The sequence below is a fragment of the Flavobacterium sp. genome (assembly GCF_044369455.1).
Lineage (GTDB): Bacteria > Bacteroidota > Bacteroidia > Flavobacteriales > Flavobacteriaceae > Flavobacterium.
In genome coordinates this window covers 1-84,680 of sequence record NZ_JBIPLW010000012.1, presented here as the reverse complement: position 1 = coordinate 84,680, position 84,680 = coordinate 1, and the positions used below count along the sequence as shown (strand labels likewise).

Genomic DNA, 84,680 nt, shown 5'->3' with positions numbered 1-84,680 from the left:
TTCTAAATGTAAACAAAGAGAAAATACTTGCAACAAAAAATCTCATTATTGACATAAGAAATAACGGTGGAGGAAGTGATGCTTCATATAGTTCAATCACTCCATACTTATACACTAATCCGATAAGATCAGTCAGTGTTGAATTTCTATCTACAAAACTCAACAATCAAAGAATGTTGGATTTTATCAATAACCCTGAATATGGTTTTGATGATGACGGCAAAAAATGGGCAAAAGAAGCGTATGATAAATTAGAAAGTAAAATAGGACAGTTTGTGAATCTTAATGACCACATAGTTTCGGAAGACAAAAAAGACACGATTTACCCTTTTCCTCAAAATGTAGGCGTTATTATTAATGAAGCCAACGGCAGCACAGCCGAGCAATTTCTATTAGAAGCTAAACAAAGTAAAAAAGTTAAACTATTTGGTGTAACTACATTTGGAGTATTGGACATTTCTAATATGTATTTTGTAGAATCTCCTTGTAAGGAATTTCAATTAGGTTATTCGCTTTCAAGAAGTATGCGAATACCAGACTTTACGATTGATGAAAAAGGCATACAGCCAGACTACTATTTAGACAAAAGCATACCACAATACGAATGGACAGACTATGTAAGCAAAATTTTAAATGGACAATAAAACGCCAGCAGGTAACACGGGTTTGGCAAAAGTGGCGGTTCAGTGCTCCGCAGACACATTTGTGGTTAATCAAAGTTTGGTTCTCCGCATCAACATTTGTGGTGAAAATCGCCACCTTCGCCAAGCCCGAAAACGTTATGAGCAAGCTTAAAAAACCTCTCGTCCTAAAATAGGTTGAATAATCTACTCAACTTTTCGTTCTACACCGTCTTTTTTTATTTTACTATTTTTTAGTTGCTGTTGTTTTTTTTTGACTTGTAACCAAAATATTTTGTTTTTATGGGACGGCACATCATCGGATAATAAGCCTTTTATCAATTTTGAATTATTCTATCTACTTAAAATAATTTAGAAAAATGCAACTACTATTTAATAATTAAAATCTTTTACTTTTTAGATTTTCGCAATTTTTTTTCTGCTTTTTCAACATCTTCTTTCAAATCTTCAATTCTCTTTTCTTGTTTGGCTTTTTCTTTTTCAAATTTTTTGATATCTCTTTCAGATAATTTACCTTTAGCTAATTTTTTATTATGCTTTTCAATGTCTTTCATCAACTCTTTTTGAGCATCCGCTACTTTATCATTTACTCTAGCTAAATCCTTTTCTGATGACTTAATTTTTTTCTGAATATTATTTTGTTCTTTTTGCTCTTTTTTTAATTTATCATTTTGTTTTTCTACTTTTCTATTTTTAGCAGTTTCTTTTTGTCTAGATTTTGCCTCTTTTTTTTCTTTTGCTTTTTCTCTAAGTACTTTATCAGCTTCTTTTTTTGCTTTTTCTTCGGCACTTTTTTGTGCTGCCAAAACAGCAGTGCCAGCAACTGCTGTAGTTGCCACAACTGGAACTACATTATTTGATTCACTTTTTTTGTTCAATAATGGGTCTGCACTTTTTGTTGTTTCATTTTGGGTATTTTCAATCAATTTTTGTTTCTCCAAATCAATTGACTGAATTGAATCAGAAACAATTTTTGTGTTCTCTTCTGTCGTTACGGTTTTGTCTTCTTGAGAATAAATGACTTGAAAAGCCGTAAGTATAACGAATGTTAACAATACTCTAGATTTCATACTTTAAAATTTATTAATTATTAAAAAAATTATGATCCAATTACAATGCTGTACATTAGGTCTGAATGGTTATTAGTTACAAAATATATTTCTACAGAACATTTAAATATCCTTTTCACTGCTGTTAGACCTTTCTATTACTTGATACCAAACAGCGTTAAATTGGCTCTGCCTCGAAGAATGCCTTTGGTATCATACCAAAACTCAACAGATTTTATTTTACGTTTACCTCCTTTAAGGTCAATAATTCTACTTTCTCCACCTTGTGGAATAGCACTACGTAATTCGATATTTTCAGGCAATCCTCCATCATCAAACCTAACAATCATTCGGTTGATGTTCAAGGGTGCGTCAGTAACTTTAAACTTTAATTGCCGAAAGAAATCGTATGGTCCTTGCACAAAAATGGCATCATGATCATTTTTATGATTCGCCTGAGTGGTTCCTAGTAGTTTCCAAGTTCCTTTAGTTCCTGGTCCTGGACGTCTAACTTGCTGTGCTTGAACCATCATTCCGAAAAATAATAGTACTATTAAAGACACTGTTCTTACTTTATTTATATTATTCATATATGTTCTTTATCTTGATAAACAAAAATCAAATCGTATACTTCTTTTCCTTTACCGTTGAAGGCTGATAAAAAGTTCCGACATAATAGTAATTATTTTATTCTTTTTCGACTAAGACTATTTCATATTTATTTTTACCATCAACTTCAATTGGTTGGTAATAGGTTTCTCCAAATTTCACATAGGTAATATCGCCAATTTTAACCTCTTCACCTCCATCTGGTAATTTATCTATAATTGTTCCAGCAGTGGGTGCCACTACAGTATAACCACCATCCGATTTTTCATAATAGGTGTTTCCATAGTAATAATTATTGACCGTTCCGGTATTGACCGTTTGTGCCCCTTCAGGAATATTCACTACGGTGCCTCCAACAGGAGCTGCTACAACAGTATAACCACCGCTGCCTGACTGATACCAAACGCCATTGTCATAATGATAGGGTGTTGGCTGATTGGCTACACTTACTACAACAGCAGTAACGGCCAAAGTGGCTACAAAAAATCCCCACGGATGCCAAGTTGGTCCGTAATAAAAAGGTTGATAAGGATGGTAACGATAGGGGTTGTAGCAATTATAGCCATAACCTCCATAATAATATGGTGGTCTATTGTAATTGACATAACTATTTCGCCTAACAGAAGTGTTTCTGGTGTTATTGACTCTAATGTCTTTGCTATTATCGACATTAATATTTATATTGTTGTTACTCCCAACATTATTACGTCTGTTGTTGGAATTATTGTTGTTATTCCCAACATTAGGTCTGTTATTGGAATTGTTATTATTGTTACCAATATTAGATCTGTTGTTTGAATTGCCAGCACCTGAGCGATTTTGCTGAACTCTATCAGATGATTTTAAACTTCCCCCATTGATGCTGTTGTTTCTTGTTTGTGCGCTTGCGCCTGATGGCCTTGACGCCGCTTGTCTGGATGCAGATGGTCTTGAAGCCGCAGACGCCCCTCCGCCAACGTGTTTTCCTCGTTGTGCTGTTGCTTGTTCCGTTGTTAACAATAGTGATACAACAAAAATCATTAAAGTTAGGACACGATATATTTTAGTTTTCATAATTTTCCTATTTTAGTTTTGAGATTTTGAAATTATTCTGATTTGTTTTGCGCCTGGAGGTGGAAGAAAATCAAACATTGCATTTGGTACAACAGGATTAATTTTCCATTCACTAAAAGTACCTTCATACTGAGGAGTACCTTTTTTGTTTTTGTAAACATATACAAATTTCATTGGTAAATTATAGGCATCATTACTGATCCACAACTGAAAGTCAAAATCAGCGCCAATGGCCAACAATTGAAAACATTCTTTACCATTAATAATGGACTTCCCAATATATTTAATTTCGGTACTGCTAGCAATTAAATCATCCGTAAATGCTGGATAAAAGAAATCGGCAGCAGGAAATTCTACATCATAATCTGCGTTTACTTTATCAATGGTTTCGATTATGGTTTCTGGCGTATCAATAATTCCGTAGTTATTTTCATTGTGAGAATAGTAAGCCAATTGCGTCCCATTATAAAAATAGGTTTGATGCTTTTTACTTCCATTTTTATTGACCAACATTTTGTTAGGACCAACCATGTGGACTTCATCTACACTAAACCTTTTTATCATATTGCCGCCTTCATCATTAATGTCCTCGCCTACATTTAATTTGTAACTGCACGATTGTAGTTCACCAATAAAATCACTCATGCGATCCATAAGCAATATCGCTACCGAATCGGATTTGGCGGATTGTGCATAACCGCAAAAGGAAAGCAGTGCTACGCCAAAAAATAAAATTTGTTTTTTCATAGTATTTTAGTTTAGATTAGATTAGTAAAGTGTTTATTTTTTCAACCGCAACTGTAACCATAGTATCGGTTTTAATTTTTGAAGGTTGTACCTTCCTTTTTAAAGAAAACAAAAGCAATGTGCTGCATAGTATAAAAGCTATTTTCATTTTAAATGGAATAAATTAGTTCTTTTCAAAACGCATCATCGCAATATCGCCCATCATTAAATTCAGGGTTTTGCCGCCTTCAGAAATCGAATAGAAATTAATTTTTTCTAATGTATTATTGTAAACTTTTTCCCCTTCACCTAGACAAGCCATCATCGTCATTCCCATTTTAGCTCGTTCGAAGCTAATGGCATTGCCGTCAACTTTTAAAGTGCCAAAATATTGATTGCAACTGTTATTTCCTGAAAATTTGTTCTCTATTAAATCGAAAGAAAGTATTGGTTTTTTATTGGGATACAATCCGTCAAAAGCAATTCGTGGTCCCGTGATATAGTTTAACTCCCAAGTTCCTTGAAGTGAACTGGTTTTTTTTACTGAAGATTGTGTTGGTTTACAAGCCATAAAAAGGAAAAATAAAAGACTTATTGCAAAAATCAATTTTTTCATAATGTTGACTGTTTTAGCCTATTGCAATTTTAAGAAAAAAAATCGATTGAAAAAATATACTTTGTTACAATAATACAATGATTAACATAATTTTTTTCGGTATGCCCAACTTTTGAATCAAACGTATACATTTAGTCTAGTATTTTAGCGCTTGCTTTTCGTTTCAGTAGGTTTGAATTTATTTAATATTTTATAAATCTGTAATTCTTATTTTAGTAAAAGTAAAACTAAAAAAAAACGCAGTAAAATAAATTACTGCGCTTTCGTACCTTGTTAAAATCTACTTTTGAATTTTCAAGGCTTCAATTTCACCAATTAAAGGAATTGAATCTTGAATTTCAGTTTGTACAGCAGTTTGCATATAATTTTCAAACTGAATTATTTTTGCAGCAGTAACAGCACCGACCGCTTTTTTATATTTACCATAATATTCTGTAAATAATTTTTGATAATCCATATTATTTTTTAGACTGGCTTTTGCAATTCTATCAGCGCTTTCCTCAGATAGATTTGCATAATTTGCGGCAAAATCTTCAATAACAGCTAATTTTGCTTTCCCAAGTGCTTTGCGATCTACTTCAAAAGCATCATATACTGCCCAAAAAGCTGGACCTTGAGCTTCCGGAAGCGCCATATAAGTAACTGCTAATTCTTTTTTTGATTTTCCGTAAATCGCTTGGATTACTTCAAGATCTTCTTTGTTGGTAGATTGTGAGAACATACTCGTTGTAAATACTAGTAATACTGTTAAAAATAGCTTTTTCATAATTGTTTATTGTTGATTATTGATTTGTTAAGATTCTTCAAAAATAAATATTTATTTGATATCAGAACAATTGTTTAGCTACTTTTTCGATACAATTTCAATTTGCAGCTAATTATAAATAATTGATTACAAATGTTTAAAAAAAAATTTGTGAATCTTATTCAGATTTGCATAAAAAGTTAAGATTGAATTTTTAGGATGGAAAAAGACTTCGTGGCGCTGGTATTCAAATTACTAAAGAAACGGCTACTAATGATTATGTACAATTGAAGACAAACGCTCTGCAGTACTCATTTACAGATTGATTAACGGTGATTTTAAACCTCACAATAAAACGGTCGTCAATTTCGATTTTTTTGAGGAGATGCCCGTTTCTTTATTTCTAATTATAAACTTTTGCAGCTTCTCTTAGTGTATCAATTACTTCAGAAAAACTCTAAAAAAAATGAAGAGGACGACAACTACTGAAAGTACTACAGCTATTTTTTTATGCTTGAAATACTCTTTAAAAAAACATCTAAATTAGTCAAAGGCATCAAACTATTTGTAGAAAACCATAATAAAAGACATAAAAATTCGCTGTTTTTTATTAATTTTCGATTAATCCGTATCTGGTGCATCAGGCAATGGCTGGTGTACTTTATGAGGAATATTCCATCGTACATCCAATCTGAAAATGTTTGTTGTCCAATCGGGATTCATGTCTTTATTTGCTCTATCTAATTGTATATGATACACAAAGTTCAATGTCCATTGTTTGTCTATTACATACCCTACACCAAATCGTTGTCTAAAACGCTCCATATATCCTTTTTCAAAAGTGTAAAAACACTCAAAATCGGTAATCCCATACCAAGAATTGGCTTGCCACGGATTTTTCCCAACAGGAAATTCGATACCAAACCTACTTCGGATTCTGTTATTGGTTTTGTTTAAATCATTATTTTCATAATTAAAACTGCGCAATTCATATCGCGTCCAGTTATAAATACGGAGGTCATTCGTGTTTGGGAGATTGATCTTTTCGCCCAATACGTATCGCATTTCTTTACTGTCCTTATTGATTTCGGATTTGTCATTATTTAGTATCAGAAAACAACCTGCTTGAAGTTGGAAATTTTTTTTTGGTTTATAAACAAGCAGACCTGGGAGTCCAATATAGGTTGAGATAATTTTACTATCCGGATTGTTAACATATCCTAAATAAGTAGTAAGGTAAAACTTTTCACTTATGGGATAGGTAGGAACTACGATAAGGCGGTATTCGTTATCTATTGCCTCTTGAGCATATATGGATTTAGAATTCAAAAGAGAAATTACAATCAGCATAACAGCTATCGCATGACGCAAACTGATTTTATTTTGTATTGAAACTCGTTTTTTATACATGCTTAAATTATTTTTTGTATTTATTCTAATTTATGGTCCGAGAATAGTAACCCAATTATTTTGGAAAAACAAAATTTAAAACCGCTCTAATTCCAAAATCAGGGCGATTGTTTTCGGGCATTGCTATCGGAATTCTTGGACCTATGGCCATTTGTACCATTTGAGTGCCCAATTTTGTTATGCCACTTATGGTTGGATTAAAGAAAACCGCTGTAGTTTTACCTTCCCAGTTTTGGGTGATTTCAAAATTCCCTCCTACTCCTGCACCACTTTTCCAGTTGTAAACAAAGAAGGGTTGTATAAACATTTGATTCACATCGGCTCGGTCTTCATTGCCCGCAATCGACCATATTTGATTAACCAATGCTCCATACGTCCAACCATTTTTTTGTTTCAAAACAATGGCTGTTGGTCCGACACCTAGTTTTTCAGTTCCCAAAAATTTATCGGTAGCGGTGGGTACCAAAATGGCTGGCCCAACGCCCCAAGTCAATCCGTTTTTGGCTTCGGCTGGAGAGAAAAAAGCGCTCACTAAAGCATCACTCAAGCCGCTCTGTTGAACACCTGGCGCAGTGATATCATGTTGTGTGACAATAGGTAGTACCACACGACTAATCAAATTCCATTTTTCAGAAATGGAAATTGGGATTACTGGTTGAAAATTTAACGTGTTTCTAGAACCATTAAATGCTCCAATGCCCACATCGGTGTTGTTTTGAAACGGTACACTGATCAGTGACGCAATCGGATTTGCTAATTTTTTGGCCAATTCTTCGGCAGATTGCGCTGGCTTATCTTGTGCTTTTACAGTTACTATGGTAAGTGATACTGCAAAAAAGGTGACCATTATTCTTTTTGTATTATTCATTTTTGATATTTGGTTTTAAATATTTTGAAAACGGTCACCTAAATGATGACCGTTTGTGTTAATTAATTGGTGCTAAAAATTACTTAATTTCTATTGTAACTTGTTCTATAGCTCCATTGAATTTACTTGAGTGACCGGCTTTGTAATTATTACTTACGTTGGTGGCTTCGTCCATTCCAACATCAGCTCCTTCATCCAAACTAAACATGTTGGCATTGGTGTTATCAATCCTTCCTTTTCCGGCTTCAATACCATCAATAATGAACGTTCCATTTCCGCCTTTACCTAAACCACCACCATCATAATCAAATTTAAATACGATAGCATGTTTTCCTGGTGTTAATGCTTTTGTTCCTTTAACATCATACTGTGATTTACCAACCCAATTGTAGGTAAACATAGGAACTCCTTTTAACATATATAAACTGTAACCACCAAATAAACCTCCCATGGCAAGAATAACACCATTACCATTTGCTGGTACTGTTACATCGGCTGTAAAAACCGAGCTTTTATTTTTAATATTTATGAAAGCGTTTTCTTGTAAACCGCCCATGCCAGGGTATAATGTCATTTTAGTTCTACCCGCCATAGCATCAGGTCTTCCTGCTATTTCCGGATTTAATCTTTCGACACTTCTATCGTCTAAAGGAAAAACTTGATATTTCACTGCTTCTTTCGCAAACAAATCTTTCATTTCTTTTACTTTTTCAGGATTTTCGGCAGCCACATTGGTGCTCATACTAAAATCTTTCCTTACGTTAAAAAGTTCCCAAGTATCCTCTGATAATGGACGACGGGGTGTTGTTTCCCATGCAGCTCTATGAACCACTCTTGCCATCCAACCATCGTTATAAATTCCTCTATTGCCAGCAATCTCAAAATATTGAACTTTGTGTGTTTCAGGTGCTTTTGCATTAGTAAAAGTTGAGACCATACTCACGCCCTGTATAGGCTCTTGCTTTACGCCATTGACACTTGTTGGTTGAGGCACATTACATAATTCTAAAATTGTTGGCGCAATATCTATTACATGGTGAAACTGATCTCTGATTTGTCCTTTATCTTTAATCATTTTGGGATATTCGATAATTAAGCCATTTCTGGTACCACCAAAATCTCCTGCAATTTGCTTCGACCATCCAAATGGAGTGTTACCCGCAATTGCCCATGCTGCTGCAAAATGACCATATGATTCACGCCCACCAAATTTTGGTATTTGTTTCTCTAAATCATTCATTTCTTCCTGGATAGCATTGAAATAGGTATTCTCGTTAAATAAGCCATTAGCCGATCCTTCTGCACTGGCTCCATTATCTCCCAAAAGGTAAATAAAAACTGTATTCTCTATTTCTCCAATAGATGCTATATAATCATGTAATCTACTAATTTGATCATCGGTGTGCTCTGCAAAACCAGCATACACTTCCATTTGGCGGGCATATACTTTTTTCTGAACAGGCGTTAAAGAATTCCATGGTTTAATAAAAGCATCCGTTGGTGCTAATTTAGTACCCTTAGGAACAATTCCCATCTCTATTTGGCGAGCCAATGTTTTTTCACGAAGTTCGTCCCAACCACCGTCAAATTTTCCTTTGTATTTGTCAATATAACTTGCAGGTGGTTGATGTGGTGCATGACAAGCTCCCGGAGCAAAATACATGTAAAAAGGCTTATCTGGTGTCATTGATTGCTGTGCTTTCATCCATTCAATCGCATTGTTTGTCATATCGGTAGTGAAATGATAATTTGGATCCTCAGTATCTACTTCAGCACGGGTTGTTCCATTCCAAACGCCAGGGAAAAACTGATTAGTTTCACCACCCATAAATCCATAAAACTTTTCAAAGCCCTGACCGGTTGGCCAATTTTCAAAAGATCCTGAACTATGAATTTGCCAAGCTGGTGTTTCGTGATTTTTACCAAACTGAGCTGTATTAAAACCGTTCAGTTTTAATACCATTGCAGTTTGTGCAATAGATAGTGGCCTCACTCCTGTATTGCCAGGAAATGCAGTTGCAACTTCGGTAATACCAGCCATGTTATTACTATGGTGATTGCGACCAGTGAGTAGTGCAGTTCTTGATGGAGAACACAAGGCGGTGGTATGAAAACGGTTGTAACGTAATCCGTTTGCTGCTAATTTATCAGCAAAAGGCATGTTAATTGGCCCGCCAAATGTATTACTCATACCAAAACCAAAATCATCTACCAATACTAAAATGACATTGGGCGCGCCTTTTGGTGCTTTTACTTCCCATTGTGGAGGAGCGGTTGCTTTTCGTGCATCCTCTTCGGTATATGGCTTGCCTACTGGCGGTGTCATAGGAAGTACCCTACGAGTTTCTGTTGTTTGGGCATAAGTATTAATTGATAGCAATGCTGAAACAGCATAAAAAACTACATTAAAATTTTTTTTCATCTTTTTAAATATTCAGTTTTTGATACATTAATTTTGCGAATTTAATAACAATTATTTAAAAATAAATGAATAAAATCAATTATTTTATGTTAATTTAACATGAAAGAAAGAAACGTGTTAGTTTTTAAATTTATTCAAAACACTCACTTTCATAAAACAAACGGTCATCACAATGATGACCGTTTGTTTATTTTTAACTAAATAATAAAGTTTATTCCTTACTTAAAGCTTTTGCATCTTTTCGTTTTAAATCTGATAACGAACATGATTAAGGATAAAAGTAAATAGTTGTTTTTAAAATTCTCAAAGAATTGAACTTTTACTTTATTGACCTAATGCAAAAACAAGTCCACCACCTAAAGAAAATTGATAAATAGAAGAATAACTGCTTACGCCTGCACCTACGCCTCCGGTACCTATAGCGATACCTCCTCCAACAGATTGCGTTACGGATAAAAGTTGCGCCTGTAACTTAACACCAATTGCTTTAGTTGCCCAAATAATGGCGCCACCTTTTGCACCCCAAGCAAATTTTGTTACAGAATCTGAATAATTACTATTTGGGTTTTTAATATCTATAATGGCCATACCTGCCATCAGTCCGCCAAAACCTTCAATTTGGGAATTAGGTCGTCTAAAACTATGATTACCTCCTAACATAATATAATTCATAGTTACATCAAAATCAGCATATTTATCAAATAGTCCACCATTATAATACTGTGTTGGTGCATTGGTATCCTGTCTTAAATAGGATAATTCAAGAAATGTGTTAGGATGTATCTCAAATTCTACTCCAGCACCATATTGCATCCCATCTTGTAATTGGCCTTGATAATAATTTCCTGCATCATAATAGGAATCAAAACTATCTTCAAAAGTATACGAGCCATAAAGATTTACTCGAATTGCTTTCTTATTATTAGACGAAGTAGTATTGTTTATTTGCTGGCTATACAGTATAGAACTAGAAAATAAAAGTAAGGCGGAAATAAATTGCATTGATTTTTTCATAATTTTTGTTTTAGTTTTTACTTGTTTCTGAAATCAAAATTAAAATAAATATTTGACACTATTTTAATTTTTTGAAAAATTAAATGAATTTTTTAACTGATTGAGCTATTATCTGGTTTGTCCGCCATCCAAGCGTCGAATGATTTATACCCAATTGAAAAAATTATTGGACCAACAAACATTCCAATAAACCCTGACATGATGAAACCGCCAATTACGCCCAGAAAAATAATTAGCTTTGGAACAACAGCACCGCTATTTAGCGAATGTTTTCGAGTTTTATTAAATGTTATTTTATTTTTTTCCATTTATTTTCCATTATGATAAAATTCTTGCAAAAGAAAAACGTGAATTTTGCACATTTTCGCCATTTCTTGAACGGCTGTTACCACTTCGGTTTTCCTACTGACTTGAGCACGCAAAGTAACCAGTTCCACTTTCCTTTTTCTACTTTCAGTTTCCCTTTCCATTTTTCTGTAACTTTTGTAACAATTTTTTTGTAACATTTTAAATTGTTACAGTTTTTTTGTTACAACTTTTCCACAGAAACTTTTTCCGCAAAATTTTGCCATAATATTTTTCGTAAACTTCGAGTTTCGCTTTCCATTTTCTGGCAAAATTGAGTAGAAGTGAATTTAAATTTCCAGCGACTTTTCTGCTGATTGTTTTCTGAGTATAATTTGAGGAAACTGAGTGGTAACGTTCCGCCTTCATGAAGTGGCGATTTCGTAACGGCATATTTTCTGTTAAAGATAAAAATTCTTGCGAAACGTAAACGTGAACTTACCACAATATTCGCAATTGCGAGAAACCGCTGTTAGTGGCTGGGCTTCTTCATATCAGCAAGTTTTTTGTTTCAATTATAAATAACTCAACCACCATTTTTCTTTATGGCTTTGCTTGTAGTTATCATACCATTTACACAAAGGAAACAAAATAAGAATTACCACAATCCAAATCAAATAAACTTCTGGCAATCCATATCCTTCGCCTGGTATGTTGAAATACCAAACATAGTTTTGAATATTATCTATACTCTCTTTTACGGAATGTCCGTTAAAATAAAAATTTAGTGTTGCTAACAAGTGTATTAAATAAAGATGCAAAATATAATAGAAGAAAGCTGTTCTTCCAAAAATTGATATCGTTCGGGTGAAGCTGTTTTCTAACCTTTCGAGAAGAACTAAAGAAAGTAGCGCAATACCTATTGTGACGCACATATACATCAACGATGGTGGATATTTATGTATGTTTATAAAAGATAAAAAGGTATAAAAATTAGTTTTTTGAATACTCCAAACTATTGGATTTCCGTAAACATTTATAAATCGCAAAGCGACAAAAAGCAATAATAAACCACCTCCTATTCTGGTAATTATTTTAGCTCTTTGCTCTTTTGAATATTTTGAAGTAAAAAAGATACCGGAACAATAGCCCAGCATCATCAATCCAGACCAGGGAATAATTGGATAAAACAGTATAGCCGAATGCGATCCCCATAAATTGTGAACTGCAAAGTTCCCGTGATGCAATAAATCCCACAGGAATGTTGGTTTGTAATCCTTTGCCGCTTCAACAAAGTCCAAAAGATTGTGTCCCAATACAAACAGCAATCCTAAGGCTAAAATAAATTTATAAGAAGTGTGTATCAATACTCCAAGTAAGACCATACTCACTCCGATTACCCATATCACTTGTAGAAAAAAGAAATTGTAGTTGGGATTATAGGACCACGCAAAAGAAATAATGACAACTTCTACAAACATCAACCACAAACCACGTTTTATCAAAAAGACGCTCAACTCGCTTTTGGTTTTTCGCAGACTTTGTAAGTAAATGGAAACTCCAGACAGGAATACAAATGTTGGCGCACAAAAATGCGTAATATATCTTGTGAAAAATAAAGCAGGTGTTGTAGTTTCTAAATTTAATGGATCATCTGTCCAAGAAGTGATGTGAAAATAATCTCTCACGTGATCAAGAGCCATTATCACCATTACAATTCCACGAAGGATGTCTATTGACAGGATTCTTTGCTTTACAGTTGTCGTCATAAAAAACTTTATTAGTTTAGTAATTTATATTCTTGATTCTGCGGTAGCCTTGCCAGTAACTAGTATACATGCCTATAAAATTGCTATATTTTATCTTAGTTTGTCATCTTATGCGCATGTTTTTTCCATTTTTTAAGCGTATAATTTTTTTATAATAATCAACACAAAATTAATTAATAATTCTCTGGCAAATCCTCCAACCACGAAGAGAATAATTTATACCCAATAGAAAACACAATTGGACCTATAAACATTCCGATAAACCCAGACATGATGAAACCGCCAATTACTCCAAGGAAAATCACGAGCATCGGCACAACAGCGCCTTTGCCTAACAAAATGGGTTTTAACACATTATCCGAAAGGCCACTTAAGAGGAAATATACGGTCCAAAAAATTGCAGCAGTATTACTGTCGCCAGTCGAAAATAAATAGATGATTACCCCAATATTGACTAGTATAGGACCAATTTGAATAATAGATAACATAAAACACAGTAATGTTAAAATCCCAGCAAACGGAACACCACAAAGGAAAAGTCCCACTGCTTGTATGATAGTTTGAATGATTGCTACACCAATAATTCCTTTAACTACTTGTTGCACTGTAGATGTTGAAATATTAAGTATTTCTTCACCTCTGCTCCCTGCAATTCTCATGATAAAATTAGTAGCTAATTTTTGAGCACTACTCGAAACCAAAAAAACTCCTGCTATGATTATGGATAAAATTATTTGCAAAAAACCAACTGCTGAACTAACAACGCTTCCGGCTACTTTTTTAGAAATTTCTACTATTGGCTCTCTATAATCAATCATAGCTTGTTTCAAGTTTGTGGATGTTGCATATAAAAAGTCATAGAGTTTGTTTCCTATTATTGGCCAATCTTTAATTTTTTGAGTTGGAGCATGAATTTTAAGTGTGTTGGTCTCAATTTGTGATTTTAAGTCCAATACATTTGAAGTTACAGCACTGAAAAAATAGAAAGCAGGTATAAACAAGAGTAATAATATCAAACTAATTATTAGAAAGGAAGCCATGCTTTTGCGTCCTTTTAATTTCTTTTGCAGAAAATTATAGATGGGATGCAATATTATCGCAAATATAATTGCCCAAAGTACGGGCATTACAAATGGCGATAATAGTTTTGCACAAAAGGCCAAAACCAGAAATACGAGTCCTAATTGAAGAATGATTTCAAAAATATTTTTGCTGTTAATTTCACTAGGGTTTTTCATTTTTATTTGTTAGAGGTTGGTGTTATTATTTAGTTTTTAGGTTTACTGGTGTTGTCTGAAACTAGTTTTCCGATAAGTATAACAGGATACAAAACCCCAATCATTGCTTCGACCTGCACTAATGATCTCGCTAAAGGATGAAGAGGTACAATATCACCAAAACCAGTTGTTGTTAATGTTATATAGCTAAAATATAAAAAATTGGCCTGTAAACTATTTGTCTCAAATGGTGGCAATGTGATTTGAAAAGACCCTTCAATGTTATTGAAGATATAAATGTAAACTATTGACCATAAATTTGCAATAAGCATATAAACAACTACAGAACCAATTATTCTAAAAATTGTCACTGGTCCGGGTTCGAATACTTTTATCAATACTATGGTGATTAATAAAACAAAAGTTAAAACAGACAGAATTAGTTCGGTAGTTTGTATAAATGTAGTCTTATTAAATGTGCTAATCCAACTTATTACTATGAACAAAAATGGCACAATAGAAATAATAATTGCTTGTCTCTTATTCTTTGCAAGTGAAAAAATTCCTGTAGTCAGTAAAAGCATCCAAAATATATCGAGCATTATCGAAAAGAGTGCATGACTACCAAATATTGGAATTAGAATAAAGTGCATTACTAAAAGTAATACTAACATTCCACTGAGCCCACTTTCATTTGCCCATATATTTTTTAATATTCGTCGTTTCATTTTATTAGTCATAATTTGTAATTCTAAACAGAAATAAAAATACTAAATTATAATGGAATTGGTTCGGTTTCTACTTTTCCAATAGGTCTTCTTCCAAGTTTGAATAGTAATAATACAATAATTGGGAAGAAGCAAATTGCGGCCATAACAAGATAAATGTCTTTATAAGCTAATAAAATAGATGCTTGTGTTGTTTGGCTAGAAAGTTGTCTTTCTGCCATTTTTTGTGCTTCAGTTTGAGAAGCACCCATTTGCAAAAATAGCATTTTATATTTCTTTAATTGACTAACAGCCAGAGTATTTCCTTGAGTTAATTGCTGACTTAAACCGGTTTTATGTTGTGTTTTGGTATTCGAAATTGTAGTGCCTAAAATAGCACCACACAGTAATGTTGCTATTATCACTCTAGCTATAATTCCACTCATCATTCGGGAATCGCCTAAATCTTTTGGAACACCTTCCGAAATGTATAAAGAGGCAATCGTATACAAAAAACCAATCCCTAATCCTTTGAAGATTAAAGGAAGCAAGAAATCCATAGGTGCTATGCCTGGATACAATCTGAAGTAAATCGCAATATGATACAATCCAAAACAAGCAAAACCTACAATCCAAATCGTGGCCAAATGAATTCGTTTATACAAAAGATAGGTTGATAGTGGAACGGCAATGATTAGTCCAATGAGAATGGCTAAGTGCGTTTTTGCTTGATAGATGCTGTCGAAACCCAGTATATTTGACATAAAACCGGTTACTACTGATCCGGTTCCATTTATTAAACCCGTTAAAAAGAAAAGGAAAGTACCAATGACTACATTTTTATATTTAAAAACATCGGTATTGATTAACGGCTCTTTGGTATACCTAACGTGAACTAAATAAACACCAACTATAACTATTAACAAAGCAACTGCTAGTGAAATTTTAGAATCAGAAAACCAATTTCTAGTTTGTCCTTCTGCACAAAGAAATAGAATGATAGTGAAAAATAAAACTAAAATAAGCCAACCTCTCCAATCAAATTGAAATTTTACTTTCATTGGTGCCACATCTTTTCTGTAAAAAAGCCATGCTAACATGATACAAACAAAGAAGTTGATGTTTAGAAAATATACGCTAAAAGTCCAGTCATAAATACTGGTAAACTGTGCGCCAAGATATTTATAGATGTGCTGACTTCCTTGTATTATAAATTGAATAATACCATACATTATGGGCATATTGAATTTTGGATTGTACTTTATTAAAATAGGTAATAAAGAAGCAAATATTCCCAATATCGAAATAATGGCTAAAAGGGAACGCCAAAAAGTAAACCATATAATATTTGTGGTATATAACGATGCCGTATTGCATGTTATTGCTAAAAAACTGGCAGATAAAATCAGGGTTCGAACTGGAATTTGTTTGGCAACTTTTAGCGCAAGCGGAATAAAAGCTATCATGACAAATACAGGAATGTAGGTTGCGTAGGCAAAAACCGTTGTAGATTCGCCAAAGTGACCTAAAATTTGCGAAGTATCGTAACTCGTTACATTTAGCGCATTAAAAAAAGGAATGGTAAGTATGTATAAGCCAACGAGAATGAGAATACTTCCTTTTTTTAGTCCAAACATGTTTTATTTTTTTACTTCAACCGTTACATTCATTCCAGGTTTTACATCAATTAAATCTTCAGGGCTAGCTTCAAATTCTATTTTTACAGGAATTCGTTGCGTCACTTTTACAAAATTTCCTGTTGAATTATCAGGTTCGACCATCGAGAATTTTGCTCCAGTGGCTGGGGAAGAATTCGCTACAACTCCTTTGAATTTTTTATCATTGAGCGCATCAACTATAATGGTAACTTTTTGACCTTTTTTAATTCTTTCAATTTGTGTTTCTTTAAAATTGGCTATAACCCAAATTTTTTGATTCATAACTATTGAAGCTACCACTTGATTTGTATTGACCAAATCACCAACAGAAAGAGTGCGTTCTCCAACAAAGCCATCAATAGGTGAAGTTATAACGGTATAAGATAATTGAAGTTTGACAGCTTCTAAATCGGCTTTTTTTCTTGCTACAGTAGCAATTGCAGCTTCAAGATTGGTTTGGCTTTGTTTTGCTATCGAACCACTTGCTTGTAATTCACTCTGACCCGCTTGAAGGTAGGCACGCGTTGATTTTAACTTAGCGACTACTTGATCGTATTGATTTTTTGTTACTGCTGAATCGGCATACATATTTCTAAATCGTTCGTAATCCTTTTCGGCTTTTTCAAGACTAGCCATATCACCGGCTAGTTTCGCTTTTGTGGCTGCTTGATTTGATTGGGAAGTAACAGTAGCTTGTTGTAAAGAATGTAGATTTCCTTCTGCTGATGCCAAATCAGCTTCGGCTTGTTTCACTTTTATACGATATTCTTCATCGTCTAAAAGTATCAAAGTATCGCCTTTTTTTATGGCTTGATTGGCTTCAAATTTTATATCAATAATATGTCCTGTAGCTCTAGCAGCTATATTGTTGATGTACGATTCTACTTGTGCATTATTTGTTGACTCGTAACTTTTGAAATCAAAAAACAAACTCAATATCCAAATTCCTCCAGCAATTAAAAAGACAAACGATAGAATTTTTAATAGTGTATTTCTCTTTTTATCCTCTTTTTGAACAGTCTCGTTCGGTATATTTTCTTCGTTCATAGTGATATTGGTTTAAAGTTTACCCATGGCATATTTCAGAGAATAGAATTGAATAATCAAATCTAGATTGGCATTGATAAGTGATATTTTTGCAGAATTCAATTGCACTTCGGCATCTACCATATCACTGATAAGTGCAAAATCATTATCATATCGACTTTTTATTATCTTATAATGATTTTGAGCTAGTTCAACATTCTTTAAAAAAGTAGGGATGTTTTTTTTAGTTTCTGCATATCGTACAGTAGCTTTTTTCACTTCTTTATCAATTTCATCTTTAACAATTTGTAGTTGTGTATTGCTTTTATCAATTTGTAATTTGTCACTTCCTACTCGATGTTTTAGGTTGTAAAAACTAGAAATATCCCAGCTTAAAGAAAGTCCTGCAGCCCAAAAATTAAGGGTATTGTTTGTAAAATTTGGCCACTGGGCTGGATACTGCGAATTAAAAATAAAGTTGGCGCTAAGATTTGGTTTGAAACCACTTTTAGTTGAGTTCAAAAACGATTCGTATAATTTAACATTAATCTCTGATTGTTTTATTTCATACCTGTTTTGATATGCTTCGGCAAGTATTTCTTCAATAGTTAATTCTTTTGATGGCAATATGTTTTCCACTAAAACAGGTTTCAGCACAGTATCTGTAGGAAGACCTATTAAAATGTCTAAATAATTACTAACCAATTTAATGTTGTTGACATCTTGAAATACGGAAACCTGAAAATTTGATTGTTGCAACTCTGTTCTTAGCAAATCACTCTTAAGATTTTGTCCGTTTTCAACACGAGATTTTAACTGTTTGATTCGCAGTTCGGTGTTACTAATATTTTGTTTTGTCACTTCAATTTGTTGGTATAATTTTTCTAAGGTAAAAAACTGTTGTGTTATGGCTAACTTCACTTCCGCTTCGGTCATTTTAACAACCGTTTCCTGAATTTGTGTTACCAATTTTTGACTTTCAATTTTATTTTTTATTAATCCACCATAATATAAAGGCATTGAGGCAACAAGTGTTCCAACAGTTTGATAATCAAAATAATCTACCGTGACACTCTTGTCATAAAATCCTTCAAATATTTTTGGATTACCGATATAGTTGTAGTCTATATTTAGACCAAACCGTGGTGCTTTAGAAATCTTAGCTTGACTTAAATCTTCGTTTGCAATAGCGACATTAGTATTGGCAACTTTAAGTTGTCGGTTATTTTGAATTCCTAATTGAATAGCTTCTTCTAGTTGAATTGGTCTTGTGTTGTTTAAATCATTCTGTTGACTATAAATCACGCTTTTCCCAGAACAAAATAGCGTCACTAGAAGGAAATAAATTTTGATTTTTTTTTTGATAAAATTAGTCATCATTAGGTGTTGGCTATTATTTTTTTTTAAGCTTAAAAATAATAATACTTTTTAATTTACTTTATTACTTCCTTTAAAAAAAAGGTCAATTACTTTTTTATGACCCACCGCATTGGAGAGTTCTTTCATTGCAAAATACGGTATAAATGAACTAAAAATAATTAACAAACGAGCAGGATATTCATAGGTAAAAAGTTCATGAGTTATATTACTGACTGCTCCGTCAAAAGTGGAAGTGTTATAAAAACCAACAATAAATTTCTCCAATACGTTAAAAACTATAATGCAAAGAGTGAATGCAAAAGTTTTATAAGTAGTTAATAAAGCTAAATGACCCTCGCTAGTTTTTCTGCCTATCTTAGTTAACCCAATAATAGATACTACTTTGCCTAAAATTAAAGCACTTATTAGAGCAGCACCATACTCTTTATAATCTATTTCATAATGTGCCAATACCAATCTTTTATAGGTGAAAAACACCCCAAAGTAAAACGACAAATACAGGACATTTATCCAGTATTCAATGAATTCTTCTTTAAACTTTTCTTTAAAACTTTTCTTTTTGGTTTCGTCAATAGTTGCACTCATCTTTCTATGTATTGATTTTTAATGATTAAAAGAAAGCAATAATAAGAAAATTAACAAATTCTCGCAAATTTTATATGTTATTAAATTTAAAATTCCAAAAAGGTTTACATCAATATTTTAACACTTCTTGTCGATTTTTATTGATAAAGTGACCCCAAGTATAGTGAGCAACGAATTGTTTTCAAAAATGTTCTATTTGTATATAAATTTGTTTTAATCTAAATAGTAAGTAGAAATTGCAAATCAATACGTTAGATTTTTAAAAAATTAATCACAATTTGCGTGCTAGACTTTACTATACTATTTTTTCGTCTCACAACTTTTTTTGTTCTTATTACAACTATTTTATTATTTTTGCTTGTCTAATTATATTTAGCGCTAAGTATTCAAAAAAATTGTAATTAATTACCACAAATAGAATCTTATTAAAACCAATGTTTACAAAAAAAAGGTGCTTTTATAAACATATACTCTTTATTAAAAATGAAAAAACTAATATTACTTTTAGTACTCTTATTAAGCATTCAGACCATCTATAGCCAAAACGAAGAACCAAAATATTTTATAGGTCTTTCTTACGGAAAAAGTTTTCCATTAGGCGATTTTAAAGACAATGATGTAGATTTAAACTCTTTTGGTAAAAATTCTGGTTTTGCAAATACAGGAACCAAATTTGATTTTAATGCAGGTTATCATATTAAGAAAAACTATGGTGCAGCAGCTGTAATTCGATATCAATCTTTCTCGACTGATGCCAATAGTTTTGCTGTTGAATTAAATAATATTAGTCCATCCGTAGATTATAAAGTTGATAGTAAAAATTGGCAGTTTACTTCTGCTTATGTGGGAATGTTTTATGTGTTCCCGATAACAAAACGAATTAGCATATTGCCCAAAGGATTGATTGGTTTTATGTATGGTACTTCGCCAGAAATTAATGTGGATGCAACAAATCAAGGCAACACAAGGGTGATTAGCATAGAATCCGGCAATTCATTTGGTTTTGCCTATGAAATAGGTATTGGGTTAAAATCAAAACTAGGCAAACACTTTGCATTAATGCCATCGTTTAATTTATCGAATGGATTTTTGTCATTTAAAAATAATAAAACTGTTTATACTCCAGAAGGAGGAACATCAACAACTTACACAAGAACCTATAACCCTTCCTTACTTACTTTCAACATTGGATTAGCGTTTGCTTATTTATTTTAAAATTTGACTTCTTATTAATTTAGTAGAAGAAAGTTTATTTTTTGTAAGTACCGAAGACTTCAAAATAAAACGACAGATAGACTACATTAATATAATCTTCTATAAATGCTTCTTTAAACTTTTCTTTAAAATTTTACTTTAAAAGTTTTCTTTTTTCCCTCAGTAGGTGTTGCACCCATAATTTTAGTTTTAAAAAGATTTTATTTTGAAATAGATTGATTGTATTTATAACCTAATCAAGGATAAAATGTCACATCGTAAAGGAAAAAATAAACAGTCAATAAAAACAAATAAATAAATTGAAAAAAAGGGATTTATTTGGAATATTGTGTGCAAAAAGGATTTTATTTAATTGCGAATTTTGTTGTAAGTTCATGTTTACGTTTCGCAAGAATTTTTATCTTTAACAGAAAATGAAAAGTTCCAAAACTCTCAACTGCGCCAAGCTGCAGAACATACCAGTAATTTAAAAAAACATAAAATGACATATACTCTTTATCAAATTGACGCATTCACAGACCACACATTTGGTGGAAACCCAGCTTGTGTTGTACCTCTTGAAGCATGGTTACCTGAAGATATAATGTTAAAAATAGCGAAAGAAAATGCGGTTGCTGAAACTGCTTTTTTTGTATCCAAAGGAGATAAAATTCATTTACGGTGGTTCACTCCTGAAATTGAAATGGATTTGTGTGGACACGCAACTCTGGCAACTGCTCATTGCTTAAAGACACTACTTAATTACAAAAGCGATAAAATTATTTTTGAAACTTTAAGTGGAGATTTAAACGTTTTGGTTCAAAAAGACACGTACAAAATGGATTTCCCTTCAAGAATGCCTACTGCTGATAATTTGCCAGAGTCGATTTTAAAATCTTTAAACATAAAACCAAAAGAAGTTTTAAAAGCAAGAGACTATGTGTTAGTTTACGAAAACGAAACAGAAATTAGGAACATTAAAATTGACCGACAATTGTTTGATGAAATTAATCTTGATCCTGGTGGAGTAATTGTAACAGCAATTGGTGATGCGTGTGATTTTGTTTCAAGATTTTTTACTCCTCAAGCATCAATTTTGGAGGATCCTGTAACTGGTTCAGCACATTGTTCCCTAATTCCTTTTTGGGCAGAAAGACTCAATAAAAAAGACCTTTATGCACTTCAAGTGTCAGAGCGAATGGGAAAACTATATTGTGAAGACAAAGGAAATCGTGTTGTAATTAGTGGGAAAGCAAAAACATACTCAATTGGACACTTTTGGATAGAATAAAATTACTGCCAATAGCACTTTCGCGTAATGGCAGATTGTATTATTCTTAGCCGGAAAATATTCAGACAAAAGTTCACATATCTTTACAACAAAGCGGTAAAACTTCGACACAGAATGAATCAGGCGAAAGTTAGCGGAAATGCCAAAAAAATTCGACAAATTTTATAAAAGCAAAGCCTGTTGAAAACACAACAGTTCAAAAAATCATAAAACAAAAAAAATAGTAAAGAGAATAGTAATTACAATTTCTAATTTATTTAAGCGAAGCCATATCTATAACAAATCGATAACGAACATCACTTTTTAGCATTCTTTCATAGGCCTCATTAATTTCTTGCATTTTTATGATTTCAATTTCAGAAACGATGTTGTGTTTACCGCAAAAGTCAAGCATCTCCTGAGTTTCAGCTATGCCTCCAATCAAAGAAGCGGCAACCGATTTTCTACCCATAATCATTGGAACTGTATTTAAAAAAGGCTCTAATCCTCCCAAATAACCCACTATAACATGAGTTCCGCTAATGGCCAATGTTGAAATATACGGATTGATATCATGAACATAAGGTACCGTGTCAATAATGACATCAAATTTACCTACCACTGACGCCATTTGATCTGCATTTGTAGAAATGATTACAGCATCAGCTCCTAAATGCATCGCATCTTTTTCTTTATCTGAACTTCTTGAAAAAAGTGTTACTTCGGCTCCTAATCCTTTGGCGAGTTTTATAGCCATATGTCCTAATCCTCCTAGCCCGACTACGCCTACTTTACTTCCTTTACCAACTTTCCAGTGACGCAATGGCGACCATGTTGTGATTCCGGCACAAAGCAAAGGTGCAACAGCTGCTAAGTTTAAATTAGACGGTACTTTCAAAACAAAATCTTCATCGACTACAATCTTTTCAGAATAACCACCATGTGTAAATCCACCCAGATATTTGTCTTGACCACCATAAGTACCAACCCATCCGTTTAAACAATATTGCTCTAAGTCTTGTTCACAACTGCTGCACATACGGCACGAATCGACCAAGCAACCAACCGCAGCAAAATCACCCACTTTTAATTTGCTAACTTCATTTCCAACTTTGGTTACTTTGCCCACAATTTCGTGACCAGGAACTACCGGATAGGTGGTAAATCCCCAATCATTTCGTGCCGTGTGTAAATCGGAATGGCAAACGCCACAATACAAGATTTCAATTTCGATATCTTTGGGTAATGCTACTCTTCGGGCAATACTCATTTCTTTTAGCGGTGCAGTAGTACTTTCGGTACCGAATGCTTTTACATTAGTTGTTTCCATTTTTTTATTGTTGATGTTTATATTTTAAAAGTAAGTAAAATTAAATGAAACCGATACATTTTTCAAAACGTCCATGATGGCTTTTGGAAAGTGGTTTTAATATCATATTTTCCGTATCGTAATAATTTGGAATGCCATTTATTTTACTAATGGCCACTTTCGAATTTAAGTATTTTAAATTCTTGAAATCATCCATTTGAACTACAGCAATTGTTTCTATATACTCAGAAGTAATGTAGGTTTTCGTGAAATAAATAGCGTCATAACAAACTACTTTTCCGAAAAGTACTCCATCTTTTTGTTCTAAATCAAAACACTCCAACTGAATAGGAATATACCCTCTTATTTGTGTTTGACGGTTATAAATTTTATAGGCCGCTTCCTTTCTGCTCCACAAACTCCAAACGGTACTTTCAGGATTTTGAGCATTTGCTATTAATGCTTGCTCTTGTGTTGTAAAGATTTTATTTAAAAACCCATAGCGTTTCCAATTGCTTTCTTTTCGTGCCAGCGCCAAATCGATAACGTCATTTCCTATCATTTTTCGGCTAGTTTTGTTTCAATAATAGTTAGTGCCGCTTTGATTGTCAACATTTGCTCCATTGATTGGTTATCAATTTCAATGCTAAATGCTTCTTCAACATCCAAAACTATATCAACTAAATTTGCCGAATTAATATTCAAATCAGCAATAAAATCGGTATTCTCATTGATACTATTAAACGCTTCTTCATTTTTGACAAACGGTTTTACAATAGTCTTTAGCTTTTCAATTATAGCTGCTTTATCCATAGTTTACTTATATTTTTTTAAAATCACACATCCGTTCACATCACCAAAACCGAAACTGGCTTTGGCTAAGATAGTGATATCTTTTTCAATTCGTTGTTGCGGAATTCTAGAAGCATCAATACAATTGGTTATTTCGGGGTGTACATCATTGCAGTTTGTGTTTGGAAAAATAAATCCTTGATACAACTGCAATACCGAAGCCACACTTTCAACACTTCCTGAAGCCGATAAACAATGTCCTACCATCGATTTCAAAGAATTGATGTATGGAAAATCAATTCCGTTTCGGTTCAATGCTTCGCTCCAATTTTGAATTTCTAAAGCATCTTTACTTGTCGCCGTCAAATGTCCGTTAATGGCATCAATTGCATCCGAAGTTATTTGGGCATCAGTCATGGCATCTCGAATACATTTTTGCACCGCTACAGCATTTGGTGCTGTCATTGTTCCCATGCCACGTTGCCCACCCGAGTTTACATTACCTCCTAAAACTTCGGCATAAATTCGGGCACCACGAGCCATAGCCGATTCTAAATCTTCCAAAACCAAAGCTCCAGCACCACTTCCGGGAACAAATCCTGAAGCACTTGCCGACATTGGTCTCGAACCTTGTTCTGGAGTTTCATTATGTTTAAAAGTGCACACTTTCATCGCATCAAAACCACCCCAAATATAAGGTCCACTGTCGCTGGTACTTCCAGCAAGCATCCGTTTGGCTTTTCCTTCCTTAATTCGTTCGTATGCCATTAGAATACTTTCGGTTCCTGTCGTACAAGCTGAGGAATTCGTTGAAACCTGATTGCCTAAGCCAAGCTTTCCGCTAATATAGGCGCTCACACCACTATTCATTGTTTGTGCTACAGCAGTGCTTCCCAATTTTCGGGTTTGAAAATCGTCTATTTTATAAATGCTTTCCCTGAATTTTTCTATACCCGAAGTTCCGGTTCCGAAGATGGTTCCCGAATCCCAATCAGGATTTTCGTTTTGTTCGATTTGCAAACCCGCATCTTTCCATGCCTCTATTCCGGCAATGACTCCGTATAAAATTCCAGTTGAATTAAAATTTCGTAATTCTAGTTCGGTAAAATAGTCTCTTTTTAATGCTTCCGAGATCTCAGGTGTTCCCGAAATTTGACAAGCGAATTGTAACCGTTCTAATTCAGGATTGTGCTTTATGCCTGAAATACCGTTTTTTATGGCGTAGGTAAACGCATCGAGCCCAACTCCGTTTGGAGCTACGATTCCAAGACCTGTTATCACCACTCTTCTTTTCATTTATAATATCATTCCGGCTAGTGTACCCTGGCAAACTTCTTCACCATTGGCATTGAGCATTTTTACTTTGCATTTTAGTTTGCTATATCTGAAATACACTTTTTCTGAAATTACAGTAACTTTTTCGTTTGGATAAACGGGTTTAAGATATTCTATTTCAGACGATGTAAGTGCGACTTTAGATTCCGAATTGAAGTCATTTCCTAATAAATAGATTCCAAGACAAACAACTCCAATTTGTGCCATAACTTCGGTTAAAATAACGCCAGGCGTAATTGGATTATTTTTAAAGTGTCCTTTATAAAAGTCTAAATCAGCATTGAATGTAAACGTACCTTCTACTCCATTTTCGTTTATATGATGAAGCTCATCCACGAAGAGAAAAGGTTTTGAATACGGCAGCTTATCGATTATATTCCTATACATTATTCAAAACGCTATTAGCATTCGTTGTGCTGAAAATCCCGGTCCAAAACTTAAGAGCAATCCCTTTTCGCCTTTTTTAGGATTAGTGTCCATTATACGTTCTAAAACATATAAAACGGTAGCGCTTGACATATTGCCATACAATCGTAAGACTTCTTTAGTATCATCAATATTTTTACCTAAATCAGAAAACAAATCTTCAACCGTTTGTACAATTTTTTTTCCGCCAGGATGAAATATTAAATGGTCGATATCTTCAATTTTTAGTTGATTTTTTTCTAAAAATGGATGAATTATATCGGGGAAATGAGAAGCAATAGTTTCTGGAACTTCAACATCCAACATCATTTGCAAACCACTATTTACCAACTTAAAACCCATCATGTGAATCGCATCGTAAAAGTGATACATATCGTCGGCGAGTATTTCTGGACCTTTATCTTCATCATGTGAAGAAAGTAAAACACAAGCAGCACCGTCACCAAAGATAGCTGCAGAAACAATATTGGCCATCGAAAAATCATCGAGTTGAAATGTTGCCGTTGGACTTTCGACCGCTATCACTGCTGCACGTTTCCCTGGATTAGCTTGAAGGAAATTCTTGGCGTAAATCATACCCGATATACCCGCAGCACAACCCATTTCGGTAACTGGTAACCTGACAATATCCTGACGAAGTTTTAGTGAATTGATTAAATAGGCATCAACCGATGGTATCATGATTCCGGTGCAACTGACGGTAATAATATAATCTAAAGTCTCCGGTTTCCAATTGGCTTTCTTCAGTGCTTTATCTAACACTTTTTCTCCAAGAGTTATTACTTCGCGAACATAAATGGCATTACGTTTTTCAAAAGAGGTGTGGGTAAAAACTTCCAGAGGTTCCATGATGGAATACCGTTGATCAACCATAGCACCTTCGAATATTTTTTTTACTTTACGGATAAAACGATCCTCCTGTCCGACAAGCCAACCTTCCAAAAGGGGTATGATTTCTTCGGTTGTTCTTGAATATTTTGGTAATTCTTTCGCTACGGCTTTTATCCTAACACTCATTTGGCTGTTCTTTATAATTATATTTTAATTTCTTGCTTTGTGTTGATTATCCATTGATATCGAAAGGCCCACTTCCATTCTATAGAATAATTTTTGAACTCTAATTCTTTAGAGAATTGTTCCAGCTCTGGTTTTTTAAATCCCCTTAAAATGGATACTAAACCGTCTTTTCTTGCCATAGTATTCAATCTAAAGATAAAGCACAACCCCTGAAACAATCGATAGGAAATGGTACTTCTTTGCAAATCATTGATTACCATTCCTAGTTTTGCATTGGTTCTGAATAGGTTGAGTACTTTTATAATTTCATCATTTTTAAAATGATGAAGTGTTAAGGTACACAAAACAATATCGTAATGTACTTTTTCAAATGATTTATTAAAAATATCTTCGCAACGATAACTAATGTTTGGATAACAGACTGATAATTTTTTGGCATAATCAACTGTAAACTGATTGGCATCAATGCCAACCAATACGACATCCAATTCATTGTTTTCTGCATAATCAGCAATGGTTCTTAGCATATCACCATTACCGCAACCAACGTCAACAATAGTTATTTTCTGTTTCGATTGATTATTTTTGAGGATACTTTTTAGACCTTCCAGCGTGAGTTTGTTTCCCCCTAAAAATTGATTGATTTTGGCGATTTTATCTAAAGCGTCTTTCAACATAGCGCCTTTCATTTGAAAATCATCCATGATTTCAGGTTGATCTGTTCGATGTGAAGTATTGATAAACATGTTAGGAATTTATAATTATTGGTTTGCCATGCGTTTTGCTAATTATTAGAGGTAAAAGAAATGGAAAAACGATTACCATGCGATAGATTACTGCGGAAAGCTTAGGGTTTTGTAGTAATGATGCCAATAGACTTCCGATATGCAATCGTTGTTTGAAATTATGGTTCCATTGTTGTGTATAGTGTTCCTCTAGGGCTGGTCGCGTTGGTATTTCATTACTCAAGTATTTAGCTACCAATTCAGATGCAATTTTTGCACTATGAATCGCCATTGCCATTCCGTTACCGCATAAAGGATGTATCAAACCAGCAGTATCGCCTATCATTAAAATATGATTTTCAACAGCATTTTTTGAAGAAAAAGATATTTGGCTAATGGTTAAAGGCTTTTCATAAACTAGGGTTATTGAGTTGAAGATCGATTTTAAATTGGGATTTTTTTCTACAACAGCCACTTGATATTCTTCTATATTTCTATAGTTTTTGAACGAATCATAATCGGCTAGATAACAAATATTGATTACGTTGTTTTCAACTTTAGAAACGCCACAATAACCGCCTTTAAAATTGTGCAGCCCAACGACATCATCTGGAAAAATGCCTTTATAATGTCCTTTTACAGCTAGCCAAGGAGATTTTTTTTTGATGAAATCCCGCTGCATCTTTTGGTCGATTGAAGAGCGTTTACCAAAAGCTCCGAGAACAATTCTTGATTTGAATTTTAGTGCATTAGACGTTGTGATTGTGAAAAAATCATCCGAAAATTCAATATTTTCAACTGTCTCCTGAATAATTTGACAACCATTGTCAACCGCTTTTTGGAAGAGATAATTGTCTAATGAATATCGGCTAATACCAAATCCGCCTAAAGGCAAAGTAGCTGTAATGTTTTTTCCGTTAGTAGTAGAAAAGTGCAGTTTGTTGATTTTAGTGGGAAATAAATCATCTAAATTAAGTTTGAGCCATTTTAAATAGGGCACTACTTCGTTTGAAATATATTCGCCACAAACTTTATGCTTTGGATACCCATTCTTTTCAAAAACAACAACTTGATGTCCAAGGGAAGACAAATGAATAGCAGCGGTCAAACCTGCCAAACCTCCACCAATTATTATTACTTCGCTACTTTCCATTGTGGGTAAATTTAAACAATTGAAAACGAAACAATTTATATAGTTCTGTTAAAAAATTATATAAATCATAGTTTTATGAATGGAGCATGTAATTAATTAAAAATACACACTAGCAATTCTTTTAACAAATCACCTTGTGTTACAGCATTAGCGCCAACACCTTTGCTTTTTACATCAACATCACGGAGTTTTCCAACAATAGTGCTTACTTTTTTCATTGGAAAATTGTGTGCAGCGGCGATGTAATCATTAACAAAATAAGGACTTACTCTCAGAATCTTAGCAACATTGGATGGAGATTTATCTTTCAAGCCATGATATTGTAATAGTGCCGAAAAGAAACTAAATACCAATCCGTTGGTCATAACAATTGGATTGTCTTTTTGATTCTGTGCAAAATAGTTGGCAATCTGATATGCTTTTAATTGATTCTTCTCACCAATCGCTTTTCTAAATTCGAATACATTGAAGTCTTTGCTAAATCCTATATTTTCTTCAATATGGTTGGGAGTTATGGTACTTCCTTTGGGTAGAATTATTTCGAGTTTGGTCAATTCGTTGGCTATTCGGCTCAAATCATTTCCGAGAAATTCGACAAGCATCGCCATGGCTTTGGGTTCAATAGTGTAACCTCTTCCCTGTAATACACGCTTAATCCATTGACCTACTTGATTTTCGTACATCTTTTTACTTTCGTAAACCAATCCATGTTTCTCTAATGTCTTGGTCACTTTTTTACGTTTGTCGAGCGATTTGTATTTATAAGCAAATATCAAAACGGTTGAAGGTTGCGGATTTTCAGCATATTTCTCTAATTGTTCAATTGTTCGGGATAATTCTTGAGCTTCTTTCACAATAACTACTTGACGTTCTGACATCATTGGGTAACGTTTGGCATTTGCCACAATATCATCAATTGTAGTATCACGACCATAAAGTACCATTTGGTTAAACCCTTTTTCGTCTTCTGTCAAAAGATTCTCCTCTAAATATTCGGTGATTCTATCAATATAATAAGGCTCTTCACCCATCAAGAAATAGATGGGCTTAATATTACCTGCTTTGATATCGTTGATTATTTTTAGTACTTCGTCCATTATTTAGTGTTCAGTGTTCAGTCGCAGTTGGCAGTTTGTCTATTTTCTATGTTCTATATTCTTTTCTCTAAAAAAATATATCTTTGCTTAATGCAGCAACTCAACTTTCCTTCCTATAACTTTCGCTTCAAAAATAGTGAAAATAAAGTGTCTATTTTTGATGACATCAGGAAAAAGTTTATCATCCTTACACCCGAAGAATGGGTTCGTCAACACACCGTTCAATTTTTATTACAAGAGAAAAAATATCCAAAATCGTATATTAATGTTGAGAAATTAATTAAGATAAATGATATTAACAAACGTTATGACGCTGTCGTTTTTCATCCCAATGGCGAATTGTTTTTATTGATTGAATGCAAAGCTCCAGATATTAAAATTACACAAAATACTTTTGATCAAATAGCGCGTTATAACCTTAAACTTAAGGCGCAATACCTAATGGTTACTAATGGACTAAATCATTACTTTTGTCAAATGGATTTTGAGAAAGAGCAATACGTTTTTTTAAATGAATTACCAGCTTTTTCAAATAGTCAAATAACCAAATAACCACCCGAGGCCAAAGGCCGAACGGTATGAAATAAAATCCACTTTTGAAAAAAATAGCCGTCGTAATATTAAACTGGAATGGAGCTAAATTGTTAGAGCAATTTTTGCCTTCTGTTTTGGAGTATTCTGATGAAGCTAAAATTTATGTTGTTGATAATGCTTCTACTGACACCTCAATTGAAGTGATTACAGCACAATTTCCATCTGTTACTATTATTCAGAATGATGGAAATTATGGCTTTGCATCAGGTTATAATGTGGCTTTGGAGCAGGTGGAAGAAGAGTATTATGCTCTTGTAAATTCAGATGTTGAAGTTACCAAAAATTGGCTTACTCCTATCCTATCTATTTTTGATTCTGAACCGAAAATTGGTATCATACAACCCAAGATTTTAGATTATAAACGAAAAGATTACTTTGAATACGCTGGTGCAGCAGGAGGTTATATTGACCAATTTGGTTATCCTTTTTGCCGAGGTCGAATTTTTGACACGCTTGAAAAAGACAACGGACAATATGATGACGAAACCGAAATTTTTTGGGCTAGTGGTGCCTGTTTTTTTATTCGGAAAGAAATTTATCGAAAACTAAATGGTTTTGACTGTGAGTTCTTTGCGCATCAGGAAGAGATTGACTTGTGTTGGCGTGCTTTTAACTTGGGTTACAAAGCGAAATATACTTCAAAATCGGTAGTATATCATGTTGGTGGTGCAACACTACATGAGAGCAATCCTAAAAAAACTTTCTTAAACTTTAGAAACTCGTTGTTGATGCTTACTAAAAATTTACCGAAAAATAAATTGGTTTCAATTATTTTTGTGCGTCTTTTGCTCGATGGTTTGGCTGGGATACAATTTCTTTTTAAAGGAAAATTTAATCATTTTTGGGTAATTATTAAAGCTCATTTTCACTATTATCATTTAATAAACAAAACATTGAAGAAAAGGAAGGCACCCCAATCTGAAAATTATTATTACATCAAAAGTATTGTTTACAAGTACTTCGTGAAGAACGGCACTATTTTTGGAAAGCTATTTTAACAAGAGTTTATCATTTATATATTCTCTTATAATCTAATATAATTCGTAAATTTGTTAAAATTTTAATCATTCTACCTTATGAAAAAAGTAATTGTTGCCCTTTCGTTAGTTCTTTTAACATTGACTTCGTGTGTTTCGAAGAAGCAGTTTGCCGCATTAGAAGCAAAAAACAAAGAATGTCAAGATTTATTGAATTCAACAACAGTAAAACTGAATGTATGCCTTTCTGAAAAAGATGCCCTTGCTAAGCAAGCTGAATATTTGAAGCAAAACAATTCAGATTTAATAAACAGCTCAAAAGAGATGACTGTTTTGTCTACAAAAGGTGCTCAAAATATTGAAAAAGCATTGGAAACCATCAAAGAAAAAGATTTGAAAATTTCCAGAATGCAAGATGCTTTGACTAAAAAAGACAGTGTAACATTAGCATTAGTAACAAGTTTGAAAAGCTCTGTTGGAATTTCTGATCCAGATATTGAAGTTAACGTAGAAAAAGGAGTAGTTTTTATTTCTATAGCTGATAAATTATTATTCAAAAGCGGTAGTTATACTGTGAGTGATAGAGCTAAAGAAATTTTAGGTAAAGTGGCCAAAGTTGTTAATGACAAACCCACATTTGAATGTATGGTGGAAGGTCACACCGACAATGTTCCTTACACTGGAACAGGCGTACTGCTTGACAACTGGGATTTGAGTGTAAAACGTTCCACTGCTATCATTAGAGTATTGACAAAAGAATTAGGTGTTAATCCGGCGCAATTGATTGCTGCAGGACGAGGTGAATTCATTCCATTGGTTGAAAATAATTCAGTCGATAACAGAGCTATCAATAGAAGAACAAGAATTGTTGTACTTCCTAAAATTGATGAATTCTATGAAATGATTGAAAAAGAAATGAAGAATCAAAAGAAATAGTTTTTTAAAAAGAAAATAGAATATAGAACATAGAGAATAGACAAAAACGTTTCGAGAAATCGGGACGTTTTTTATTAAATAATAACTTCTATACTCTTTTCTCTATTTTCTTTTTAATAAATATCCGGGTCGCCTTTTCCCTCTCTAACAACTATTGGTTCATAACCCGATAAGTCTATGATGGTCGAACCCACATTATCGCCATAGCCACCATCAATAACTAAGTCAACATGGTTTTGCCATTTCTCAAAGATTAATTCTGGATCGGTAGAATATTCTAAAACGGCATCTTCATCGTGAATGGAAGTAGAAACGATAGGATTTCCTAACATTCTAACTATTTCTAAAGCTATATTATTGTCGGGTATACGTATACCGACGGTTTTTTTCTTTCTAAACTCTTTGGGCAAATCGTTATTGCCTGGCAAAATAAAAGTATACGGTCCAGGCAAAGCTCGTTTTAATATCTTGAAAGTAGCGGTATCAATTTGTTTTACATAATCGGATAAATTGCTTAAATCATGACAAACAAAAGAAAAATTGGCTTTTTCTAACTTAATGCCTTTTAGTTTGGCAATGCGTTCCAGCGCTCTGGTATTGGTAATATCACAACCTAATCCATAAACAGTATCTGTTGGATAAATCACCAAACCGCCATTACGCAACACATCGACTACTTTTTTGATGGAAGTTTCGCTGGGTTTGTCTTCGTATATTTTGATGAATTCGGCCATTTATTAGTTTAAAAGTTTAAAATTGTTTAATAGTGTAAAGTTGTTTTGTTAAACGGTTTTAAACCATTTTAAACAACTTTAAACTATTTTATTATCCTATCACATCCAACTTGGCAAATCGAAGTAACAACTTCTTAATTCCGCCTACTTCAAATTTGATTTCGGCTTTCTTATCAGCGCCAACTCCTTCAAGGTTAACAATTTCACCTTTGCCAAAGCGCTCGTGCATTACGACATTTCCAATGGTTAGTTTGCTATCAAACAAATTAGTATTGCTCGGTGCATTGCCAACAGGTTTCAATTTACGAATATTTGCTGAAGGAATGGGTTCATTATCATTTCTTTTGGGTGGTGTTCCGCCAACTGGTTTCGCTAATCTTAGCTTGGATTTATCTACGTCGCCAAAAATATCCAAATCCATGCTTGGTTTATATCGATATCCAGTATCCATTGGATTGATATATTCTAAATACTCATCCTTGATTTCTTCAATAAACCGCGAAGGTTCGGCATCGGTGAGTTTTCCCCAACGGTAACGGGATTGTGCATAGGTTAAATACGCTTGATGTTCGGCACGCGTCAATGCCACATAAAACAAGCGGCGCTCTTCTTCGAGTTCACTTCGGGTATTCAAACTCATCGCACTCGGAAATAAATCTTCTTCCATTCCCACCACGAACACATAAGGAAACTCTAATCCTTTTGCTAAATGAATTGTCATTAACGCTACTCTATCATCGTCGCCAGTGTCTTTGTCTAAATCGGTTGCCAAAGCTACATCTTCTAAAAACTCGGATAAAGCACCACGAGCACCGTCAATTTCTCGTTGTCCTTCGATGAAATCTTTAATACCGCCCATCAAGGTTTCTATATTCTCAATACGAGCAATACCTTCGGGCGTTGCGTCTTTTTTGAGTTCTTGAACTAATCCTGTTTTTTTGGCCACATGTTCGGTTAACACAAAAGCATCTTGCTGTTCGTTGATAACCTGAAAACTCTTAATCATAGTGACAAAATCTTCAATTTTTTGTTTGGTTCCCGAATTGAGTTTTAAGTCAATCTTATCAATATTTTCCATGACCTCAAATAGGGAACGTTTGTAATGATTGGCTGCAACGGTTAGTTTTTCGACTGTCGTATCGCCTATTCCACGTGCCGGATAATTGATAACCCGAACCAAAGCTTCTTCGTCTTTTGGATTAATGACCAAGCGCAAATAGCACAACACATCTTTAATTTCCTTTCGTTGATAGAATGATAATCCACCATAAATTCGATACGGAATATCGCGTTTTCGCAAGGCATCTTCCATAGCACGCGATTGCGCATTGGTGCGGTATAGAATAGCAAATTGTCCGTTACGCATTTGGTTGCGCATCTTTTGTTCAAAGATTTCACTGGCTACAAATCGGCCTTCTTCTCCATCGGTTATGCTGCGTTGGACTTTTATTTTGGGTCCGAAATCGTTAGCGGTCCAAACCACTTTTTCGAGTTTGGTTTTGTTTTTATCGATAATCGAGTTGGCAGCTTCTACTATGTTTTTGGTAGAACGATAATTCTGTTCCAAACGATAGGTTTTCACATTGTCATAATCCTTTTGAAAATTGAGAATGTTATTGATATTCGCACCACGAAAGGCATAGATACTTTGAGCATCATCGCCAACAACACAAATATTCTGAAATCTATCGGATAAGGCACGTACAATCAAATACTGCGAATGGTTGGTATCTTGGTACTCATCTACCAAAATATATCGAAAACGGTCTTGGTACTTGGCCAACACATCGGGAAAACGGTTGAGTAATTCATTGGTTTTTAGCAATAAATCATCAAAATCCATCGCACCACTTTTGAAACATCGCTCTACATAATTTTGATAGATTTCACCCAAGCGTGGCTTCTTGCTCATGGCATCCGCTTCTTGCAATTCGGGATTATTGAAGTATGCTTTTACGGTAATTAAAGAGTTTTTATACGATGATATTCTGCCCAATACTTGTTTGGGTTTATAAACATCTTTATCCAATTGCATTTCTTTGATGATGGCCGAAATCAATCGAACACTGTCTTGGGTATCATAAATCGTAAAGTTGGAAGGAAAGCCCAACTTATCGGCTTCGCTTCTCAGAATTCGAGCAAAAACGGAGTGAAACGTTCCCATCCAAAGATTTTTGGCTTCGGCTGCACCCACAATATCGCCGATACGCTTTTTCATTTCGCGTGCTGCTTTGTTGGTAAAGGTGAGTGCCAAAATAGAAAACGCATCCACACCCAAACTCATCAAATAGGCAATGCGCACCGTCAACACGCGCGTTTTTCCAGAACCTGCACCTGCAATGATGATCATCGGTCCGTCTTTATGCAAAACCGGTTCTTGTTGCGCTTCGTTGAGTTGGGAAATGTATTGTTGCATTATTTGAAAAGTGGCTAAGTTATTGAGAATTTTTATTATAAAACTAAAGGTATTACTACTGAAACTTATGCTTGGTATTAAAACCAAACATTTATAAAAGTAAAATAGCAAACTAAAACCATTAAGAAATTAAGCTAATTAAGGCTTAATGTAACTTAATTTCTTAATGGTTTTCTATCTATCCTTTTTTTAAATATAAAAACCCACTCAAATAGTGGTAGAACCGAATTTTAAAATTATAAAAGACAAATTTAACGCTACTAAACCTAAATTCCAATATATAATTCAGTGTATTTCTATTATATTTGTCAACAATTTAAGTCAATATTACTTATGAATTCTGATAAAATTCTTGAACTTGCTTTTTACACATTACCTGCATTGATAACGGGTGGTGTTGCCTATTATTTATTTCAATCTTACTTTTCTGACCAACAAAATACTAGACGCTGGTTAATACAAAAAGAAAACCAAAAACAATCGTTGCCGTTGCGTTTGCAAGCATATGAACGTTTGGCGTTGTTTTTGGAACGCATTAGTCCAGCAAAGTTACTCATTAGAGTAGCGCCATTAAACGATGACAAATTAGATTATCAAAACCTTTTGATACATCATATCGAGCAAGAGTATGAGCATAATTTGACCCAGCAGATTTATATTACCGATCAATGCTGGACTATGGTTTTGACTGCCAAAAACACCATCATTCAAAACATTAGAAAAACTACTTTAGATGCAACTGTTACCAATGCAGACCAATTAAGGGAAAAAATACTAAGCAGTATGCTCGACGGACAATCGGCGAGTACTTTAGCTTTGAGCTATTTAAAAAGTGAAGTTACTGACGTTTTAGGATAAAAAAGACCTTTAATATAGGTTTTTATTTATTTAAATTTTGAAATTCCGTCTTTTAGCCAAGCCAAATATTCCTTTATATCTGGGGTGTAGCTAATGGGTTCGTTTAATTTTTGCTCCTTCAAATCGGTTAAAACATAATACGGTTGTGTGTTGGTTTTGTATCTAGTGATAACGAAATCAGTCCATTTATCGCCAATGGTTACTATTTCTGAACCCGTAGATTTAGAGATAAACTGTTCGTTCTTTGGTAATTCTCTTTTATCATCTACATATAATGAAATTAAAACCACATCATTTTTAAGATGGTTCAACACTTTTTCATCAGACCAAACATTGATTTCCATCTTTCTACAATTGACACAAGCAAAACCAGTAAAGTCTAACATAACTGGCTTATTTACTTTTTTAGCATAAGCCAATCCTTTTTCATAGTCTGTGAATGTGATAATTCCATGTTCGCCAATTTTTGCACCATCGGGTAAATCTTGCTTACTTTCGGCTGGACTTCCAAGAAAACCCATTGGACTTTCGCTATACGATTGTGGCGGTGGAAACGCGCTAATTAATTTTAATGGCGCACCAAATAAACCCGGTATCATATAAACGGTAAAAGCTAAAACCAACAATCCCAATGACAATCTTCCCACAGAAATATGGGTTAGTGAGATATCATGTGGTGTTGTTATTTTGCCCAATAAATACAATGCCCAAGTTCCAAAAATGGCTATCCAAATAGCTAGAAAGACTTCTCTTTCTAATAAGTGCAATTGCAAAACCAAGTCGGCATTGGATAGAAATTTAAAGGCAAGTGCCAATTCCAAAAATCCAAGAGAAACTTTAACCGTGTTTAACCATCCACCCGATTTTGGTAGGGAATTCATCCAACTTGGAAACATGGCAAACAGCATAAATGGCAACGCTAATGCGGAAGAAAAACCAAGCATTCCTACAATTGGCGCAATGCCACCTTTTGAAGCTGATTCGACTAAAAGTGTTCCCACAATGGGTCCAGTACATGAAAAGGAAACAATCGCTAAGGCCAATGCCATGAAAAGTATGCCAATAATTCCGCCTCTATCCGCTTGTTTGTCTACTTTATTCGCCCAAGAATTGGGTAACATAATTTCAAATGCACCCAAGAAAGAAACGGCAAAAATTACTAATAACAAAAAGAAAAATACATTAAACCAAGCATTGGTTGATAATGCATTCAAAGCATCGGCACCAAAAATCCCTGTGATTGCTAATCCTAAAACCACATAAATGGCAATGATAGAAATTCCGTAAAGAATCGCATTGCGCTTTCCTTGAGCTGGATTTTTACTTTGTTTGGTAAAAAAGCTTACCGTCATAGGTATCATTGGGAAAACACAGGGTGTTAACAAAGCGGCAAAACCTCCTAGAAATGCCAAAAAGAAAATAGTCCACAATCCTTTATCCTCTGCTTTTTTTGGTGCGACAATTTCGGTAACTGTTGCTGGTTTTACTGATACAGGAACTATTTGTGTAGTATCAACTACAGCTGTAACAGAACTTGAAACAGGTTGATCAAGAGTTGATGCCTCTATTTTTGGCAATTGAAAAGTAAAGGTATTATCGCCATTAATACAAACATCTTTGCAGACTTGAAAATCAATTTTGGCCTTGATAGAAGTAAGTTTTGGATTCGATATTTTAATTTTCTGAATAAAAGTAACCTTCTTTTCAAAATAATATTCGTCCACTTCAAAGACATCGTTGTATTGTTTTTTATAGTCACTTTCTTTTGTCTTTCCTACCAATTCGTAGTTTCCTTTGGCATTTTCAAAAGTAAACTCGGCTGGCAACGGACCATTTTCAGGGGTAAATTGAGAGTACAAATGCCAACCTTCATCTATTTTTCCTTCCATTACCAAATTGAACTCAGAATCGGATAGTTGCTCTACTTTAGAAGTCCATTTTACCGGTTTTACGATTTGAGCATTGGCATTGGCGAAAGCCAAAAAAATCAAAAGAAAAAAAAGTACTTTCTTCATTATATTGTATAATTTATTTTTAAAATTCTAGTTGTGGTTTCGGTAACTTTAAACCGTTCGTCCTGCCTATTTCCAACAACCCAAACAATTTGATTATCCGAACACAAAAGCCACGTATTTGATTTGTCTAGTAAAGAAAATTTCTCGTCTTTGAAATATTTACTCAATTTCTTTTTGCCAGTCATGCCAAAAGGGAAAAACAAATCGCCTTCGTGCCATTTTCTGATTAATAAAGGAAATTGTAATGTTTCTTCGTCAACAAATATAGTATTAGTTGGCTCATGAGAAATGTCATCTACATTGCAAAAGGAAAGTTTTAAGGGAAATTTAACTTCTTTTTGTCCTTTTTGTATCCAATAAACCACATCATTTGTAATCTCTTGCTTTGGAAACAATAGCAAAGTTTCTCTATTTTTTAGCAGCGTATGCGATTCAGAATGTACTTGTTTTCCTGATTGTGCGTGGATTAAATCATAAACAGCTGTCCAATCGGAAAAACCAAAGGGTTGCAACCAATCAAACAAATAGGACTTGTAATTTTCATATTTCAATAGTTTTAGCAAGTCGATTGAAATTTGGTTTTCGTTTTTGGTCACTACTTTTGAATACAAACTTTTTGAAGCATCTGCTGCCAATGATTGTGTTTGTTTTAAATAGCTTATGGTATTTTCAAACGAAACCAAAAAATTTGGATTAATTTCCTTTACTATTGGGATAACATCGTGACGGAATTTATTTCGCAAGTATTTATCCGAAGCATTACTGCTGTCTTCACGCCAAGCAATCTTGTTTTCCTGTGCATACGCTTCAATTTCATTTCTGGAAAAAGGCAATAAAGGTCGGATGATTTTATCATTTTGTTCCGGAATTCCAGTCAATCCTTCTAAACCAGAACCACGAGTAAAATTGATTAAAAAAGTTTCTAAACTATCATCTAGATGATGAGCCGTTAATATGTAATCGAAACCTTTTTCTTTTAGTTGTTCATAAAACCAATCATAGCGAAGTTCTCTTGCAGCAACCTGAATGGAAACTTTCATTTCTTTGGCATAACCCTTTGTATCAAGATGTCCAACCGACCATGGAATTAGATATTTATCGCCATATTTCATAACAAATTTCATATCGTCATCGCTTTCTTTTCCTCGCAATTGAAAATTACAATGCAACATAGCAAAAGGATAACCCACCTGTTGGAATAAATGTACCAAAACCATACTATCGATTCCACCACTTACGGCAATAAAAAACCTGCTTTTTAGCAAAAAAGGGAAGTTGGTAATGATGTGATTTTGGAATTTTGTAAGCATAGTCAAAAGTAGTAATTATTTCTATTGAAGTACCTCAAACATCGCTTTGGCTTTCAACAAACATTCGTCATATTCCAGTTCGGCAATGGATTGTGCCGTAATGGCGCTTCCCACAGAAAAGGAAACATATTTTTCTGTGGCATTGTATAAAATACTTCGGATGACCACATTGAAATCAAAATCATGGGTTGGAGTAAAATAACCCACTGCGCCGCTGTATAAACCGCGCTTGGTTTCCTCTAATTCTTCTATAATTTTCATGGCGGAGATTTTGGGCGCTCCCGTCATGCTTCCCATAGGAAAAGTAGTTTGAAGGATTTCTACTGGTGATGTTGTGCTTTCTAGATTGGAAATCACAGTAGAAATCATTTGGTGCACTTGTTTAAACGTATAAACGCCACACAACTCTTCCACTTCTACAGAACCTTTGGTGGCGGTATGCGATAAATCATTACGAACCAAATCCACAATCATAATGTTTTCGGAACGTTCTTTTGGGTTTTCTGATAATTCCTTTTTGGAGTTTTCATCTAAAACAGAATCCGAATAACGCTTGGCCGTGCCTTTGATGGGTTGAGAAATCACTTTGTTTTCCTCTTTTCTCAAATAGCGTTCAGGAGAAGCACAAAGCAAATAATATTGGTTATTTTTGAAGAATGTTGCAAAGGGTGGTTTAGAAATACTATTGAGTTTCTGATAAATATCTGAAGGGTCAATCGTTGCATTTTCGGCATAAAATTCCATACAAAAATTAGCTTCATAGATATCACCACGATGAATGTGTTCGAGCATTGAACGTACTTTTGAAAGATAGCTCTCTTTGGAAATGCGTTGTTTTATTGTGGCAGGTTGAGGGTTGCGGGTTGCGGGTTGCGAGTTTTGAATTTCTTCAAAATCGCTTTCAATCTCATCATCGCATAAATACAAGTAATGCATTTTGAGTTCGTTTCCTTTTAAAAAAAACAACTTCTTGGGTTGGAAGAAAAACAAATCGGGGAAATGCAAACCATCAAAATTGTTGGAATGCAATTTCTCAGTATCGTTTTTTAAATCATACGATAAATAGCCGAAAAGCCAATCTTTGGTTTGTTGCTGGTATTGTTTTAAGTCGTCAAAAGCATTGAGGTAATCGGTTTTAATAGCTGTAAAAGCATCCACGGCAAGCGCACAGTCAAAACTGGAATATTTTTGAGGATAATCATTGGAATCTAAAAAAATAATTTCCCTAAATTGTTGTGACCAAAGCAACAATTGGCATTTGAATACTTCTGGATTTTCAATTTTTTTGGAAATAACGGTTCTCAAAGCCCTGTGTTTTTTTTATCGCACTCAAAATTACGATAAAAATAATTCTAACTGTTAAAGTAAAAAACCAAAATTTTTGGCACGCTTTTTAGTAGGAGTTAAGAAAGTAAGTAACCCAAAATTCATTTATCCATTATTGATAGAAAATTACACTGATCTTATTGAAAAATAAATACCAGAGTGGTAATCTATTAATAACTATTTAAATTGAATGTAAAATGAAACAAGTATCAAAATTGGGTTTGGCAGTACTCCTACTTGGATTTGCCTTTGCGTGTAAACAAGCTACTACTTCAGATGAAGCCAGTGCTGAAACGGCTGCTGACAGTGTCAGTGTTGAAACTACTTCCTCCAATGCGGCTGTAGTAAAAAAAGAAAGTAATCGAAAATTTGTTCGAACGGCCGATTTAAAATTCAAAGTGAAAAATGTAGCCAAATCGACTTATGCCATTGAAAACATCGTGGCGAAAAATGGTGGCTTTGTAACGTTTACGGATTTAAAAAGTACCATCAACGAAAAATCGGAAACCAAAATCAGTCAGGACAGCACTTTAGAAACGACACGATTTACGGTTGATAATACCATAACATTAAGAGTTCCAAATACCCAATTAGACACCGTTCTAAAATCGATGGTAAAAGAAGTGGCATTTCTTGACAGCCGATTGATTAAAGCCGATGATGTGGCTTTGCAACTCTTATCGAATAAAATGGCACAAAAAAGATTAACCTCGCATCAAAAACGATTGGAAAAAGGAATTGATACCAAAGGCAAAAAATTAAATGACATTACCAATGCCGAAGATAAAGTTTTAGACCTAGAAACTGAAAGTGATGAAACCGTTCTAAAAAACCTCAGCTTAGAAGATCAAGTAAATTTTAGCACGGTGACTTTATATTTATATCAAAGAGAAAGCGTGGTGCAAGAAATGGTAGCCAATGAAAAAAGTATCAATGCCTATCGACCTCATATTGGCCTGCAAGTCTGGGATAGTTTAAAAACCGGTTGGTTTATGTTTGAAGCGATTATTGCATTTATAGCGCAACTTTGGGCTCTAATTTTAATCGTTATTCTTGGCCTATTTGGTTATAGAAAGTTTGTTAAAAAATAGCAAAACCATTTATAAGAAATTGAACTAAGTCACTTTTGTACAAAATAACAAATGCAATTAAACAAAAAAATCCCCGTCTTAGCGGGGATTTTTAATACAATAGCCGAATTAAACCAAATCAAATCGGTCTAAGTTCATCACTTTATTCCATGCTTTAATAAAATCGTGAACAAATTTTTCTTTAGCATCACTTTCAGCATACACTTCAGCCAAAGCTCTTAGTTCAGAGTGAGAACCAAAAATTAAATCCGCTCTGGTTGCTGTCCATTTTAAAGCACCTGATTTTCTGTCTTTTCCTTCAAATGATTCGCCTTTATCGTCAGTTGCGTTCCATTTAGTTCCTAAGTCTAATACGTTTACAAAGAAATCATTCGATAGAACTCCCGGTTTAAAAGTGAAAACTCCATTTTTGGAACCGTTGTAATTTGCATTTAATACTCTCATTCCACCTACTAAAACAGTCATTTCTGGAGCAGTAAGTGTAAGTAATTGTGCTTTATCAACCAATAATGCTTCTGTAGTTGAAATACATTTAGCTGATTTATAATTTCTAAAACCATCCGCTTTTGGTTCTAATACCTTAAATGAATCAACATCGGTTTGTTCTGGTGTAGCATCGGTGCGTCCAGGTGTGAAAGGAACAGTAACTGAAAATCCTCCATCTTTAGCTGATTTTTCTATTGCTGCACAACCTCCAAGAACTATAATGTCTGCTAAAGAAACTTTTTTAGTATCACTTTGTTTTGCATTAAAGTTGTGCTGCACAGTTTCTACTATTGCCAGTACTTTATTCAATTGAATTGGATTGTTAACTTCCCAATTTTTCATTGGTTCTAGTCGGATTCGTGCGCCATTTGCACCACCACGCATATCTGAACCTCTAAAAGATGCCGCAGACGCCCATGCTGTAGACACTAATTCTGAAACTGATAATCCTGATGCCAATAAATCGGATTTTAGTTGCGCAATATCTTGTTCGTTAACCAACTCATGATTTACAGCGGGAACTGGATCTTGCCAAATTAATTCTTCTTGAGGTACTTCGCTTCCAACGTATCTTGCTTTTGGTCCCATATCTCTGTGGGTCAGTTTGAACCAAGCTCTTGCAAAAGCATCTTCAAATTCGGAGAAATTTTCAAAGAATCTTCTAGAAATTGGTTCGTAAATTGGATCCATTTTTAAAGCCAAATCAGCAGTAGTCATTATTGGTGCATGACGTTTATTCGAATCATGTGCATCTTCTACTAAAGTTGCAGCACTTTCATCTGTTGGAATCCATTGAAAAGCACCCGCTGGACTTTTTGTCAATTTCCAATCATATTTAAATAAAGTTTCGAAATACCCGTTATCCCATGTCGTTGGATTGGGTTTCCATGCTCCTTCTAGTCCGCTAGTAATGGTATCGCCACCTTTACCCGTTCCAAATGCATTCTTCCATCCCATTCCCATTTCTTCGATACTAGCTGCTTCTGGTTCTCTGCCAACCAATTCTGCATCACCAGCACCATGAGCTTTTCCAAAAGTATGACCACCAGCTACTAAAGCTACCGTTTCTTCATCATTCATTGCCATTCGAGCAAAAGTTTCTCTGATATCTTTTCCAGAAGCAATCGGATCAGGAACACCATTTGGTCCTTGTGGATTTACATAAATTAATCCCATTTGTACGGCTGCCAAAGGATCTTCCAATTCTCTATCGCCTGAATATCTTTTATCACCTAACCATTCAGTTTCAGTTCCCCAATAAATATCTTGTTCTGGTTCCCAAATATCTTCACGGCCACCTGCGAAACCAAATGTTTTGAATCCCATAGACTCCAACGCACAGTTTCCAGCTAAAATCATTAAATCAGCCCAAGACAGACTTTTACCATATTTTTGTTTGATAGGCCAAAGTAACATTCTGGCTTTATCTAAATTTCCGTTATCTGGCCAACTATTAATAGGTGCAAAACGTTGATTTCCTGTTCCAGCTCCACCACGACCATCTGAAATTCTGTAGGTTCCTGCGCTATGCCAAGCCATACGAATGAATAAAGGACCATAATGACCATAATCTGCTGGCCACCAATCTTGAGAATCGGTCATTAGATCAAAAATATCTTTTTTAACTGCTGCCAAGTCTAAACTTTTAAACGCTTCAGCATAATTAAAATTTTCATCTAATGGGTTAGACAAATTGGACTGCTGTCTTAAAATATTTAAATTTAAACGATTAGGCCACCAATCATTATTAGAAGTTCCTCCGCTTGCCGTTTGCATTGAAGTTCCGTGATTAAAAGGACATTTACCTTGTGATGAGTCATTTCCCATAGTTATTATGATTTATGTTGTTATTTTGTAAAGTTACATTTTTGATAGCCCAAAACTAATGATAACTGTCATGCACTTCGATAATTTTTTATTATATATTACTATAAACTAATTGTCAAAACTTATATAAAAAAGTATTGCTATAAACACTAATCTTGTTTAGGAGAGAAATTTTAATGTCCCAAAGACATTCGCATTTACTATCAAATCTTTTATATATTTGTTTTCAACTAAACCAAAAACAAGTCCATGCTATTATCTAAATTATTCCGAAAAAAATCAACTTCTATTATTTTACAACAAGGTGGAGATGGAGAAGAACATAGTGGTTTAAATAAGGTTTTAAATGTTAGGGATTTAACTTTTTTTGGGATCGCAGCCATTATTGGTGGCGGCACTTTTAGCGCTATTGGAAATGCTTGTTTTTCAGGTGGACCAGGTGTTATTTTTCTATATATAATTTGTGCTATTGCTTGTGGATTTACAGCCATGTGTTATGCAGAATTTGCCTCACGAGTACCTGTTTCTGGTAGCGCTTATACCTATGCCTATGTTTCCTTTGGAGAGTTATTTGCTTGGATAATTGGGTGGGCACTGATAATGGAATATTCCATCGGAAATATATATATTGCCTTTTCCTGGAGTGGCTATTTCACCAATCTACTAGATAGTTTTCACCTGCATTTACCCGAATGGTTGACTATAAATTATAAATCGGCACAAGATGCTTTTGTTGCCAATAAGGGCACTGAAGGTTTATTGGCATGGAAAAATGCACCTGTAATTGGTGGACTTAAAATTATTTTCGATTTACCAGCGGTGATTATTAATTTATTAATTACGTATCTAGTTTATAGAGGCACCAAAGAATCTAGAAACTTTAGTAACGTAATGGTATATATAAAGTTGGCAATTATTTTTTTAATTATAATTGTTGGAGCATTTTATATCGATATTGACAATTGGACTCCATTTATGCCAAACGGATTTAGTGGTGTTATGGGCGGTGTTTCAGCCGTTTTCTTTGCCTACATAGGATTTGATGCTGTTTCTACATTGGCAGAAGAAACTAAAAATCCACAACGTGATTTGCCTAAAGGTATGATTTACTCCTTGGCTATTTGTACTGTAATTTTTATTGTATTGGCATTGGTTATTACCGGTATGGTTTCCTATCAATTACTGGGTGTTAGCGATCCTTTGGCTGAGATTTTTGCTTTAAAAGGAGTAAAATGGATGTTATTTATTGTATCGATAGCAGCAGTTGTAGCGATGACTAGTGTGTTATTGGTATTTCAAATGGGACAACCTCGTATCTGGATGACTATGAGTCGTGATGGTTTAATGCCAAAGAAGTTTTCTGAAATACATCCGAAATATAAAACACCCGGATTTGCTACTATTGTTACTGGTTTAGTAGTAGGTATTCCAATCTTCTTTACCGATGAGAACTTTGTACTAGACTTTACCAGTATCGGAACTTTGTTTGCCTTTGTTTTGGTATGCGGTGGTGTCTTATTACTTTCTCCACAGAGCGAATCAGAACTTGCCGAAAGAGCTACTAAAGGCAAATTCAGAATACCCTATATCAATGCAAAATACATTTTTCCATTGATGTGTTTAGCAGCATTTGGAATGGTTCAATATTACTTACCTACTTTTTTTCCAGATACATTTAGATATTCAGATACATTCTTTACGACTAATATCCCAATGCTTGTTTTTATCACCTTATGCATTGTAATGGCAATACTGTCTTTTATTAAAAATTTATCGTTGATACCTTTACTTGGACTTATATCATGTTGCTATCTTCTTACCGGAATGGCAGTATCTAACTGGCAGTGGTTTGGAATATGGCTATTAATCGGCTTAGTGATTTACTTCTTATTTGGCTATAAAAACAGTAATTTAAATAAAAAATAAGCCTGTTAAAAATTCTCTCATTTTAAGAACGACAGGATTTTATTTATTGATTATTGTTTAATAATCCGTTTCGTTTCAGTGCCTGATTCTGTTTCAACTGTTATCAAATATGCTCCATTGGCTAATGAACTTATATCAAGCATTCTAGTATTTTCATAAGTCATTATGGATTGTCCTAATAGATTAGTTATAGTAGCTTTATTGATAACTTGATTATTGGATACTTCAACATTTATAGTATCTGAGGTCGGGTTGGGATAAATTTTGAATAAACTTATTTCGTTACCAGCAGTACCTAAATTACAAGTTGTAGTGCTAACCGTTATTGCAGAACCAGTAAAATAATCTTCAAAAAACTGTAGCTCTGTTTGTGAAACACCTCCAAGTTCGTCTACGCAAATGGCATTTAAATTAGTATTATTTAGAATATAAGCACCAGTGTCAAAATCGTTATCAACAAACTGCTCTAATCGTTCATTTTTAAAACTTATAAGCTCCAAATTTGGATTATTATTAATGTAATAATACTTAACAAATGCCATCGGACAAATTATTTGTCTTAATGAAGTATTATTTATTTCTATGCTATCATAGGGCTCGCCCATCAATAAAGGGCTATTTCTTAATTGACCCATATCTAAAGTAACTAATGGGTTATTAGATACATCAATACCTCCATCAATAAGAAAAGTATAATTAGGGTGATTGAAAAGAACAGAAGTTAAACTGTTATTATTTAAATATAAGGATACTATTTGAGATAAATGACTCAAATCAATAGTTGTTAATTGATTAAAACCTATATTAGCAGATATTCCATATGTGAAATCTGGCAAGGATATTTGATTAATTGAATTGTGACTACAATCTAAATTTTGAAGTGCTAAATTGTTTGTTAAATCAAGTGAAGTTAATTGGTTATTAGAACAATAAAGTAAGAATAAATCAGGAAAAATCGAAGGGTCAAATTGATTCATTTGATTGTAACTAAAATCCAATTTGTTTAAGTTAACAAAGGACTCGATACCAGCTAAAGAGGTAATATTAGCATTTATAATATATAACGTTTCTATTAGCGCGGCTTCGCTTAGTTCTATTTCACCATTACCATTGGTGTCAATAGCAGTTCTATTTCCAGCAAAATCAAAAGCAATATAACTACTTGCACTTGCTTGCAATAACTTTGCTTTAAAATTTGGATCAGGGATATTAATAATCTGTGCTGTAACACTCAAACTCAAAAACAAAAGCACAAACGAAATATAGTGGTTTTTCATAATCAACTTATTAACAGGATTTAAAAGTAATAAATAATCCTGAATTGTAAACTATCAATTACAAAATATAACACAAAAAAATCCGTTAAAGAGAACTTTATAACGGATTTTCTACACAATCTGATTCGTTAACTTATTACCCTCTTTTGCTTTAAACAGTCAGTAACTGTCCTTCTTATTTTAATTTGTTGATTTTTACCAACTGCAAAAGGATAAACTTCTTTTTTACGGCAACATAAGTTACTCTGAGATTTGCATGTAATTAAGGATTGCTTTTACTGTTAAAGTTTCCCCTCGATGAACATTTTCCCAAATCATTTATTAAAAACGATTTTTTTTAATATTCAATGTTAAAGTTACTAAATTAAATATTAGTATTTTTTTGATTTTCAATTTTTTAACATAAAAAAGAGCTAGACATTTAGTTCTTGTATTCTATTACTTATTAATAAAAAATAAATCCAAATTTTCTCTTATAAGTTTTATTTTTTCAGATCTAAAAAAGAATGAGAAGTTCTATTGACTACTCTTTTTTTCTGCATTTTTACTAAAATAAAGCTCAATCAATTTATTCAAATCATTCCCTTTCACGGAATGGCTTTTGAATACAATAACAGCAAAAGCAACGCCGAATGCCAATGCAAAAACAATAAATATCGCTGAAATTCCAGTGTTTAAAATTTTTATCACTTCATCTACATTTTGAACTTTCCCGTTGGGTTGCATAATCCAATTAATGATTCCCATCATGAACTGATAACTTAACAGACCCGGAATCATATTGATTACCGCTGGGATAGTAAAAACTACCGGTGGCGTGTGCGTTCGATGTGCAAAATACATTCCGGAGACACCCACAAAACAAGAAGCGCAAAAAACAGCAAATAGTTGGCTAAAATTCATTTCAACATTCAACACATACTTTATCAAAAATCCGATTCCGCCCAACAAAAAAACAACCCATAACGCGCGTTTTGGTGTATTGAACAAAACTGCAAATCCCAATGATGTTAATCCGCCAAAAAGGAATTTGGTTGCAAACAAAAGTGCATGGGAACTTTCCTCATGAAAAACTAAACTTTGTTGTGTCTCCGAAAAATCATACAAAACATGATTAAAAATACCTAGATTGTAAATAAAATTTGAAAAAAAGAAACCACTGGCAATGGCAAAAATTATGAATAATCCATAGATAAACTTAGAGCTTCCTGCTTCGATGTACCCTTCTAAATAATCAATAAACGAATTGATTAAAATTACGCCAGGCACTAAGTAAAGTACGGATACAGCAAGTGCTTGAATATGATTTAAATTAAAGATGGCTCCTAATAAATGGATAGAAGAAACAGAAAGTACCGTCACTAAAAAATAAGAGAAAAATGAATTATAGCTTTTGGCTCTTAAGAATTTTAAAAAACTAATTCCCAATAAAGTAGAAATGAAAGCGATTATACATTGCAACCAATCGCCTTCAAACAAACGACAAAGAGATACACTTGCTAAAGGCAATAAAAGGTATAATTCCCATTTTTGATAAACTACTTTTCGTTTAATTCTATTCAGAATTTTACCTATTCGTCTGGTAGAAATTTTATTTTCTAAAACATCCCAAGACAAAATACTTATGCCAGAAACAGTCTCAAAATTAATTCCTTTGATTTTAATGCTTCTGGCTAAAGTATAACTGCCTTCATTTTTATCTTTATAAATAGTTAGTACAATTCCATTAAAGGTCAACACTAATTCAACTTCAAAACCCAAACCTTTAGCCATTCGTTCGACATTACGAACGATACGAGCATAATGTGCACCGCTTGAATGTAATGCCACGACAACATCTGCTAAAACATGTAAGGTTTCATTGATTTCCTTATCGTCAACTTTTTCTAAAATTTCCATTTATTCTTTAATTGATTATAAATATAATCAACGCTTTAAGAAACCAACACTACTTCATCAAAGTAATTTATATACTTGGACCCGCTACCACCAATCGTTTGCCTTCTTCAGTATTGGTATACTGTTGGAAGTTTTTGATGTAACGAGACGCCAAATCTTTTGCTTTACGTTCCCATTCTGCTTTGTCTTTGTAGGTATCTCTTGGGTCCAACAAACCCTCACCAACACCGGTTAAAGCTGTTGGAATGGTTAAATTAAGGTAAGGAATATCTATTGTACTAGCTTTATCAATCTCACTGTTGATAATTGCATCAATGATGGCTCTTGTGTATTTTAAGGAAATTCGTTTTCCTGTACCGTTCCAACCTGTGTTTACAAGATAGGCTTTAGCATTGTGTTCTTTCATTTTACCTATCAATGTTTTAGAATACATGGTTGGGTGTAATGTCAAGAACGCTTCGCCAAATGCTGGAGAGAATGATGGTTCTGGTTCTGTAATTCCTCTTTCGGTTCCGGCTAATTTTGAAGTATAACCACATAAGAAATGGTATTGCGCTTGATCCTCATCTAAGATAGAAACGGGTGGTAAAACTCCAAAAGCATCGGCAGACAGGTAAATGATTTTACTCGCATGTCCTGCTTTTGATGGTAAAACAATTTTATTTATGTGGTAAATTGGATACGAAACTCTTGAGTTTTCAGTAATAGAATGATCGAAGTAATTAACTTCTCCATATTCATCAACAATAACATTTTCTAACAAAGCATCTCTTTTGATGGCTCTCCAAATATCGGGCTCGTTATTTTCACTTAAGTCAATTACTTTTGCATAACATCCACCTTCAAAATTAAAAACGCCGTTATTATCCCATCCGTGTTCATCATCACCTATTAAATATCGTTTTGGGTCCGCAGACAATGTTGTTTTTCCTGTTCCAGATAACCCAAAGAAAATGGCAACATCACCAGCTTCTCCTACATTGGCTGAACAGTGCATAGAAGCCATTCCTTTAAGCGGAAGATAATAATTCATCATGGCAAACATTCCTTTTTTCATCTCTCCACCATACCAAGTACCTCCAATGATTTGAATTTTTTCAGTAAGATTAAATAGCACAAAGTTCTCAGAATTCAATCCGTGCTCTTTCCAATTTGGATTGGTTGTTTTGGAACCATTCATGACTACAAAATCTGGCTTACCAAAAGTTTCCAATTCATAAATAGAAGGTCTGATAAACATATTGGTTACAAAGTGTGCTTGCCAAGCCACTTCCATAATGAAACGAACTTTTAACCGTGTATCCGCATTCGTTCCACAAAAAGCATCCACCACATATAACTTTGGAGACGTTGATAGTTGTTCTAAAACCAGTAACTTTAAATCATCCCAAACTTCTTTAGTAGTGGGAAAATTTACTTTTTCATCCCAGTAAATAGTATCTTTTGTGATATCGTCTCTAACAATATAGCGGTCTTTTGGAGAACGTCCGGTAAAAACACCAGTTTTAACGGCCACAGCACCAGTATCTGTCAAAGCACCTTTTTCGTAGCCTTTTCTTTTATGAGATACTTCCGCTTGGTATAATTCTTCATAAGAAGGATTATAAACCACTTCGTGATACCCTGTAATTCCTAAATCATGTAATTCTTGAATAATTCTAATGTTTTTCATAATAATTCGCTTTTTGTTACAATTTTGCTCATACGCAAGTGATTAACTTACATTTCAAAGTTCGTGTTTCTGATTATTGAAATAACTGATATTTATCATAAAAAAAATAAATCTACGAAAACGTTTTCTTTTGCTGACGGGGCTTATAGCGATTATTAGCTAGTACCTATTGTGCAAGAGAATATAATAAATATAACTTAAAAAATCATGTATTGATAAAATAATTATGTAAAATTATTTTGTTTATATGCAAGCCCTAAAACCGTCAGAGTTGCAACAAAAAGGTTCGCTTTTTAAAATAACTGTTGGTCATTCATAATACCAAAAAACATTTGTAGTTTTGTAACACTAAAAAATAAAACTATGAGTTCATTTGACGTAGTCATTATAGGTTCTGGTCCAGGCGGATATGTATCTGCTATTCGTTGTGCCCAACTAGGTTTCAAAACCGCCATCATCGAAAAATATGCAACACTTGGAGGCACTTGCTTAAATGTAGGTTGTATTCCTTCTAAAGCCTTATTAGCATCCTCACACCATTACGAAGAATTACAACATTTTGCTGACCACGGAATTGAAGTTTCTGGGAGCGTAAAAGTGAATCTTGAAAAAATGATTGCCCGCAAACAAGCGGTGGTTGATCAAACTTCGGGTGGCGTAAAATTCTTAATGGATAAAAATAAAATTACTGTTTTTGAAGGATTGGGTTCTTTTGTTGATGCTACGCATGTTGCTATCAAGAAAGCTGATGGCACTTCTGAAACTATTGAAGGAAAATATATTATCATTGCTACCGGTTCAAAACCTTCTAATTTACCTTTTATCAAATTGGATAAAGAAAGAATCATTACTTCTACGGAAGCGTTAAAATTACGTGAAGTTCCAAAACATTTAGTGATTATTGGAGGTGGTGTAATCGGAATTGAGTTAGGACAAGTATACCTTAGATTGGGTGCTGAAGTATCTGTGGTTGAATTTATGGACCGAATTATTCCGGGAATGGATTCTAGCTTATCCAAAGAATTAACCAAAGTATTTAAGAAACAAGGAATGAAGTTTTATACCTCGCATAAAGTACAATCGGTTGAAAGAAAAGGAAAAACAGTTACCGTTAAAGCCGAAAATGCGAAAGGAGAAATTATAACACTCGAAGGAGATTACGCGCTGGTTTCTGTGGGTCGTCGCCCATATACTGATGGTTTAAATGCTGACAAAGCGGGAGTAAAAGTTACCGAACGCGGCATGATTGTAGTGAATGATCATTTGCAAACAAACATTCCAAATATCTATGCCATTGGCGATGTAGTTCGTGGTGCGATGTTAGCGCACAAAGCGGAAGAAGAAGGTGTGATGGTTGCTGAAATAATTGCGGGTCAAAAACCCCATATTGACTATAATTTGATACCAGGCGTTGTTTACACTTGGCCCGAAGTCGCTGCAGTCGGAAAAACAGAAGAACAATTAAAAGAAGCTGGTGTGGCCTACAAAGCAGGAAGTTTTCCGTTTAAAGCATTAGGCAGAGCAAGAGCTGGAGGTGATTTAGACGGATTTGTAAAAATTCTAGCCGATGCTAAAACCGATGAAGTTTTAGGTGTTCACATGATTGGAGCTCGTTGTGCCGACTTAATTGCTGAGGCAGTAACTGCCATGGAATTTAGAGCCTCTGCTGAAGATATCTCAAGAATGTCACATGCGCATCCAACCTTTGCTGAAGCGATTAAAGAAGCAGCTTTGGCGGCAACTGACAATAGACCTTTACACGTATAAAAATTAAATAGTATTCCTCAATAAACTAAAGATAAATGAAAAAAAGACTGCTAGCAATTATAGTATTTTTTAGTGTTTCTAATGTGTTTTGTCAAACAATATGTACTAATGGTTTTGCTGGAATTTATCCTTGTGATAAAATTGATTTGATGTCCCGTTTAAATTTTGATCAAATTGGTGGAAATGGTACTACCGAAGGTAGCGGATGTTGGGGCTGGACTGATCCTTTAAACAATAAGGAATATGCCATTATGGGTTGCACAACGCATACTGCTTTTGTTGATATTACCAATCCTAGCGCACCTGTGTACAAAGGCAAAATAGTAGGTCATAACAATACATCAAGTATTTGGAGAGAAATTAGTGTTATAAACAATCATGCTTTAATTGTTAGCGAAACAAATGGTCATGGAATGCAAATATTTGATTTGACAAGATTGCGAAATGTTACAACTCCTGAAGTTTTTACACCAGATGCTAGATATACAGGCTTTGGTAATTGTCATACTGTTTCAAGTAATCCTGCCACAGGTTTTACTTATTGTGATGGGACAGATCTTGTAAACGGAGGTCCTCAAATTTTAAATATGCAAAATCCAACAGCACCCGTTCTAGTTGGTAGTCACGATGAGGACGGCTACACGCATGACGCACAAATTGTTCTTTATGATGGTCCGGATCCTGATTATCAAGGACAAGAAATTTTTATGGGAGCTAATGAAGATAAAGTGGCAATTGTAAATGTTACAAACAAATCGAATCCTGTTACAATAGCTACCTTCACTTATGATAATAACTACTATGCTCATCAAGGTTGGTTTACAGCTGATAAAAAATATTGGATTTTATGTGATGAATTAGATGAATTTAATCTCGGAAATAATGGTAGATCTATAATTATTGATGTGACAGATTTGGATAATCCAGTTTATAAAGGTGATTATTTTGGAACAACTCCAGCAATTGATCATAACGGTTACATAATAGGTAACGATATGTATTTGGCAAGTTATACAGCAGGATTAAGAATTTTGAATACGTCAGCCATTACTGCAACGAGTACATTGAATGAAATAGCTTATTTTGATACCTTTCCAAGTAACAATAATGCACAGTTTAATGGAGCTTGGAATACTTATCCATTTTTTACAAGTGGAAGTATAATTGTTAGCGACATTGATAGAGGTTTATTTATCTTGAGAAAAAATGCTGCTCTTCGTAACGAGGAATTTTTAAATGCAAATTATACTATCTATCCAAATCCAGCAAAAACTCATTTTAAAATTGATTCAAAAATTGTTATAGATTCTATAATCATATACGATACTCTTGGCAAAATTATAAAAACATTCCAGTCTTCTGATAGCTATGATATTTCTGGACTTGAAAGAGGATTGTATTTTGTTAGAGTAAATAATGATTTTACTAATAAATTAATGATAGAGTAATGAAAAAACTAAGCGGTTTACTTGTTTTATTTTTCTTAATTAGTTGTGCAAATGAAACTACGGTGGATAAAAAAAACACCTTCAAAGCAGCATTGGTTTGGAGCAAAACCTATGGTGGTAGTTTAGAAGAAAATACCAATAGCGTGGTGACAACTTCAGATGGCGGAATGTTAATACTGGGTCATACCACAAGTAATGATGGAGATATTGTTAAAACCTATTCATTAACCGATATTTTATTAACCAAATTAGATGCTGAAGGAAATCTAATTTGGACCAAAACCATTGGTGGTTCTCTCAATGATTATGGAATGAGCATCATTGCTACAAACGACGGTAATTATGCTATTGCAGGCTATAGTGCCAGTAATGATGGTGATGTTCCTGGAAATGTAGGACAACATGATTTTTTTATTTCAAAAATCACAGAACAAGGAAACATTATTTGGAGTAGAAATTATGGTTTTTCGGGTCATGACCACGGACATAAAATGATTCAAACAAAAGACGGTGGGTTTTTTATTGCTGGATTTGCTGAATTTTCAGGAATTGAAGGTAGTGGTGGAGCTCAGGATAACGGAGCTGGTCATGAAATAGGTCACAAAAATGCTCTTCACGGTTCTGGCGAATATTTAGGTGTAAAATTGGATAGTAACGGAGAATTTGTTTGGTATCGTTACTTTGGTGGAACACAAAATGATCGAGTGAATGATATCGTTGAAGCTGAAGATGGTGATATTCTAATGGTTGGTTATTCCGAAAGTACTGATTTTGATATTGAGCATAACAAAGGAAGTTATGACTATTGGGTTGTAAGCTTGCATTCGAATGGTGATTTACATTGGAAAGAAAACTATGGTGGTAGTGCCATTGATCAAGCGTTTGGCATCACAAAAACAGGAAATAATTCGTATTTAATAGTCGGTCGTTCAAACAGTAGTGATGGAGATGTCAAAAATCCAAAAGGAAACTTTGATGCTTGGGTAATTCACATTAATGATCATGGACATCTAATATGGGAGAAATCTTTTGGTGGAGATTCTTTTGATGTTGCTACAACCATAAAAAAAATAGCAAACGGAAATTTTGTCGTAGTAGGTAATTCAAGAGGAACATTTGAAGGAAAACCAAATAATGGGCAAAATGATTTTTGGCTTTTTGAAATTGACAATAAAGCTAACACAAAACTCTATTGGCAAAAAACCTTTGGTGGATTGAATATAGATCTAGCTAGCGATTTTTTTGAAACCTCTAAAAGAGAACTTATCATCGTTGGTGAGTCGCAAAGCAATTCACTTGATGTACCCTCTAACAAAGGTGGAAATGATTTGTGGGCCATAAAATTGGAATAGTTATTTAATTAAAATAGTTTCTTCGTAACCAAAAAGCCACATTCACCAATATAATCAAAGCCGGAACTTCTACTAAAGGTCCAATAACCCCTGCAAAAGCTTGTCCGCTATTAATTCCGAATACGCCAATAGAAACTGCAATGGCTAATTCGAAGTTGTTTCCCGAAGCTGTGAACGACAAAGCAACAGCATCCCGATAATTGGCACCAATTTTCTTAGCAACAAAAAACATTAAGAAGAACATAATAACGAAGAAAATCACTAAAGGAATAGCTATCCTCAAAACATCCATTGGTAAATCGACTATCATTTCGCCTTTTAAACTGAACATAACTACTATCGTAAAAAGTAAAGCTAGCAATGTGATTGGTGAAACAAATGGAATAAAAGATTGATTAAACCATTTATCTCCAATATATTTTTTAATAAAAAATCGACTGATAACAGCCAAGGCAAAAGGAATTCCGAGATAAATGCCAACCGTTTGAGCAATCTCGGCAATCGTTATATTTAATTCTAATCCTTTGATTCCGAATAGTGGTAACATAATTTCCAAATAAAAATAAGCATACACACTGAAAAAGAACACTTGCAACAAACTATTAATCCCAATTAAACCTGCAGTTAACTCTCTATTTCCCTCAGCTAACTCATTCCAAACAATTACCATGGCAATACACGGTGCGATTCCGATGATGATTAAACCAGTCATGTATTCGGGATACTCTTTCAAGAAAAAAGTGGCTAATAAAAACATCAAAAACGGACCAATTATCCAAGTGATAAAAAACGATGCCGTAAGCAATTTTGGTTTTTCAAACATTTTTGCAATTTTAGAAAAGTCAATTTTTGTCAACGGCGGATACATCATCAAAATTAGTCCAATTGCTAAAGGAATATTAGTTGTCCCTGATGAAAACGAGTTAATAAAACCGGCTGAATTTGGAATAAAATAACCAATTGAAACGCCAACTAACATCGCTAGAAATATCCAAAGCGTTAAATAGCGGTCTAAAAAATTTAATCTTTTATTCATGTTATTTCTTTATTTGAGAAAAAACATAAAACATTTCTCTAGCAATTTGTCGGCATCGTTCCTCGTATTTTTCATTTTGTTGCGATGTATTATCAAATGCTTTAGGATCTTGATACGGCAATCCTAACCTAAAATCGGCACCCGGAACAATTGGGCAAGATTCATTCGCTTCGGCACAAACCATCACTGCACCAAAATTTTGAGACGGATTGGTAGAATCGGTATACACTTTTGAAAATAATACCATTGGAGTGAATTTAAAACCTGCAGACGCGAACCAAATTGGATTTTCACTTTGTTGATGTGACTGTAAAACAATTCCAGTTTTTTCAAGTGCAGAAAGTGCATTTTTGTTGACTTTAGTTTTTTCGGTTCCACCCGAGAAGGTACTTACATTCTTTACCTCATAATAATAGGACGCAATCTGTGACCACACTTGTGCCATATGACTTCGTCTGGAATTACTCGTACATACAAAAACTAAATTGATTGCTTTTTGTGCCTTTTTTTGTTCAGCAATATAGCTTACGAGTTCGTTTAAATATTCTTTTCGCTCAGCTGGAATTTGATTAAATTCTGATGAAAGTGAGGTACAATAGCGTAACAAATCTGAATTCAAATTTGCTTTTTGAGCTTTTACATTTGATAAAGAGAAGAGGCAAAGTAATACTGATGCGGCTTTTAAAATCTTACTACTACTATTCTTCATTTTTGATTTTATTTAGTTGAGAAAAAACATAATACATTTCGCTTGCAATTTCCACGCTTCGCTCAGTGTATTTGGCATCCATCAAATCGGTTCCATCAAATGCTTTTGGGTCATCGTACTTTATAGGAAATCTAACCTCAGCACCAAAAACCATCGGGCAACCTTCGTCTGCATTAGTGCAAGTCATTATGGCTCCAAAGTTCTTTTTCGGATTAAAATCATCGAAATACGCTTTGGAAAAACAAATAATAGGATGTTGATTTTCATCAAATTTCACTGCGTAAACTGGATTTTGTTCTTGACTTAATTTCTGAATTTCAAAGCCTTGATTAACTAAAGTTTCACCTACTTTTGGAAACATAGCAGTTGCTTCTGTTCCACCCGAATAACAAAACACATTTTTAATTCTGAAGTGAAACGCCATCGTTTGTGCCCATATTTGTGACAAATGGCTTCTTCTAGAATTGTGTGTGCAAATGAAGTTTAGACGAATTTCCTCCTTCGAATTCACTTTGTCTTGAGTGTATTCAATCAAAGGTTGCAAGATTTCTTTTCGTTCGTTTGAAATCGAAATTTTTGAAATAGTTGCTATGGTTTTGGATAAATTTTCTAACATTTTAGTAAAGAGTGATTAGTAAATAGTCATTTGGCAATTAAACTTCCAAACTCTAGTTTTTTTTATCAATTCAAATTTCTTTGTGAAACTTCCTGAAAACTTTGAGAAACTTTGTGGTACATCATTAACAACAACCTGAATCTTGAGTACAACAACTTGTCTCTTTTGGCATCCACTCGCCTATTTTAACTTTCAGTTTATCAACTGGAATTCCACAATTGTCTTTGGCTAAACAATCGGTTACTTTTGAAATTAACTGAAAATTTGTTCCATCAAAATCCAAACTAAATTTTCCAATAGTTTCTTTTAATTGGTACTCGACTTCGATTTCTAAATCGGGAATTTGCAATTTTGTTTCCGATAACTCGATGATATGAAGCAATTTCTCGGGATGCAAACGATGGTCATAATCGTTGGCTTCCCAAAGTTGGAAATTCGCAACTTCTTCTTTTCTAACAACACCACCGCAATCAATAAAATGTTTGGTGATTTTTCCAACTTCAGTTATGTGAAAATGATTGGGAACCAGTTCGCCGTTTGGCAATTGAAAAGCGATTTGAGTCAGATTTTTTAATTGAATTTTTATTTCTGATAGTTTCATTGTATGGGTATTAAGAATTTATTAGCATTTAGATTGAAAGATAAAAATTTTGGATTTTGAAATGTTGGAATTTAAATTAACAGCATTTATTCTTCAGTTTGTGGCGAATCATACCAAAATGATGTTCTATTTTACCAATAGTATCTGGATTGATGCAATAACAAATCGCTGTCCCTTCGATAGTTCCCTTGATGATATTGGCATTTTTTAATGCTGCCAAATGTTGCGAAATGGTCGGTTGCGCTAACGGCAATTCGTTTACGATATCGCCACATATACAAGCATCAACTGTCAGTAAATAGTCCACAATGGCTATTCGTGCCGGATGCGAAAGTGCTTTAAATAAGGTGGCAATTTCGTTATGTTCTTCTGAAAATGATTCTGATTTTGATGCTCCCATTTTTATTGATATTAATATATTGCAATATTACGATATAAAAATAATTATAACCTAACATTTTTGTTTCTTTTTCATAAAACACTAAACCGTATATCCTAAATATTTTTAGTACTTTTGAAATCTCAAAAAACATACATTATGGCAACAATAACATTAGGAGGAAATCCAATACACACCAGTGGTGAATTACCAAAAACAGGATCAAAAGCACCTGATTTTAAATTAGTAAAAACAGATTTAAGCATGGCTTCGTTAGCTGATTTTGCGGGTTCAAAAGTGGTCTTAAATATATTTCCAAGTGTCGATACCGGTACATGCGCCGCATCGGTAAGAACTTTTAATGCAAAAGCAAGTGCTTTAGAAAATACAAAAGTTTTATGCATTTCACGTGATTTGCCTTTTGCCCAAAAACGTTTTTGTGGCGCTGAAGGATTAGAAAACGTAATCAATTTATCCGATTTTAATACCGGCAGTTTTGGAAAAGATTATGGATTAGAAATAACCGAAAGTGTTTTGGCTGGCTTACATTCTAGAGTTGTAATTGTTTTAGATGAAAACGGTATTGTGAAATATGCGGAACAAGTTCCAGAAATTGCTGATGAACCCAACTATGAATCCGCTATAGCGGCACTTTAACAATTTGTAAATGAAATTTCAAAAAGACACTACTTTTCTTTCTGGAAGATTTAAAAGTATCGGTTTTGCCATAAAAGGTGCTTACAAACTCATTACTACTGAACATAGTATAATGGTGCAATCGTCTTTGGCTTTAATCATGATTATTGCAGGGTTTTATTTTGAAATTGACCGTTACGAATGGATGATGCAAATCCTAGCTTTTGGTTTAGTTTTAGGAATCGAGAGTTTAAATACGGCAGTAGAAAAAATAGCCGATTTTATACATCCCGAATTTCATGACAGAATAGGCTTCATCAAAGATATTGCTGCAGGCGGTGTAATGTTCGCAGCGATGGCTGCAATGGCGATTGGATTATTAATTTATGTTCCTAAATTTCTATAAACATTCGATTAAATTTCTATTTTTAAAGCGTTTATAATTAACTAATGGCAAAAACAGTAAAAAAGGAACCTAAAGAAAAAGATCCTCAATTAGAGATTAGAATTCTAAAAACCAAAAGGCAATACCGAATGCTCTTTGGTTTTCTTTTAGTTTTACTATCAATAGGTTTTTTGGTCTCTTTCATTTCTTTTTTTGTAACGGGTCAAGCCGATCAAAGCGCCGTTAATTCCTTAACAGACAGAAGCGAAACTGTGGAAAATTGGCTGGGGAAATTTGGTGCCTATATTGCCGATTTGTTTGTCTATCGTGGTTTTGGTGTAGCTTCCTTCCTATTTGTAAAACTTTTCTTTTTGAGCGGTGCCTTTTTACTTTTGGATTTGCCAATCAAAAAACTAAAAAATACCTGGTTTTGGGATTTATTTGCCATCATAATTATTTCGATAGCCTTTGGGTTTTTTGCAACTTCTTTGCCCGAATTAGGGGGAACTATTGGTTACGAAATGAACCAATTCATTCAAGATTACATCGGTAAAATTGGAACGTTACTCGGAATCGTATTTGCGCTTGTTATCTATTTAATTTTCAAAATCAAAATTTCTCCTGAGGCAATTAAAACTTTTTTTGAAAATAAAAAAGCCGCAGTTAAAGAAGATTTAAACGGATTAACGGCTTCCGAAACGGATAACGCAACCTATAATTTAGAAGAATTTGCCGTTACTGAAACGGAAGAAGAATTGGAAGAACCTACTTTAAAAACGTCGCAATTCGAAATAAACAAAGACACTTTGAAACCTACTATTGAAAATGCTTCTGAAATTAATTTGGAACCAACCATAAAAACTGTTTACACTCCGATTCAAAATCAGCCTCAAATAATTGAAACCAACGATGAAGCTTTTGTAATCGAGAAAGTGGCTGATGAAGATATTGTGGAAGAGAATCTAGCCGCCAAATTGGTAGAAGATTTTGGTTTGTTCGATCCAACCTTAGAATTATCCAATTATAAATTTCCAACCATTGATTTACTAAAAGAATATACTTCTGTTGGCATCACGATTAATCAGGAAGAATTAGAAGAAAACAAAAACCGAATTGTAGAAACCTTAAAAAACTACAAGATTGAAATTGCCCAAATCAAAGCTACCGTTGGACCATCAGTTACCTTATATGAAATTGTTCCCGAAGCGGGTATTCGTATTTCTAAAATTAAAAGCTTAGAAGACGATATTGCATTGTCTTTGGCAGCACTTGGTATTCGTATCATTGCTCCTATTCCAGGAAAAGGAACTATAGGTATAGAAGTACCTAATAAAAACCCAACCATGGTTCCCATGCGCGGTGTCATTGGTTCGGCTAAATTCCAAGAAGCCGAAATGGAATTGCCAATTGCTTTAGGAAAAACCATTTCCAACGAAACCTTTGTGGTCGATTTGGCAAAAATGCCACACCTTTTGATGGCGGGTGCCACCGGACAAGGAAAATCGGTAGGTTTGAATGCTGTTTTAACGTCGTTGTTATACAAAAAGCATCCTGCGGAAGTAAAATTTGTTTTGGTTGACCCAAAGAAAGTTGAATTGACACTTTTCAATAAAATAGAACGTCATTATTTGGCAAAACTACCCGATGATGGTGATGCCATTATCACCGATAATACGAAAGTGGTTCATACTTTAAATTCATTGTGTATTGAAATGGATAACCGTTATTCGTTGTTGAAAGACGCAATGGTTAGAAATATCAAAGAATATAACGATAAGTTTAAAGCGCGTAAATTAAATCCGGAAAACGGACATCGTTTTCTACCCTATATTGTTTTAGTAGTGGATGAGTTTGCCGATTTGATTATGACTGCCGGAAAAGAAGTAGAAACTCCGATAGCACGTTTGGCGCAATTGGCTCGTGCCATTGGTATTCATTTAATCATTGCTACCCAAAGACCTTCTGTGAATGTGATTACCGGTCTTATTAAAGCCAACTTTCCTGCTCGAATTGCCTTTAGAGTAACTTCAAAAATCGATAGTAGAACCATTTTAGACACTCAAGGTGCGGATCAATTAATTGGACGTGGTGATATGTTATATTCTAATGGGAATGATTTAGTTCGCGTTCAATGTGCTTTTGTTGATACTCCCGAAGTAGAAAAAATTGTAGATTATATTGGCTCCCAAAAAGCCTATGCTAGTGCCTATCTTTTACCTGAATATGTTGGTGAAGAAGGAAATAGTATCAACCTTGAATTTGACATTTCCGAAAGAGATAGCATGTTTAGAGAAGCGGCCGAAATAATTGTATCAGCCCAACAGGGTTCGGCATCATTATTGCAAAGGAAGCTGAAATTGGGTTACAATCGTGCTGGTAGATTAATTGATCAATTAGAAGCAGCCGGAATTGTAGGTCCGTTTGAAGGAAGCAAAGCAAGAAGTGTCAACATTCCGGACTTAGCTTCATTAGACCAATTTTTCACTAATGAACAAAATAATGCTTAAAATGAACAAAATACTTTCGATTGCACTCTTATTTCTAGTAATAGCCAATGCAAATGCTCAAGATAAAAAAGCAAAAGAACTCCTAGATCAAGTAACTGCCAAGATAAAATCGTACGACAACATTACTATCGATTTTAAGTATACTCTTACCAACAATAAAGAAAACATCAATAAAGAAAGTAAAGGAAATGTAATTATTCAAGACAATAAATATGTATTGAATTTTATGGGAGTTACCAAAATATATGACGGTAAAAAAAGCTACACCATCGTTCCTGAAGACGAAGAAGTAACCATTTCAAGCTTAAGTGACGGTGATGAAAAATCGATTACTCCATCAAAAATGCTAACGTTTTTTAATAGTGGTTATAAATACAGCTGGGACATATTACAAGACGTTAAAGGGCGAAAAATACAGTATATTAAATTAGTTCCAACCAATGCTAAAGATCAAAGAAAAGAAGTATTATTAGGAATCGATTCCCAAACCAAAAATATTTATAATGTGATTGAAATGGGTAAAAATGGCACTAGAACTTCGCTTACTGTTAATTCTTTTAAAACCAATCAGCCTTTATCAAAAAATCAGTTTACCTTTGCGGCTAGTAAATATCCAAATTACTACATCAATAAACTAGATTAATCTCGAGTGAAAATACTTGATAAGTACTTATTAAAATCCTTCATTATTACATTTACGACGGTATTTGTAATTCTATTTTTCATATTCGTATTGCAAGTTGTTTGGCTTTTCATTTCTGAATTGGCTGGTAAAGATTTAGATTTCTTAATGATTCTAAAGTTTTTACTTTTTAAAATGCCTAGTATTATTCCGCTTGTTTTACCCTTATCGGTATTATTAGCCTCCATCATGACTTTTGGGAGTTTAGCAGAAAACTATGAATTAGCGGCTATGAAATCCTCTGGTATCTCATTACAAAGAGCCATGCGCACTTTAATCTATTTTATTGCTGCATTGAGCGTTGTAGCTTTCATTTTTGCCAATAATGTCATCCCCTTTGCAGAATATAAGTTTGTCAACTTCCGAAGAAATATTGCGCAAGTAAAACCTGCCATGGCAATAGCTGAAGGACAATTTAGTCAGGTTGGAACGTATAATATCAAAGTTGAAAAAAAATCGGGGGAAAACGGAAAATACCTTAAAGGTGTTACCATACACAAACTATCCGCAATGGGTGCTGGAAGCAATACCGTAATTAAAGCAAAAAGTGGCGAGTTAATAAGTAGTGAAAGTTCCAATATTCTGAAATTGGTATTAAAAGACGGCAACTATTACGAAGATATCATTCCGAAAAAGTTTGAAGAGCGTAACAAAGTTCCGTTTGCTAAAAGCGAATTCAAAAAGTATGTCATTAATATAGATTTATCCAAATTGAATAGTGCCAATTTGGATGAAGCACAAATCACCAATACCAATACGATGCTTACGGTTGGCGAGCTAAGTTTTACCATTGATTCTTTGGAAAAAAACTATAAAAAAGACGTTATATCTATTTCAGAAAACATCAATCAAAGATCCTCCATAATACCATCTTATAATCCTACAACCACCAATAAAGATAAACTTAAGAGTCCTAATTTATTAAAAAATTATTCGAACTCTGATATCATACAAATTCTTCGTGTGGCGAGCACTAATGTTGATGCCACCAATTTTTCTTTATCTAGTTCTTCTTATGAGATAGAAGATAAACAAAAGAATATTAGCCAGCATTGGATTGCGCTTTATGACAAGTTTGTTATTGCCTTTTCCTGTTTGTTGATGTTTTTTATTGGTGCTCCTTTAGGTGCTATAATCCGCAAAGGAGGATTAGGAATGCCCATCGTTTTTGCCATATTAATCTTTATTGTTTTTCACTTCATTAACACCTTTGGAAAAAAGGTAGCACAACAAAATGAAATAATTCCCTTTTTGGGTTGTTGGATGTCTACACTAGTTTTAGCGCCTTTAGCCATACTATTAACCAAAAAAGCAACCGATGATAAAGGGTTTAATATCAGTTTTGACTGGCTAACCAATTGGTTTAATCGATTTAATCCCATTAAAGGAGAAACAGTATTAGCCATTGAAAGGGTTCCTTCTACAGGCGGTATTAATGTTAAAAAAGATATTGTTACCATTGAAGAAAAAGTTATTAAGTCTTCAATTAATAAATATTCAAAAAAAGAATCAGAGCAACTACCGCAACTGGCTGTAGAAAAGGTATTCAAACAACACAATCAATACAGTTTATTTACAATTATTGGTTATTTAGTATTGCTTGTATTAGCATTTTGGACTGAAATAAAAGATACTATTATTGTTGTATCATTTATAATCATTGGAATTGGTTTTTATTTTACAGTATATAAAACACAATCCCTTTTGCAAAAAATAGGAACTCAAACCAACAAAATGGTAGATTTAAAAACCATCATTGTCCTGCTTGGAGCATTTCCGTTTTATCCCCTATTCTATTTTTATAATAAAATGTATCTAAAAGAAGTACAATCTAAATCACATACACAATTATAATGAGTGATCAAAAAATAAAACTCAATACTATTGAAGAAGCCATTGAAGATATCCGACAAGGTAAAGTTATCATCGTAGTTGATGATGAAGATCGTGAAAATGAAGGTGATTTTTTGGCTGCAGCCGAAAAAGTAACTCCCGAAATGATCAATTTCATGGCTACCCATGGTAAGGGATTAATTTGCGCTCCGTTGACAGAAAAACGTTGTGATGAATTGGAACTGCATTCGATGGTTAAAAATAATACCGATCATATGGAAACTGCTTTTACGGTTTCAGTTGATTTAAAAGGAAATGGTGTTACTACAGGTATTTCGGCATCCGACAGGGCCAAAACGATATTGGCTTTGGTAAACGAAGGAACAAAACCATACGATCTAGCGCGTCCTGGACATATCTTTCCGTTAACGGCAAAACAAGGTGGTGTATTGCGTAGAACAGGTCATACGGAAGCCGCTATAGATTTTGCTCGATTAGCTGGTTTCAAACCTGCTGGTGTGATTGTAGAAATCATGAATGAAGATGGGAGCATGGCACGATTACCTCAGTTAGAAGAAGTAGCAAAAAAGTTTGATTTGAAATTGGTTTCTATCGAAGATTTAGTAGCCTACAGAATGCAGCATGATAGTCTAATTGTTAAAAAAGACGACTTTGAAATCGAAACTCGTTTTGGAACCTTCCGTTTGCGAGCCTATCAGCAAACTACAAACAAACAAGTGCATTTGGCACTGACCAAAGGCAGCTGGAATTTGGGTGAACCAATACTCACTCGTGTTAACTCGGCACAAGCCAATAATGACATCCTGAATACTTTAGCAATGGCTATGGATAAAAAGTTGGATGATGTTTTTAATAGAATCTTACAAGAAGAAAAAGGTGCAATACTGTTTATCAATCAGGAAATAGATTCTTCAGATTTATTGCATCGATTAACTGAGTTGAAACAGTTGCAAGCCGAGGGCATTCAAAGAGTACCACAAATTAAAATGGATGTTAAGGATTTTGGTATTGGTGCTCAGATATTGCACGATATTGATATTTCGAAGATAAGGCTTATTTCGAATACTACACAAACTAAGCGTGTGGGAATGATTGGTTATGGATTAGAGATTATTGAGTATGTACGGTATTAGTTTTGAGTTACGGGTTGCAAGTTCCGAGTTTCGTGTCAGACGCTGCGAACTTTGAACCTTGAGCTTGGAATAAGTTGAAGTAATACGCAGCAAGTGAAACAAATAGCATTTGAATCAAAAAATAAGTAGACATTTTAGCCAAAATCTTTTTGCAAAATGAAAAAGGTTGTTATATTTGCATCCGCGTTACGCAAGTAGGCATCGACTTAAAGGAGAAATGGCAGAGTGGTCGATTGCGGCAGTCTTGAAAACTGTTGACTGTAACAGGTCCGGGGGTTCGAATCCCTCTTTCTCCGCTGAAAAAGAAACCCTAACAGCTTATTTACAGCAATTTAGGGTTTTTTATTTCCTCAATATCCCCACATTATCCCCACAATTCACTTAATTTGAAGCATAAAAAAACCACCCTTTTACAGGTGGTTCTTAAAAAAGTACTTACTAATTTTATGAAGCCGTACCAGAGCCAATGTAAGCACTATTAGATAATTGAGTTTCATCAGCACTCATAAACGAAATGAACATTTGTAATTCATCGCCTGTGTAGCTGTTAGGTAAAACTACAGTTTGAGATAAATCTGCTCTTGTAGCTCCTTCAGTTAAATAGATACTTTCTCCTTTTATTGGATTGTAAGCTACAACCATAACTTTATCAGTTGCGTTTGCGTTACCATCTGTCGAGTTATCATCCCATGAAAACTGAACTTGTCCAGGAGTAGTTAGATCAAATACAGGGTTTAATGCTGGAGACAAATTACCTCTCGATAATAATGCTAATGAATAATCAATAACAAAATCAGGAGATACCCCTGCAATCGCATTATTTAATATGTACGACATTGCACTATTAAACTGCGATTTCTTCACTGCATAATTTTTATAACCAATCTTAACAAAATTTAAGTTAGGCTGTAAAAATCTTAATACCAAAGCAAACTTTGTTCTTTGATTAACTTGTAACAAAGTTCTAGGATTGGCTACACTTAGAGGTTTAGCTCTAATATAATCAATTCCTTTCCATCTTGAGCCAACAACATTAGCTACTTTACCTGATACTCCTCCAAGAATACCTCTACCAATCTTTCCCATTTATATATAGTTTAGGGGTTAATATTAAATTTTGCGAGCTTGGTACGGCTTTGGTATTGATTTAATTTTACTATACAAAAATAATGCACATACACACTTTAAAGTATTCTATGGTTTTAATTGTGCTTAATTGTAGAAAATTGTTGTTAAAAGAGTTTTTTCTGTAGTTGGATGGTATTTATTTAAAAAGCCAATTCGTCAGAACTGGCTTATATGTACTATTATTTTATATACTGATAGATAATTGCTTTCCGTAAATCACTAATTAAATTTAGATTTTTTAGAAATTGATTTTCCTTTTCTTCAAGTAGTTTTAGTGCTGCAACACTTTTTTTATGTTTTTCGTGTTCCTGCATTAATGCATTTACTTTTTGATTAAACTCTTTTTTAAATTCCTGTAGTCTTAAAAATGGAATAACTGAACCAATCAAAAATTGATGCCAAAATTTTGTTTTCCATAAGCTATAAGAAATAAAAAATACGTTATCAACATCATCCTGATTTTCAAAAATGATTACAAAGCTGTTTGTGAATGGCTCTTTCTGAGGTTTTCCGCTATTTAAACCTTTATTTAGAAGAAATAAGCAAGGTTTGTTGTACTGGGTGTCTTTCGTGTGGGTTTTGATAATAAAGTTCATTACATCGGAATTAAAAGATTAGATTTCTCTTCCCTTTTTGTGGTTTCCATTGAAATGCAGGTGTGCTTCGCTAGGCTACGCCATTAAAATTTTTCAAAAGAAAAAAAAGAAAAAAAGAAAGCGATCTGCCGAAGTGTAGGGTTTCAATAAAAAAAGTTTTTCGGATAAAATACTACCCTGATACGTGATTGAAATTAGATAAGAAAATAAATGTCTTTTGAAAATGTAAGGGTGGAGATTTTATCCGAAACCGTAGGCTTGAACTTTTTTTATTGTAAACCCGGAACTTACCTTTGTTTTCTTTTTTTTTATTTTTTGTTTTGTTTCCGTTTAAACGATATGTCTTATGAAATCGGATTTAAAAAAAGGTTTTCAATCGAAGTACTAAACGTCTTGAAAGGGTATCAAATTTTAAGGGCATTTTTAAAAACCCAAAAACAAATAGAAATGCTTTTTAAAATGAACTAAAATTTGATACTCTTTCTACTCTATTTGATTTTTGAGGATGCCTGATTTGTCTTATGAAATGGAAGTTTTCTACTTACTAGAAATGTTGTTAAGTAACGTTATGGCATCTTCAAAAAACAATGAAAATACTGTTCCTATTTCGGGTGGGAGCGTTGGCAGAGCGGATATTTTACATAATGAAATTATAGTTCAAAAAAAAATCCACTAAAAATATTAACGCTTTTTTTTGAACTATAATGTTGCCTTCATTATGTAAAATAGCTTGGGAGTGGTTTTTAGCGTTGGGAAGCTCTTGTTTTTCGAGTGTTGGGAAAGTGCAGGGCTTTTTTTGCCTGTTTTATGTGCGATGGGGTTGGGAAAATAAAACAGGCAAAAAATGCTTTGCACAGCTGGGGAAAAAACAAGTGCTTATTGCGTTGGGAGAAAACCACTTGAGCGGTGGGAAAGCGTTGGACTGGGTGGGTGAAAATACGTCAGCGATAGCGTTCCTATTTCTTTTAATGGTTTCTTTTTAATTATTAACGAAATGAAGCAAACAAAGAATTGATGCTAGGAATACTTGGACTAGGAGCGATTTTTGTGCAGATGAAAGAGGTAATATTAATTTGTCACAACTTTATAAATTATAAAAACATGTTACATTTTGTATAATAAATAAATATTTGTTGTAAATTTGTAACATCAATTTAAATCAAATATGGAAACAATAGTAGGGAAAAACATTAAATTATTTAGAGATAAGCTAGGTTTAACACAAGAAATGTTAGCGGAATACCTTGGAGTAAGTAGAGCTCAAGTTAATAGATATGAAAATGGAAGTATTGTTCCAACTGATAAGCTAACCAAGTTGGCTGAGTTATTTTCTATTGATGAATATGATTTTTATGAGGAGAATGATGCTATTATGACAACTAATGTAGCATTTGCTTTTAGAGCTAATGAATTAAGTAAAGACGATTTAATTTCAATAGCTTCATTTAAAAAATTGGCCATGAATTATTTAAAAATGCAACAGGCTCTAAGCAATGAATAAAATTATTTTAGAAAAAGAGGCAACATTATTTAGACAAAACAATGGTCTTGGGTCGAATGATCCTATTAGATTGAAAAGTTTATTGTCTAAATTAAATTTAATTACTGTGTTTAAAGCATTAGACGATAATTTTTCGGGAATGGCTTTGAAAGTAACAGACAATAAAAACACATCTAGATTTATATTAGTTAATAGCAATCATAATCTAGGTAAGCAACATTTTACAATATGTCATGAGTTATACCACTTGTTCATACAACAAGAATTTAAATCAATGATATGTAAAACAGGACAATTCAACTCAAAGGATAAAGAGGAATATAATGCTGACGTCTTTGCTTCAATATTATTATTACCAGAACAAGGGTTAAAATCACTAATACCAGATAATGAAACTGGTAAGGATAAAATTACTTTAAAAACAATTTTAAAAATTGAGCATTACTATTCTACATCCAGAGCTGCGTTACTTTATAGATTAAAAGAGCTCAATATTATTACGTCAATATCTTATGAAAAATATAAGGTAAACATTAAAAGCGGAGCTATACAGTATGGATATCCAATTGATTTATATGAACCTGGTAATAAAAACATTGTTTTAGGTAATTATGGAGAAATAGCTAATGAATTGTATGATAAGGGTAAAATATCTGAGACGCATTATTATAGACTGTTAAAAGATTTGGGTATGAATGAGATTGAACTTCAAAAATTAATTAATGGCGAAGAGTAATAACAAAATAATCCTAATTGATGCAGATGTTGTATCTCATTTCATCAAGGCACGAGAGATATATTCAATAAATAGTATTTTTCCTTTTGAAATAAAATTGCTTGACAAAGTTTATAAAGAATTATGTGATAATGAAACATGGAAAGTAGAAATAGATAATCTGATTGAACAAAAAGCATTGAATTTAATTCCTTTTCCTGAGAATAATGAACTCATTAAAAAAGAATATTATTACATCAAAAAAAGCCTATTTAAAGGTGAAGGTGAAAGTGCTTGTTTAGCCTATGTGCGATATACAAATAACATTATAGCAAGTAGTAATCTAAAAGATATAAAAAATTATTGTGGCCTTCATAAAATTGAATACCTTACAACTATGGATTTTTTATGTGAAGCATTAAAGAATGGATATTATGATATTAAAAGATGTAATGATTTCATTTCAAAAGTTTTGAGTAAAAAAGGTAAGCTACCAGTAACAAAAATGGAAGATTATAAATGCAAAAAATTAAGCTTTATTTAATATTTATTGTTTTCGCCAATCTGATGGATTTATTGGATTGGTATCTACCCACAAACCTATTTTATTTTTTCTAGCACTATCTTCGTATATTGCTAATTCTTTTGACTTAGAATATCTTTTGTAATGCCAACCCATACCTGCTTTTATTATTTCAGCTGATAAGTATTTATTGTCTGTATCGTAGTATATCATTGCTATACTTCTGCCGTATCTATCTGTATCTGTAACAACGTATTTTATTGTTTTAAGATATATTTGGTCTGATGTGAATTGTTTTGCTTTTGTACCGAATGGTTGATTTTTTTCTGGACAATCTACTTCTGCTAACCTTAACGTGGTTTGATTGTTTAAACTATCTAAAACAACAACTGTATCACCGTCTTTTATACCAACAACTTTGGCTGTTAAAGTAGTTTGACTAAATAACGATGTAAACGAAAATAGAAGAAATAATAAATATGTGTGTTTTTTCATATAATACAAATATAGAAAAAACTTTATCTAATAGCCCTGATTGGAGAGGAAATCCTCGCTTGAAAAAGCGAGATTGTAACGGAAAGCAGGAAAATGGATTGCTGATAACACCCAAGCCATTCGCTCCTTAATTATTCGTTGATATTGGATTTAATTTGAATTTTAATAATGCTATGAAGAATTAATAAGCATCTAAAAATCGTTGCAGAAAGTATGATAAATGTTAAAATAATCAAATCTAAAATATAGTCCTCAATTATTTTATCTAAGAATAATTTTAAAAATGATATAACAAAAAATATCGATAAGAAAATTATACAAGCCCAAGAGAAAACACCAACTATTCTTTTGTAATGTTTACTTGTAAAAAGTAATTCCATACCTGTTAAATCTTCTTTTTTCTCGATTTTTGAATATGTTTCTTTATGATTAATGTTATCTTTAAATGTAACTATAATAGTCAAGGAAGCCAAAATGAAACCAGCTAGAGATATTGTTGTAGAAATTATGTCTGAAATCATTGATTTCAATGTTTCTAGTGGTATATTTAAGGTTAAAATATTCTTGTAAGATAAAATATGTTTACAAATGACAATTATTAAAACAATAATAAAGTCATAAAGTAAAGGTTGTTTAATATATTTATCTAGTATTTTAGTCATTATAGTCCAAATTCTTTATTTAATTCGCTTCTCATTTTTTCAAGAATATCAACACTTACAATTGTTTTAGATTTATCTTTCAATTCAACTTTCAAATTGCTTCTATACCATAAGTTAAGCAAATCAAAGTCTTTTAATAAATTATTGCTTTCACTATCCTCCGCTTTTACTTGTAGTTTATTAAAGGGTATTGAAGTGCTTTTAATTAGTTTGTCAATTATTTTATCTAATTTACTTCTAATTGCAGTACCTTGAACACCTTTAACGTAATCATATTTTAGTTCTAGTGTAACATATTCAGCATAGGTTGCTTCTTCAACAGTTTTTAAAGCAGAGAATAAATCTTCATCATATTCTTTTATTCTTTTTATATTGTCTTTGTGAACCTTTGCTACAATATACGAAATATTTTTAATTCTTTTACGAACACTAGTTAAATTGTCTCTACTTATGGGATTATACAGTATTTTGTCTAATATTCCATTTTTTAACCCTTTTTGCTCTAGATAAAAAGTAAAGTCTGATATTCTAGCACCATATTGATTATGTTCAAAAGACAAAGTCATTTCCTTTTTTTTATATGATAAAATGAAATGTGTTTTTTCGACGATACCCTCGTTTTTAGTTGCCTCAACATCACGTATTTTATCATCTGAAATATCCATTAGCTCAGGAAACGCATCTTTTCTTATGTGTAAAACTTTGCCATCTATCTGTTTAGTAGTTTTGTTAATTACAATATCTGTTATATAAATATACTTATCACCATACTGTTCAAAACGAGCTGGATCTTTATCAATTTTTAATTGATTAATTTTTGTAAATAAGTCAATTATCGTTTCAGTTGAAGAAGCCAAGTATTTTGGAGCTATATCAAAATAATTTATTATTCTATCTTTTTTCTCTGCCATGTTTTCCTAATTTATACCGTCTATAAAGGTTTTGACGAAGTTAACTATTTTATCGGTAATTCTAACACCTATTGTATCACGATGTAATATACTTGGTTGTTTTTCAAGTGCATTGATTACTTCTTCTTCGTTTGGTTTTCTTTCTGTAAATAGATAATCGTTGATTATTGTTTCTACTTTTTCTTTATCTAGATTTTCTTCTGTGCAAAGATTGTCAAGTGCTTTTTTTGTTTCAATATCCCAAAATGAATTAAACTCATCAGGTATATCATTATCATCAGCAATTAATGGTAAATTCTCTAATATGAATTTTTCGATTAATTCCTTTTTACTTCTTAATTGTGTTTCACCGGCTAATGCGTCTACAATTTCTTTTTTCTTTTTATCTAAATCTTTTCCTGTTGCATTTTTAAGATTAGCTAGTAATCTAAGTATGTAAGCTACATTTATTTCGTCTCTGTGGATTAACTCTAATTCGAAATCAATTTCATCAATAATAGATACTTTTTCTTTTTGAGAGTTAGTTTTTATTTTTTCATGTAAGTCAAGATATTTGCTTTTATAGTCGTCAAACTCTTGTTCCTCCATATAAACATCGTCAAAAGTAAAATCAGAGAATGAAGATAATACATTTCGTAATCTTATTATTTCTCTAAAAGCTTTTGCGAAATTTACTTCTTCCTCTTCACTTTCTAAATCATTTACACTATCAACTGTTGGAGTTATAGCCATTAACGTTTTATATGCTTTATTGAATTTTTTCACATATTCTTCGTATGGTTGAATTATAATAGTTTCTAAGGCATCTTTATTAGAAAACAAAGCTACTGCATCATCTGTTGCCTGTTTTAGATTTCTAAATACTACTACGTTACCTTGTGACTTTTTCTCATCTATTATTCTATTTGTTCTTGAATAGGCTTGAATTAATCCGTGATATTTTAAATTTTTATCTACATACAAAGTATTTAATGTTTTACTATCAAAACCTGTAAGGAACATATTTACAACTAATAATATATCAATTTGCTTATTCTTAACTCTTTTAGAAATGTCTTTTTTATAATTGAAAAAACTTTCGCTGTCTTTAGTAGAAAAGTTAGTTTTATGAGTTGCATTGTATTCTTTTATGAACTCTTCTAATTTATCTCTTGAATGTTTATTGATTGGTAATGTCTCGCTAAATTCATCATCTGGAATAAAACCATTTGCATCTTTATCATCTTCATTGGCATTAAAAGAAAATATAGTAGCTATGTTTAAATTGTGATTGCCTGCTTGTTTACTTGCTCGTAATAGCTCGTAATACTTAATTAATATATCAACACTACTAACACAAAACATTGCTGTAAATGTTCTGTTATGTGTTTTTCTTGAATGGTTGTTTATTATGTAGTTTGATATTGCTTCAAGCCTTTTAGGACTTTCCATTAGCTCCTTTGTATCAATAGCTTCAACCTCTATATCTACATTAGTTTTTGAGTTTTCATTTTCTTTATATCTGCCAATATATTCAATAGAGAATTTTAAAACATTTTCATCACGAATAGCATCTGTAATTACATATTTATGTAAGCAATCGTGAAATAACATTGCTGTTGTGTTTTTCTTGCTTTCTTTGGCTACTGCATTTTTTGCAAATATTGGTGTTCCTGTAAAACCAAACATTTGATGATTTTTAAAGAAATCAACTATTTTTTTATGTGTATCTCCAAACTGACTTCTATGACATTCATCGAAAATAAATACTATCTTTTTATCTTGTAGCTGTTTCATTTTATCATTGAAACGAACTTTTGATATTGCTGTATTTAATTTTTGAATAGTTGTAACGATAAGAGGTGTATCATCTAAAAACTGATTGACTAACATTTTTGTATTTTCTGTTCCGTCTATACTGTCTTTTTGAAATGCGTTAAATTCTCTAACTGTTTGTTCGTCTAAGTCTTGTCTATCTACTACAAAAACTACTTTATGTACTTTTGGATTGTTAGTTAATATTTGACTTGCTTTAAATGATGTTAGCGTTTTTCCTGAACCTGTTGTATGCCAAATGTAGCCGTTTTTGGTACTGTTTTTAACTCTCTCAATAATTTGCTCTACTGCATAATACTGATATGGTCGCATAACCATTGGAATACTATCGCTTTCGTGAAGTACAATGTATTTTGTTATGATTTTAGCAATATGACAAGGATCTAAAAACCTTGCTGTAAATTGTTCTAATTGGGTAATGTTTTTGTTATTTTCATCACTCCAGAAGAATGTTTGCTTAAATGATTGTTTAGGATTATTAGCGTAGTATTTTGTATTTACACCGTTACTGATAACAAATACTTGAACGTATTGAAATAGTCCGTTAGCTGCACTATATGAGTGTTTATGATAGCGGTTTACTTGATTGAAAGCTTCTTTTAATTCTATACCTCTACGCTTTAATTCTATTTGAACTAAAGGCAACCCATTTATTAAAATTGTAACATCATAACGGTTTGTATAACTACCCTCTATTGTTATTTGATTAGATACTTGAAACTCGTTTTGACACCAAAAGTTTTGATTGATAAACTCTACATAAAAGGTTGTATTATCATCTCGTTTTAAGCCATAACTATCTCTTAAAGTTTTGGCTTTATCAAAGATATTACCCTTACTTAAATGAATGAGTATTTTGTTAAATTCATTATCTGAAAAAGTAGTTTTATTATGCTTTTCTAATTGTGTTTTTAGATTAGCATACAAACCTTTTTCGTCTTTGATGTTTACGAATTTATGCCCTAAATCTTGTAATTGTTTTACAAGGTTATTTTCAAGTACTTGTTCTGGTTGTGTCGTCATAAGCAAATTATACAAACATCTGTTGTAATAAACTTTTTTTAAATGCAATTGTTTTTTCCAATTGAATTGTAATTTGATTAATTTTCATATCAATAGCATAAAGAAAGTTTGATATTTTATCTTGTTCTTGCAAAACAGGTAGTTTAACATCAAAATTAATTACATCACCTTTTGAAAGGTTTAATTGAGATGATCCTTGTCCCATTAATTTGAAATATTTTTGATTATAATTTATAAAAGTTTTCAAGTAATAAGTATTAATCTCCTTTATTGGTTTTAAAGCAGCCATTCTTTGGTTTAGTACATAATCATCACCAGGTATAACATCAGTTAAACCTAGAAAATTTCCATGAGCAACATCACTTAATACCATTATTAAATCACCTTTTTTCAATGAATTATCAGAGATTGAAACCTTTTTATGTTCCTTTTTTATTTTACCATTAATATCAATACTATTTAATGTAATTAAATTATATTGACCATCACTACATACATAATTCTCAAATGAACCACCATTTTTATAATCACATAAAGTATGTAATTTTACAATTTCCCATTTCGGGAATTCGTTATTATAATCATCTTTAAATTTTATGTTTTGATTAAATATTTTTTGAGTTATTCCTTTATTGTACTTGATTAAAAGTTCCTTCTTTTTTGTAAGTTGGTTAATTTTTTTATCTATCAAATAAAAGAAATCAGCAATTTTTCTTTGTTCATTAATACTTGGAATAACTGTTTTAATTTTACCCAGTCTACCAGTTGATATGCTTAATACTTTTGAACCTTGAGCAATCAACTTTATTTGTTTATTAATTAAGTTAGATTTCATTAAAAACGTACCAAACCCTACTGCCATACTTTTTTTGTCAGGTCTAGCTAAGAAAGTATGCAAACCTGCTAGTACATTTTCATTATTTGTGTCTACTATTTCAATCGTTTTACCTATATCTGCATAATCTTCTGATGCATCAGCAATAATTAAATCACCATTTTGGCAATAGTTATCACTTGATATTTTATCTAAACTAATATCTGAATTAATAAAAGGTACATTTTCATCTTTAACTTTAAAAGAGGAATTAAATCCTTTATGTATATCACCGTAATGAATATTTTTAACTAAACCACTTTCATAATTTAATTTATCCCTTGAGAACGAGTTAGTAGTTCTGAAAGAATATATGTCTTCAAATAAAAAAATCTCCCAATTTTCTTTAAATTCAGAAAACCTTAATTTAGGTTGTGTAATGCTCATTTTAAAAAGGTGTTTGAATACTTAGTTCTTTGCAGAAATTTGCAATTGTTTTATCATTATTGATAATTTCCATTTCTAAATCTTTTAATTCATTAGTAACAGCTACTAAATCAATAATTTCAACTTCTTCAAAAGTATCAACATATCTTGGAATGTTTAAGTTATAATCGTTGTCCTTTATTTCTTGTAGAGTAGCACGATAACTGAATTTATCTTCAACAATTCTTTCTCTATACGTTTCAATGATTTTATCAATATGTATAGGTTGTAAAACGTGTTGTGTTTTTTGTTTTTCGTATTGCGAACTAGCATCAATAAATAAAATATCTTCGTCTATTTCTCTACATTTTTTAAACACTAAGATTGATGTTGGAATACCTGTACCATAAAATACATTTGAAGGTAAACCAATAACAGCATCTAAATAGTTTCTGTCTTCAATCAAATATTTTCTAATATGACCTTCTGCTGCACCTCTAAATAAAACCCCATGAGGAAGTACACAAGCCATAATACCATTATCATCTAAGTGATGTATCATGTGTTGCACAAAAGCAAAATCTGCTTTACTACTTGGTGCTAATTTACCATATTGACTAAATCTATCATCAGAAGCAAAAATTTGTTTAGCACTCCATTGAGCTGAAAATGGTGGATTTGCTACTATAGCTTCTGCTTTTAATTCTTCGTGTAAATCGTCTTCTAGTGTATCACCTTGTTTGATGTCGAATTTAGTGTAATGAACATCATGTAAAATCATGTTCATACGAGCTAAGTTGTATGTAGTTCTGTTTAACTCTTGCCCATAAAAATAACCAACATCGTCAACTTCTTTAGCTACTCGAAGTAATAGTGAACCACTACCACACGTTGGGTCATATACTGATTTTAAGCGTTTTTTTCTTGTTGTAACTATCTTAGCTAATATTGTAGATACTTGTTGTGGAGTGTAAAATTCACCTGCTTTTTTACCTGCACCTGCTGCGAACTCTCCAATTAAATACTCATAGGCATCACCTAGAACATCAGCGTTTGTATCTTCTAATTGGAAATCAATTTTATTAAGTGCATTTAGGATTTTAGCAATAATTTCATTTTTTGCTTTTGTTGTTTTACCTAGCTTAGAAGAGTTTAAATCTAGGTCTTCAAACAAACGTACAAAGTCGTCTTCACTCTCTGTACCCATTGTGCTTTGCTCAATATTGTTTAATATTCTTTCTAAATCTTCAAGAATAAAAAATTGAGTAGCTTCGTCATTCTCATTTGTTTCATTATCAACTAAATTATTTCCTTTGTTTGCTAAACTTGAAAATAATTCTGATGGTTTAAGAAAATAACCTAACTTTTTGATACATGCTTTTTTTACTGCATCAATATACATTTTGTCTTTTTCTTCTTCTAAATCTGTATATTTTAAATTATCTGGCTCTAGAATTTCTTTAGCATAAATTTCTAATTTTTCGGAAAGGTATTTGAAAAAGATAAAGCCGAGAATATAGTTTCTATAATCATCGGCATCCATTTTACCTCTTAATATGTTGGCAATAGCCCAAAGCTGTTGTTCTAATAATTTCTTCTGTTCGTCTGACATTGGTGGATTTTTATTGTAAAGCGTAAATGTAGGTATAATTAAAGAATTTTTAAAAACTAAATTAAGGTATCAAGTATCAGAGTATCAAAACATATAGGGTAAATGATACCGTGATACCTGATACTAAATTTTCTTTTGTGTTGTTTTTGTTAGTGGTATCATAGTATCAAGGTGTCAAAGTGTATAGGGTTTTGATACATTTGATACTTGATACTAAAAGGCAATATCGTTATCTTCATCATCGAAAGGATTTTCATTTGTTAGTGTTACTTCGCTTTGTTTGTTTAATCTATAAGCACCATTACTTTCAACTACTATTTCAAGTTTTTTTAAGTTTGATATTGCTCTTTTTGCTGTTGCTACACTTTTGCCTGTAAATGCACAATATTCTTTAACAAAATTACTGTAGTTTACTAATTTATCTCCAAAAATAGTATTTGCTATCTCTTCTAATTCATTGTATTTTTCATCTTTTCCTTTAAAGTCTGGTTGTGTTCCTAACTCGCTAGTGGGTATTAATTTGCCTTCAGTGGAAAATAAAAATGTTTCTTCTGAAAATTTTAACTCTAATGAGTTTTGTTTGTACTCTTTAGGACAATAATTTCCTTTTACAACTGTAAAATATCTAATGTTGTCATCGCCTTCAGATAACTGAATAGCTAAACGAACCTTTTGCACTAACCCTGCACCACCTTGTATGTGTTCTTGTCCTGGTGCAACTCTGTAAGCTCCTTTATTGATATGATGAACAAACAGAATTAGGCAATTATGATGCTTTGCAATCCTGTCAAATGTTTTAACAGTATTTCGCATTGCCATATTGTTATTAGTGTCACCACCTTTGAAAATATCACCAAAACTATCTACTACTACTAAATCGGCTGGTTGTTCTATTAGTGCTGCTTCAAGTTGTGATAGTATTTCTTCTTGTTCCATTGTGTCAGCAAACATAAAACGCAAGTTCTCTTTAACCTTTTCGCCTAAACCATACATTTGTTTACTTAATAAAAAGCGTGTTGCTTCTAAATTATCTTCGGTAGCTATGTAAATAGATTTATTGTGAATTGGGTTTATTTCAAAACCTATAAAATCTTTTATACCTAAAGCTACTTGAATACAAAGTTGTCTAGCAAATTGACTTTTTCCTGTGTCGGGTTTCCCTGCAATAACTGCTGAACCTTTTTGTGGAAAAATTGGTTCCATTAAGTAGCGTGTTTCTACTTCGCCCATTTCCATTAATTCAACTGCATTGTAAATAAATTTTTCTACTTCTTCAATTTCTGAAAGTGGTGTTTTTATAGTTTCATCAATTAAAGATTGTAAATTGTCTATTGTTCCGCCTTGTGCAAAATAATCTGATATATCCTTACCATTGTTTGGTATTTTAGGTAATTGTAATCTATGAATTTTATACAAAGAAGAAAGGTGTTTCGATTGTTTTACTCCTGTTGCATCATTGTCATATAATACCACAACATTTTTGAAGCGTTGTTTTAGTTCTTCTGCTGTATCGTCTTGTAAGTTAGCTGTTTCACTATTTAAAGTAATTGCATTAAACCCATTTGAAACTAAAGTTAAAACATCTTTTTCGCCACCTGTAATAAAAACTAAATCGTCTTTCTCCGGCAAGTGTTTCCAACCAAAAATATAATTGGCTTCTTTAATTCCTAAAAACTGAAATTTGAATTTTTTATCATCAAATGGTTTGTAAATTTTAGTCCAATCACCATTATCATAAGCATACATTAATTTACCACCAAAGGCTTTCATTTCATAAGGTTTTCCCTCTTTGTTGTATGCTGAATAACTTGCTAATGCTACAACATTAAATTTATCAAGTGTTTCTTTGTTGATTTTGAATTTTTCCCAAAACGCCCAATCGTTTGTATTATAATCACGTTTAGTAATAGTAAAACGCTTTGCAGGTTTCATTTTATCAAATTCATCAACTACCTTTTCTTTTACAATTGGTATAGATGGAGCAGTAACAACAATATTAGTATTGTTGTCTAAAAACAAATTCATGTCAGTGTTTATAGCTGCTAAAGCTTCTGGAAAAGATAAGTTTTTTAGTTTCATAACTAAATCAAAACAACTACCGCTGTCGTCTGTTGCGAAGTCATTGTATCTCCATTCTCCTGTACCCATTGCAGGAAAAATATTGAATGATGGTGTGTCTTGTTTCTCAGCTAGAAAAGGATTACTAATGTTTTTTCCGCCTATTAATCTATTTTCGTTGTGGTACGGCAATAAGTAGTGATTTAAAATATCATAACTATTAACCTTTGCCAAAATGTTTTCTTTTGTGATATTCATTTTGAAAAGTATTATGTGTTAGTGTTGTTTATTTTTTGAAAGGTCTGTAGTGTTTGTCAAGCATTAAATTGATGTCTTCAATTTTGTAGACTATCTTATTATTAATTTGACTGTAAGCTATTAGTCCTTGTTTTCTCCAATTGTCCGCAGTATTTGGACTAATTCTAAAAAGTCTTTGAAATTCATCATTGTCAATAATAACTTTACTGAAAATGTTTTCTTGCCGTTTTGTTACAATTGCTGTAAGCTCCTCTAAACGTTTCTCGATGTTGTTTAGACTGTTTTTGAAAGGCTCGCTCATTATTATACTTTTTTAGAGTTAATACTGATTAAAGCCTGTTCAATTTCGGAACGCTTATATCTTATAAGGTTTCCAAGTCGATAAGGATTTAGGATTTTCTTTTTGTTCCAATCAGAAAGCGTTACTAAAGATACTTTTAGTATCTCTGCAACTTCTTGACGAGTTAGGTACTCTGGTGGGTTGATTGGTTGGAAGTTTTGAGCTAAAGATTTAATTTCTGCTCTAACATCTACTAGGATGCTTTCTTTAAATTCTTCGGGAGTAATACCGAAAACCTGTGTAATTTTACTTTGTTCCATTTTTAACTTTTTTATCGTTATTGTGGTACAAAGTAAAATCAGGCACAAACGGGTAAACGTACCGATAGGTACTCGAACGGTACTAGCTTATCTGTTTTATGTGAGGTATATCAAAACCATTTTCATCGAATTTACGGACTGTTTCAGAGCCTTTTTCGCTTTCTAAATTTAGGTATTTTGATAATGTACTTTCTGTTGTTTCAACATCAAAAGTGTTTTTAACCTGCTTTGCAAATTGTGTGAAATTAGTTTCTCCGTTAATGCGTTGTGGAGCATCAATATAACCAAGTTCAGCAAGTTTGCCGATTATAAAACCAAGTTGAGAAGGTTTACCAATCCATTTGATTTTTTCGGTTGTTTCCTCTTGTAATTGTGTTTTGTTTACAGCATTACTTTTTTTGCTTTCTAAAAATGTTATCATTTTTTGAGCTTCAAGTCCAGCAGCATAACAATAGAAATCAATTTGTATATCAAGAATGAAATCGTAATCTTTTGGATCATCAGCATAACCATTGTAATATCTGTTTAACCAATGTTTTAATTCTTCATTTTTAAAATGTGGAAATTCAGAAATAGGAGAGTTGTATTTTTCTAACCATTTTGATATTGTGTTTTCATCACAATCAGAAAATTCGATTTTCTTTAAAGTATCGATTGCAAAGTTTAAATAATCGTCTTTTTTATCTGTATTGAGTAATAGTAGATTTTCCATTACTTCGTTTTCAAGATATGGTACATAGTGAATAATACTTTCGTAAACCAAGTCAAAACAAGTTTCCTTTATTTGTCTTTCATCAGTAATGGCTTTTTTAAATGCAATTAAATATTCGTCTTTGAATGGTTTGTTTATAGTGGTTTTAACATCCTTTTTCTTAGTGAAATCAGATTTAGTACTATTGCAAAAGTTTACAATATCAGCTATAAAGTAGTTTTTAAAAACATTAAAGAAATCTAACTGAAAATCAAATATTTGTCGTCTTTTTATAATGTCGTCGTCTTCTTCCTCAAATTGAGCATAATCCGCATCAAGATACACGTTTATCGCTTCTTTATTCAAGTTAGAATTAATAATATTATCAAATGATGTTTCAAACATTGTAAGCCATTTATTTACAACTGAAATGTTTTTCCAATCTTCAATAATTAAATTACTAACTTCATTTGAAACTAAGTTTAAGTATTCAATTTTTTTATCAATTTCAAATTCTAGGCAATTAGTTAGAATTTCTGATTTTAGCTTTGGTAAATAAAATCTAAAATCAACCAACAGCCCATAAGGAGTGTATTCCTCGTAAATATCTTTATTTAAGAGTACACAATATTTATCTAAATAGTTTCTTACCATAACACAAAAAATAAGGCTTAAATGTATTAAAATATTTCTTACTTAACCACTTTCATTTTTTTCTCTTCGATTTCTTGCTCCTCGTTTTGCTTGTTCCAGTAGTCTTTTAGTTTTTCCGCTTTTTCAGTATTAGTAATTTTAATGTATTTTAAAAATTGTGTTTCTGTTTGATGCCCTGTAATTCCCATAATGGTTAAATTGTCTAATTTGCCATATAAATTAGTCGCAAAGCTTCTTCTGCAAATATGTGATGTAACTAATTCATATTTATGATATAAACCTTCTTCTTTACGTTTTGTTTTCTTGTTAATTTTAGAACCGTGAACTTTTTCTTTAAAGCCTACTTCTTGACAAACATCTTTTACATGCTCGTTAAATTTTTGGTCTGAAATAGCTCTTGGAAATCCATTTCTTTTCTCTAAAATTGCTTTTACTTGTTTATGAAGTGGAATAGTAACCGTTTGCCCTGTTTTTTGTGTTTCAATTTCAATATATCCGTTTTTGATATTAGTATCTTTTAATCTTAAAAAATCAGATATTCTTAACCCTGTACGCAAACCAATAATAAATAAATCTCTTGTGTTTTCTAATCTTTCAACTCCTTTAAAGTCGTGATTGAATATTTTATTAATTTCATCATCATTCAAATAAATACTGTCAGCTGTAATTTTAGGAACAAAAAAGTTCGGATGCTCGATGTGAGCATGTACCGGTAAGCCTTTTAATTTTGCATCTCTGGCAATGGTTTTTAATGTACCAATATAATTTCCAATAGTACCTAAATTTATCTTTTGTTCTTGTGATAAGAAGTTTACAAAACGGTCGTAAAAGGTTAAATCTAAATCGGTAAATTTTAGCTTCGTTTTAAAGCGTTTCTCGTACTCTTCTAGTTTTCTTTGAGTTGTATTATACTTTGTGATAGTTCCTTTTGCTATCGCCTTGTTTTTACCCTTTATTATCCTTGTTGGAGCATTTTTAATAAAGGTTTCCATGAACGGAATAAAAAATACTTCATCAACAGCGGTTTCATCAACAGGTCTATTAAAAAACTTTGCAATCTTTTTTCTTAACCAGTGCTTATCTATAAACTCGCCTTTACTATTATCAGAATTAAACTCATCAAATATAAATTTTTCAAGCTCTGAAAGTTTGTTATTAATATCATCTTTAGAAGTATCATCAGCAGTTAGCTTTACTTTTTGTTTAGCTGCACTCCATCTTTTAGGTTCTACCTTTAAATCTGTTGTTGCTGTTAAATCACATTTTCTGCCATTTTTAAAACGTAACAAAATATTTGTTGTATTTTTTTCGCCTTTAATTAAGTAGTTAATTGTTGCCATTGGTACGGAAGTATTATGTTTTTCAATGGTTTAAAGATACAAAATTATCCCCACAATATCCCCACATTGACTATTTTTTTATATAATTCACTTAATTTTATTTTATTTCAAAAACAACAAAAACCCTTATTTTATAGTATTTAACAGAGGTTTTAATAAAGTTGGTTATGTATAAATAAAGTGGGTGTTTGTTCCTCTTTCTCCGCCAGTATTTTATCAAAATGAACTAAAACCCTTTAAACCTCAACGTTTAAAGGGTTTTTTCTTTTCACCGAATAGCCAAATTATTCATGTTTTCGCATAAAATAGGT

Annotated in this window: 75 protein-coding genes, 1 tRNA gene and 1 pseudogene; 22 read left to right on the top strand and 55 right to left on the bottom strand. The window is 33.0% G+C overall.

Annotated features, from left to right (window positions below; translation table 11 throughout):
* A partial coding sequence (locus ACIQ2L_RS11415; RefSeq protein WP_396158881.1) for a S41 family peptidase occupies positions 1–644 on the top strand: 644 nt, incomplete at its 5' end.
* A gap of 386 nt (positions 645–1,030) precedes the next feature.
* Here the strand turns inward: ACIQ2L_RS11415 and ACIQ2L_RS11410 are convergent.
* The 19 genes from ACIQ2L_RS11410 to ACIQ2L_RS11320 all read right to left on the bottom strand — a co-directional run bounded on the left by ACIQ2L_RS11410 (position 1,031) and on the right by ACIQ2L_RS11320 (position 19,780).
* On the bottom strand, positions 1,031–1,711 hold the full coding sequence (locus ACIQ2L_RS11410) for a hypothetical protein (RefSeq protein ID WP_396158879.1): 681 nt from the start codon (positions 1,709–1,711) through the stop codon (positions 1,031–1,033).
* Between the two features lie 137 nt (positions 1,712–1,848).
* The gene (locus tag ACIQ2L_RS11405) at positions 1,849–2,280 is read right to left on the bottom strand and encodes a hypothetical protein (RefSeq protein ID WP_396158877.1); all 432 of its coding nucleotides are present in this window, start codon (positions 2,278–2,280) and stop codon (positions 1,849–1,851) included.
* Between the two features lie 97 nt (positions 2,281–2,377).
* The gene (locus tag ACIQ2L_RS11400; protein WP_396158875.1) at positions 2,378–3,352 is read right to left on the bottom strand and encodes a DUF6515 family protein; all 975 of its coding nucleotides are present in this window, start codon (positions 3,350–3,352) and stop codon (positions 2,378–2,380) included.
* 12 nt (positions 3,353–3,364) lie between these two features.
* Positions 3,365–4,099: a DUF2092 domain-containing protein gene (locus ACIQ2L_RS11395; RefSeq protein WP_396158873.1), complete on the bottom strand. Its 735-nt coding sequence runs from the start codon at positions 4,097–4,099 to the stop codon at positions 3,365–3,367.
* A gap of 163 nt (positions 4,100–4,262) precedes the next feature.
* Positions 4,263–4,694: an META domain-containing protein gene (locus ACIQ2L_RS11390; protein ID WP_396158871.1), complete on the bottom strand. Its 432-nt coding sequence runs from the start codon at positions 4,692–4,694 to the stop codon at positions 4,263–4,265.
* A 280-nt stretch (positions 4,695–4,974) separates the two neighbouring features.
* Entirely contained in the window at positions 4,975–5,460 is a 486-nt protein-coding gene (locus ACIQ2L_RS11385) for a hypothetical protein (RefSeq protein ID WP_396158869.1), read from the bottom strand.
* Positions 5,461–6,060: 600 nt separating this feature from the next.
* Positions 6,061–6,849 carry a DUF2490 domain-containing protein gene (locus ACIQ2L_RS11380; protein WP_396158867.1) on the bottom strand — a complete coding sequence of 263 codons (789 nt, stop codon included), beginning with the start codon at positions 6,847–6,849 and terminating at the stop codon, positions 6,061–6,063.
* Between the two features lie 55 nt (positions 6,850–6,904).
* A complete protein-coding gene (locus ACIQ2L_RS11375; RefSeq protein WP_396158865.1) occupies positions 6,905–7,717 on the bottom strand; it encodes a hypothetical protein in 813 nt (270 codons plus the stop codon).
* Between the two features lie 79 nt (positions 7,718–7,796).
* The gene (locus ACIQ2L_RS11370) at positions 7,797–10,139 is read right to left on the bottom strand and encodes an arylsulfatase (RefSeq protein ID WP_396158863.1); all 2,343 of its coding nucleotides are present in this window, start codon (positions 10,137–10,139) and stop codon (positions 7,797–7,799) included.
* 324 nt (positions 10,140–10,463) lie between these two features.
* Complete coding sequence (locus ACIQ2L_RS11365; RefSeq protein WP_396158861.1) at positions 10,464–11,153, bottom strand: hypothetical protein; 690 nt, start codon at positions 11,151–11,153, stop codon at positions 10,464–10,466.
* 92 nt (positions 11,154–11,245) lie between these two features.
* The gene (locus tag ACIQ2L_RS11360) at positions 11,246–11,461 is read right to left on the bottom strand and encodes a hypothetical protein (protein WP_396158859.1); all 216 of its coding nucleotides are present in this window, start codon (positions 11,459–11,461) and stop codon (positions 11,246–11,248) included.
* On the bottom strand, positions 11,462–11,623 hold the full coding sequence (locus ACIQ2L_RS11355) for a hypothetical protein (protein WP_396158857.1): 162 nt from the start codon (positions 11,621–11,623) through the stop codon (positions 11,462–11,464).
* A 390-nt stretch (positions 11,624–12,013) separates the two neighbouring features.
* Complete coding sequence (locus ACIQ2L_RS11350; RefSeq protein WP_396158855.1) at positions 12,014–13,207, bottom strand: DUF1624 domain-containing protein; 1,194 nt, start codon at positions 13,205–13,207, stop codon at positions 12,014–12,016.
* A gap of 173 nt (positions 13,208–13,380) precedes the next feature.
* On the bottom strand, positions 13,381–14,445 hold the full coding sequence (locus ACIQ2L_RS11345; protein ID WP_396158853.1) for an AI-2E family transporter: 1,065 nt from the start codon (positions 14,443–14,445) through the stop codon (positions 13,381–13,383).
* Positions 14,446–14,474: 29 nt separating this feature from the next.
* Complete coding sequence (locus ACIQ2L_RS11340) at positions 14,475–15,152, bottom strand: ion channel (RefSeq protein ID WP_396158851.1); 678 nt, start codon at positions 15,150–15,152, stop codon at positions 14,475–14,477.
* A gap of 47 nt (positions 15,153–15,199) precedes the next feature.
* Positions 15,200–16,768, bottom strand: coding sequence for an MFS transporter (locus tag ACIQ2L_RS11335; protein ID WP_396158849.1), 1,569 nt, complete (start codon positions 16,766–16,768; stop codon positions 15,200–15,202).
* A 3-nt stretch (positions 16,769–16,771) separates the two neighbouring features.
* Positions 16,772–17,836, bottom strand: coding sequence for an HlyD family secretion protein (locus ACIQ2L_RS11330; RefSeq protein ID WP_396158847.1), 1,065 nt, complete (start codon positions 17,834–17,836; stop codon positions 16,772–16,774).
* A 12-nt stretch (positions 17,837–17,848) separates the two neighbouring features.
* The gene (locus ACIQ2L_RS11325) at positions 17,849–19,195 is read right to left on the bottom strand and encodes a TolC family protein (protein ID WP_396158845.1); all 1,347 of its coding nucleotides are present in this window, start codon (positions 19,193–19,195) and stop codon (positions 17,849–17,851) included.
* Between the two features lie 48 nt (positions 19,196–19,243).
* Positions 19,244–19,780: a hypothetical protein gene (locus tag ACIQ2L_RS11320; RefSeq protein ID WP_396158843.1), complete on the bottom strand. Its 537-nt coding sequence runs from the start codon at positions 19,778–19,780 to the stop codon at positions 19,244–19,246.
* Between the two features lie 483 nt (positions 19,781–20,263).
* On the opposite strand from ACIQ2L_RS11320, the gene ACIQ2L_RS11315 reads away from it, so the two are divergent.
* Together ACIQ2L_RS11315 and ACIQ2L_RS11310 are read left to right on the top strand one after the other, a co-directional pair.
* Positions 20,264–20,995 (top strand): outer membrane beta-barrel protein, encoded by a 732-nt coding sequence (locus ACIQ2L_RS11315; protein ID WP_396158841.1) that lies wholly within the window; start codon positions 20,264–20,266, stop codon positions 20,993–20,995.
* A gap of 481 nt (positions 20,996–21,476) precedes the next feature.
* Positions 21,477–22,265, top strand: coding sequence for a PhzF family phenazine biosynthesis protein (locus ACIQ2L_RS11310; RefSeq protein ID WP_396158839.1), 789 nt, complete (start codon positions 21,477–21,479; stop codon positions 22,263–22,265).
* A 253-nt stretch (positions 22,266–22,518) separates the two neighbouring features.
* On the opposite strand, the gene ACIQ2L_RS11305 is transcribed toward ACIQ2L_RS11310, so the two are convergent.
* From ACIQ2L_RS11305 to holA, 9 genes are all read right to left on the bottom strand, one after another.
* Complete coding sequence (locus ACIQ2L_RS11305; protein WP_396158837.1) at positions 22,519–23,574, bottom strand: NAD(P)-dependent alcohol dehydrogenase; 1,056 nt, start codon at positions 23,572–23,574, stop codon at positions 22,519–22,521.
* Between the two features lie 40 nt (positions 23,575–23,614).
* Positions 23,615–24,115, bottom strand: coding sequence for a 4'-phosphopantetheinyl transferase superfamily protein (locus ACIQ2L_RS11300; protein WP_396158835.1), 501 nt, complete (start codon positions 24,113–24,115; stop codon positions 23,615–23,617).
* Complete coding sequence (locus ACIQ2L_RS11295; protein ID WP_396158833.1) at positions 24,112–24,366, bottom strand: acyl carrier protein; 255 nt, start codon at positions 24,364–24,366, stop codon at positions 24,112–24,114. Before ACIQ2L_RS11295 ends, ACIQ2L_RS11300 begins: the two co-directional genes overlap by 4 nt.
* A gap of 3 nt (positions 24,367–24,369) precedes the next feature.
* Positions 24,370–25,641: a beta-ketoacyl-[acyl-carrier-protein] synthase family protein gene (locus ACIQ2L_RS11290; protein ID WP_396158831.1), complete on the bottom strand. Its 1,272-nt coding sequence runs from the start codon at positions 25,639–25,641 to the stop codon at positions 24,370–24,372.
* Complete coding sequence (locus ACIQ2L_RS11285) at positions 25,642–26,067, bottom strand: 3-hydroxyacyl-ACP dehydratase FabZ family protein (RefSeq protein WP_396158829.1); 426 nt, start codon at positions 26,065–26,067, stop codon at positions 25,642–25,644.
* A 3-nt stretch (positions 26,068–26,070) separates the two neighbouring features.
* On the bottom strand, positions 26,071–27,123 hold the full coding sequence (locus tag ACIQ2L_RS11280; protein WP_396158827.1) for a type III polyketide synthase: 1,053 nt from the start codon (positions 27,121–27,123) through the stop codon (positions 26,071–26,073).
* Positions 27,124–27,140: 17 nt separating this feature from the next.
* The gene (locus ACIQ2L_RS11275) at positions 27,141–27,869 is read right to left on the bottom strand and encodes a methyltransferase domain-containing protein (protein WP_396158825.1); all 729 of its coding nucleotides are present in this window, start codon (positions 27,867–27,869) and stop codon (positions 27,141–27,143) included.
* Position 27,870: 1 nt separating this feature from the next.
* Complete coding sequence (locus ACIQ2L_RS11270) at positions 27,871–29,001, bottom strand: NAD(P)/FAD-dependent oxidoreductase (RefSeq protein ID WP_396158823.1); 1,131 nt, start codon at positions 28,999–29,001, stop codon at positions 27,871–27,873.
* A gap of 92 nt (positions 29,002–29,093) precedes the next feature.
* Positions 29,094–30,098 (bottom strand): DNA polymerase III subunit delta, encoded by a 1,005-nt coding sequence (gene holA / locus ACIQ2L_RS11265; RefSeq protein WP_396158821.1) that lies wholly within the window; start codon positions 30,096–30,098, stop codon positions 29,094–29,096.
* Positions 30,099–30,188: 90 nt separating this feature from the next.
* On the opposite strand from holA, the gene ACIQ2L_RS11260 reads away from it, so the two are divergent.
* The 3 genes from ACIQ2L_RS11260 (at position 30,189) to ACIQ2L_RS11250 (ending at position 32,605) form a co-directional block, all read left to right on the top strand.
* Positions 30,189–30,650 carry a type I restriction enzyme HsdR N-terminal domain-containing protein gene (locus tag ACIQ2L_RS11260; protein WP_396158819.1) on the top strand — a complete coding sequence of 154 codons (462 nt, stop codon included), beginning with the start codon at positions 30,189–30,191 and terminating at the stop codon, positions 30,648–30,650.
* Between the two features lie 44 nt (positions 30,651–30,694).
* Complete coding sequence (locus ACIQ2L_RS11255) at positions 30,695–31,690, top strand: glycosyltransferase family 2 protein (protein WP_396158817.1); 996 nt, start codon at positions 30,695–30,697, stop codon at positions 31,688–31,690.
* 78 nt (positions 31,691–31,768) lie between these two features.
* A complete protein-coding gene (locus ACIQ2L_RS11250; protein WP_396158815.1) occupies positions 31,769–32,605 on the top strand; it encodes a flagellar motor protein MotB in 837 nt (278 codons plus the stop codon).
* Between the two features lie 113 nt (positions 32,606–32,718).
* Here ACIQ2L_RS11250 and ACIQ2L_RS11245 read toward each other — a convergent pair whose 3' ends face one another.
* Both ACIQ2L_RS11245 and ACIQ2L_RS11240 read right to left on the bottom strand, forming a co-directional pair.
* Positions 32,719–33,339, bottom strand: coding sequence for an L-threonylcarbamoyladenylate synthase (locus ACIQ2L_RS11245; protein WP_396158813.1), 621 nt, complete (start codon positions 33,337–33,339; stop codon positions 32,719–32,721).
* A 91-nt stretch (positions 33,340–33,430) separates the two neighbouring features.
* Positions 33,431–35,755 (bottom strand): ATP-dependent helicase, encoded by a 2,325-nt coding sequence (locus ACIQ2L_RS11240; RefSeq protein ID WP_396158811.1) that lies wholly within the window; start codon positions 35,753–35,755, stop codon positions 33,431–33,433.
* A 333-nt stretch (positions 35,756–36,088) separates the two neighbouring features.
* On the opposite strand from ACIQ2L_RS11240, the gene ACIQ2L_RS11235 reads away from it, so the two are divergent.
* Complete coding sequence (locus ACIQ2L_RS11235; RefSeq protein WP_396158810.1) at positions 36,089–36,613, top strand: hypothetical protein; 525 nt, start codon at positions 36,089–36,091, stop codon at positions 36,611–36,613.
* Positions 36,614–36,639: 26 nt separating this feature from the next.
* Here ACIQ2L_RS11235 and ACIQ2L_RS11230 read toward each other — a convergent pair whose 3' ends face one another.
* From ACIQ2L_RS11230 to ACIQ2L_RS11220, 3 genes are read right to left on the bottom strand one after another with little or no spacing between them, the layout of a single operon-like run.
* Positions 36,640–38,628 (bottom strand): cytochrome c biogenesis protein CcdA, encoded by a 1,989-nt coding sequence (locus ACIQ2L_RS11230; protein ID WP_396158808.1) that lies wholly within the window; start codon positions 38,626–38,628, stop codon positions 36,640–36,642.
* Complete coding sequence (gene tilS, locus ACIQ2L_RS11225; RefSeq protein ID WP_396158806.1) at positions 38,628–39,938, bottom strand: tRNA lysidine(34) synthetase TilS; 1,311 nt, start codon at positions 39,936–39,938, stop codon at positions 38,628–38,630. The genes ACIQ2L_RS11230 and tilS overlap by 1 nt, the downstream gene beginning before the upstream one ends.
* A gap of 21 nt (positions 39,939–39,959) precedes the next feature.
* The gene (locus ACIQ2L_RS11220) at positions 39,960–41,243 is read right to left on the bottom strand and encodes an anthranilate synthase component I family protein (protein ID WP_396158804.1); all 1,284 of its coding nucleotides are present in this window, start codon (positions 41,241–41,243) and stop codon (positions 39,960–39,962) included.
* 218 nt (positions 41,244–41,461) lie between these two features.
* Here ACIQ2L_RS11220 and ACIQ2L_RS11215 point away from each other — a divergent pair, with 218 nt between their 5' ends.
* Positions 41,462–42,355, top strand: coding sequence for a DUF4349 domain-containing protein (locus tag ACIQ2L_RS11215; protein ID WP_396158802.1), 894 nt, complete (start codon positions 41,462–41,464; stop codon positions 42,353–42,355).
* Positions 42,356–42,463: 108 nt separating this feature from the next.
* Here the strand turns inward: ACIQ2L_RS11215 and katG are convergent, their stop codons facing one another.
* A complete protein-coding gene (katG, locus tag ACIQ2L_RS11210) occupies positions 42,464–44,668 on the bottom strand; it encodes a catalase/peroxidase HPI (RefSeq protein ID WP_396158800.1) in 2,205 nt (734 codons plus the stop codon).
* 249 nt (positions 44,669–44,917) lie between these two features.
* Here katG and ACIQ2L_RS11205 point away from each other — a divergent pair, with 249 nt between their 5' ends.
* Positions 44,918–46,594 (top strand): amino acid permease, encoded by a 1,677-nt coding sequence (locus ACIQ2L_RS11205; protein ID WP_396158798.1) that lies wholly within the window; start codon positions 44,918–44,920, stop codon positions 46,592–46,594.
* Positions 46,595–46,644: 50 nt separating this feature from the next.
* Here ACIQ2L_RS11205 and ACIQ2L_RS11200 read toward each other — a convergent pair whose 3' ends face one another.
* The 3 genes from ACIQ2L_RS11200 to pckA form a co-directional block, all read right to left on the bottom strand.
* Positions 46,645–47,871 carry a T9SS type A sorting domain-containing protein gene (locus ACIQ2L_RS11200; RefSeq protein ID WP_396158796.1) on the bottom strand — a complete coding sequence of 409 codons (1,227 nt, stop codon included), beginning with the start codon at positions 47,869–47,871 and terminating at the stop codon, positions 46,645–46,647.
* Between the two features lie 516 nt (positions 47,872–48,387).
* Entirely contained in the window at positions 48,388–49,770 is a 1,383-nt protein-coding gene (locus tag ACIQ2L_RS11195) for a threonine/serine exporter ThrE family protein (RefSeq protein WP_396158794.1), read from the bottom strand.
* A 67-nt stretch (positions 49,771–49,837) separates the two neighbouring features.
* Positions 49,838–51,442: a phosphoenolpyruvate carboxykinase (ATP) gene (gene pckA / locus ACIQ2L_RS11190; RefSeq protein WP_396158792.1), complete on the bottom strand. Its 1,605-nt coding sequence runs from the start codon at positions 51,440–51,442 to the stop codon at positions 49,838–49,840.
* Between the two features lie 363 nt (positions 51,443–51,805).
* On the opposite strand from pckA, the gene lpdA reads away from it, so the two are divergent.
* From lpdA to ACIQ2L_RS11175, 3 genes are read left to right on the top strand one after another with little or no spacing between them, the layout of a single operon-like run.
* Positions 51,806–53,209 carry a dihydrolipoyl dehydrogenase gene (gene lpdA, locus ACIQ2L_RS11185; protein WP_396158790.1) on the top strand — a complete coding sequence of 468 codons (1,404 nt, stop codon included), beginning with the start codon at positions 51,806–51,808 and terminating at the stop codon, positions 53,207–53,209.
* A 35-nt stretch (positions 53,210–53,244) separates the two neighbouring features.
* Positions 53,245–54,657: a choice-of-anchor B family protein gene (locus ACIQ2L_RS11180; protein ID WP_396158788.1), complete on the top strand. Its 1,413-nt coding sequence runs from the start codon at positions 53,245–53,247 to the stop codon at positions 54,655–54,657.
* A complete protein-coding gene (locus ACIQ2L_RS11175; RefSeq protein WP_396158786.1) occupies positions 54,657–56,009 on the top strand; it encodes a hypothetical protein in 1,353 nt (450 codons plus the stop codon). Before ACIQ2L_RS11180 ends, ACIQ2L_RS11175 begins: the two co-directional genes overlap by 1 nt.
* Before the next feature lie 4 nt (positions 56,010–56,013).
* Here the strand turns inward: ACIQ2L_RS11175 and arsB are convergent, their stop codons facing one another.
* The 5 genes from arsB to ACIQ2L_RS11150 form a co-directional block, all read right to left on the bottom strand.
* Positions 56,014–57,045, bottom strand: a complete 1,032-nt coding sequence (gene arsB / locus ACIQ2L_RS11170; protein WP_396158784.1) for an ACR3 family arsenite efflux transporter — start codon at positions 57,043–57,045, stop codon at positions 56,014–56,016.
* Between the two features lies 1 nt (position 57,046).
* Entirely contained in the window at positions 57,047–57,754 is a 708-nt protein-coding gene (locus tag ACIQ2L_RS11165) for a protein-tyrosine-phosphatase (protein ID WP_396158782.1), read from the bottom strand.
* Complete coding sequence (locus ACIQ2L_RS11160; RefSeq protein ID WP_396158780.1) at positions 57,744–58,370, bottom strand: protein-tyrosine-phosphatase; 627 nt, start codon at positions 58,368–58,370, stop codon at positions 57,744–57,746. The genes ACIQ2L_RS11165 and ACIQ2L_RS11160 overlap by 11 nt, the downstream gene beginning before the upstream one ends.
* 124 nt (positions 58,371–58,494) lie before the next feature.
* Positions 58,495–58,971 carry a DUF6428 family protein gene (locus ACIQ2L_RS11155; protein ID WP_396158778.1) on the bottom strand — a complete coding sequence of 159 codons (477 nt, stop codon included), beginning with the start codon at positions 58,969–58,971 and terminating at the stop codon, positions 58,495–58,497.
* 76 nt (positions 58,972–59,047) lie between these two features.
* Entirely contained in the window at positions 59,048–59,371 is a 324-nt protein-coding gene (locus tag ACIQ2L_RS11150; protein WP_396158776.1) for an ArsR/SmtB family transcription factor, read from the bottom strand.
* Positions 59,372–59,509: 138 nt separating this feature from the next.
* Between ACIQ2L_RS11150 and tpx the strand changes: the two genes are divergently transcribed.
* The 7 genes and pseudogenes from tpx to ACIQ2L_RS11115 all read left to right on the top strand — a co-directional run bounded on the left by tpx (position 59,510) and on the right by ACIQ2L_RS11115 (position 66,843).
* On the top strand, positions 59,510–60,007 hold the full coding sequence (gene tpx / locus ACIQ2L_RS11145; protein WP_396158774.1) for a thiol peroxidase: 498 nt from the start codon (positions 59,510–59,512) through the stop codon (positions 60,005–60,007).
* A 10-nt stretch (positions 60,008–60,017) separates the two neighbouring features.
* The gene (locus ACIQ2L_RS11140; RefSeq protein WP_396158772.1) at positions 60,018–60,392 is read left to right on the top strand and encodes a diacylglycerol kinase; all 375 of its coding nucleotides are present in this window, start codon (positions 60,018–60,020) and stop codon (positions 60,390–60,392) included.
* A gap of 44 nt (positions 60,393–60,436) precedes the next feature.
* Positions 60,437–62,878 (top strand): DNA translocase FtsK, encoded by a 2,442-nt coding sequence (locus ACIQ2L_RS11135; RefSeq protein ID WP_396158770.1) that lies wholly within the window; start codon positions 60,437–60,439, stop codon positions 62,876–62,878.
* A gap of 1 nt (position 62,879) precedes the next feature.
* On the top strand, positions 62,880–63,521 hold the full coding sequence (locus ACIQ2L_RS11130; protein WP_396158768.1) for an outer membrane lipoprotein carrier protein LolA: 642 nt from the start codon (positions 62,880–62,882) through the stop codon (positions 63,519–63,521).
* A 6-nt stretch (positions 63,522–63,527) separates the two neighbouring features.
* Positions 63,528–64,925, top strand: a pseudogene (locus ACIQ2L_RS11125) (LptF/LptG family permease); the annotation flags it as partial.
* A 488-nt stretch (positions 64,926–65,413) separates the two neighbouring features.
* A complete protein-coding gene (ribB, locus tag ACIQ2L_RS11120) occupies positions 65,414–66,547 on the top strand; it encodes a 3,4-dihydroxy-2-butanone-4-phosphate synthase (protein WP_396158766.1) in 1,134 nt (377 codons plus the stop codon).
* 211 nt (positions 66,548–66,758) lie between these two features.
* Positions 66,759–66,843: transfer RNA gene (locus tag ACIQ2L_RS11115), tRNA-Ser, on the top strand.
* A 148-nt stretch (positions 66,844–66,991) separates the two neighbouring features.
* Here ACIQ2L_RS11115 and ACIQ2L_RS11110 read toward each other — a convergent pair.
* Together ACIQ2L_RS11110 and ACIQ2L_RS11105 are read right to left on the bottom strand one after the other, a co-directional pair.
* Entirely contained in the window at positions 66,992–67,633 is a 642-nt protein-coding gene (locus ACIQ2L_RS11110) for a DUF6266 family protein (RefSeq protein ID WP_396158764.1), read from the bottom strand.
* Between the two features lie 221 nt (positions 67,634–67,854).
* Positions 67,855–68,271 carry a DUF6943 family protein gene (locus ACIQ2L_RS11105; protein ID WP_396158762.1) on the bottom strand — a complete coding sequence of 139 codons (417 nt, stop codon included), beginning with the start codon at positions 68,269–68,271 and terminating at the stop codon, positions 67,855–67,857.
* A gap of 1,165 nt (positions 68,272–69,436) precedes the next feature.
* On the opposite strand from ACIQ2L_RS11105, the gene ACIQ2L_RS11100 reads away from it, so the two are divergent.
* Genes ACIQ2L_RS11100 through ACIQ2L_RS11090 form a run of 3 tightly spaced genes read left to right on the top strand, consistent with a single transcriptional unit; the run spans position 69,437 to position 71,031 of the window.
* Positions 69,437–69,772, top strand: coding sequence for a helix-turn-helix domain-containing protein (locus tag ACIQ2L_RS11100; RefSeq protein ID WP_396158760.1), 336 nt, complete (start codon positions 69,437–69,439; stop codon positions 69,770–69,772).
* Entirely contained in the window at positions 69,765–70,508 is a 744-nt protein-coding gene (locus ACIQ2L_RS11095; RefSeq protein ID WP_396158758.1) for an ImmA/IrrE family metallo-endopeptidase, read from the top strand. Before ACIQ2L_RS11100 ends, ACIQ2L_RS11095 begins: the two co-directional genes overlap by 8 nt.
* Complete coding sequence (locus tag ACIQ2L_RS11090) at positions 70,495–71,031, top strand: hypothetical protein (RefSeq protein WP_396158756.1); 537 nt, start codon at positions 70,495–70,497, stop codon at positions 71,029–71,031. Before ACIQ2L_RS11095 ends, ACIQ2L_RS11090 begins: the two co-directional genes overlap by 14 nt.
* A 3-nt stretch (positions 71,032–71,034) precedes the next feature.
* On the opposite strand, the gene ACIQ2L_RS11085 is transcribed toward ACIQ2L_RS11090, so the two are convergent.
* From ACIQ2L_RS11085 to ACIQ2L_RS11035, 11 genes are all read right to left on the bottom strand, one after another.
* Complete coding sequence (locus tag ACIQ2L_RS11085; RefSeq protein ID WP_396158754.1) at positions 71,035–71,505, bottom strand: thermonuclease family protein; 471 nt, start codon at positions 71,503–71,505, stop codon at positions 71,035–71,037.
* 131 nt (positions 71,506–71,636) lie between these two features.
* On the bottom strand, positions 71,637–72,167 hold the full coding sequence (locus ACIQ2L_RS11080) for a hypothetical protein (RefSeq protein WP_396158752.1): 531 nt from the start codon (positions 72,165–72,167) through the stop codon (positions 71,637–71,639).
* Complete coding sequence (locus ACIQ2L_RS11075) at positions 72,167–73,078, bottom strand: hypothetical protein (RefSeq protein WP_396158750.1); 912 nt, start codon at positions 73,076–73,078, stop codon at positions 72,167–72,169. Before ACIQ2L_RS11075 ends, ACIQ2L_RS11080 begins: the two co-directional genes overlap by 1 nt.
* A gap of 6 nt (positions 73,079–73,084) precedes the next feature.
* Positions 73,085–75,916, bottom strand: coding sequence for a type I restriction endonuclease subunit R (locus ACIQ2L_RS11070; protein WP_396158748.1), 2,832 nt, complete (start codon positions 75,914–75,916; stop codon positions 73,085–73,087).
* Between the two features lie 7 nt (positions 75,917–75,923).
* Positions 75,924–77,177 carry a restriction endonuclease subunit S gene (locus ACIQ2L_RS11065; protein ID WP_396158746.1) on the bottom strand — a complete coding sequence of 418 codons (1,254 nt, stop codon included), beginning with the start codon at positions 77,175–77,177 and terminating at the stop codon, positions 75,924–75,926.
* A gap of 1 nt (position 77,178) precedes the next feature.
* A complete protein-coding gene (locus ACIQ2L_RS11060; protein ID WP_396158744.1) occupies positions 77,179–78,768 on the bottom strand; it encodes a type I restriction-modification system subunit M in 1,590 nt (529 codons plus the stop codon).
* 213 nt (positions 78,769–78,981) lie between these two features.
* Positions 78,982–81,084 carry an AAA family ATPase gene (locus ACIQ2L_RS11055; protein WP_396158742.1) on the bottom strand — a complete coding sequence of 701 codons (2,103 nt, stop codon included), beginning with the start codon at positions 81,082–81,084 and terminating at the stop codon, positions 78,982–78,984.
* A 28-nt stretch (positions 81,085–81,112) separates the two neighbouring features.
* Positions 81,113–81,385 (bottom strand): helix-turn-helix domain-containing protein, encoded by a 273-nt coding sequence (locus ACIQ2L_RS11050; protein ID WP_396158740.1) that lies wholly within the window; start codon positions 81,383–81,385, stop codon positions 81,113–81,115.
* Positions 81,386–81,387: 2 nt separating this feature from the next.
* Positions 81,388–81,684, bottom strand: a complete 297-nt coding sequence (locus ACIQ2L_RS11045) for a helix-turn-helix domain-containing protein (RefSeq protein ID WP_396158738.1) — start codon at positions 81,682–81,684, stop codon at positions 81,388–81,390.
* Positions 81,685–81,766: 82 nt separating this feature from the next.
* Entirely contained in the window at positions 81,767–83,029 is a 1,263-nt protein-coding gene (locus ACIQ2L_RS11040) for a hypothetical protein (protein WP_396158736.1), read from the bottom strand.
* 38 nt (positions 83,030–83,067) lie between these two features.
* On the bottom strand, positions 83,068–84,369 hold the full coding sequence (locus tag ACIQ2L_RS11035; RefSeq protein ID WP_396158734.1) for a phage integrase SAM-like domain-containing protein: 1,302 nt from the start codon (positions 84,367–84,369) through the stop codon (positions 83,068–83,070).
* Positions 84,370–84,680 lie beyond the last annotated feature (311 nt).

Coding starts and splice junctions, on each gene's coding strand:
- ACIQ2L_RS11410 (WP_396158879.1), bottom strand. CDS start 1,711: ATGAAATCTAGAGTATTGTTAACATTCGTTATACTTACGGCTTTTCAA.
- ACIQ2L_RS11405 (WP_396158877.1), bottom strand. CDS start 2,280: ATGAATAATATAAATAAAGTAAGAACAGTGTCTTTAATAGTACTATTA.
- ACIQ2L_RS11400 (WP_396158875.1), bottom strand. CDS start 3,352: ATGAAAACTAAAATATATCGTGTCCTAACTTTAATGATTTTTGTTGTA.
- ACIQ2L_RS11395 (WP_396158873.1), bottom strand. CDS start 4,099: ATGAAAAAACAAATTTTATTTTTTGGCGTAGCACTGCTTTCCTTTTGC.
- ACIQ2L_RS11390 (WP_396158871.1), bottom strand. CDS start 4,694: ATGAAAAAATTGATTTTTGCAATAAGTCTTTTATTTTTCCTTTTTATG.
- ACIQ2L_RS11385 (WP_396158869.1), bottom strand. CDS start 5,460: ATGAAAAAGCTATTTTTAACAGTATTACTAGTATTTACAACGAGTATG.
- ACIQ2L_RS11380 (WP_396158867.1), bottom strand. CDS start 6,849: ATGTATAAAAAACGAGTTTCAATACAAAATAAAATCAGTTTGCGTCAT.
- ACIQ2L_RS11375 (WP_396158865.1), bottom strand. CDS start 7,717: ATGAATAATACAAAAAGAATAATGGTCACCTTTTTTGCAGTATCACTT.
- ACIQ2L_RS11370 (WP_396158863.1), bottom strand. CDS start 10,139: ATGAAAAAAAATTTTAATGTAGTTTTTTATGCTGTTTCAGCATTGCTA.
- ACIQ2L_RS11365 (WP_396158861.1), bottom strand. CDS start 11,153: ATGAAAAAATCAATGCAATTTATTTCCGCCTTACTTTTATTTTCTAGT.
- ACIQ2L_RS11360 (WP_396158859.1), bottom strand. CDS start 11,461: ATGGAAAAAAATAAAATAACATTTAATAAAACTCGAAAACATTCGCTA.
- ACIQ2L_RS11355 (WP_396158857.1), bottom strand. CDS start 11,623: ATGGAAAGGGAAACTGAAAGTAGAAAAAGGAAAGTGGAACTGGTTACT.
- ACIQ2L_RS11350 (WP_396158855.1), bottom strand. CDS start 13,207: ATGACGACAACTGTAAAGCAAAGAATCCTGTCAATAGACATCCTTCGT.
- ACIQ2L_RS11345 (WP_396158853.1), bottom strand. CDS start 14,445: ATGAAAAACCCTAGTGAAATTAACAGCAAAAATATTTTTGAAATCATT.
- ACIQ2L_RS11340 (WP_396158851.1), bottom strand. CDS start 15,152: ATGAAACGACGAATATTAAAAAATATATGGGCAAATGAAAGTGGGCTC.
- ACIQ2L_RS11335 (WP_396158849.1), bottom strand. CDS start 16,768: ATGTTTGGACTAAAAAAAGGAAGTATTCTCATTCTCGTTGGCTTATAC.
- ACIQ2L_RS11330 (WP_396158847.1), bottom strand. CDS start 17,836: ATGAACGAAGAAAATATACCGAACGAGACTGTTCAAAAAGAGGATAAA.
- ACIQ2L_RS11325 (WP_396158845.1), bottom strand. CDS start 19,195: ATGATGACTAATTTTATCAAAAAAAAAATCAAAATTTATTTCCTTCTA.
- ACIQ2L_RS11320 (WP_396158843.1), bottom strand. CDS start 19,780: ATGAGTGCAACTATTGACGAAACCAAAAAGAAAAGTTTTAAAGAAAAG.
- ACIQ2L_RS11315 (WP_396158841.1), top strand. CDS start 20,264: ATGAAAAAACTAATATTACTTTTAGTACTCTTATTAAGCATTCAGACC.
- ACIQ2L_RS11310 (WP_396158839.1), top strand. CDS start 21,477: ATGACATATACTCTTTATCAAATTGACGCATTCACAGACCACACATTT.
- ACIQ2L_RS11305 (WP_396158837.1), bottom strand. CDS start 23,574: ATGGAAACAACTAATGTAAAAGCATTCGGTACCGAAAGTACTACTGCA.
- ACIQ2L_RS11300 (WP_396158835.1), bottom strand. CDS start 24,115: ATGATAGGAAATGACGTTATCGATTTGGCGCTGGCACGAAAAGAAAGC.
- ACIQ2L_RS11295 (WP_396158833.1), bottom strand. CDS start 24,366: ATGGATAAAGCAGCTATAATTGAAAAGCTAAAGACTATTGTAAAACCG.
- ACIQ2L_RS11290 (WP_396158831.1), bottom strand. CDS start 25,641: ATGAAAAGAAGAGTGGTGATAACAGGTCTTGGAATCGTAGCTCCAAAC.
- ACIQ2L_RS11285 (WP_396158829.1), bottom strand. CDS start 26,067: ATGTATAGGAATATAATCGATAAGCTGCCGTATTCAAAACCTTTTCTC.
- ACIQ2L_RS11280 (WP_396158827.1), bottom strand. CDS start 27,123: ATGAGTGTTAGGATAAAAGCCGTAGCGAAAGAATTACCAAAATATTCA.
- ACIQ2L_RS11275 (WP_396158825.1), bottom strand. CDS start 27,869: ATGTTTATCAATACTTCACATCGAACAGATCAACCTGAAATCATGGAT.
- ACIQ2L_RS11270 (WP_396158823.1), bottom strand. CDS start 29,001: ATGGAAAGTAGCGAAGTAATAATAATTGGTGGAGGTTTGGCAGGTTTG.
- holA (WP_396158821.1), bottom strand. CDS start 30,098: ATGGACGAAGTACTAAAAATAATCAACGATATCAAAGCAGGTAATATT.
- ACIQ2L_RS11260 (WP_396158819.1), top strand. CDS start 30,189: ATGCAGCAACTCAACTTTCCTTCCTATAACTTTCGCTTCAAAAATAGT.
- ACIQ2L_RS11250 (WP_396158815.1), top strand. CDS start 31,769: ATGAAAAAAGTAATTGTTGCCCTTTCGTTAGTTCTTTTAACATTGACT.
- ACIQ2L_RS11245 (WP_396158813.1), bottom strand. CDS start 33,339: ATGGCCGAATTCATCAAAATATACGAAGACAAACCCAGCGAAACTTCC.
- ACIQ2L_RS11240 (WP_396158811.1), bottom strand. CDS start 35,755: ATGCAACAATACATTTCCCAACTCAACGAAGCGCAACAAGAACCGGTT.
- ACIQ2L_RS11235 (WP_396158810.1), top strand. CDS start 36,089: ATGAATTCTGATAAAATTCTTGAACTTGCTTTTTACACATTACCTGCA.
- ACIQ2L_RS11230 (WP_396158808.1), bottom strand. CDS start 38,628: ATGAAGAAAGTACTTTTTTTTCTTTTGATTTTTTTGGCTTTCGCCAAT.
- tilS (WP_396158806.1), bottom strand. CDS start 39,938: ATGCTTACAAAATTCCAAAATCACATCATTACCAACTTCCCTTTTTTG.
- ACIQ2L_RS11215 (WP_396158802.1), top strand. CDS start 41,462: ATGAAACAAGTATCAAAATTGGGTTTGGCAGTACTCCTACTTGGATTT.
- katG (WP_396158800.1), bottom strand. CDS start 44,668: ATGGGAAATGACTCATCACAAGGTAAATGTCCTTTTAATCACGGAACT.
- ACIQ2L_RS11205 (WP_396158798.1), top strand. CDS start 44,918: ATGCTATTATCTAAATTATTCCGAAAAAAATCAACTTCTATTATTTTA.
- ACIQ2L_RS11200 (WP_396158796.1), bottom strand. CDS start 47,871: ATGAAAAACCACTATATTTCGTTTGTGCTTTTGTTTTTGAGTTTGAGT.
- ACIQ2L_RS11195 (WP_396158794.1), bottom strand. CDS start 49,770: ATGGAAATTTTAGAAAAAGTTGACGATAAGGAAATCAATGAAACCTTA.
- pckA (WP_396158792.1), bottom strand. CDS start 51,442: ATGAAAAACATTAGAATTATTCAAGAATTACATGATTTAGGAATTACA.
- lpdA (WP_396158790.1), top strand. CDS start 51,806: ATGAGTTCATTTGACGTAGTCATTATAGGTTCTGGTCCAGGCGGATAT.
- ACIQ2L_RS11180 (WP_396158788.1), top strand. CDS start 53,245: ATGAAAAAAAGACTGCTAGCAATTATAGTATTTTTTAGTGTTTCTAAT.
- ACIQ2L_RS11175 (WP_396158786.1), top strand. CDS start 54,657: ATGAAAAAACTAAGCGGTTTACTTGTTTTATTTTTCTTAATTAGTTGT.
- arsB (WP_396158784.1), bottom strand. CDS start 57,045: ATGAATAAAAGATTAAATTTTTTAGACCGCTATTTAACGCTTTGGATA.
- ACIQ2L_RS11165 (WP_396158782.1), bottom strand. CDS start 57,754: ATGAAGAATAGTAGTAGTAAGATTTTAAAAGCCGCATCAGTATTACTT.
- ACIQ2L_RS11160 (WP_396158780.1), bottom strand. CDS start 58,370: ATGTTAGAAAATTTATCCAAAACCATAGCAACTATTTCAAAAATTTCG.
- ACIQ2L_RS11155 (WP_396158778.1), bottom strand. CDS start 58,971: ATGAAACTATCAGAAATAAAAATTCAATTAAAAAATCTGACTCAAATC.
- ACIQ2L_RS11150 (WP_396158776.1), bottom strand. CDS start 59,371: ATGGGAGCATCAAAATCAGAATCATTTTCAGAAGAACATAACGAAATT.
- tpx (WP_396158774.1), top strand. CDS start 59,510: ATGGCAACAATAACATTAGGAGGAAATCCAATACACACCAGTGGTGAA.
- ACIQ2L_RS11140 (WP_396158772.1), top strand. CDS start 60,018: ATGAAATTTCAAAAAGACACTACTTTTCTTTCTGGAAGATTTAAAAGT.
- ACIQ2L_RS11135 (WP_396158770.1), top strand. CDS start 60,437: ATGGCAAAAACAGTAAAAAAGGAACCTAAAGAAAAAGATCCTCAATTA.
- ACIQ2L_RS11130 (WP_396158768.1), top strand. CDS start 62,880: ATGAACAAAATACTTTCGATTGCACTCTTATTTCTAGTAATAGCCAAT.
- ribB (WP_396158766.1), top strand. CDS start 65,414: ATGAGTGATCAAAAAATAAAACTCAATACTATTGAAGAAGCCATTGAA.
- ACIQ2L_RS11110 (WP_396158764.1), bottom strand. CDS start 67,633: ATGGGAAAGATTGGTAGAGGTATTCTTGGAGGAGTATCAGGTAAAGTA.
- ACIQ2L_RS11105 (WP_396158762.1), bottom strand. CDS start 68,271: ATGAACTTTATTATCAAAACCCACACGAAAGACACCCAGTACAACAAA.
- ACIQ2L_RS11100 (WP_396158760.1), top strand. CDS start 69,437: ATGGAAACAATAGTAGGGAAAAACATTAAATTATTTAGAGATAAGCTA.
- ACIQ2L_RS11095 (WP_396158758.1), top strand. CDS start 69,765: ATGAATAAAATTATTTTAGAAAAAGAGGCAACATTATTTAGACAAAAC.
- ACIQ2L_RS11090 (WP_396158756.1), top strand. CDS start 70,495: ATGGCGAAGAGTAATAACAAAATAATCCTAATTGATGCAGATGTTGTA.
- ACIQ2L_RS11085 (WP_396158754.1), bottom strand. CDS start 71,505: ATGAAAAAACACACATATTTATTATTTCTTCTATTTTCGTTTACATCG.
- ACIQ2L_RS11080 (WP_396158752.1), bottom strand. CDS start 72,167: ATGACTAAAATACTAGATAAATATATTAAACAACCTTTACTTTATGAC.
- ACIQ2L_RS11075 (WP_396158750.1), bottom strand. CDS start 73,078: ATGGCAGAGAAAAAAGATAGAATAATAAATTATTTTGATATAGCTCCA.
- ACIQ2L_RS11070 (WP_396158748.1), bottom strand. CDS start 75,916: ATGACGACACAACCAGAACAAGTACTTGAAAATAACCTTGTAAAACAA.
- ACIQ2L_RS11065 (WP_396158746.1), bottom strand. CDS start 77,177: ATGAGCATTACACAACCTAAATTAAGGTTTTCTGAATTTAAAGAAAAT.
- ACIQ2L_RS11060 (WP_396158744.1), bottom strand. CDS start 78,768: ATGTCAGACGAACAGAAGAAATTATTAGAACAACAGCTTTGGGCTATT.
- ACIQ2L_RS11055 (WP_396158742.1), bottom strand. CDS start 81,084: ATGAATATCACAAAAGAAAACATTTTGGCAAAGGTTAATAGTTATGAT.
- ACIQ2L_RS11050 (WP_396158740.1), bottom strand. CDS start 81,385: ATGAGCGAGCCTTTCAAAAACAGTCTAAACAACATCGAGAAACGTTTA.
- ACIQ2L_RS11045 (WP_396158738.1), bottom strand. CDS start 81,684: ATGGAACAAAGTAAAATTACACAGGTTTTCGGTATTACTCCCGAAGAA.
- ACIQ2L_RS11040 (WP_396158736.1), bottom strand. CDS start 83,029: ATGGTAAGAAACTATTTAGATAAATATTGTGTACTCTTAAATAAAGAT.
- ACIQ2L_RS11035 (WP_396158734.1), bottom strand. CDS start 84,369: ATGGCAACAATTAACTACTTAATTAAAGGCGAAAAAAATACAACAAAT.